This is a genomic window from Pseudomonas sp. MWU13-2862 (genome assembly GCF_023242495.1).
Classification (GTDB): Bacteria; Pseudomonadota; Gammaproteobacteria; order Pseudomonadales; family Pseudomonadaceae; genus Aquipseudomonas; species Aquipseudomonas gingeri_D.
The window spans coordinates 1-113,907 of record NZ_JALMEZ010000008.1; the positions used below are offsets into that span (position 1 = coordinate 1).

104 protein-coding genes, 1 tRNA gene and 2 pseudogenes (1 of these 107 only partly in view) are annotated in these 113,907 nt (G+C 61.0%); 64 read left to right on the plus strand and 43 right to left on the minus strand.

Features of this window, described 5'->3' with window-relative positions; translation table 11 throughout:
- Together M5C56_RS15535 and M5C56_RS15540 are read left to right on the plus strand one after the other, a co-directional pair.
- The coding region (locus tag M5C56_RS15535) for an SDR family oxidoreductase (protein ID WP_247263216.1) at window positions 1-621 on the plus strand (621 nt) is incomplete at its 5' end.
- A gap of 147 nt (window positions 622-768) precedes the next feature.
- Entirely contained in the window at window positions 769-1,464 is a 696-nt protein-coding gene (locus M5C56_RS15540; RefSeq protein WP_103499766.1) for a glutathione S-transferase family protein, read from the plus strand.
- 86 nt (window positions 1,465-1,550) lie between these two features.
- On the opposite strand, the pseudogene M5C56_RS15545 reads toward M5C56_RS15540, so the two are convergent.
- Window positions 1,551-1,682, minus strand: a pseudogene (locus M5C56_RS15545) (TetR family transcriptional regulator); the annotation flags it as partial.
- A gap of 517 nt (window positions 1,683-2,199) precedes the next feature.
- Between M5C56_RS15545 and M5C56_RS15550 the strand changes: the two are divergent.
- The 3 genes from M5C56_RS15550 (at window position 2,200) to M5C56_RS15560 (ending at window position 4,329) form a co-directional block, all read left to right on the plus strand.
- On the plus strand, window positions 2,200-2,478 hold the full coding sequence (locus tag M5C56_RS15550) for a DUF3077 domain-containing protein (protein WP_247263214.1): 279 nt from the start codon (window positions 2,200-2,202) through the stop codon (window positions 2,476-2,478).
- 301 nt (window positions 2,479-2,779) lie between these two features.
- Window positions 2,780-3,103: a helix-turn-helix domain-containing protein gene (locus M5C56_RS15555; protein ID WP_103498563.1), complete on the plus strand. Its 324-nt coding sequence runs from the start codon at window positions 2,780-2,782 to the stop codon at window positions 3,101-3,103.
- The gene (locus tag M5C56_RS15560; RefSeq protein ID WP_103498562.1) at window positions 3,103-4,329 is read left to right on the plus strand and encodes a type II toxin-antitoxin system HipA family toxin; all 1,227 of its coding nucleotides are present in this window, start codon (window positions 3,103-3,105) and stop codon (window positions 4,327-4,329) included. Before M5C56_RS15555 ends, M5C56_RS15560 begins: the two co-directional genes overlap by 1 nt.
- Before the next feature lie 254 nt (window positions 4,330-4,583).
- Here the strand turns inward: M5C56_RS15560 and M5C56_RS15565 are convergent, their stop codons facing one another.
- Window positions 4,584-5,228 carry a glutathione S-transferase family protein gene (locus tag M5C56_RS15565; RefSeq protein WP_103498561.1) on the minus strand — a complete coding sequence of 215 codons (645 nt, stop codon included), beginning with the start codon at window positions 5,226-5,228 and terminating at the stop codon, window positions 4,584-4,586.
- 272 nt (window positions 5,229-5,500) lie between these two features.
- Between M5C56_RS15565 and M5C56_RS15570 the strand changes: the two genes are divergently transcribed.
- A complete protein-coding gene (locus M5C56_RS15570; protein ID WP_103498560.1) occupies window positions 5,501-6,157 on the plus strand; it encodes a peroxiredoxin-like family protein in 657 nt (218 codons plus the stop codon).
- 37 nt (window positions 6,158-6,194) lie between these two features.
- Here M5C56_RS15570 and M5C56_RS15575 read toward each other — a convergent pair whose 3' ends face one another.
- The 3 genes from M5C56_RS15575 to M5C56_RS15585 form a co-directional block, all read right to left on the minus strand.
- Window positions 6,195-7,082, minus strand: a complete 888-nt coding sequence (locus tag M5C56_RS15575) for a LysR family transcriptional regulator (RefSeq protein WP_103498559.1) — start codon at window positions 7,080-7,082, stop codon at window positions 6,195-6,197.
- Window positions 7,083-7,194: 112 nt separating this feature from the next.
- Complete coding sequence (locus tag M5C56_RS15580; RefSeq protein WP_103498558.1) at window positions 7,195-7,917, minus strand: SDR family oxidoreductase; 723 nt, start codon at window positions 7,915-7,917, stop codon at window positions 7,195-7,197.
- A 58-nt stretch (window positions 7,918-7,975) separates the two neighbouring features.
- Complete coding sequence (locus tag M5C56_RS15585) at window positions 7,976-8,530, minus strand: carboxymuconolactone decarboxylase family protein (RefSeq protein WP_103498557.1); 555 nt, start codon at window positions 8,528-8,530, stop codon at window positions 7,976-7,978.
- A gap of 528 nt (window positions 8,531-9,058) precedes the next feature.
- Between M5C56_RS15585 and M5C56_RS15590 the strand changes: the two genes are divergently transcribed.
- The gene (locus tag M5C56_RS15590; RefSeq protein ID WP_103498556.1) at window positions 9,059-9,337 is read left to right on the plus strand and encodes a DUF3077 domain-containing protein; all 279 of its coding nucleotides are present in this window, start codon (window positions 9,059-9,061) and stop codon (window positions 9,335-9,337) included.
- A gap of 164 nt (window positions 9,338-9,501) precedes the next feature.
- On the opposite strand, the gene M5C56_RS15595 is transcribed toward M5C56_RS15590, so the two are convergent.
- Window positions 9,502-9,586, minus strand: a tRNA-Leu gene (locus M5C56_RS15595).
- A gap of 108 nt (window positions 9,587-9,694) precedes the next feature.
- Between M5C56_RS15595 and queA the strand changes: the two genes are divergently transcribed.
- The 6 genes from queA (at window position 9,695) to M5C56_RS15625 (ending at window position 15,811) form a co-directional block, all read left to right on the plus strand.
- Complete coding sequence (gene queA / locus M5C56_RS15600) at window positions 9,695-10,759, plus strand: tRNA preQ1(34) S-adenosylmethionine ribosyltransferase-isomerase QueA (protein ID WP_100941397.1); 1,065 nt, start codon at window positions 9,695-9,697, stop codon at window positions 10,757-10,759.
- Window positions 10,760-10,773: 14 nt separating this feature from the next.
- Window positions 10,774-11,889: a tRNA guanosine(34) transglycosylase Tgt gene (tgt, locus tag M5C56_RS15605; RefSeq protein ID WP_164886323.1), complete on the plus strand. Its 1,116-nt coding sequence runs from the start codon at window positions 10,774-10,776 to the stop codon at window positions 11,887-11,889.
- 37 nt (window positions 11,890-11,926) lie between these two features.
- A complete protein-coding gene (gene yajC / locus M5C56_RS15610) occupies window positions 11,927-12,265 on the plus strand; it encodes a preprotein translocase subunit YajC (RefSeq protein WP_100941399.1) in 339 nt (112 codons plus the stop codon).
- A gap of 62 nt (window positions 12,266-12,327) precedes the next feature.
- Window positions 12,328-14,196 carry a protein translocase subunit SecD gene (gene secD / locus M5C56_RS15615; protein WP_103498554.1) on the plus strand — a complete coding sequence of 623 codons (1,869 nt, stop codon included), beginning with the start codon at window positions 12,328-12,330 and terminating at the stop codon, window positions 14,194-14,196.
- A gap of 9 nt (window positions 14,197-14,205) precedes the next feature.
- Complete coding sequence (secF, locus tag M5C56_RS15620; protein WP_103498553.1) at window positions 14,206-15,120, plus strand: protein translocase subunit SecF; 915 nt, start codon at window positions 14,206-14,208, stop codon at window positions 15,118-15,120.
- A gap of 124 nt (window positions 15,121-15,244) precedes the next feature.
- Window positions 15,245-15,811, plus strand: coding sequence for a glycine zipper 2TM domain-containing protein (locus M5C56_RS15625; RefSeq protein WP_103498552.1), 567 nt, complete (start codon window positions 15,245-15,247; stop codon window positions 15,809-15,811).
- A 73-nt stretch (window positions 15,812-15,884) separates the two neighbouring features.
- Here M5C56_RS15625 and suhB read toward each other — a convergent pair whose 3' ends face one another.
- A complete protein-coding gene (gene suhB / locus M5C56_RS15630) occupies window positions 15,885-16,700 on the minus strand; it encodes an inositol-phosphate phosphatase (RefSeq protein WP_103498551.1) in 816 nt (271 codons plus the stop codon).
- Window positions 16,701-16,844: 144 nt separating this feature from the next.
- Between suhB and trmJ the strand changes: the two genes are divergently transcribed.
- From trmJ to M5C56_RS15735, 21 genes are all read left to right on the plus strand, one after another.
- Window positions 16,845-17,618, plus strand: coding sequence for a tRNA (cytosine(32)/uridine(32)-2'-O)-methyltransferase TrmJ (trmJ, locus tag M5C56_RS15635; RefSeq protein WP_100941404.1), 774 nt, complete (start codon window positions 16,845-16,847; stop codon window positions 17,616-17,618).
- Window positions 17,618-18,394: a serine O-acetyltransferase gene (gene cysE / locus M5C56_RS15640; RefSeq protein WP_103498550.1), complete on the plus strand. Its 777-nt coding sequence runs from the start codon at window positions 17,618-17,620 to the stop codon at window positions 18,392-18,394. Before trmJ ends, cysE begins: the two co-directional genes overlap by 1 nt.
- Before the next feature lie 299 nt (window positions 18,395-18,693).
- Window positions 18,694-19,185, plus strand: coding sequence for a Fe-S cluster assembly transcriptional regulator IscR (iscR, locus tag M5C56_RS15645; protein WP_103498549.1), 492 nt, complete (start codon window positions 18,694-18,696; stop codon window positions 19,183-19,185).
- A 50-nt stretch (window positions 19,186-19,235) separates the two neighbouring features.
- Window positions 19,236-20,450: an IscS subfamily cysteine desulfurase gene (locus M5C56_RS15650; RefSeq protein ID WP_103498548.1), complete on the plus strand. Its 1,215-nt coding sequence runs from the start codon at window positions 19,236-19,238 to the stop codon at window positions 20,448-20,450.
- Between the two features lie 101 nt (window positions 20,451-20,551).
- A complete protein-coding gene (gene iscU / locus M5C56_RS15655; protein ID WP_003443374.1) occupies window positions 20,552-20,938 on the plus strand; it encodes a Fe-S cluster assembly scaffold IscU in 387 nt (128 codons plus the stop codon).
- A 37-nt stretch (window positions 20,939-20,975) separates the two neighbouring features.
- Window positions 20,976-21,299: an iron-sulfur cluster assembly protein IscA gene (iscA, locus tag M5C56_RS15660; protein ID WP_010565230.1), complete on the plus strand. Its 324-nt coding sequence runs from the start codon at window positions 20,976-20,978 to the stop codon at window positions 21,297-21,299.
- 11 nt (window positions 21,300-21,310) lie between these two features.
- Complete coding sequence (gene hscB / locus M5C56_RS15665) at window positions 21,311-21,832, plus strand: co-chaperone HscB (protein WP_103498547.1); 522 nt, start codon at window positions 21,311-21,313, stop codon at window positions 21,830-21,832.
- A 51-nt stretch (window positions 21,833-21,883) separates the two neighbouring features.
- Window positions 21,884-23,746 (plus strand): Fe-S protein assembly chaperone HscA, encoded by a 1,863-nt coding sequence (gene hscA / locus M5C56_RS15670; RefSeq protein ID WP_103498546.1) that lies wholly within the window; start codon window positions 21,884-21,886, stop codon window positions 23,744-23,746.
- 2 nt (window positions 23,747-23,748) lie between these two features.
- Window positions 23,749-24,090 carry an ISC system 2Fe-2S type ferredoxin gene (fdx, locus tag M5C56_RS15675; RefSeq protein WP_103498545.1) on the plus strand — a complete coding sequence of 114 codons (342 nt, stop codon included), beginning with the start codon at window positions 23,749-23,751 and terminating at the stop codon, window positions 24,088-24,090.
- Between the two features lie 14 nt (window positions 24,091-24,104).
- Window positions 24,105-24,305 carry a Fe-S cluster assembly protein IscX gene (gene iscX, locus M5C56_RS15680; RefSeq protein ID WP_103498544.1) on the plus strand — a complete coding sequence of 67 codons (201 nt, stop codon included), beginning with the start codon at window positions 24,105-24,107 and terminating at the stop codon, window positions 24,303-24,305.
- 88 nt (window positions 24,306-24,393) lie between these two features.
- Window positions 24,394-24,819: a nucleoside-diphosphate kinase gene (ndk, locus tag M5C56_RS15685; protein ID WP_103498543.1), complete on the plus strand. Its 426-nt coding sequence runs from the start codon at window positions 24,394-24,396 to the stop codon at window positions 24,817-24,819.
- 28 nt (window positions 24,820-24,847) lie between these two features.
- Complete coding sequence (rlmN, locus tag M5C56_RS15690) at window positions 24,848-25,996, plus strand: 23S rRNA (adenine(2503)-C(2))-methyltransferase RlmN (RefSeq protein WP_103498542.1); 1,149 nt, start codon at window positions 24,848-24,850, stop codon at window positions 25,994-25,996.
- Window positions 25,997-26,008: 12 nt separating this feature from the next.
- Window positions 26,009-26,770 carry a type IV pilus biogenesis/stability protein PilW gene (gene pilW / locus M5C56_RS15695; RefSeq protein WP_103498541.1) on the plus strand — a complete coding sequence of 254 codons (762 nt, stop codon included), beginning with the start codon at window positions 26,009-26,011 and terminating at the stop codon, window positions 26,768-26,770.
- Window positions 26,767-27,765, plus strand: a complete 999-nt coding sequence (locus M5C56_RS15700; protein WP_103498540.1) for a RodZ family helix-turn-helix domain-containing protein — start codon at window positions 26,767-26,769, stop codon at window positions 27,763-27,765. Before pilW ends, M5C56_RS15700 begins: the two co-directional genes overlap by 4 nt.
- Window positions 27,766-27,768: 3 nt before the next feature.
- Window positions 27,769-28,878: a flavodoxin-dependent (E)-4-hydroxy-3-methylbut-2-enyl-diphosphate synthase gene (ispG, locus tag M5C56_RS15705; RefSeq protein ID WP_100943102.1), complete on the plus strand. Its 1,110-nt coding sequence runs from the start codon at window positions 27,769-27,771 to the stop codon at window positions 28,876-28,878.
- Between the two features lie 22 nt (window positions 28,879-28,900).
- Window positions 28,901-30,190, plus strand: a complete 1,290-nt coding sequence (hisS, locus tag M5C56_RS15710) for a histidine--tRNA ligase (RefSeq protein WP_103498539.1) — start codon at window positions 28,901-28,903, stop codon at window positions 30,188-30,190.
- Window positions 30,191-30,230: 40 nt separating this feature from the next.
- Window positions 30,231-30,872 (plus strand): tetratricopeptide repeat protein, encoded by a 642-nt coding sequence (locus tag M5C56_RS15715; RefSeq protein ID WP_103498538.1) that lies wholly within the window; start codon window positions 30,231-30,233, stop codon window positions 30,870-30,872.
- The gene (gene bamB / locus M5C56_RS15720) at window positions 30,865-32,016 is read left to right on the plus strand and encodes an outer membrane protein assembly factor BamB (protein WP_103498537.1); all 1,152 of its coding nucleotides are present in this window, start codon (window positions 30,865-30,867) and stop codon (window positions 32,014-32,016) included. The genes M5C56_RS15715 and bamB overlap by 8 nt, the downstream gene beginning before the upstream one ends.
- A 267-nt stretch (window positions 32,017-32,283) precedes the next feature.
- Window positions 32,284-33,759, plus strand: coding sequence for a ribosome biogenesis GTPase Der (der, locus tag M5C56_RS15725; RefSeq protein ID WP_103498536.1), 1,476 nt, complete (start codon window positions 32,284-32,286; stop codon window positions 33,757-33,759).
- 113 nt (window positions 33,760-33,872) lie between these two features.
- A complete protein-coding gene (locus M5C56_RS15730) occupies window positions 33,873-35,021 on the plus strand; it encodes a pyridoxal phosphate-dependent aminotransferase (RefSeq protein WP_103498535.1) in 1,149 nt (382 codons plus the stop codon).
- On the plus strand, window positions 35,009-35,803 hold the full coding sequence (locus tag M5C56_RS15735; RefSeq protein ID WP_103498534.1) for an amidohydrolase: 795 nt from the start codon (window positions 35,009-35,011) through the stop codon (window positions 35,801-35,803). Before M5C56_RS15730 ends, M5C56_RS15735 begins: the two co-directional genes overlap by 13 nt.
- A gap of 176 nt (window positions 35,804-35,979) precedes the next feature.
- Here the strand turns inward: M5C56_RS15735 and leuA are convergent, their stop codons facing one another.
- The 4 genes from leuA to M5C56_RS15755 form a co-directional block, all read right to left on the minus strand.
- On the minus strand, window positions 35,980-37,662 hold the full coding sequence (leuA, locus tag M5C56_RS15740; protein WP_103498533.1) for a 2-isopropylmalate synthase: 1,683 nt from the start codon (window positions 37,660-37,662) through the stop codon (window positions 35,980-35,982).
- Window positions 37,663-38,158: 496 nt separating this feature from the next.
- Window positions 38,159-38,980, minus strand: coding sequence for a peptidoglycan DD-metalloendopeptidase family protein (locus tag M5C56_RS15745; RefSeq protein WP_103498531.1), 822 nt, complete (start codon window positions 38,978-38,980; stop codon window positions 38,159-38,161).
- An 18-nt stretch (window positions 38,981-38,998) separates the two neighbouring features.
- The gene (gene xseA, locus M5C56_RS15750) at window positions 38,999-40,378 is read right to left on the minus strand and encodes an exodeoxyribonuclease VII large subunit (RefSeq protein WP_152740962.1); all 1,380 of its coding nucleotides are present in this window, start codon (window positions 40,376-40,378) and stop codon (window positions 38,999-39,001) included.
- A 187-nt stretch (window positions 40,379-40,565) separates the two neighbouring features.
- On the minus strand, window positions 40,566-41,465 hold the full coding sequence (locus M5C56_RS15755) for a LysR substrate-binding domain-containing protein (RefSeq protein WP_103498529.1): 900 nt from the start codon (window positions 41,463-41,465) through the stop codon (window positions 40,566-40,568).
- A 100-nt stretch (window positions 41,466-41,565) separates the two neighbouring features.
- Here M5C56_RS15755 and M5C56_RS15760 point away from each other — a divergent pair, with 100 nt between their 5' ends.
- From M5C56_RS15760 to M5C56_RS15785, 6 genes are all read left to right on the plus strand, one after another.
- A complete protein-coding gene (locus M5C56_RS15760; protein WP_103498565.1) occupies window positions 41,566-42,333 on the plus strand; it encodes a sulfite exporter TauE/SafE family protein in 768 nt (255 codons plus the stop codon).
- Window positions 42,334-42,387: 54 nt separating this feature from the next.
- Entirely contained in the window at window positions 42,388-42,936 is a 549-nt protein-coding gene (locus M5C56_RS15765; protein ID WP_103498528.1) for a sugar ABC transporter ATPase, read from the plus strand.
- 82 nt (window positions 42,937-43,018) lie between these two features.
- Window positions 43,019-44,488 (plus strand): IMP dehydrogenase, encoded by a 1,470-nt coding sequence (guaB, locus tag M5C56_RS15770; protein ID WP_103498527.1) that lies wholly within the window; start codon window positions 43,019-43,021, stop codon window positions 44,486-44,488.
- A 105-nt stretch (window positions 44,489-44,593) separates the two neighbouring features.
- Complete coding sequence (gene guaA / locus M5C56_RS15775; protein WP_103498526.1) at window positions 44,594-46,171, plus strand: glutamine-hydrolyzing GMP synthase; 1,578 nt, start codon at window positions 44,594-44,596, stop codon at window positions 46,169-46,171.
- A 268-nt stretch (window positions 46,172-46,439) separates the two neighbouring features.
- The gene (locus tag M5C56_RS15780) at window positions 46,440-46,718 is read left to right on the plus strand and encodes a hypothetical protein (protein WP_103498525.1); all 279 of its coding nucleotides are present in this window, start codon (window positions 46,440-46,442) and stop codon (window positions 46,716-46,718) included.
- A gap of 4 nt (window positions 46,719-46,722) precedes the next feature.
- Window positions 46,723-47,241, plus strand: coding sequence for a DNA-binding protein (locus M5C56_RS15785; RefSeq protein ID WP_103498524.1), 519 nt, complete (start codon window positions 46,723-46,725; stop codon window positions 47,239-47,241).
- Between the two features lie 19 nt (window positions 47,242-47,260).
- On the opposite strand, the gene treR is transcribed toward M5C56_RS15785, so the two are convergent.
- On the minus strand, window positions 47,261-47,965 hold the full coding sequence (gene treR, locus M5C56_RS15790) for a trehalose operon repressor (RefSeq protein WP_103498523.1): 705 nt from the start codon (window positions 47,963-47,965) through the stop codon (window positions 47,261-47,263).
- Between the two features lie 226 nt (window positions 47,966-48,191).
- Between treR and treP the strand changes: the two genes are divergently transcribed.
- The 7 genes from treP (at window position 48,192) to tadA (ending at window position 57,540) form a co-directional block, all read left to right on the plus strand.
- Window positions 48,192-49,634 carry a PTS system trehalose-specific EIIBC component gene (treP, locus tag M5C56_RS15795; RefSeq protein ID WP_103498522.1) on the plus strand — a complete coding sequence of 481 codons (1,443 nt, stop codon included), beginning with the start codon at window positions 48,192-48,194 and terminating at the stop codon, window positions 49,632-49,634.
- Between the two features lie 82 nt (window positions 49,635-49,716).
- A complete protein-coding gene (gene treC / locus M5C56_RS15800; protein ID WP_103498521.1) occupies window positions 49,717-51,366 on the plus strand; it encodes an alpha,alpha-phosphotrehalase in 1,650 nt (549 codons plus the stop codon).
- 100 nt (window positions 51,367-51,466) lie between these two features.
- Window positions 51,467-52,690, plus strand: coding sequence for a carbohydrate porin (locus M5C56_RS15805; RefSeq protein ID WP_103498520.1), 1,224 nt, complete (start codon window positions 51,467-51,469; stop codon window positions 52,688-52,690).
- A 63-nt stretch (window positions 52,691-52,753) separates the two neighbouring features.
- Complete coding sequence (ptsP, locus tag M5C56_RS15810) at window positions 52,754-55,291, plus strand: phosphoenolpyruvate--protein phosphotransferase (protein ID WP_103498519.1); 2,538 nt, start codon at window positions 52,754-52,756, stop codon at window positions 55,289-55,291.
- A 2-nt stretch (window positions 55,292-55,293) separates the two neighbouring features.
- Window positions 55,294-55,584 carry a PTS transporter subunit EIIB gene (locus M5C56_RS15815; RefSeq protein WP_103498518.1) on the plus strand — a complete coding sequence of 97 codons (291 nt, stop codon included), beginning with the start codon at window positions 55,294-55,296 and terminating at the stop codon, window positions 55,582-55,584.
- 88 nt (window positions 55,585-55,672) lie between these two features.
- A complete protein-coding gene (locus tag M5C56_RS15820) occupies window positions 55,673-57,049 on the plus strand; it encodes a multicopper oxidase family protein (RefSeq protein ID WP_103498517.1) in 1,377 nt (458 codons plus the stop codon).
- A complete protein-coding gene (tadA, locus tag M5C56_RS15825; RefSeq protein WP_103498516.1) occupies window positions 57,049-57,540 on the plus strand; it encodes a tRNA adenosine(34) deaminase TadA in 492 nt (163 codons plus the stop codon). Before M5C56_RS15820 ends, tadA begins: the two co-directional genes overlap by 1 nt.
- Before the next feature lie 161 nt (window positions 57,541-57,701).
- On the opposite strand, the gene cmoB is transcribed toward tadA, so the two are convergent.
- The 5 genes from cmoB to lon form a co-directional block, all read right to left on the minus strand.
- On the minus strand, window positions 57,702-58,658 hold the full coding sequence (gene cmoB, locus M5C56_RS15830) for a tRNA 5-methoxyuridine(34)/uridine 5-oxyacetic acid(34) synthase CmoB (protein WP_103498515.1): 957 nt from the start codon (window positions 58,656-58,658) through the stop codon (window positions 57,702-57,704).
- Complete coding sequence (gene cmoA, locus M5C56_RS15835) at window positions 58,655-59,431, minus strand: carboxy-S-adenosyl-L-methionine synthase CmoA (RefSeq protein ID WP_177099630.1); 777 nt, start codon at window positions 59,429-59,431, stop codon at window positions 58,655-58,657. Before cmoA ends, cmoB begins: the two co-directional genes overlap by 4 nt.
- A gap of 246 nt (window positions 59,432-59,677) precedes the next feature.
- The gene (locus tag M5C56_RS15840; RefSeq protein WP_103494382.1) at window positions 59,678-60,313 is read right to left on the minus strand and encodes a lysoplasmalogenase; all 636 of its coding nucleotides are present in this window, start codon (window positions 60,311-60,313) and stop codon (window positions 59,678-59,680) included.
- A gap of 1 nt (window position 60,314) precedes the next feature.
- On the minus strand, window positions 60,315-60,707 hold the full coding sequence (locus M5C56_RS15845) for a protease inhibitor I42 family protein (RefSeq protein ID WP_103494381.1): 393 nt from the start codon (window positions 60,705-60,707) through the stop codon (window positions 60,315-60,317).
- Between the two features lie 263 nt (window positions 60,708-60,970).
- Window positions 60,971-63,403 carry an endopeptidase La gene (lon, locus tag M5C56_RS15850; protein ID WP_103494380.1) on the minus strand — a complete coding sequence of 811 codons (2,433 nt, stop codon included), beginning with the start codon at window positions 63,401-63,403 and terminating at the stop codon, window positions 60,971-60,973.
- A gap of 297 nt (window positions 63,404-63,700) precedes the next feature.
- On the opposite strand from lon, the gene M5C56_RS15855 reads away from it, so the two are divergent.
- Genes M5C56_RS15855 through M5C56_RS15870 form a run of 4 tightly spaced genes read left to right on the plus strand, consistent with a single transcriptional unit; the run spans window position 63,701 to window position 68,019 of the window.
- On the plus strand, window positions 63,701-64,390 hold the full coding sequence (locus tag M5C56_RS15855; protein WP_247263213.1) for a methylamine utilization protein: 690 nt from the start codon (window positions 63,701-63,703) through the stop codon (window positions 64,388-64,390).
- Complete coding sequence (locus tag M5C56_RS15860; RefSeq protein WP_103494379.1) at window positions 64,374-66,731, plus strand: EAL domain-containing protein; 2,358 nt, start codon at window positions 64,374-64,376, stop codon at window positions 66,729-66,731. Before M5C56_RS15855 ends, M5C56_RS15860 begins: the two co-directional genes overlap by 17 nt.
- 5 nt (window positions 66,732-66,736) lie before the next feature.
- A complete protein-coding gene (locus tag M5C56_RS15865) occupies window positions 66,737-67,597 on the plus strand; it encodes a DUF3034 family protein (protein ID WP_103494378.1) in 861 nt (286 codons plus the stop codon).
- Window positions 67,597-68,019 (plus strand): group 1 truncated hemoglobin, encoded by a 423-nt coding sequence (locus M5C56_RS15870; RefSeq protein WP_103494377.1) that lies wholly within the window; start codon window positions 67,597-67,599, stop codon window positions 68,017-68,019. Before M5C56_RS15865 ends, M5C56_RS15870 begins: the two co-directional genes overlap by 1 nt.
- Window positions 68,020-68,189: 170 nt before the next feature.
- On the opposite strand, the gene M5C56_RS15875 is transcribed toward M5C56_RS15870, so the two are convergent.
- A complete protein-coding gene (locus M5C56_RS15875; protein WP_103494376.1) occupies window positions 68,190-68,528 on the minus strand; it encodes a DUF3077 domain-containing protein in 339 nt (112 codons plus the stop codon).
- Between the two features lie 564 nt (window positions 68,529-69,092).
- Between M5C56_RS15875 and M5C56_RS15880 the strand changes: the two genes are divergently transcribed.
- Window positions 69,093-69,734 carry a Pr6Pr family membrane protein gene (locus M5C56_RS15880; RefSeq protein ID WP_103494375.1) on the plus strand — a complete coding sequence of 214 codons (642 nt, stop codon included), beginning with the start codon at window positions 69,093-69,095 and terminating at the stop codon, window positions 69,732-69,734.
- Between the two features lie 152 nt (window positions 69,735-69,886).
- Complete coding sequence (locus M5C56_RS15885; protein ID WP_103494374.1) at window positions 69,887-70,540, plus strand: Pr6Pr family membrane protein; 654 nt, start codon at window positions 69,887-69,889, stop codon at window positions 70,538-70,540.
- Between the two features lie 80 nt (window positions 70,541-70,620).
- On the opposite strand, the pseudogene M5C56_RS15890 reads toward M5C56_RS15885, so the two are convergent.
- Window positions 70,621-71,016 (minus strand): annotated as a pseudogene (locus tag M5C56_RS15890) (TonB-dependent receptor); the annotation flags it as partial.
- A gap of 321 nt (window positions 71,017-71,337) precedes the next feature.
- Between M5C56_RS15890 and M5C56_RS15895 the strand changes: the two are divergent.
- Window positions 71,338-71,568, plus strand: coding sequence for a VF530 family protein (locus M5C56_RS15895; RefSeq protein WP_103494373.1), 231 nt, complete (start codon window positions 71,338-71,340; stop codon window positions 71,566-71,568).
- A gap of 17 nt (window positions 71,569-71,585) precedes the next feature.
- On the plus strand, window positions 71,586-72,239 hold the full coding sequence (locus tag M5C56_RS15900) for a Pr6Pr family membrane protein (RefSeq protein ID WP_103494372.1): 654 nt from the start codon (window positions 71,586-71,588) through the stop codon (window positions 72,237-72,239).
- Window positions 72,240-72,373: 134 nt separating this feature from the next.
- Here the strand turns inward: M5C56_RS15900 and M5C56_RS15905 are convergent, their stop codons facing one another.
- Complete coding sequence (locus tag M5C56_RS15905; RefSeq protein WP_103498374.1) at window positions 72,374-73,156, minus strand: siderophore-interacting protein; 783 nt, start codon at window positions 73,154-73,156, stop codon at window positions 72,374-72,376.
- Entirely contained in the window at window positions 73,153-73,743 is a 591-nt protein-coding gene (locus M5C56_RS15910; RefSeq protein WP_103498373.1) for a PadR family transcriptional regulator, read from the minus strand. Before M5C56_RS15910 ends, M5C56_RS15905 begins: the two co-directional genes overlap by 4 nt.
- A 233-nt stretch (window positions 73,744-73,976) precedes the next feature.
- Here M5C56_RS15910 and M5C56_RS15915 point away from each other — a divergent pair, with 233 nt between their 5' ends.
- A complete protein-coding gene (locus M5C56_RS15915; protein ID WP_103498372.1) occupies window positions 73,977-74,498 on the plus strand; it encodes a C40 family peptidase in 522 nt (173 codons plus the stop codon).
- Between the two features lie 16 nt (window positions 74,499-74,514).
- On the opposite strand, the gene M5C56_RS15920 is transcribed toward M5C56_RS15915, so the two are convergent.
- A complete protein-coding gene (locus tag M5C56_RS15920) occupies window positions 74,515-77,616 on the minus strand; it encodes a transglycosylase domain-containing protein (protein ID WP_103498371.1) in 3,102 nt (1,033 codons plus the stop codon).
- 146 nt (window positions 77,617-77,762) lie between these two features.
- Complete coding sequence (locus tag M5C56_RS15925; RefSeq protein WP_103498370.1) at window positions 77,763-78,887, minus strand: OpgC domain-containing protein; 1,125 nt, start codon at window positions 78,885-78,887, stop codon at window positions 77,763-77,765.
- A gap of 513 nt (window positions 78,888-79,400) precedes the next feature.
- On the opposite strand from M5C56_RS15925, the gene M5C56_RS15930 reads away from it, so the two are divergent.
- Genes M5C56_RS15930 through M5C56_RS15940 form a run of 3 tightly spaced genes read left to right on the plus strand, consistent with a single transcriptional unit; the run spans window position 79,401 to window position 82,301 of the window.
- A complete protein-coding gene (locus M5C56_RS15930) occupies window positions 79,401-79,775 on the plus strand; it encodes a GtrA family protein (RefSeq protein ID WP_247263212.1) in 375 nt (124 codons plus the stop codon).
- The gene (locus M5C56_RS15935) at window positions 79,772-80,707 is read left to right on the plus strand and encodes a glycosyltransferase family 2 protein (RefSeq protein WP_103498368.1); all 936 of its coding nucleotides are present in this window, start codon (window positions 79,772-79,774) and stop codon (window positions 80,705-80,707) included. The genes M5C56_RS15930 and M5C56_RS15935 overlap by 4 nt, the downstream gene beginning before the upstream one ends.
- Window positions 80,708-80,735: 28 nt before the next feature.
- Complete coding sequence (locus M5C56_RS15940) at window positions 80,736-82,301, plus strand: glycosyltransferase family 39 protein (RefSeq protein ID WP_103498367.1); 1,566 nt, start codon at window positions 80,736-80,738, stop codon at window positions 82,299-82,301.
- A 39-nt stretch (window positions 82,302-82,340) separates the two neighbouring features.
- Here M5C56_RS15940 and M5C56_RS15945 read toward each other — a convergent pair whose 3' ends face one another.
- The 4 genes from M5C56_RS15945 to M5C56_RS15960 form a co-directional block, all read right to left on the minus strand.
- Window positions 82,341-83,960: an FMN-binding glutamate synthase family protein gene (locus tag M5C56_RS15945; protein WP_103498366.1), complete on the minus strand. Its 1,620-nt coding sequence runs from the start codon at window positions 83,958-83,960 to the stop codon at window positions 82,341-82,343.
- An 88-nt stretch (window positions 83,961-84,048) separates the two neighbouring features.
- On the minus strand, window positions 84,049-86,346 hold the full coding sequence (locus M5C56_RS15950; RefSeq protein WP_103498365.1) for a glycoside hydrolase family 3 N-terminal domain-containing protein: 2,298 nt from the start codon (window positions 86,344-86,346) through the stop codon (window positions 84,049-84,051).
- A gap of 5 nt (window positions 86,347-86,351) precedes the next feature.
- Window positions 86,352-87,911 (minus strand): glucan biosynthesis protein D, encoded by a 1,560-nt coding sequence (locus M5C56_RS15955; protein ID WP_247263220.1) that lies wholly within the window; start codon window positions 87,909-87,911, stop codon window positions 86,352-86,354.
- A gap of 356 nt (window positions 87,912-88,267) precedes the next feature.
- Entirely contained in the window at window positions 88,268-89,068 is an 801-nt protein-coding gene (locus M5C56_RS15960) for a LuxR C-terminal-related transcriptional regulator (RefSeq protein ID WP_103498363.1), read from the minus strand.
- Window positions 89,069-89,220: 152 nt separating this feature from the next.
- Here M5C56_RS15960 and M5C56_RS15965 point away from each other — a divergent pair, with 152 nt between their 5' ends.
- Both M5C56_RS15965 and M5C56_RS15970 read left to right on the plus strand, forming a co-directional pair.
- A complete protein-coding gene (locus M5C56_RS15965) occupies window positions 89,221-90,042 on the plus strand; it encodes a carbon-nitrogen hydrolase family protein (protein WP_103498362.1) in 822 nt (273 codons plus the stop codon).
- A 226-nt stretch (window positions 90,043-90,268) separates the two neighbouring features.
- Complete coding sequence (locus tag M5C56_RS15970) at window positions 90,269-91,594, plus strand: APC family permease (RefSeq protein WP_103498361.1); 1,326 nt, start codon at window positions 90,269-90,271, stop codon at window positions 91,592-91,594.
- A gap of 59 nt (window positions 91,595-91,653) precedes the next feature.
- Here M5C56_RS15970 and M5C56_RS15975 read toward each other — a convergent pair whose 3' ends face one another.
- From M5C56_RS15975 to M5C56_RS15995, 5 genes are all read right to left on the minus strand, one after another.
- Window positions 91,654-93,060, minus strand: a complete 1,407-nt coding sequence (locus M5C56_RS15975) for an ATP-binding protein (RefSeq protein WP_247263211.1) — start codon at window positions 93,058-93,060, stop codon at window positions 91,654-91,656.
- Window positions 93,057-94,871 carry a DAHL domain-containing protein gene (locus tag M5C56_RS15980; RefSeq protein ID WP_103499380.1) on the minus strand — a complete coding sequence of 605 codons (1,815 nt, stop codon included), beginning with the start codon at window positions 94,869-94,871 and terminating at the stop codon, window positions 93,057-93,059. The genes M5C56_RS15975 and M5C56_RS15980 overlap by 4 nt, the downstream gene beginning before the upstream one ends.
- A complete protein-coding gene (locus M5C56_RS15985) occupies window positions 94,868-95,788 on the minus strand; it encodes a cytochrome c peroxidase (protein WP_247263219.1) in 921 nt (306 codons plus the stop codon). Before M5C56_RS15985 ends, M5C56_RS15980 begins: the two co-directional genes overlap by 4 nt.
- Before the next feature lie 89 nt (window positions 95,789-95,877).
- Complete coding sequence (locus M5C56_RS15990) at window positions 95,878-97,752, minus strand: GGDEF and EAL domain-containing protein (RefSeq protein ID WP_103499381.1); 1,875 nt, start codon at window positions 97,750-97,752, stop codon at window positions 95,878-95,880.
- Window positions 97,749-100,010 carry an EAL domain-containing protein gene (locus tag M5C56_RS15995; RefSeq protein WP_103499382.1) on the minus strand — a complete coding sequence of 754 codons (2,262 nt, stop codon included), beginning with the start codon at window positions 100,008-100,010 and terminating at the stop codon, window positions 97,749-97,751. The genes M5C56_RS15990 and M5C56_RS15995 overlap by 4 nt, the downstream gene beginning before the upstream one ends.
- 239 nt (window positions 100,011-100,249) lie before the next feature.
- Here M5C56_RS15995 and M5C56_RS16000 point away from each other — a divergent pair, with 239 nt between their 5' ends.
- A complete protein-coding gene (locus M5C56_RS16000; protein WP_103499383.1) occupies window positions 100,250-101,605 on the plus strand; it encodes an HD domain-containing phosphohydrolase in 1,356 nt (451 codons plus the stop codon).
- Between the two features lie 85 nt (window positions 101,606-101,690).
- Here M5C56_RS16000 and metR read toward each other — a convergent pair whose 3' ends face one another.
- Window positions 101,691-102,608: a transcriptional regulator MetR gene (gene metR, locus M5C56_RS16005; RefSeq protein WP_103499384.1), complete on the minus strand. Its 918-nt coding sequence runs from the start codon at window positions 102,606-102,608 to the stop codon at window positions 101,691-101,693.
- Between the two features lie 212 nt (window positions 102,609-102,820).
- On the opposite strand from metR, the gene M5C56_RS16010 reads away from it, so the two are divergent.
- The gene (locus tag M5C56_RS16010) at window positions 102,821-103,813 is read left to right on the plus strand and encodes an alpha/beta hydrolase (protein WP_103499385.1); all 993 of its coding nucleotides are present in this window, start codon (window positions 102,821-102,823) and stop codon (window positions 103,811-103,813) included.
- A 134-nt stretch (window positions 103,814-103,947) separates the two neighbouring features.
- On the opposite strand, the gene M5C56_RS16015 is transcribed toward M5C56_RS16010, so the two are convergent.
- Genes M5C56_RS16015 through M5C56_RS16040 form a run of 6 tightly spaced genes read right to left on the minus strand, consistent with a single transcriptional unit; the run spans window position 103,948 to window position 111,214 of the window.
- A complete protein-coding gene (locus tag M5C56_RS16015; protein WP_103499705.1) occupies window positions 103,948-105,345 on the minus strand; it encodes a sigma-54 dependent transcriptional regulator in 1,398 nt (465 codons plus the stop codon).
- The gene (locus M5C56_RS16020) at window positions 105,335-107,125 is read right to left on the minus strand and encodes an ATP-binding protein (RefSeq protein ID WP_247263210.1); all 1,791 of its coding nucleotides are present in this window, start codon (window positions 107,123-107,125) and stop codon (window positions 105,335-105,337) included. The genes M5C56_RS16015 and M5C56_RS16020 overlap by 11 nt, the downstream gene beginning before the upstream one ends.
- On the minus strand, window positions 107,125-108,249 hold the full coding sequence (locus M5C56_RS16025) for a GNAT family N-acetyltransferase (protein ID WP_103494190.1): 1,125 nt from the start codon (window positions 108,247-108,249) through the stop codon (window positions 107,125-107,127). The genes M5C56_RS16020 and M5C56_RS16025 overlap by 1 nt, the downstream gene beginning before the upstream one ends.
- Window positions 108,250-108,259: 10 nt before the next feature.
- Window positions 108,260-109,126, minus strand: coding sequence for an alpha/beta fold hydrolase (locus tag M5C56_RS16030; protein WP_177102781.1), 867 nt, complete (start codon window positions 109,124-109,126; stop codon window positions 108,260-108,262).
- A complete protein-coding gene (locus tag M5C56_RS16035) occupies window positions 109,123-110,517 on the minus strand; it encodes an aminotransferase class III-fold pyridoxal phosphate-dependent enzyme (RefSeq protein WP_103494188.1) in 1,395 nt (464 codons plus the stop codon). Before M5C56_RS16035 ends, M5C56_RS16030 begins: the two co-directional genes overlap by 4 nt.
- On the minus strand, window positions 110,510-111,214 hold the full coding sequence (locus tag M5C56_RS16040) for an HAD-IB family phosphatase (protein WP_100944506.1): 705 nt from the start codon (window positions 111,212-111,214) through the stop codon (window positions 110,510-110,512). Before M5C56_RS16040 ends, M5C56_RS16035 begins: the two co-directional genes overlap by 8 nt.
- 225 nt (window positions 111,215-111,439) lie before the next feature.
- Between M5C56_RS16040 and M5C56_RS16045 the strand changes: the two genes are divergently transcribed.
- A complete protein-coding gene (locus M5C56_RS16045) occupies window positions 111,440-112,213 on the plus strand; it encodes a MipA/OmpV family protein (protein ID WP_103494187.1) in 774 nt (257 codons plus the stop codon).
- A 178-nt stretch (window positions 112,214-112,391) separates the two neighbouring features.
- Here M5C56_RS16045 and M5C56_RS16050 read toward each other — a convergent pair whose 3' ends face one another.
- The 4 genes from M5C56_RS16050 to M5C56_RS16065 form a co-directional block, all read right to left on the minus strand.
- Window positions 112,392-112,793, minus strand: coding sequence for an EamA family transporter (locus M5C56_RS16050; protein ID WP_103494186.1), 402 nt, complete (start codon window positions 112,791-112,793; stop codon window positions 112,392-112,394).
- A gap of 31 nt (window positions 112,794-112,824) precedes the next feature.
- Entirely contained in the window at window positions 112,825-113,199 is a 375-nt protein-coding gene (locus tag M5C56_RS16055; RefSeq protein WP_103494185.1) for an EamA family transporter, read from the minus strand.
- A gap of 168 nt (window positions 113,200-113,367) precedes the next feature.
- Complete coding sequence (locus tag M5C56_RS16060; RefSeq protein WP_247263218.1) at window positions 113,368-113,697, minus strand: GlpM family protein; 330 nt, start codon at window positions 113,695-113,697, stop codon at window positions 113,368-113,370.
- A gap of 20 nt (window positions 113,698-113,717) precedes the next feature.
- Window positions 113,718-113,907, minus strand: partial view of a sigma-54 dependent transcriptional regulator gene (locus tag M5C56_RS16065; RefSeq protein ID WP_103494183.1) — the end only. 1,136 nt of this gene lie beyond the right edge of the window; 190 of the gene's 1,326 nt are visible here — the last part of the coding sequence; its start codon lies beyond the right edge, outside the window; its stop codon occupies window positions 113,718-113,720.

A 113,907-nucleotide genomic window follows, 5' to 3' on the forward strand; every position in this document is an offset into this window, starting at 1 on the left:
ATCGCAAAGGCCCAGGCGGAACTGGGAAGCGAAGTATTGGTACTGCGTGCTGACTCAGCCAGCATCGATGCGCAGAAGGAACTGGCGCAGGCCGTTCAGGCTCACTATGGCCAACTCGATGTTGCCTTTCTCAATGCAGGCGTATCCGTTTGGCTGCCGATTGAAGAGTGGACGGAGGAAATGTTCGATCGCTCCTTCGACATCAACGTTAAGGGGCCGTACTTTCTGATCCAGGCATTGCTACCAGTCTTCGCGAACCCTGCGTCGGTGGTTCTCAATACCTCGGTTAGTGCACACCTCGGCGCCGCGCGTTCATCAGTTTATGGCGCGACCAAGGCCGCGTTCCTGAACATGTCGAAGACGCTTTCTAGCGAACTGCTCCCGCGTGGTATTCGCCTCAATGCAGTCAGCCCTGGTCCGATTGATACGCCGCTTTACGACAAGCTCGGCATTCCCGATGCCTATCGCGAACAGCTCAACCAGGATATCGCCGCGACCATTCCGTTTGGCCGGTTTGGTACGCCCGAGGAAGTGGCCAAGGCCGTGCTGTACCTGGCGTCAGACGAGTCACGATGGACGGTTGGCTCGGAACTCATCGTCGACGGTGGCCGCTCGCTTTAGCTGCCAACGATACGCGAAGGAACGTCTCCTGCGCTTTTACGGAAAATTGATTGCCATTCAGGCTTTCTTGAAGTCACGGACGTAGCTTCTATACGGCCCGCCCCCACTCGTGGCGGCGGGCTTTGATTCTTCAGTGGGTCTATTCCAATGCCACAGTCACAGTTCACACTTGTCAGCCATCCGTTATGCCCATTCGTTCAGCGAGTGGCCATCGTGTTACTCGAAAAAGGTATTACCTTTCAGCGTATCGATGTCGATCTTCGCGACAGGCCGGACTGGTTTCTGGCGATGTCGCCAAGCGGTAAGGTTCCGCTGCTCAAGGTTCCAGACGGCAGTGAAGGCGAGTCCGTTCTATTCGAGAGCGTCGCCATTTGCGAATACCTGGAGGAGGTGTACCCGGAACCTGCGTTACATCCAATGAATGCGTTGATCCGAGCACAACACCGTGCATGGATCGAATTCGCCTCTGCCACGCTGGCGGATGCATGGGGATTTTTGAACGCCACCGACCAGCAGACAGCCCTTGGCAAATCTGCAGCGTTGAGAGGAAAGCTGGAACGATTCGACAGTGAAATATCGGACGGCCCTTATTTCTCCGGCGAGAGGCTCAGCATGGTCGACATCGCCGTGGCTCCAGTTTTTCGCTATTTCGACATACTTGGATTCGAGCCCAATCATCAGTTGTTCGATGGACTGAGTCGAGTGGCTGATTGGCGTCGTGCGCTGGCCAGCCGTTTCAGCATTCAGGCGGCAGTTGCAGAGGACTATGTCATCCGGTTCCGCAAGCACTTGCAGGAAGCAAGAGCACTCTTGGCTACTGCATCGGAAACGCATCCCCTTTGAATGCCGATGCGATCGCGCCGCCGCCAGCTTGGCCAGCAGGGGCGCTGGCCAGGCTGGCCGGGGCAATTAAGCTCCTAATCGCCGAAGCCTTCAAAGAGGGCCTGTGGTGCAAACTGCTGGCAGTGGGCCGCGATGGCCGCGCTGAACAGCACCTCCTTGTTCTCGAAGTGCCGATAGATGCTTAGCTTGGATATCTTCGCCCGCTGGGCGACCTCATTGCGGAAATGGTGACTGTGGAAATGGTGACGGATTTATTTTTGCCGCAGCCCAAGACGTCATCCCTGAATGATCGTAATGCACTTCGGGTAGATTAGGGTCTAGCTTGGGGCTGTGAACGATCTTCTACGCCGACTGAAATTTTTCGACTTACATACCTCCACCACTCACATTGCAGCTCCCCACTGTGCGCGCTACCTTTTTCCTGTCGCTGCCAATTCAGCGGCCGGGCCTGGAAACCTGTGGAACAATGGGCGCATAGGCGCCACCATTCATCACGACTGCTGGTGCTTTTTTGTGCCAGTCTCTGCGTGTTATGGCGGCTGTGCGCGGGAGGCCCTTGGGTCTGCCGGGTTTTCCTATTGTCCCGGTTTCCAGCCTGCGTACAGCTGCCACCCATTCGCCTGGAAACGAACGTGGTAGCTCCCTCACATTAGGAGTCCTGCGTATGAACGTTTTTGATGGGGCGACTTTGCATGTTCTAACCCTCGGCACCCGGGTCCACGCCGGAGGTGTCCAATGACCAATCCACCCACAAGCAAAACCCTTGGTGTCATCACTTTTTCCCAGTGCGGCTCCCAAGGTCGTGAACTATTCCGTGTGAACCCAGGCGTTCCCATTCTGGAAGCCATGGAGCACGCGTCCCTCCTGCTCTATTGCGCCAAAGCACTTTCCCTCGATGCTGCTCTGGAAAGCGACGGCGAACGTTACGCCTGGGCATCGCATTACCTAGGCGAGATGGGCAAGGCGGTGATTGATGATTTGACGCAAGGGATGTTACACGGGGCGCCGGTGTAGGCAGGTGACGTCCGTTTGAGGTCCAGACCGGCGGTGGGTGTTGGCGGGCCCACCGCACTATCGTTCTTCGTCGGAACGCCGCCCGGAACTCGCTCCACAGGGCATTTGTACGAGCGAAAGTGCTGGCTTGGCGAGCCTGAGTAAGGGACTCTCCCTGTGCTATCTAAAAATAGAATCTCATTTTATGACACCTTATGCTGATTAAGGTGTGTTTTCGTGATTCTTAATTTTTTAGATTTTGATCATAGTATTTCATTAAATGCTACATTAATTGCCATAAGGATTCATTTGGTATCATCTTATGAAAGGCTATTTCCCGGTTCAGAGCGCATCATTGCTCTATCGTATAGGTATGCTGGTGAAGGAGGCGCGTCTGCGTATGGGGATCAGGCAGGCTGATCTTGCTGAGCAGGCCGATATCTCCCTACGCGCGGTACGCCATATCGAAGCGGGCAAAGCCGAGGGGGTTTCTCTACACGACTTCATGCTGGTCCTGTTCACGGTCGGCATCTCTGACAGGGTGTTCCAGGCCCTGCTGGAGGACCCTGGGTTCGAGTCCGAGCAGCTTTCTTTAAACAGTACCAAGCGAGTGCGGGTTCCGCGCAGTCGTGACGAGGCATTCTGATGTCGAGCGTCTACATCTACATGGAGTGTCCGGTCATCGGCGAGACGGTGACCTTGGGCAAGCTCACCCTCGCCGGGAAAGAGGGCACTTTTGTCTATGCGCCAGAGGCGGTGGAGGGAAGCGTCTGGGTCCCTGATCCGATCCGTTTTCCGCTGTCCAACAGGAAGTTCATCGTGCGCAAGAACGGCGGAGTGCCTGGGTTTATTGATGATGCGACGCCGGACGGCTGGGGCGAGCGCCTGTTACTGCGCACGACTCAGGGCCCGCTTGACCCGATTCAACTGCTTCTGAGATCTCCCAACGAGGACCGTGCGGGTAACATCATGGCGGGTGAGCAGCGTACACCTCGGCCAGGGATCGGCGAAAAGCCGATGAAGATGCTTGAGGCCAAAGGCTTGGATCACTTCATAGAAGTCTGCGCCGCGATCTATGACAGCCAACTGACCTCCGAGCAGTTGGCTGTGCTGAAAATCCGCGATCAGCGCTCCTCTGTTGGCGGCGCCCGGCCGAAGCGTACCTTTCGCACCGACCACAAGTTGATCCTGGCAAAGCCGCGTGACAAGTTTGACCACTACGATCTGCCAGTCTTCGAGTTCGCCTGCATGACATTCGCTGCGGATAGAGGTTTGAACGTGGCTCGCACGGCATTGCACCGGGGTGAGAACGCCAACACGCTGTTGGTCGAGCGCTTTGATCGGGAGTGGCTTGAAGGGCTGCAGCGGTTCCGTCGTATTCCCATGATGAGTGGGTTGACCTTGTTGGACGCTGAATGGCATTCGCGGGCCAGTGAGGGGTGGATCTACGCTGCGCTGGCTGACGAGCTCTATCGTCGTGGAGCACCTGATTCCGATCGGCGTGAACTGTTTATGCGCATGGCATACAACGCCCTGGTTGGGAACAGTGATGATCACCCTCGCAACCACGCTGTGATCTATCAGGACGGCGCCTGGCGGCTTGCGCCTATGTATGACGTCGTGCCGGTGCTGGATGAGGGGCCGGCTCAGGCGCTGGCGATGTCCGTGGGTATGCAGGGGCATCTTCTCAGTCGATCCAATCTGCTCAGTCATCATCGTCATTTCGGCCTCACTGAAGATGAGGCGGCAGTCATTCTCGATGACGTTGCTGACTGGGAGCAGGATCTGAAGGATCACTATGCCCAACACCTTGCGGGGGCTGAGTTGGATGCGGCGGTCGCGGCAACGAGTGGAGCTCGGTTGTTGGCGTGACAGTCGGAAACAGATCACTGCAAGAAATATTTGCCGAGGGGGACTCGAGGGTTCCATATATTACGTGGCTTGCAGCCAGATTATATCCTCAGGGATACAAGCTTTCTTCTGTTGGGTACCGGCTATAAGAAGAGATCTGGTTTTTCCTCAAGCCTCAGCCAATCGAAGTCCTACTCAGTCGAACTGTATCCGATCTTCTAGGTGTTCCAGTGTGAAAGGGCCCATCGCGGTGGGGATGAACAGCGGCTGATTGCTCATGATTTGTGGTCCGGAAGAAGGGCATTGATGCGTTCGATGCCGCGTGCGACGGAGGATCGCCGGGTGACGGCGTTGAACCAACGCTCCACGTTCGGGCTTTCAGCGAAATCGACAGCCGCAAATTCTTTGCGCCAGAGCCAGCCGTAGTGCGCGATATCGGCGATTGAGAACTCATCTCCCGCTACATAGGCGTTGCACGCTAGCACGCCGTCCAGCACGGCCAGTGTGCGTTTGGCCTCACCGTGAAAGCGGGCAACGGCCGCCGGGTTCGGCTCGCCGGCCAGTTTCTGGAAATAGCCGGATTGGCCGAAAGCAGGGCTAAGCGCGCTGGCGTGAAAGAACAGCTGTTCAAAGACTTTGGCGCGCTTCACACCATCGGTAGGTAGCAGCCGGCCATATCGCTCGGCCAGGTAGACGAGAATGGCCGCCGACTCGGTGAGGACCATGGGCTGGCCGTTATTGCCATCGGGATCGACCAGCACCGGTACCTTTGCATTGGCATTCAGAGCAACGAATGTCGGCTGCTTTTGCTCGCCTTGGCGAATGTTGACCGGCTGCAACTGGTAGTCGAGCCCCAACTCTTCCAGAGCGATGGAGACTTTGACGCTGTTGGGGGTGGCAAACGCATGGACGATGAACATGGGGTGTTCCTGGATTGAGAATGAGTCCAACGGAATAGGGCTTCATGCCAATTGGCTACGATGGAGATCATTCTGCCGAGGAAGGTTGGAATAGGGCAGGCAGCTGGTGGGGATATGAATCATTCTCCGCTGGAATAGGCATCGCTTGCGCAAGGTGAGTCGTGAAGGGCATTCCTGATGGGCATATTTCCTATGCAGGCCAGCTCTCTACTGGGCGAGCGGCGATGTCGCGATCATGAGTCTCGATACATCAACCTACCGAGGAAATACTCATGACCCTTCAAGCCAAACTGGATGCTTTCAAGGCCGACTTCGTTGCCGGCAAACCTCCCTACAATGCTCCGGCACCCGTGCATGCAGTGATGCACCGGGCCACTGCCGAGCTGATCGCCAGCGGCCAGGCCGAGCGTGCGCTCAAGGCCGGTGATGTGGCGCCGGTATTCAGCCTGCCTGATGCTCAGGGCAATCTGTTGTCGTCGGCGGAACTGCTGGCGCGCGGGCCGCTGGTGATCAGCTTTTATCGTGGTGTCTGGTGCCCGTACTGCAACATGGAGTTGCAAGCGCTGGAGCAGGCACTTCCGGCCTTTCAGGAGCGCGGTGCCAGCCTGGTGGCGATTTCGCCGCAGAGCCAAGCCAACAGCCGCAAATCGCAACGTCAAAACGGCCTGGGGTTCCCGATCCTCAGCGACAGCGGTAATGAAGTAGCGGCTGTTTTCGGCCTGCGGTTCAAACTGCCGGACTACCTGGTTGAACTCTATCTGAGCCTGGGCAACAACCTGCCGGTCATCAACGGTGATCAGAGCTGGACCTTGCCGATGCCGGGTCGTTTCGTCATCGGCCAGGACGGCATCATTCTGTACGCGGAGGTGAATCCCGATTACACGCTGCGTCCAGAGCCCACTGAGTTGCTGCCTGCATTACGCGGTTGATATCGAGTCCCTCAAGGCCGCCTTCGGGCGGCCTAGCTTATTGTTGGCTCATCAAGCCCGCGACGAAATCAACGAATGCCCGCGCCTTGGCACTGGCCAGGCGCCCGGTAGGAAACACCGCCCACAGATCCAGCGGCGGCAACTGCCAATCCTCCAGCAGGGGTACCACTTCGCCTTTGGCCAGTTCTTCTGCGAACATCCATTGGGACGTCAATGCTACGCCCAGACTCCCCAGCACCGCTGCCCGCACACCCTCCGCCGCACTGACCCGTACCCGCCCGCTGACCGTCACCGACTGCACCGTGCTGCCCTGTTTGAAGGCCCAGTGCTCACCGCCGCCTGCCTGGGCGAAAACGACCGCTTGGTGTTGCGCCAGATCAGTAGGGTTGCAAGGTTTGCCATGGGCTAGCACGTAAGCAGGGGTGGCCAGCACCAGCCGCTGACATTCACCGATCTTGCGGGCGATCAGGTTGGAGTCGGCTAACGCTCCCATACGCAAGGCAACATCGATGCCTTCCTCGACGAGATTGACGGTGCGGTCATCCAGAACGATATCGATGTTCAGCTCGGGGTGTGCATCGAGGAATACTCCCAGGTACGGCAGCACATGCAGACGCGCGAAGGTCACCGCCGCACAGATCCGCAAGGTGCCGTGCAGGCCGCTGCCCGCACCGCGTGCGGCGAGGTCGGCTTCGTGGGCTTCCTCGATGGCACGCTTGGCACGTTCGTAGAAGGCGGTGCCGGCTTCAGTCGGTGTAAGCCCGCGAGTAGAGCGCAGCAATAGCCGCACGCCAAGGCGATCTTCGAGTTGTGCGATGGTTTTCGATACCGCGGGCTGGCCGAGGTTGAGGCGCCGCGCCGCCGCGGAAAACGACCCCGCTTCGAGCACGCAGACAAAGGTTTCCATTGCTGCCAATCGATCCATGTCGTTCCACCTGAAACAGTTAAAAACTCATAGCAAAAAAAGCGAGCGAAGCAGGGGGCTTCGCTCGCAGCGGGTGGTTTATCTCAACAAGGCGTGCGCAACGCAACCCTGGCTAAAATGCGGCTTTGCCGATTGATGCGCCACCGTCGACGAACAGCGTCTGGCCGGTGATGAAACCGCTGCTTTCGTAAAGCAGGAAGGCGATGGCTGCTGCTATCTCTTCGGGTTGGCCGAAGCGCCGCAGAGGGATGCCTGAGAGGTAGCGGGCTTCACCTTCACTGCCGAGCGGATTGTTAGCGCGGAACAGTTCGGTCTCGGTCGGCCCAGGGGCAACGGCGTTGACGGTGATACCCGTCGTGGCCAGTTCCAGTGCCCACGACCGGGTAAAGCTGATGAGTGCGGCCTTGGCGGCGGCATAGGCGGTGCGATGGGTAATGCCCAGTACGGTCAGGCTGGAGATGTTGACGATCCGGCCCCATTGACGCTCGCGCATACCGGGCAGCAGCGCCTGAGTGGCCAGAAGCGCCGAGTGCAGATTCACCCGCATCACGGCATCGAAATCGTCCAGATCCACTTCACCCAGCCGCTGCGGGCGAACCAGACCGACGTTATTCACCAGCCCGTCGAAAGCATACTGCTGGGTTAACGTCGCCAAGGCCTGTTCGGTCGCCTTGGGATCTCCCAGGTCAACCGGTACCAAAATACCGGGGAAATCGACACCCCCAGCGTGCCGGGCGATGCCCACGACGCGGTGACCCGTGTTTGCCAGTGTCTGTGCCAACGCCAGGCCGATGCCCTTGCTGGCGCCGGTGATCAAAAAGGTTCGTTTGTTCATGAGTGCTCCTGGGACCAGCCCGTGCAGGGGCTGGCCGAGTGAAGGCCGAAGGCAGGTTTCAGGCTGGCTTGGTCCATTCGTTGCCTTTCATGAACGGATCGAGCTGGGTGTGTACCAGATGGTTGGTGTAGTTGCTCATGACCTTGGTGGCGACGCCCAGTACCACTTCCAGCACGTTGCGCCGCGTGAAACCGGCAGCCAGGAAGGCTTCGATACCGGCGTCGTTGACGAAACCGCGATCACGCACGACCGCCGTGGTGAACACATGCAAGGCTTCCAGGCGAGCATCCGGAATGACGCTGCCGGCGCGCAGAGCGGCAATGACCTCGGGTGCCATCTCGATCATCTTGGCCAGGGTGGTATGCCCGGCCATGCAGTAGTGGCAGTTGTTTTCGAAGTTGGAGGTCAGGTACACGACCTGCTGTTCGTGCGGGGTGAGGGTGCTCTTGCCGAACAGGTCCCAGAGTTGGCTGTAACCGGCCAGCAGCTCTGGCGATTCAGCCATGTTGCCTTGCAGGTTCGGTACGAAGCTGAAGGCTTTCTGCACGGCTTCCAGAATGGGCTTGGAGGCAGCAGGGGCGGTGTCGAGTGTGTAACGAGTGAAAGTGGTCATCGCAGTTTTCCTTGAGTGGGTCAGCAAGAGTGCTGGGGCTATCTTGCTGCTCTTGGCGGGGCTGCGGAACGTCGCGGCGGGGCATATGATTCATGCGATTTGGGAATAAAGCAGGACATGGACATATTGTCCGGCTGGCGATTTTAGAATCTCGCGGTCAATGGAAATGATGACGGATTTATTTTGCCGCAGCCCAAGACGTTATCTCTGAATGGTCGTAATGCACTTCGGGTAGATTGCCATCTAGCTTGGGGCTGTGAACGATCTTCTATGCCGACTGAAATTTTTCGACTTACATACCTCCGCCACTCACATTGCGGCTCCCTACTGTGCGCGCTACCTTTTCCCTGTCGCTGCCAATTCAGCGACCGGGCCTGGAAACCCGTGGAACAGAAGATAGGCGCATAGGCGCCATCATCGATTAGATTGCTGGCGCTTTCTTCTACGGTAGGAGTAGCGCATGAACGTTTTGACTCAAGAGCTTCAGCTTCAAGTCTCCAGCATCCACGCATTCGCTGGAGGTGCCCAATGAGCAATCCACCTACAAGCAAAACCCTAGGCGTCATCACCTTTTCCCGGTGTGGCTCCCAAGGACGTGAACTATTTCGCGTAAACCCCGGCGTCCCCATTCTGGAAGCCATGGAGCACGCCTCCCTCCTGCTCTATTGCGCCAAAGCACTCTCCCTCGATGCCGCCCTGGAAAGCGACGGCGAACGCTACGCTTGGGCATCGCATTATCTGGGCGAGATGGGCAAGGCGGTCATCGACGATTTGACGCAGGGGATGTTGCGCGGGGAGAGGGGGTAGGGCAGGGCGATCTTCGATTGATGTCGAGATTGGCGGCGGCGCACGGCAGGCTCTCCGCGTTATCGTTCTTCGCGAGCAAGCTCGGCTCCTACAGGGATCGTGGTGCCTTTCGCTTTTCTGTAGGCGAAAAAAAAGACCTTGAATTTCAAGGTCTTTTTTTAAGATGGTGCCCCGAGGGAGACTCGAACTCCCACTCCTTTCGAAAACGGATTTTGAATCCGCCGCGTCTACCAATTCCGCCATCAGGGCTCAATGGCGGCGAAGTATAGAGACGTGATTACCGTTGGTCAATCGGCTTTCGTGGTCAATTTTTACGATTTCCGCTAAACTTCCCGGCCCTGCTGAACGAACCCCATCATGCGCGTCGCTGACTTTACTTTCGAGCTCCCCGATTCCCTGATCGCTCGCCATCCTTTGGCCGAGCGACGCCTCAGTCGCCTGCTGACCCTCGACGGCCCCAGCGGCGCTCTCGCACACCGTCAATTTACTGATTTGCTTGAGTATTTACGCCCAGGCGATCTGATGGTGTTCAACAATACCCGGGTCATTCCGGCCCGCCTGTTCGGCCAGAAAGCCTCCGGCGGCAAGTTGGAAATCCTCGTGGAACGGGTCCTCGATACCCACCGCGTGCTGGCCCATGTGCGCTCCAGCAAGTCGCCGAAACCCGGCTCGAAGATCCTGATCGATGGCGGCGGCGAAGCCGAGATGCTCGCCCGCCACGACACGCTCTTCGAACTGGGCTTCGCCGAAGAAGTGCTGCCGCTGCTGGAACGCGTCGGCCATATGCCGTTGCCTCCTTATATAGACCGTCCCGACGAAGGCGCCGACCGCGAGCGCTATCAGACCGTCTATGCCGAACGCCTCGGCGCCGTGGCCGCCCCCACCGCCGGGCTGCATTTCGATCAGCCGCTGCTGGATGCCATCGCCGCCAAGGGTGTTGAACGCGCTTTCGTCACCCTGCACGTCGGCGCCGGGACCTTCCAGCCGGTCCGTGTGGAGCGTCTCGAAGACCACCATATGCACCACGAATGGCTGGAAGTCAGCCAGGAAGTGGTCGATGCCGTTGCCGCCTGCCGTGCACGCGGCGGTCGGGTGATCGCCGTGGGCACCACCAGCGTCCGTTCGCTGGAAAGCGCCGCCCGCGATGGCGTGCTCAAGCCGTTCAGCGGCGACACCGACATCTTTATCTTCCCTGGGCGTCCCTTCCATGTGGTCGACGCCCTGGTGACCAATTTCCACCTGCCCGAATCCACGCTGCTGATGCTGGTTTCGGCCTTCGCCGGTTACCCCGAGACCATGGCCGCCTACAAGGCCGCCGTGGACAACGGCTACCGCTTCTTCAGCTACGGTGATGCGATGTTCATCACCCGCAACCCGGCGCCTGCCGCACCCAAGGATCGGGCCCCAGAGGACCAAGCATGAGTCGCACCTGTCGTATGTCGTTCGAGCTACTCGCCACTGATGGCAAGGCGCGTCGCGGTCGCCTGACCTTCCCCCGCGGTACCGTCGAAACCCCGGCCTTCATGCCCGTGGGCACCTACGGCACGGTCAAGGGCATGCTGCCTCGGGATATCGTCGCCACCGGCGCCGAAATCATCCTCGGCAACACCTTCCATCTGTGGCTGCGTCCCGGCACCGAGGTGATCAAGGCCCACGGCGACCTGCACGATTTCATGCAGTGGAAAGGCCCGATCCTCACCGACTCCGGTGGTTTCCAGGTGTTCAGCCTGGGCGCCATGCGCAAGATCAAGGAGGAGGGCGTGACCTTCGCCTCGCCGGTCGACGGCGCCAAGGTCTTCATGGGCCCGGAAGAGTCGATGCAGGTCCAGCGCGACCTGGGCTCGGACATCGTGATGATTTTCGACGAGTGCACCCCGTACCCGGCTGACGAAGACGTCGCCCGTGTGTCCATGGAGCTGTCGCTGCGTTGGGCCCAGCGCTCGAAAAACGCCCACGGCGAAAACACCGCCGCGTTGTTCGGCATCGTCCAGGGCGGCATGCACGAAAGCCTGCGCAAGCGCTCCCTCGAAGGCCTCGACCAGATCGGCTTCGACGGCCTGGCCATCGGCGGCCTGTCGGTGGGCGAGCCCAAGCACGAAATGATCAAGGTGCTGGATTACCTGCCCGGCCTGATGCCTGCTGACAAACCTCGTTACCTTATGGGCGTTGGCAAGCCGGAAGATCTGGTGGAGGGTGTGCGCCGCGGGGTGGACATGTTCGATTGCGTGATGCCAACCCGTAATGCCCGCAATGGGCACCTGTTCATCGATACCGGCGTGCTGAAGATCCGCAACGCGTTCCATCGCCATGATGAATCGCCGCTGGATCCGACCTGCGATTGCTACACCTGCCAGAACTTCTCCCGTGCTTATCTGCATCATTTGGACAAGTGCGGCGAAATGCTGGGGAGCATGTTGAATACGATCCACAATTTGCGCCATTACCAGCGCCTGATGGCTGGTTTGCGCGAGGCTATTCAACAGGGTACATTGGCCGCCTTTGTCGATGCCTTCTACGCCAAACGCGGGCTTCCCGTACCGCCTTTGGACTGAATTTTTCAGAATTGAATGATTGCAACTGGAGTGCTAAATGAGCTTTTTCATCTCTAACGCGTTCGCCGACGGCGCCGCGCCTGCTGCTGCAGGCCCGATGGGCGGTGGTTTCGAATGGATCTTCCTGGTCGGCTTCCTGGTCATCTTCTACCTGATGATCTGGCGTCCGCAGGCCAAGCGCGCCAAGGAGCAGAAGAACCTGCTGGGCAACCTGGCCAAGGGTGACGAAGTGGTCACTACCGGCGGTATCGCCGGCAAGATCACCAAAGTGAGCGACGATTTCGTGGTTCTGGAAGTCTCCGACACCGTCGAAATGAAGTTTCAGAAGGGTGCCATCGCGGCCACCCTGCCTAAAGGCACGCTGAAAGCGATCTAAGTTTCAACTCTTAACAATCGACGGGGCGCGCAAGGCGCCCCGCGTCATAAGCGGGCGGCGTGATGCTGAACAAATACCCTCTGTGGAAATACCTACTGATCCTGGCGGTGCTGGCGGTCGGTTTTATTTATTCCGCTCCCAATCTCTATCCAGACGATCCGGCGATCCAGGTCAGCGGCGCAAGCACTGCACTGCAGGTCACCCAGGCCGATCTGGACCGCGTGAGCCAGGCGCTTACCGACGCCAAGATCACCGTCAAGGGCGCCACGCTGGCTGCCGGCGGCAAGGGCGGCCTGATTCGTCTGACCAGGCAGGAAGACCAACTGCCGGCCAAGGACGTGGTGCGTAAAGCCCTCGGCGACGACTATGTCGTGGCCCTGAACCTGGCACAGACCACTCCACAATGGTTGCGCAGCCTTGGCGCGCACCCGATGAAGCTGGGTCTGGACTTGTCCGGTGGTGTGCACTTCCTGCTGGAAGTGGACATGGAAAAAGCCGTCGACGCCCGCCTGAAAGTCTATGACGGCGACGTCAAGAGCCTGTTGCGCAAGGAGCGTGTGCGTTATCGCACCCTGCCACCGTTCAATGGCGCCATCCAGTTGGGCTTTGCTGACGCGGATACCCGTGAACAGGCCCGTGCGCTGATTCGCAAGAACTTCAACGATTTCGACATTGTAACGGCCGACCTCGGCGAGCAGCCGGTACTGCGTCTGGCGATGACCCCGGCCAAGCTGGCGGAAATCCGCGAATACTCCATCAAGCAGAACTTGACCACGGTCCGTAACCGCGTCAACGAGCTGGGTGTGGCCGAGCCGCTGGTGCAGCGTCAGGGTGCCAACCGCATCGTGGTCGAGCTGCCAGGCGTGCAGGACACCGCTGAAGCCAAGCGGATCCTCGGCAAGACCGCCAACCTGGAGTTCCGTCTGGCCGCTGATGCGGGTGCTTCGAAGGCCACTTCCGAAGAGTTCGAGTTCCGTGAAGGCAATCGTCCTCCGGCGCAGATCGAGCGTGGCCTGATCATCACCGGTGACCAGGTGACCGATGCCAAGGCCGGCTTCGACGAGCACGGTCGTCCGCAGGTGAACATCAAGCTTGATGGTCACGGTGGCGAACTGATGAGCCGCGCGACCCGCAGCAACGTCGGTCGCAGCATGGCGGTGATCTTCATCGAGCAGAAGCCGATCACCACCTACACCAAGCAGGTTGTGAACGGCGTCGAGAAAGACGTGCCGGTGCAGAGCTTCAAGGAAGAGAAGAAGATCATCAGCCTGGCGACCATCCAGTCGCCGCTGGGCAGTCAGTTCCGCATCACCGGCCTGAACGGCCAGGGCGAGTCCTCGGAGTTGGCGCTGCTGCTGCGTGCCGGTGGTCTGGCCGCACCGATGTACTTCGCTGAAGAACGTACCATCGGTCCAAGCCTGGGTGCCGACAACATCACCAAGGGTATCGATGCGTCGCTGTGGGGCATGCTGTTCGTCTCGCTGTTCATCATCGCCATCTACCGCTTCTTCGGCATCATCGCCACCGTGGCCCTGGCCTTCAACATGGTCGCCTTGCTGGCGCTGATGTCCCTGCTGGGGGCAACCCTGACCCTGCCGGGTATCGCCGGTATCGTCCTGACCATGGGGATGGCGGTGGACGCCAACGTGCTGATCTTCTCGCGGATACGTGAAGAGATCGCCGCGGGAATGACGGTGCAGCGAGCGATCAACGAAGGCTTTGGTCGTGCGTTCACGGCGATTATCGACGCCAACCTGACCACGCTGTTGGTGGGCGGCATCCTCTTTGCCATGGGCACCGGCCCGGTCAAAGGTTTTGCGGTGACCATGTCCCTCGGGATCTTTACCTCGATGTTCACGGCCATTCTGGTGACCCGCGCGATGGTCAACCTGATCTTCGGCGGTCGTGACTTCAAGAAGTTGTGGATTTAAGGGGCTGCCATGTTACGTACTATCAACTTCATGGGTGTTCGCAACGTTGCGTTCGGCTTCACCCTGTTTCTCACCGCATTGGCCTTGTTCAGCTGCTTCCACAAGGGGTTGAACTACGGCCTGGACTTCACCGGCGGTACGCTCATCGAGCTGACCTACGAGCATGCGGCGGATGTCTCCAAAGTGCGCGAGCAACTGAACGAGTCCGGTTATCACGAGGCGATCGTGCAGAGTTTTGGCGCGACCACCGACCTGCTGGTGCGGATGCCGGGTGCGGACCCGCAGCTGGGCCATCAGGTGGCCGAGGCGCTGCAGAAGGTCGGCGGCGATAACCCGGCGCAGATCAAGCGCGTCGAGTTCGTCGGCCCGCAGGTGGGTGAAGAGTTGCGCGACCAAGGCGGCCTCGGCATGCTCATGGCGCTGGGCGGCGTATTGATCTACCTGGCGTTCCGCTTCCAGTGGAAGTTTGCGGTGGGCGCCATCGTCTCGCTGGTCCACGACGTGGTGGTGACAGTGGGTATCCTCTCGTTCTTCCAGGTCACCTTTGACCTGACGGTGCTGGCGGCGGTACTGGCGATCATCGGTTACTCGCTCAATGACACCATCGTGGTCTTCGACCGGGTGCGTGAGAACTTCCGTGTGCTGCGCAAGGCTACTCTGATCGAGAACATCAACGTCTCGACCACCCAGACCCTGCTGCGGACCATGGCGACGTCGATCTCCACCTTGCTGGCGATTTCCGCGCTGCTGTTCTTCGGCGGCGATAACCTGTTCGGTTTCTCCATCGCCCTGTTTGTCGGGGTGTTGGCGGGTACCTACTCGTCGATCTACATCGCCAACGTGGTGCTGATCTGGCTGAACCTGAACAGCGAGGACTTGATTCCTCCGGCCAATACCCAGAAGGAAGTTGACGACCGTCCTTGACGGAAATCTTTCTTCGGGCTGTTTGCTGATAAAGGCGCGAGTGTTGAACTCGCGCCTTTTTTTGTACTCCAAAGCCATAGAGAAGAGTGGGCACCGATCCACTTGTGATGGTCAGGAGGTTCACGTGAACAAGTCGTTGCTGGTGGGTGCGGTATTGGGTGCTGTCGGTGTCACTGCCGGAGGTGCTGTTGCCACCTACAGCCTGGTGAAAAGCGGCCCTGAGTATGCGCAAGTATTGGCGGTAGAGCCGGTCAAGACCCAGATCAAGACCCCGCGTCAGGTCTGTGAAGACGTCGCGGTGACCCGGCAGAAGCCAGTCCAGGATGAGCATCGCCTGGCCGGTACCGCACTGGGTGCGGTCGGCGGTGGTCTGCTTGGCAGCCTGGTCGGCGGCGGTCGCGGCAAGACCCTGGCCACCGTGGTCGGTGCGGTCGGCGGCGGTTATGCCGGTAACAAGGTGCAGGAGGGCATGCAGGAGCGTGACACCTACACCACGACCCAGAAACGCTGCAACACGGTCAATGATGTCAGCGACAAGGTGGTCGGCTACGACGTGCGTTATCAGTTGGGCGGCAAGGAAGGCAAGATCCGGATGGACCGTGATCCGGGCAACCAGATCCCGGTGGACAAGGACGGTCATCTGGTCCTGAGTCAGAACCAGGGTCAGCCAGCTCCGCAGCCGGGCCAGTAACGGCTACTGTTGTAGGGACATAAAAAATGCCCCGTATCGCAAGATACGGGGCATTTTTGTGTTCGGCGAAAGCTTAGCGCTTCAGCGAAGCCGGCAGATGCGGCTGGATCGCCGTCAGTACGGCCTTGAAGCACTTGGTGTTGCCGGCAACGATATGGCCTTTTTCCAGGAAATCGTGACCGCCGGTGAAGTCGCTCACCAGGCCGCCGGCTTCCTGGATCAGCAGGGCGCCCGCCGCCATGTCCCATTCGGACAGGCCCGACTCCCAGAACGCATCGAAACGACCGGCGGCGACATAAGCCAGGTCCAGGCTCGCGGCACCGGCGCGGCGGATGCCGGCGGTCTGGCCGACCAGGGCGCGGAACATGCCCAGGTAGTTGTCCAGGTTGTCCATCTGGTCGTCACGGAACGGGAAACCGGTACCCAGCAGGGCGCCGTCCAGGCTGGTGCGAGCGCTGACGCGCAGGCGACGGCCGTTGAGCTGGGCGCCACGGCCACGGGAGGCGGTGAATTCTTCCTGGCGAACCGGGTCGAGGACCACGGCGTGTTCCAGGCGACCACGGTATTTGCAGGCGATGCTGACCGCGAAGTGCGGGATGCCACGCAGGAAGTTGGTGGTGCCATCCAGTGGGTCAATGATCCACAGGTATTCTTCGCCTTCGCCGCTGCCGGCGTGGAAGCCGGTTTCTTCGCCACGAATGGCGTGGGTCGGATAGGCCTTGCGCAGCGCGTCGATAATTTTCTGTTCGGCGGCGCGATCCACTTCGGACACATAGTCCTTGGCGTCTTTTTCGTCGACCTTGATGGTATCCAGGCGCTCGATGGAGCGGAAAATCAATTCACTGGCGCTGCGGGCGGCGCGCAGCGCGATATTCAGCATGGGCTGCATGGACGTTTCACCTAGAGTGTTAAAGAAAGCCGAACATTCTACCAGAAAAGTCCCGGGGGAGAAGGACGACGTTGGCGCTCGTGGCGCAATCCCCAGTGCTTCTGTAAGATTTGCTCCCCTTCGCCGAGTCTGAGAGTGTCTCTCGTGCTGCAAAATATTCGTGTTGTCCTGGTCAATACCAGTCATCCGGGCAATATCGGCGGGGCCGCGCGGGCCATGAAGAACATGGGGCTGTCGCGCCTGGTGCTGGTGGAGCCGCGGATCTTTCCGTCCGCTGAAGCCGATGCGCGGGCTTCCGGTGCTACCGATATCCTTGAAAACGCGCAAGTCGTCGCCACCTTGGAAGACGCATTGGTCGGCTGCAACCTGGTGTTTGGTACCAGTGCTCGCGATCGGCGGATTCCGTGGCCGTTGCTCGATCCCCGTGAATCCGGGTTGAAGGTGGTCGAGGAGGCCGGGCAGGGTGCCGAGATCGCGCTGGTGTTCGGTCGTGAAGATTCCGGCCTGACCAACGACGAGCTGCAGCGATGTCATTATCACGTACATATCCCGTCCGATCCGGACTTCAGTTCGCTCAACCTCGCCACGGCGGTGCAGGTGCTGAGCTATGAAGTGCGGATGTCCTGGCTGGCGGCCGTCGGGCAGCCGAGCAAGGTAGAGAAGCATGAAGTGGCGTCGACGCGCAGCGAAGAGCTGGCGACCATGGACGAGATGGAGCGGTTCTACGGCCATCTGGAACAGACCCTGGTGGCCATCGACTTCCTCGACCCCGAAAAACCGCGCCATTTGATGGCACGGTTGCGTCGCCTGTACGGGCGCAGTTCGGTCAGTCGCGCCGAGATGAATATTTTGCGGGGCATCCTCACGGAAACCGAAAAAGCGGCCCGGGGCGAGCTCCTTAAGCGGAAGGATCAGTGATGTTCGAGCGTTTGCGAGAAGATATCCAGAGCGTATTCCACCGTGATCCGGCGGCGCGTAATGCCTTCGAAGTGCTGACCTGCTACCCGGGCCTGCATGCCATCTGGCTGCATCGCCTGGGTCATGCCTTGTGGGGCATGGGCTGGAAGTGGCTGGCGCGGGTGGTGTCGAACTTCGGTCGCTGGCTGACCGGCATCGAGATCCACCCCGGGGCCAAGGTCGGGCGGCGGTTCTTTATCGACCATGGCATGGGCATCGTGATCGGCGAGACCGCCGAGATCGGCGATGACGTGACCATCTACCAGGGAGTGACCCTGGGCGGTACCAGTTGGAACAAGGGCAAGCGCCATCCGACTTTGGAGGATGGCGTGGTGGTGGGGGCCGGCGCCAAGGTGCTCGGGCCGTTTACCGTCGGTGCCGGGGCCAAGGTCGGGTCCAATGCGGTGGTGACCAAGGCGGTGCCGGCCGGTGCGACCGTAGTGGGGATTCCCGGGCGGATCATCATGAAGGCCGATGATCAGGTTGAAGCCAAGCGCAAGGCCATGGCGGAGAAGATCGGTTTCGATGCCTATGGCGTCAGCGAAGACATGCCGGACCCGGTGGCGCGGGCCATTGGCCAGTTGCTCGATCACTTGCAGGCGGTGGATGGGCGCCTGGAGGGCATGTGTGGCGCGCTGAAGGATCTGGGCAGCACCTATTGCGCCAAAGAGCTGCCGGAGTTGCAGTGTGATGGGTTTGTCGAGGTGAAGGGCGAGGCCGAGGCCAAGGCGGGTTGATCTTCGTTGGGGCTGCTGGCCTCTTCGCGGGCAAGCCCTGCTCCTACAGGTTTGTGTCGGACGCAAGATAAGTGCTCGACACCGGACTGTAGGAGCAGGGCTTGCCCGCGAAGAGGCCCTCACAAGTGGCAAAAATCCATCGGTCCAGCGCAATGCCATTACGCCCCAGACTTTGCTACAATTTGCGCGCGCTTTTCGCGGTAAACCCGACTAAAGCACTAGGTCTTATAGTTGACTTAAATACTCGGGAATAGCATACTCTTCCCCATCCCGATCCCGTAACTCCGTGGTACCTGTCCATGCGACTGACTACAAAAGGCCGATACGCCGTGACCGCCATGCTCGACCTGGCGTTGCACGCGCAACGCGGGCCGGTGTCTCTGGCCGATATCTCCGAGCGCCAAGGCATCTCCCTGTCCTACCTCGAACAGCTTTTCGCCAAGTTGCGCCGCAGCAACCTGGTGTCCAGTGTGCGCGGTCCCGGCGGCGGCTACCAGCTGTCGCGTGACATGCAGGGGATCCAGGTCGCCCAGGTGATCGATGCCGTGAACGAATCGGTCGATGCCACCAAATGCCAGGGGCTGGGCGATTGCCATGGCGGCGATACCTGCCTGACCCACCATCTGTGGTGCGACCTCAGCCTGCAGATCCACGAATTTCTCAGCGGTATCAGCTTGGCGGACCTTGTCACTCGCCGTGAAGTGCAAGAAGTCGCCCAGCGTCAGGATCAGCGCCGCGGTAATAGCAGGGCGCTACACCTGGACAAGATCGAAGCGTCCACCGTCGAATGACAGCCAAAGAGCCAGCGGTGCGCCAGCCAGCCTGATTTAGGAGAGTATCCATGAAATTGCCGATTTACCTTGATTACTCAGCGACTACCCCGGTTGATCCGCGTGTCGCGCAAAAAATGAGTGAATGCCTGCTGGTCGACGGAAACTTCGGTAACCCGGCGTCCCGTTCCCACGTGTTCGGCTGGAAAGCCGAAGAGTCCGTGGAAAACGCCCGTCGCCAGGTGGCCGACCTGGTCAATGCCGACCCGCGTGAAATTGTCTGGACCTCCGGTGCCACCGAGTCCGACAACCTGGCGATCAAGGGGGTTGCGCATTTCTACGGCACCAAGGGCAAGCACCTGATCACCAGCAAGATCGAACACAAGGCGGTCCTCGACACCATGCGCCAACTGGAGCGCGAAGGTTTCGAAGTCACCTACATCGAGCCTCGTGAAGATGGCCTGATCACTCCGGCCATGGTTGAAGCCGCCCTGCGCGACGACACCATCCTGGTCTCGATCATGCACGTGAACAACGAGATCGGCACCGTCAACGACATCGCCGCCATCGGCGAGCTGACCCGCTCCCGTGGCGTGCTGTTCCACGTCGATGCCGCTCAGTCCACCGGCAAGGTCGATATCGACCTGCAGAAGCTGAAAGTCGACCTGATGTCCTTCTCGGCTCACAAGACCTACGGCCCTAAAGGCATCGGCGCGCTGTACGTCAGCCGCAAGCCGCGTGTTCGCCTCGAAGCGACCATGCACGGCGGCGGTCACGAGCGCGGCATGCGTTCCGGTACCCTGGCGACCCACCAGATCGTCGGCATGGGCGAAGCGTTCCGCGTGGCCAAGGAAGACATGGCTGCCGAGAACCTGCGCATCAAGGCCTTGAGCGACCGCTTCTACAAGCAGGTCGAGCATCTGGAAGAGTTGTACATCAACGGCAGCATGACCGCCCGCGTACCGCACAACCTGAACCTGAGCTTCAACTACGTCGAAGGCGAGTCGCTGATCATGGCGCTCAAGGATCTCGCGGTTTCCTCCGGTTCCGCTTGTACCTCGGCTTCGCTGGAGCCTTCGTACGTATTGCGCGCCCTGGGCCGCAACGACGAACTGGCGCACAGCTCGATCCGCTTCACCTTCGGTCGCTTCACCACCGAAGAAGAAATCGATTATGCCGCGCAGAAAGTCTGCGAGGCCGTCACCAAGCTGCGCGCTCTGTCGCCGCTGTGGGACATGTTCAAAGACGGCGTCGATATCTCGAAGATCGAGTGGGCGGCACACTAAATAAAGAAGCCGCCACATACAGGTCCTGTAGCGACGCGGCAATCAACGGCTGACGTAACGACAGGACCGAGAGCGGCCCTGATGAGTGAGGATTAAGTACCATGGCTTACAGCGAAAAGGTCATCGACCACTACGAAAACCCGCGTAACGTCGGCAAGATGGACGCCGAAGACCCGGATGTCGGCACCGGCATGGTCGGCGCTCCGGCGTGCGGCGACGTGATGCGCCTGCAGATCAAGGTCAACGAGCAAGGCATCATCGAAGACGCCAAGTTCAAGACCTACGGTTGCGGTTCGGCTATCGCCTCCAGCTCCCTGGCTACCGAGTGGATGAAAGGCAAGACTCTGGATGAAGCAGAGACCATCAAGAACACTCAGCTGGCTGAAGAACTGGCCCTGCCGCCAGTGAAGATCCACTGCTCGGTCCTCGCCGAAGACGCCATCAAGGCCGCCGTTCGCGATTACAAGCAGAAGAAAGGCCTGATCTAAACGATCTGGCGTTCAAGCGATTAGTAAGGAGTCACCGATGGCTATCAGCATGACAGAAGCGGCTGCTCGACACGTGCGACGCTCCCTTGACGGGCGCGGCAAAGGTGAAGGGATTCGTCTGGGTGTTCGCACCACAGGCTGTTCCGGCCTTGCCTATGTGCTGGAGTTCGTCGACGAAGTGGTGGCGGAAGATCAGGTGTTCGAGAGTCACGGCGAAAAAGTGATCATCGACCCGAAAAGCCTCACCTACCTGGACGGCACCGAGCTGGATTTCGTCAAGGAAGGGTTGAACGAAGGCTTCAAGTTCAACAACCCCAACGTGCGCGGTGAATGTGGCTGCGGCGAAAGCTTCAACATCTGAGGCTTCTTGTTGTGGGTACTCCTTGTCATTTCGCTTTATTCGAGTTGCAGCCGAGCTTTACGCTGGATCTCGAACAGTTGGCCGCGCGCTATCGAGAACTGGCGCGCGGTGTGCACCCGGACCGCTTTGCCGACGCTTCCGAGCGTGAGCAACGCCTGGCCCTGGAGCAGTCCGCCAGCCTCAACGAGGCCTACCAGACCCTCAAGAGTCCTCCCAAGCGCGCGCGCTACCTGCTCGCCATGGGCGGTCGCGAGTTGCCGCTGGAGGTCACGGTGCACGACCCCGATTTCCTTATGCAGCAGATGCAATGGCGCGAGGAGCTCGAGGAGTTGCAGGACGAAGCGAACCTGCCCGGTATCGCCACGTTCAAGCGCCGCTTGAAAGTCGCCCAGGATCAATTGAACGACAGCTTCGCAGCTTGTTGGAACGATGCCGCGCAACGCGAACAGGCCGAACGCCTGATGCGGCGCATGCAGTTTCTCGACAAGCTCACCTACGAAGTGCGCCAGTTAGAAGAGCGCCTCGACGATTAACCCAGTGCCGCCTCGGTCGCACGCCTGATATTCAGATAAGTCCAGATAACGATGGCCCTACTGCAGATCGCCGAACCCGGCCAGAGTCCTCAACCGCACCAGCGTCGCCTGGCTGTGGGGATCGACTTGGGCACTACCAATTCGCTGGTCGCTGCATTGCGCAGTGGTCTTTCCGAGCCGTTGCCCGATGCCGACGGGCAGGTGATCCTGCCGTCCGCGGTGCGCTATCACGCCGACCGCGTTGAAGTCGGCCAGTCGGCCAAGTTGGCTGCCGCCGGTGATCCGCTCAATACCGTGATGTCGGTGAAGCGCCTGATGGGCCGTGGCCTGGCGGACGTCAAGCAACTGGGCGAACAGCTGCCTTACCGCTTTGTCGGCGGTGAGTCGCACATGCCGTTCATCGATACCGTGCAGGGCCCGAAAAGCCCGGTGGAAGTGTCCGCCGAGATCCTCAAGGTGCTGCGTCTGCGCGCCGAGGCAAGCTTGGGCGGCGAACTGGTGGGCGCGGTGATCACCGTGCCGGCTTATTTCGACGAGCCCCAGCGCCAGGCAACCAAGGACGCGGCACGGCTGGCTGGACTCAACGTGCTGCGCCTGCTCAATGAGCCGACGGCGGCGGCGGTGGCTTACGGTCTGGATCAGAACGCCGAAGGCGTGGTTGCCATCTATGACCTGGGCGGCGGTACTTTCGATATTTCGATCCTGCGCCTGACCCGTGGTGTCTTCGAGGTACTGGCCACCGGTGGCGACAGCGCCCTGGGTGGCGATGACTTCGACCATGCGATTGCCGGCTGGATCATCGAGCAGGCAGGGTTGTCCGCCGATCTCGATCCGGGTGCGCAGCGTCATCTGCTGCAAACCGCTTGCGCCGCCAAGGAAGCCCTGACCGATGCGACTTCGGTCGAGGTGGTCTATGGCGACTGGCGTGCGGCCTTGAGCCGTGAAGTCTTCGATGCGCTGATCGAGCCCATGGTTGCGCGCAGCCTCAAGGCTTGCCGACGCGCCGTGCGTGACTCGAACGTGGAGCTCGACGAGGTCCAGGCCGTGGTCATGGTCGGCGGCTCGACCCGTGTGCCGCGTGTTCGCGAGGCGGTCGCCGAAATGTTCGGCCGTCAGCCGTTGACCGAGATCGACCCGGATCAGGTGGTGGCCATTGGTGCCGCGATCCAGGCCGATACCCTGGCCGGCAACAAGCGCGATGGCGGCGAATTGCTGCTGCTGGACGTGATTCCGTTGTCCCTGGGCCTGGAAACCATGGGCGGCCTGATGGAGAAGGTGATTCCGCGTAACACCACCATTCCGGTCGCCCGTGCCCAGGACTTCACTACTTATAAAGACGGCCAGTCGGCCATGATGATTCACGTGCTGCAAGGCGAGCGTGAATTGATCAGTGACTGCCGCTCCCTGGCGCGTTTCGAACTGCGCGGCATTCCGGCCATGGTCGCGGGTGCGGCGAAGATCCGCGTGACCTTCCAGGTCGATGCCGACGGTCTGCTCGATGTCTCGGCCCGCGAACTGGGTTCGGGCGTCGAGGCGAGCATCCAGGTCAAGCCGTCCTACGGCCTGACCGACGGCGAAATCGCCAGGATGCTCAAGGATTCGTTCCAGTATGCCGGTGACGACAAGGTCGCTCGCGTGCTGCGCGAGCAGCAGGTCGATGCCCAACGCCTGGTCGAAGCCGTGCAAGCGGCTTTGGAGGCCGATGGCGAACGCTTGCTGGATGCCGATGAACGCATGGTCATCGACCTGCAGGTGCAGGAACTGACCGAACTGATGAAAGGCACCGATGGTTACGCCATCGAGCAGCAGACCAAGCGTCTGTCGCAAGTGACCGATGCTTTTGCTGCCCGCCGCCTGGATTCGACGGTGAAAGCCGCGCTGGCGGGGCGCAACCTGAATGAGATTGGGGAATAACGATGCCGCAGGTGATTTTTCTGCCTCACGAGAAGTTTTGTCCTGAGGGCTTGGTCGTGGAGGCGGAAACGGGGATCTCGATCCTCGAATTGGCCCATGAGCACCATATTGAAATGGAAAGTGCCTGTGGCGGTGTCTGCGCCTGCACCACTTGCCATTGCCTGATTCGCGAAGGTTTCGACTCGCTGGAAGAGGCCGATGAGCTGGAAGAGGACTACCTTGACAAGGCTTGGGGGCTGGAAGCCCAGTCGCGCCTGGCCTGTCAGGCCAAAGTCGGGACCGAGGACCTGACCGTCGAGATTCCGAAGTACTCGCTCAACCACGCCGCCGAAGCGCCGCATTGATTCAAGGAATTATCATGAGTCTGAAATGGGTTGATGTGCTGGAGATCGCAATTCAACTGGCTGAAAGCAAGCCGGAAGTCGATCCAATGTCGGTCAACTTCGTCGATCTACGCAAGTGGGTGATGGAATTGCCCGAGTTCGACGACAAGCCTGAGCACTGCGGCGAGAAGATTCTGGAGGCCATTCAGGCCCAGTGGATCGAAGAACGCGACTGAGCAGCGCGGCAGGTTAGGCAATACTTGGGAACCCGCGTATAATTCGCGGGTTTAATTTTTGGCAAATCACTGTTTCTGGAGTTACACCATGGCTGTTCAACGCACTTTCTCCATCATCAAGCCTGACGCCGTTGCAAAAAACGTGATCGGCAAGATCGTTTCCCGTTTCGAAGACGCCGGCCTGCGCGTTGTTGCTTCGAAAATGAAGCAACTGTCCAAAGCCGAAGCCGAAGGCTTCTACGCTGAGCACAGCGCTCGTGGTTTCTTCGGCGACCTGGTTGCCTTCATGATCTCCGGCCCGGTTGTTGTCCAGGTTCTGGAAGGCGAAAACGCTATCGCTCTGAACCGTGAGCTGATGGGCGCTACCAACCCTAAAGAAGCCGCTGCCGGCACCATCCGTGCTGACTTCGCTGACTCCATCGACGCCAACGCTGTACACGGTTCGGACTCCGAAGCCGCTGCCGCTCGCGAAATCTCGTACTTCTTCGCAGCTACCGAAGTAACCGCTCGCTAAGCAAAGGCTTTCGAGTGAGGGTGAATCCATGACTGTATCAATCGGCAAAATAAACCTGTTGGGTCTGACTCAGCCGGAAATGGAAAAATTCTTCGACTCAATCGGGGAGAAGCGTTTCCGTGCCGGTCAGGTCATGAAGTGGATTCACCACTTTGGCGTCGATGATTTCGACGCCATGACGAACGTCAGCAAGGCCTTGCGTGAAAAGCTCAAGACTGTTGCTGAAGTACGCGGTCCTGAAGTCGTCAGCGAGGACATTTCCACCGACGGCACCCGTAAATGGGTGGTGCGCGTGGCGTCCGGCAGCTGCGTCGAGACCGTCTACATTCCCCAGGGCAAACGTGGCACCTTGTGCGTTTCGTCCCAGGCGGGCTGTGCCCTGGACTGCAGTTTCTGCTCCACCGGCAAGCAAGGCTTCAACAGCAACCTCACCGCCGCCGAAGTCATCGGCCAGGTGTGGATTGCCAACAAATCCTTTGGCAGCGTCCCGGCGACCGTCGACCGTGCCATCACCAACGTGGTGATGATGGGCATGGGTGAGCCGCTGCTGAACTTCGACAACGTCATCGCGGCCATGCACCTGATGATGGACGACCTGGGCTACGGCATCTCCAAGCGCCGCGTGACCCTGTCGACCTCCGGCGTGGTTCCGATGATCGACGTGCTCGCCGAGCACATCGACGTCTCCCTGGCGCTGTCGCTGCACGCACCGAATGACGCATTGCGTAACCAATTGGTGCCGATCAACAAGAAGTATCCGCTTAAGATGTTGCTCGAGTCGTGCCGTCGCTACATGGCGACCCTCGGCGAGAAGCGCGTCCTGACCATCGAGTACACCCTGCTCAAGGATGTCAACGACCAGGTCGAGCATGCCGTCGAGATGATCGAGCTGCTCAAGGACACGCCGTGCAAGATCAACCTGATTCCGTTCAACCCGTTCCCGCATTCGGGCTACGAGCGCCCGAGCAACAATGCGATCCGGCGTTTCCAGGATCTGTTGCATCAGGCCGGCTATAACGTCACGGTACGCACCACCCGCGGTGAAGACATCGACGCGGCTTGTGGTCAACTGGTGGGGCAGGTGCTGGATCGCACCCGTCGCAGCGAACGCTACATTGCCGTACGTGAGCTGAGCGCCGATGCCGAAAGTGGGCAAAGCGCCGCGAACCGAAACTGAGAGAGGACCTCCATGACCCTGCGCGCTGCGCTCCTTGTCGTATTCGTCGGCCTGCTGGCCGGCTGCGTTTCAACGGGTAATGTCGACCCGCTGAGTACCAGCAAGGGGCGCGATGAAGCGCGCACGGCCTATGTGCAACTGGGCATCGGCTATCTGCAGCAAGGCCAGACCGAGCAGGCCAAGGTGCCGCTCAAGAAAGCCCTGGAGATGGACAGCTCCGATCCGGATGCCAACGGCGCCCTGGCGCTGGTGTTCCAGGCCGAAGGCGAAACGCAACTGGCCGAGGAGCATTTCCACAAGGCCCTGTCCTCGCGTCCGAACGATGCGCGCACGCTCAACAATTACGGCAGCTTCCTGTTCGAACTCAAGCGTTACAAGGACGCCTACGAGCGTTTTGAACAGGCCGCCAACGACAGCCTCTATACCGAACGTTCGCGGGTTTTCGAAAACCTCGGCCTGACGGCGCTGGCCCTTGGCCAGCGCGATCTGGCCCTGCAGCATTTCGACAAATCCCTGCGCCTGAACCGCCAACAGCCACGTGCTTTGCTGGAAATGGCTGAGTTGTCTTACGAAGACAGGCATTATGTGCCCGCACGCGATTATTACGCGCGCTTCAGCCTGCTGAGCGAGCAAAATGCACGTAGTCTATTGCTCGGTATCCGCCTGGCGAAAATCTACGAAGATCGTGACAAGGCCGCCAGTTACGGCTTGCAACTAAAACGACTCTATCCCGGTACGCCGGAATATCAGCAATACCTGTCGGAGCAAAGATGAAAGCGGCGCAACCCGAATTTGTAGCAGCGACTCGCGTCAACCCCGGTGAGACCCTGCGTCAGGCCCGCGAAAGCAATGGTTGGACGCTGGCCGAGGTGGCCGTGAAGCTCAACCTCACGGTGTCGTCCTTGAGCAACCTGGAAGCCGGTGCCTTCGACAAGCTGCCGGGGCATACCTTTGCCCGGGGTTATATCCGCGCCTACGCCAAGTTGCTCGGCATGGACCAGGCCGTCCTGGTCCAGCAGTTCGACCAGAACACCGGCACCGATTCCCAGGGCAGCAGTGTCCAGGCCCTGGGGCGGATCGAAGAGCCTGTGCGGTTTTCCCACACCCTGTTGCGTATTGTCAGCCTGCTCTTGCTGATCGCCGTGATCGGCGGCGGCTTCGTCTGGTGGCAAGACCAGGCCAGCCTGCGCTCCAAGGATCAGGCGGCGGTCAATATGGAGCACGTCGAAGTCGAAAGCGCCGACGGCACCACGCAGATTCACCCGATCGACGAGCCGGAAGACCAGGCCGTGACCGAGAACCAGGCGGCCTCCGAGGCGCCGGCACCTGAAGGCGCGGCCGAGGCCCAGCCTGCGGCCCCGGCGGCTGCGGCCAGTACTCCGGCGACCCCGGCTGTGGTGCCTGTGCCGCATTCGGCGCAGACCCTGGTGGTGGCCCCGACGCAAGCCCCAGCCCCAGCCCCGGTGTCGACAGTCGCGCCAGGCGCTCCGGTCAGCGGTGCACCCGCTGCCGCCGAGCCCGTGGCCGGCGCCGGCCAGGTCCACCTGACCTTCGTCGCCGATTGCTGGACCCAGGTCACCGACGGCAACGGCAAGGTGCTGGTCAGCGGCCTCAAGCGCAAGGGCGAGAACCTTGAGCTCAGCGGCAAGCCGCCGTTTGCCGTGCGCCTGGGCTATGCCCGCGGTGCCCAGATCACATACAACGGTCAGCCGGTCGATATCGCCCCGTTCACCAGTGGCGAGACCGCTCGCCTGAAGCTAGGTCAATAAGTCATGCACGGCCAATCTCCTATCAAGCGTCGCGAGTCCCGTAAAATCTGGGTCGGCTCGGTACCCGTAGGCGGTGATGCACCGATCGCGGTGCAGAGCATGACCAACAGCGACACCAATGACGTCGCGGCCACTGTGGCGCAGATCAATCGCCTGGAAGCCGCGGGCGTCGATATCGTGCGCATTTCCGTGCCGGACATGGACGCCGCCGAGGCCTTCGGTCGGATCAAGCAGTTGGTCAAGGTACCGCTGGTCGCCGATATCCACTTCGACTACAAGATCGCCCTGCGCGTGGCCGAACTGGGTGTCGACTGCCTGCGGATCAATCCGGGCAATATCGGTCGCGAAGACCGCGTGCGCGCGGTGGTCGATGCCGCCCGGGATCGTGGTATCCCGATCCGCATCGGTGTCAACGCCGGTTCCCTGGAAAAAGACCTGCAGAAAAAGTACGGCGAGCCTACGCCAGAGGCCCTGGTGGAGTCCGCCCTGCGCCATGTCGAGCACCTGGAACGTCTGAATTTCCAGGACTTCAAGGTCAGCGTAAAGGCTTCCGACGTGTTCATGGCGGTAGCCGCCTACCGCCTGCTGGCCAAGGAAATCGTCCAGCCGCTGCACCTGGGCATCACCGAAGCCGGTGGTTTGCGTTCAGGCACGGTGAAATCCGCCGTCGGCCTCGGTATGCTGCTGGCCGAAGGGATTGGCGATACTATTCGCATCTCGTTGGCGGCCGACCCGGTCGAGGAAGTGAAAGTCGGCTACGACATCCTCAAGTCCCTGCACCTGCGCTCCCGTGGTATCAACTTCATCGCCTGCCCGAGCTGCTCGCGGCAGAACTTCGATGTGGTCAAGACCATGAACGAGCTGGAAGGGCGCCTGGAAGATTTGCTGGTGCCGCTGGACGTGGCTGTGATCGGTTGTGTGGTCAACGGACCGGGTGAGGCCAAAGAGGCCCATATCGGCCTGACCGGTGGCACGCCGAACCTGATCTACATCGACGGCAAGCCGGCGCAGAAACTGACGAATGACAATCTGGTGGATGAGCTCGAAAGGCTGATCCGGCAGAAGGCGGCCGAAAAGGTCGAAGCCGACGCGGCGCTGATCGCCCGCGGCTGATCGAAGAATTTAAGGATATTTTGTGAGCAAGTCTTTGCAAGCCATTCGTGGCATGAACGACATCCTGCCCGAGCAGACGCCCCTGTGGCGCTATTTCGAGGGCACTGTCGCGCGTCTGCTGGATAACTACGGCTACAAGCAGATCCGCATGCCGATCGTCGAGTTCACCGAGCTGTTCAAACGCTCCATCGGTGAAGTGACCGACATCGTCGAAAAAGAGATGTACACCTTCGAGGACCGCAACGGCGATTCCCTGACCCTGCGTCCGGAAGGTACCGCGGCCTGCGTGCGCGCCGTGCTGGAACACGGCATCACCGGTGGTGGTCAGCCGCAGAAGCTCTGGTACATCGGCCCGATGTTCCGCCACGAGCGTCCGCAGAAAGGCCGTTATCGCCAGTTCCACCAGATCGGCTGCGAAGTCTTCAATATCGACGGCCCGGACATCGACGCCGAGCTGATCGTGCTGACCTGGCGCCTGTGGGGCCTGCTGGGCATCCGCGGCGCGGTCAAGCTCGAACTCAACAGCCTGGGCACCAGCGAGTCCCGTGGTCGTTATCGCGAGGCCCTGGTGGAGTTCCTCAGCGCACGTCTCGAGCTGTTGGACGAAGACAGCCAGCGCCGCCTGAAGACCAACCCGCTGCGGGTGCTCGACACCAAGAACCCGGACACCCAGGCCGCGCTGGTGGATGCGCCGAAACTCGCCGACTACCTCGACGAGGAATCGCGCCTGCACTTCGAAGGCCTCAAGGCCCGTCTCGATGCGGCCGGTATCCCGTACGTGATCAATCCCAAGCTGGTGCGCGGGCTGGATTACTACAGCAAGACCGTTTTCGAATGGGTCACCGACCAGTTGGGCGCCCAGGGCACCGTCTGTGCCGGTGGTCGCTACGATGGCCTGGTGGAGCAGATGGGCGGCAAGCCGACTCCCGGCGTGGGTTTTGCCATGGGTATCGAGCGGTTGATCCTGCTGCTGGAAACCCTGGAGCAGGTCCCGGAAGAAATCGCCCGTCAGGTCGACGTCTACCTGTGCGCCTTCGGCGAGGCCGCGGAACTCGCGGCCCTGGCCCTGAGCGAGAAGGTCCGTGACCAGCTGCCGAACCTGCGTTTGCAGGTCAACGCCGGTGCCGGCAGCTTCAAGAGCCAGTTCAAGAAAGCTGACAAAAGCGGTGCGCTGTACGCCTTGATTCTCGGTGACGACGAATTGGCTCAGCAAGTGGTAGGTTTCAAACCCCTGCGTGGCCAGGGCGAGCAACAAAGCATTGCCTGGGAGGCTCTTTCCGAGCACTTGGCCACCTGCGTCGTGCAGGGTTGAAGCTGTAAAACAGCCGATTTAGAGAATAAGGAGTATTGGGGTGTCGAGTACCGAAGATGATCAGTTGGCGGAGTTGAAGGACTGGTGGCAGCGTAACGGCAAACCCTTGGTCACTGGCGGCTTGCTGGCCCTGGTGGTGGTGTTCGGCTGGCAGGCCTGGCACAAATACCAGAGCAACCAGGCGCAGGGCGCCTCGATGCTTTATCAGCAACTGCTGGAAACCACGCTGACGCCGGACGGCAAGCCCGACCCTGGACGCGTGGCGGACCTGGCCAACAAGCTCAACACCGATTTCGCCGGCAGCGCCTATGCGCAGTACGGCAGTCTGTTCGTAGCGAAAGTTGCGGTCGATACCGGTAAACTGGACGACGCCGCGCGTGAGCTGAAAGCCATTACCGACAAACCAGCCAACATCACCCTCGGCGAAGTCGCGCGTCAGCGCCTGGCCCAGGTGCTGGCGGCACAGAACAAAGTCGACGACGCACTGAAACTGCTCGATGGCGATGCTGACAAGGCGTTCCTGGCCAGTCGCGAAGAACTCAAGGGGGACCTGTTGGTTCAACTGGGTCGGACCGATGAAGCTCATGCCGCGTACCAAAAGGCCAAAGCGGCGCTGTCTGATGAAGCAGCGGTCGGTGGCTTACAAATCAAGCTGGACGACCTGGCCAAAGGGGATGCGTGACGTGATCCGTTGGAAACATGCAGCATTGCTGGCTCTGGCCATTCTGGCCGCGGGTTGCAGCAGCAACAGCAAGAAAGAACTGCCACCGGCCGAACTGACCTCCTTCAAGGAAGAAGTGGTTCTGCACAAAGAGTGGAGCCGTTCCATCGGTGACGGCCAGGGCAAGATCTACAACATGCTGGTGCCGGCGATTGACGGCGATACCATCTACGCGGCCGATGACACTGGCGTCGTGATCGCGATGGATCGCATGAACGGCGACGTGAAGTGGAAGAAAGACCTGGAAGTGCCGGTTTCCGGTGCCATCGGCGTCGGCTACGGCCTGGTGTTGATGGGCACCCTCAAGGGCGAAGTGATTGCCCTGGATGCCAGCAGCGGCGAGCAGAAGTGGCGCGCCCAGGTGACCAGCGAAGTGCTGGCGCCGCCGGCCACCAACGGTGACGTGGTGGTTGTGCAGACCCAGGACGACCGCGTGATCGGCCTCGATGCCGACACCGGCAACCAGCGCTGGTTGTACGACAGCAGCCCGGCGGTCCTGACCTTGCGTGGCACCGGTGCGCCGATCGTGACCAACCACCTGGCGGTGGCGGGTCTGTCCAGCGGTAAAGTGGTCGCCCTGGATACCCATAACGGCGTGCCGGCGTGGGAAACCCGCGTGGCCATTCCGCAAGGGCGTTCGGAGCTGGAGCGCATCGTCGACATCGACGGTGGCCTGCTGTTGTCCGGCGGCAACCTCTATGTCGCCAGCTACCAGGGCCGCATGGCGGCACTGGAGCTGGAAAGCGGCCGAGTGCTCTGGCAGCGTGATGCTTCCAGCTACTCGGGTGTTGCCCAGGGTTTCGGCAGTGTTTATGTCGCCTTGGCGTCCGGCACGGTTGAAGGCGTTGACGAACGTTCCACCACGGCGATCTGGAGCAATGACGCCCTGGCTCGTCGCCAGCTGACGGCACCGGAAGTGTTCTCCAGCTACGTCGCAGTCGGCGACTTCGAAGGCTACCTGCACCTGCTGAGCCAGGTGGACGGTCGCTTCGTCGGTCGCGAGCGCATCGACAGCGACGGCCTGCGCGCACGTCCGCTGGTGATGGGTGACATGATTTACGTGTATGGCAACAGCGGCAAACTGGAAGCCCTGACCATCAAGTAAAGGTTTGACTATGCTTGGGGGTACCCCAACGCATCACTTGTAGGAGCGAGCTTGCTCGCGATGAACGTAAGGGCACCGCGAGAGAACCGGTGCCCCGCGTTATCGTTAACGACCATCGCGAGCAAGCTCGCTCCTACAGGTTCGGCGTTGATCCCACAGGCGGCCTCGTTTCATGAGGTTTGCGGCACCTCCCGGTGCTGCCCCGAGCACCAGCCGCTGCCTTGCAGCGGCTTTTGTATTTTCTGAAATAACGAAGTGGAGAGCCGCATGGTTCCCGTAATCGCCCTGGTGGGCCGACCGAACGTCGGTAAATCCACCCTGTTCAACCGCCTGACCAGGACTCGCGACGCCATTGTCGGCGACTTGTCCGGTCTGACCCGTGATCGCCAATACGGTGAGGCTAAGTGGCAAGGGCGCACCTATATCCTGATCGACACCGGCGGTATTTCCGGCGACGAGCATGGCATGGACGAAAAAATGGCCGAGCAGTCGCTGCTGGCCATTGAAGAAGCCGATGTCGTGCTGTTCCTGGTGGATGCCAAAGCCGGCTTCACCGCCGCTGACCAGATGATCGGCGAGCACCTGCGCAAACGTAACAAGCGTTCCTACGTGGTGGCGAACAAGGTCGATAACATCGACCCGGATATGGCCCGCGCCGAATTCAGCCCGATGGGCCTGGGCGACGCGATCCCGATCGCCGGTGCCCATGGTCGCGGCATCACCCAGATGCTGGAAATCGCCCTGAGCGATTTCCCGAAAGACGACGAAGACGAGCCGGAAGACGGCGAGATCGAAGACGTTGCCGAAGGTGAAGAAGCCAAGCGCATTCCCGGCCCGAGCGAAAAAGATGGCATCAAGATCGCCATCATCGGTCGCCCGAACGTCGGCAAGTCGACCCTGGTCAACCGCATGCTCGGTGAAGACCGGGTGATCGTCTATGACGAGCCTGGCACCACCCGCGACAGTATCTACATCCCGTTCGAGCGTAACGACGAGAAGTACACGCTGATCGACACCGCCGGTGTGCGTAAGCGCGGCAAGATCCACGAGGAAGTCGAAAAATTCTCCGTGGTGAAAACCTTGCAGGCGATCAAGGACGCCAACGTCGTGATCTTCGTCATGGACGCCCGCGAAGGGGTGGTCGACCACGATCTCAACCTGCTCGGGTTTGCCCTGGAGTCGGGTCGCGCGCTGGTGATCGCCCTGAACAAATGGGACGGCATGACCCCGGGCGAACGTGATTTCGTGAAGATCGAGCTGGAGCGCCGGTTGTTCTTCGTCGACTTCGCCGACATCCACTTTATCTCGGCCTTGCACGGCACCGGCGTAGGTAACCTGTACCAGTCGGTACAGAACTCCTTCAAGTCGGCGGTAACCCGCTGGCCGACCAGCCGCCTGACCCAGATCCTCGAAGATGCGGTGACCGAGCACGCGCCTCCGATGGTCAACAGCCGTCGGATCAAGTTGCGCTACGCGCACTTGGGCGGGGCCAACCCGCCGCTGATCGTGATCCACGGTAACCAGGTGGAGAAGGTGCCGAAGTCCTATGTTCGCTACCTGGAAAACACCTACCGCCGTGTACTGAAATTGGTGGGGACGCCGATCCGCATCGAATTCAAGGGCGGCGAGAACCCGTACGAAGGCAAGAAGACCGCGCTGACTGACCGTCAGGTCAACAAGAAGCGCCGGATGATGTCGCACCACAAGCAGGCCGATAAAAAGCGTCGCGACAAGAAACGCTGATTCGGATCATGAAAACGGGCGCCTCGGCGCCCTTTTTCATGCCTGGCGTTTACGTTATCCTCGAACGCTCCCGTGCCCCGTAGAGCCGGATGTTCAGCAGGGAAAACGCCCCCATGATCAGCAGTAAGTTGCCGAATGTCGGCACCACCATCTTTACCCGTATGTCTGCGCTTGCGGTGGAAACCGGTGCGCTCAACCTGTCCCAGGGCTTCCCGGATTTCGAGGGTCCGCAGGCCCTGCGTGATGCGGTTTGCCGGCATGTGAACAACGGTCATAACCAGTACGCCCCCATGACCGGGCTGCCGGCCCTGCGCCAGCAGGTGGCGACGAAAATCGCCCGCAGCTACGGCGTGCACGTGAACGCCGATGCAGAGATCACCATCACCCCCGGCGCGACCCAGGCGATCTTCTGTGCTATCCAGGCGGTGATCCACCCCGGCGACGAGGTGATCGTTTTCGACCCTTGCTACGACAGTTATGAACCTTCGGTGGAGTTGGCCGGTGGGCGTTGCGTGCATGTGCAGCTCGGGTTGGAAGACTTCTCCATCGATTGGCAGAAGCTCACCGACGCGCTGAGCCCGCGCACCCGCATGATCATCCTCAACAGCCCGCACAATCCCAGCGGTGCGCTGATCAGTCATGGCGAACTGGACCAACTGGCAAAACTGATCGCCGACCGCGACATCTATCTGGTCAGCGACGAAGTCTACGAACACCTGGTGTTCGACGGCGTGCCCCATGCCAGTGTCTTGGCCCATGAGGCGCTGTATCAGCGTGCGTTCGTGGTCAGCTCGTTCGGCAAGACCTACCACGTCACCGGCTGGAAAACCGGCTATGTGGTGGCGCCGCCGGCCCTCACCGCCGAACTGCGCAAAGTGCACCAGTACGTCAGCTTCTGCGGCGTGACGCCATTGCAGTATGCACTGGCCGACTTTATGGCGATGCGTCCGGAGCATGTCGAGGAACTGCCGGCGTTCTATCAGGAGAAGCGCGATCTGTTCTGCGACCTGCTGGGCGAGTCGCGATTCAGCTTCAAGCGGGCGGCGGGGACTTACTTCCAGTTGGTCGACTACTCGCAGATCCGACCGGACCTGAACGACGTCGACATGGCCGTGTGGATGACCCGCGAACATGGCGTGGCAAGCATTCCGGTGTCGGTGTTCTACCAGAACCCGCCGGAAGGACAGCGCCTGGTGCGCCTGTGTTTTGCCAAGCGCGAGGAGACGCTGCGTGAAGCAGCGGCAAAACTATGCGTGATCTGAGTGCGTTGCCGGACCTGAAACTCGCATTGGTGCAGACCACCTTGGCCTGGCATGACCGTCAGGCCAACCTCGAGCACTTCGACGTGCTGCTGGAGCAGGCCGCGGGGGCCGATCTGGTGATTCTGCCGGAGATGTTCACCACAGGCTTCTCCATGGAGTCGCAGACCCTGGCTGAAGCCGAAAACGGCCCGACCAGCGATTGGCTGCGTGAGCAGGCGAAAAAGCTTGATGCGGTGATCACCGGCAGCGTGATCGTCCGCGCCGCCGATGGCAGTCATCGCAACCGTCTGTTGTGGGCGCGGCCGGATGGCGAGGTGTTGCACTACGACAAGCGCCACCTGTTCCGCATGGCCGGCGAGCATAACCACTACACCCCGGGCGAGCGCCAGATGCAGTTCGAGCTCAAGGGCTGGCGGGTGCGTCCGCTGATCTGCTACGACCTGCGTTTTCCGGTGTGGAGCCGCGATGCCCAGGACACCGACCTGCTGCTGTACACCGCCAACTGGCCGGGCGCGCGGCGCTTGCACTGGAACCGATTGTTGCCGGCGCGGGCAATTGAAAACCTGTGTTATGTGGTGGCGGTGAATCGGGTCGGCACCGATGGCAAGGGTTTCGCCTATACCGGCGACAGCCAGGTGCTGGATTTCCAGGGCGAGTCGTTGCTGGGGGCAGGGGAGGCCGACGGTGTGTTCCAGGTCACCTTGAGTGCGGCGGAACTGGCGGCCTATCGGACGCGGTTTCCGGCTTACCTGGATGCCGACAGCTTTGAGTTGAATCAGTAACACCGCGTTATCGTTCATCGCCAGCAAGCCGGCTCCCACAGGATTCGCGTCGTACTTGAGATGTGTGATCTACGCGGACATTTGTGGGAGCCGGCTTGCCGGCGATGACGGACTCAAATGCACAAAAAAGGCCCCGGGGGTTCACACCGCCGGGGCCTTTTTATTTCTGCCGACGCTTACGCCGCCTTGCTGGTATCCAGCTGGCTCAACGAGCGGTTCAGCGCGCTGAACAGCGCCTTGAAGCTGGCGGTGGTGATGTTTTCATCAATCCCCACGCCGTGCACCGCACGTTCACCGTTCACTCGCAGCTCGATATAGGCCGCAGCCTTGGCGTTGGTCCCGGCGCCGATGGCGTGCTCGTTGTAGTCCATGATTTCCACCGGTATTGGCAGGCCGGCCACCAGGGCTTCCAGGGCTCCATTGCCCTTGCCGCGCCAGTGCAGATTGGTCTCGCCCTGGCCCTTGCCGGACACTTCCACTTCCACGGCGCTGTTGCCGTTTTCTTCCTGCAGGCGATGGCTGACCAGCGCATAGGGGGTGTTGGCTTGCAGGTACTCGCTGTGCAGCAGGGCATGAATCTGTTGCGCGGTCATTTCCAGGCCGAGGCGGTCGGTTTCACGCTGCACCACCTGGCTGAACTCGATCTGCATGCGACGCGGCAGGCTGATGCCGTATTCCTGCTCCAGCAGGTAGGCGATACCGCCTTTGCCCGACTGGCTGTTGACGCGGATCACTGCCTCGTAGCTGCGGCCGATATCGGCCGGGTCGATCGGCAGGTACGGCACTTCCCACAGGGCGTCGGCTTGCTGCTGGGCGAAGCCCTTGCGGATCGCATCCTGGTGGGAGCCGGAGAAGGCGGTATGGACCAGGTCGCCGACATACGGGTGACGTGGGTGCACCGGAATCTGGTTGCACTCCTCGACCACCTTGCGCACGCCGTCGATATCGGAGAAGTCCAGCTGTGGGTCGAGACCCTGGGTGTACATGTTCAGGGCCACGGTGACCAGGTCGACGTTACCGGTACGCTCGCCGTTGCCGAACAGGCAGCCTTCGACACGGTCGGCGCCGGCCATCAGGCCCAGTTCGGTGGCGGCCACGCCGGTGCCACGGTCGTTGTGGGTGTGCAGGCTGATGATCACGCTGTCACGACGGTTGATATGGCGACCGAACCACTCGATCTGGTCGGCATAGATGTTCGGGGTGGCACACTCGACCGTGGCGGGCAGGTTGAGGATCACCTTGTGCTCGGGCGTCGGGTTCCAGACTTCGATGACCGCGTCGCAGACTTCCTTGGCGAACTCAAGCTCGGTGGCGCTGAAGGTTTCCGGGGAGTATTCGAACTGCCACTGGGTGTCCGGCTGCTGGGCGGCGTATTTGACGAACAGCTTGGCGGCGTTGACCGCGATGGCCTTGATCCCGTCCTTGTCCTGGTTGAAGACAATGCGGCGGAAGGACGGCGAGGTGGCGTTGTACAGGTGAACGATGGCTTTCTTCGCCCCGCGCAGGGATTCGAAAGTGCGCTCGATCAAGTCTTCACGGCCCTGGGTCAGCACCTGGATGGTGGTGTCCTCGGGGATGTGGTTGTCTTCGATCAGGGTACGGACGAAGTCGAAGTCGGTTTGCGAAGCGGCCGGGAACGAGGCTTCGATTTCCTTGACGCCGACGCTGACCAGGGTTTTCCAGAAGCGCAGTTTTTTCACCGCGTCCATCGGCTCGATCAGCGACTGGTTGCCGTCGCGCAGGTCGGAGCTGCACCAGATCGGCGCGCTGGTGATGGTTTTCGACGGCCAGGTGCGATCAGGGAGATCGATGGTCGGAAACGCGCGGTACTTCGAAGACGGGTCTTTGAGCATGCTCATGGGGAAATTCCTTGGGGTCAGGGCCGAAAAAAGGCGGCCAGCCGGTAATGCGTTATCAGGGAGAAAACCGGGGACGAGGTCGTTCGATTCAGCCTGGCAGTCGTGCGCTGACGAGGCAGAGGCTGCGATGTTGACGTCGCTGAATGAGGGTGTGAGAAGTTTTCATGTCTTCAACCCTAACCACTGGGGTGAAAGATGGCAAGCCTGTGGGAAAAATTGAGAGAAATACTCAGAAAATCGACTTTTACGAGATTTTATTCTGCTTGATCGACTGAAAGTCTAGAACAATTGCGCACTATTTTGGACCTGCGCAATCTTTGCCGCTGGGATGGTTGGCTGCAACATCGGTCGCCCAGACTGAACGAGGTCCTTGTAGGAGCGAGCTTGCTCGCGATGGACGTCAACGATAACGCGGGGGCACCTGATACCCAGTGGTGCCTGGACTACCATCGCGAGCCAGCTCGCTCCTACAGGGGGGGCGGTGGTGTTCCGGGGATCAGGGTTGGAACGCGCCGATAAAGATCGCCGGATCGACCCGCGCGTCATTCAGGCTGACGTTCCAGTGCATATGCGGCCCGGTCGCACGGCCCGTGGAGCCGACCTTGCCCACCACGGCACCACGGGCCAGTGACTGGCCCACCTGCACGTCGATCTTCGACATATGGCAGAACATGCTGATAAAGCCCTGGCCATGGTCGACGAACACGGTGTTGCCGTTGAAGAAATAATTGCCGATCAGAATTACCTTGCCCGCCGCCGGGGTCTTGATCGGCGTACCGGCCGGAACCGCGAAGTCCAGCCCGGCGTGGGGATTACGCTCCTCGCCGTTGAAGAAGCGGCGCACGCCGAAGCGGCTCGACAGCGGGCCGTTGACCGGCTTGTCCAGCAACAGGTTGCTCGGCGTGCCGGGACTGAAGCTGCGATAGGCGCGAATCTGTACCGCCAGTTCTTCATCGATGCGCTTGAGGTCGGCCGGGTTCGGGTTGACCTGGCGGGTGTTCTTCAAGGTGATGTGCTGTTCCGGGTACTTTTTGCCGCCGACATTGAAACTCAGGCTGCGACCGGCCGAACTGATCTGTTGGCTGCCGGGCTTCACCGTCAGGGGGATACCGACAATCGCCAGCCAGTTGTTCTGTTCCTTGACCACCAAAACCGGCTTGCCCTGGTAACTGGCCTTGGGCGCCTGGGCGTTTGCTCCGAGATCGACCACGGCCACGCCGCCGGGCACCGGCTTGTTCAGCAGGCGGGTGAGATAGCTGTCGGCGTGGGCGTTGAAGGCGAGGCCCAGCAACAGCAGGGCAGCAAGAAAACGGGGCATGCTCGGATCCCTTGAAAATCAGTCCAGTAAAGAAAGGGTGACGGGCGTCAGATGATTGTCCTCGACCCGTACCTGCAATTCCCCTTCACCGAGTTTCGCCTTGAGGCGTTGGCCGGTGTGGGTCTGCTCGGCACTGCGGATCGCCTGGCCGCGTTCGTCCAGCAGGATACTGTAGCCACGGCCCAAGGTGGCCAGGGGACTTACTACATGAAGTGTCTGCATCTGGCTTTGCAGTTGCAGGCGCCGGGCTTTCAGGCCCTCGCGCATGGCCCGGGGCAGGCGTTCGGAGAGACTGTCCAGACGTTGACGCAGAAGCGCCAGTTGCCGCCCCGGATGTTGCCCGGCGAGGCGGGTTTCCAGGCGGATCAGTTTTTCCCGGCGGGTATTGAGCTGGCGCTCGAACGCCCGGCGCATGCGCATGTCCAGGTCATCCAGGCGTTGGGCCTGTTGGCGCAGACGTTCACCGGGGTGGCGCAGGCGTCGGGCCAGGCCGTCGAGGCGCAGGCGGTCGCGCATCAGGCGGTCGCGGATACGCATCACCAGGCGCCGGTGCAGGCTCTCGACCCGGCGTTGCAGGTCGCTGGAGTCCGGGGCCAGCAGTTCTGCGGCGGCGGAGGGAGTGGGGGCGCGGACGTCGGCGACAAAATCGCTGATGGACACATCGGTTTCATGGCCGATGGCGCTGACGATGGGCGTGATACAGGCGTCCACCGCCCGGGCCACGGCTTCTTCGTTGAAGCACCAGAGGTCTTCCAGCGAGCCGCCGCCACGGGCCAGGATCAGCGCGTCGAAGCCCTTGGCATCGGCCAGCTTCAGCGCCCGGACGATTTGCGTGATGGCTTCGCGGCCCTGCACGGCGGTGGGGATCAGCGTCAGTTCGACCTGGGGGGCGCGGCGGCGGAAGACGCTGATAATGTCGCGGATCACCGCACCGGTGGGCGAACTGATAATGCCGATGCGTTGCGGATGGGCGGGCAACGGGACCTTGCGCTCGGCGCTGAACAGGCCTTCGGCGCTGAGCTTTTCCTTCAGGGCATCGAAGGCCAGGCGCAGGGCGCCGTCGCCGGCCGGCTCCACGGTATCGAGGATCAGTTGGTAGTCGCCACGGCCTTCGAACAGCGAGACCTTGCCCCGGACCTTGACCGCCAAACCGTCCTTCAGCGCCTGGCGCACCCGGGCGGCGTTCTGCCGGAACAGTGCGCAACGCACCTGGGCGCCGCTGTCCTTGAGGGTGAAATAGATATGGCCGGATGCCGGGCGGGCGAGGTTGGAGATTTCGCCTTCGACCCAGATATTGCTGAACACATCTTCGAGCAACACCCGCGCGCGGCCGTTGAGCTGGCTGACAGTGAGGACTTCGCGGTCGAGGCCCAGGCGTGAAAAGGGATCTTTAATCATGGTGGGCATGATAAAGGCATTCGACCGGCAATCTCTACGTTATGTCGTCGAGCGCAGATTTTGTCTGCTGCCCGAATCTAATGTGGGAGCAGAGCTTGCTCGCGAAGGCGGCCGCGAGGGCGCTAAAAGCTTCGCGGGCAAGCTCCGCTCCCACACAAGCCCTGCTCCTATGAGTTTGGCGGTGTTTTCAGGGGCGTTGGAGGTCTTCGCTGAAGCGCTCGACAAACTGCGCCACCAGCGGCGTCGGCTCCTGGCGGCAGGCCAGGGCCAGGGTGCTCTGACAATCCGGGTCCTTGAGGGGCAGGAAATGGATATTCGTCGGTGCGATGTTCCGCATCGACTCGGGCAGCAACGCGATACCGAACCCAGCCTGGATCAACTGCAATTGAGTGGTCTTGCGCGACACCACCCGCGCCGCCCGGGGAAAGAAACCCTGGCGCATGCACAGCTCGGCCGAGAGATAACTCAAGCCACCCCGCTGGGGATGCGGAATGGAAATAAAGGCTTCGTCCTTCAGCACCGCCAGGTCGATGCCCTCGGTCGAGCCCGCCAACGGATGATTCGGCGGCACCGCCAGCAGCAGGCGCTCGCTGAACAGCGGCAGGATCTGCACACCCTCGCGCTGGCGCAGTACCGGCAGGCGCAGCAGGCCGATATCCAGTCGCCCCTCGGCCAGTTCTTCGAGTTGGGCTTCGGAGGACAGCTTGGCGATATCCATCGACGCCCCCGGACTCTGCTCCAGAAAATGACTGATCGCCCGTAGCAATCGACCGCTCATCGGCACCGTGCTGGAATGACTCAGACGCAAGGTTCCCAGTTGTCCTTTGCCCACCTGGGTCGCCAACTCGCTGGCCTTGTTCAGTTCGCTCAACAGATTTCTTGCCCGCGGATAAAACGCCTCGCCTGCCGCGGTCAGTCTTGGCTGGCGCGCCGTACGTTCGAACAAGGGCGTCTGCAAATAGTTTTCCAGTTCCTTGATCTGCCGGCTCAAGGCCGACTGCGCGATAAACAGGCGTTCGGCGGCGGCGCTGAAACTGCCGGATTCGGCGATTTCAACGAAGTAGCGCAGTTGGCGGGTGGAAATCACGAGTCATGCCTTTTCGAGATGGGTGGCGGGCTTTGAATATATTAGTCGCAAGGCTCGCCACTGGCTAAAGTCAATCGAACCCATTGTGGAAGTGTTCTTCATGAGTCTTGTTGCCCTATTGAACCAGTGGCCGTTCAGTGCCACCGATTGGCTGGTGGTGGAGCTGGGCGTGGCCTTGGCCTATATCGTTTTCGGCGTGGCCGGTTTTGGCACGGCGCTGGTGGCGGGGCCGATCCTGATCCTGTTTATGCCGCTGTCGAAAATCGTGCCCTTGCTGGTGCTGCTGGATTTCGTCGCGGCCTTTGGCAATCTGCTGCCTTCGCGCAAGGATGTCGCCAAACCCGAGTTGCTGCGGTTGTTGCCGTGCATGGCGGTGGGCTGCACCCTGGGGGTGATCTTCTTGTTGAATCTCAAGTCCGACATCCTGTTGCTGCTGATGGGCTTGTTTATCAGCGCCTATGCGGTCTACAGCCTGTTGGTCAGGGCGCGACCGACCCAACTGGCGGCGGGTTGGGCGGTGCCCATGGGCATGGTGGGCGGAATGTTCGGCGCGCTGTTTGGCAGCGGCGGCTTTCTTTACGCGATCTACCTCAACAGCCGCTTGCCCAAGGACGCGGCCCGCGCCACCCAAAGTGCGCTGATCAGTTGCAGCACGGTGGTGCGTCTGTCGCTATTCGTGATCGCCGGGGTCTATGCCGAGCTACCCTTATTGATGTTGGCGGTCTGTTTGCTGCCGGCAATGGCGCTGGGTCTCTGGATCGGCAGGCGTTTGACCCGCCGGCTATCGCGTGAGGCCTTCGTGCGCCTGGTGACCTGGTTGGTGCTGGCCAGTGGAATTGCCCTGATCACCCGTTACTTCAGCACTTGACCTCGGGGTTTCAGGGATTAAGCTGCCGGGTCGCAAACGCTCCAGGCCGTCCCCATGAATTCGCAAAGCATCATCGTCCCGAAGATTTCCACCTTGCCGGTCCATGAACCCCGGGCCCGGGCCGTCGTGCGCTGGCTGGTGCGCAAGAACATCATCGAGGAGCAACTGAGCACCTGCGGTCGCACCGGCAACCGCATGGCCCATGCCATAGCCCCGGGCGCCGCCAGCGTGGTCCTGCACCCCGACGCGCTGCCGTTCAATGAGCCGATCAACGGTCTGGAGATCGTCACCAAGCGCTGCATCTATACCCCGGCCAAGGGCTTTCTCGAAGAGGCGGGCTGCGCCGAGTGCCGCAAGGAAGTCGGCGAGGCGTTGTTCGACAGCCTCGAAGAGTGGATGCCGGGGCGCACCGAGAACTTCATCTGCCCGCTGTGCGGCCATGAAGACGATATCAACGGTTTCCTGTTCCTGCAGGAATGCGCCTTTTCCAACCTCGGATTTATCTTCAATAACTGGGCTGAAGCCGGCTTCAAGCAGAGCTTTCTCGACGAGTTCGCCGACTGGCTGGATCAGCCCGTCGCCTGGGTAAAAGTGGAGCTTTAAATAAGCCAAGGTTTACATTGAGCCCAAGGGTCCATCTGAGTATAATGGCGCGCTTCCATTTTCCCGCTCGGGAGCCCCCGCGATGCTGCGTATCAGCCAAGAAGCTCTGACCTTCGACGACATTCTCCTAGTGCCCGGTTATTCCGAGGTACTCCCTAACGAAGTCAGTCTCAAGACCCGCCTTACCCGTGGCATCGAGCTGAATATTCCGCTGGTTTCCGCCGCCATGGATACCGTGACCGAAGCCCGTCTGGCCATTGCCATGGCCCAGGAAGGCGGTATCGGTATCATCCACAAGAACATGACCATCGAGCAGCAAGCTGCCGAAGTGCGCAAGGTCAAGAAGTTCGAAGCCGGTGTGGTCAAGGACCCGATCACCATCGAGGCCGATGCCACGGTGCGTGAACTGCTCGAACTGACCCGCATGCACAACATCTCCGGCGTGCCGGTGCTGCATGACGGCGACCTGGTCGGTATCGTCACTTCCCGTGACGTGCGTTTCGAAACCCGCATGGATGTCCCGGTTCGCGAAGTGATGACGCCGAAAGAGCGCCTGGTCACCGTCCGCGAAGGCGCCAACAAGAACGAAGTCCGCGAGTTGCTGCACAAGCACCGTCTGGAAAAAGTCCTGATCGTCGACGACAAGTTCGCCCTCAAGGGCATGATGACCGTCAAGGACATCGAAAAATCCAAGGCCTACCCGCTGGCCAGCAAGGACGACCAGGGTCGTCTGCGTGTCGGCGCTGCGGTCGGCACCGGTAAAGACACCGCCGATCGTGTGGCCGCACTGGTCCATGCCGGTGTCGACGTGGTGGTGGTCGACACCGCCCACGGTCACTCCAAAGGCGTGATCGACCGCGTTCGCTGGGTCAAGCAGAACTTCCCTGAAGTCCAGGTGATCGGCGGCAACATTGCCACCGGTGCCGCCGCCAAGGCCCTGGCCGAAGCGGGCGCGGATGCGGTCAAGGTCGGTATCGGCCCGGGCTCGATCTGCACCACCCGTATCGTCGCCGGTGTCGGCGTACCGCAAATCAGTGCCATCGCCAACGTCGCTGCCGCCCTTGAAGGCACTGGCGTACCCTTGATCGCCGACGGCGGCATCCGTTTCTCCGGTGACCTGTCCAAGGCTATCGTGGCCGGTGCTTCCTGCGTGATGATGGGCTCGATGTTCGCCGGTACCGAAGAGGCGCCGGGCGAAATCGAACTGTTCCAGGGCCGTTCCTACAAGGCTTATCGCGGCATGGGTTCGCTGGGTGCGATGTCGCAGTCCCAGGGTTCTTCCGACCGCTACTTCCAGGACTCCTCCGCGGGTGCCGAGAAGCTGGTACCGGAAGGCATCGAAGGGCGTGTCCCCTACAAGGGCAGCCTGAGCGCCATCGTCCATCAACTGATGGGTGGCCTGCGTTCCTCGATGGGCTACACCGGTAGCGCCGATATCGAAGAAATGCGCACCAAGCCTGAATTCGTGCGTATCACCGGCGCCGGCATGGCCGAATCTCACGTTCACGACGTGCAGATCACCAAGGAAGCTCCAAACTATCGCGTAGGTTGATAGTGATCGCCTCCTGGCCGAGGTCGGGAGGCGATTGACGAATTTGAACCGGGGCTGTTGATGACAGCCCCGTGTTGTTTCTGATTTCACTGACGAGAATGACTCATGGCCCTCGACATTCACGCCCACCGCATCCTGATCCTCGACTTCGGTTCCCAGTACACCCAGCTGATTGCTCGCCGCGTGCGTGAAATCGGCGTGTACTGCGAACTGCATCCGTTCGACATGGACGACGAAGCGATTCGCGAATTCGCTCCCAAAGGCGTCATCCTCGCCGGCGGTCCCGAGTCCGTGCACGAAGCCAACAGCCCTCGCTGCCCGCAAGCCGTGTTTGACCTGGGTGTTCCGGTCTTCGGTATCTGCTACGGCATGCAGACCATGGCCGAGCAAATGGGCGGCAAGGTCGAAGGTTCCGAGCTGCGTGAATTCGGTTATGCCCGCGTTGATGTGGTCGGCAAGAGCCTCCTGCTCGAGGGTATCGAAGACCACGTCGACGCCGACGGCCTGTTCGGCCTCGACGTCTGGATGAGCCACGGCGACAAGGTCACCCGGATGCCGGAAGACTTCCACATCCTGGCCAGCACCCCGAGCTGCCCGATTGCCGGCATGTTCAACGACGACCTGCGTTACTACGGCGTGCAGTTCCACCCGGAAGTGACCCACACCAAGCAGGGTGGTCGCATCCTGTCGCGCTTCATCCTCGATATCTGCGGCTGCGAAGCACTGTGGACGCCATCGAAAATCGCTGAAGACGCCATCGCCAGCGTTCGTGCCCAGGTCGGCACCGACAACGTCCTGCTGGGCCTGTCCGGCGGTGTTGACTCCTCGGTGGTTGCGGCGCTGCTGCACAAGGCCATCGGCGACCAGCTGACCTGCGTCTTCGTCGACAACGGCCTGCTGCGCCTGCACGAAGGCGAGCAAGTGATGGCCATGTTCGCCGAGAACATGGGCGTCAAGGTGATCCGCGCCAACGCCGAAGAGCAGTTCCTGAACAACCTGGCCGGCGAGTCGGACCCGGAGAAGAAGCGCAAGATCATCGGTCGCACCTTTATCGACGTGTTTGATGCCCAGTCCAACAAACTGGACAACATCAAGTACCTGGCCCAGGGCACCATCTACCCGGACGTGATCGAGTCGGCTGGCGCGAAAAGCGGCAAGGCCCATGTGATCAAGTCCCACCACAACGTCGGTGGCCTGCCGGAAGAGATGAACCTCAAGCTGGTCGAGCCGCTGCGCGAGCTGTTCAAGGATGAGGTCCGTCGCCTTGGCCTGGAACTCGGCCTGCCGTACGACATGGTCTACCGTCACCCGTTCCCGGGCCCGGGCCTGGGCGTGCGGATCCTCGGTGAAGTGAAGAAGGAATACGCCGACCTGCTGCGTCGCGCCGACCATATCTTTATCGAAGAACTGCGCAAGGCCGACTGGTATCACAAGGTCAGCCAGGCGTTCGTGGTGTTCCAGCCGGTGAAATCGGTGGGTGTGGTCGGTGATGGCCGTCGTTACGCCTGGGTCGTGGCCCTGCGTGCGGTGGAAACCATCGACTTCATGACCGCCCGTTGGGCGCACCTGCCGTACGAGCTGCTGGAAACCGTCAGCGGCCGGATCATCAACGAAATCGAAGGCATCTCCCGCGTCACCTACGACGTGTCGAGCAAGCCGCCGGCGACGATCGAGTGGGAATGATTCCCGCGTGATGTAAACCTCAAGCGTTGAAGCAAAGGCGGTCGATACCTCGGTATCGACCGCCTTTGTCGTTTCAGATCATAAGAAAAATTACCTCGCCTGCCCTCGCAATACCTCGCAAACACATTGATCTACCGAAGTTTTTTGTCTCCCTACACTCAAGAAACCAGCACCGAATCGATGTGCTGATCGAGTCATTTTTTGTCGATAAATGGATTTGGTTGTCAGTTGACAACCATTGCGCGTGGCGCAAGACTGGAGGCTATGGATGGCTAGAACAAGACACCCGATCAAGGAGATCGAGAGCGTACTGCGTTATGCAGAGGAATTTGGCTGGCGAATCAAAGTAGGTGGTTCGCATGCCTGGGGCAGGATGTACTGCCCGTTTAACAGTGGGCTGTGCCGTTGCCAGGATCACTGTATCACCAGCATATGGAGTACGCCGCGTGACCTGATCAGTCATGCCCGCAATTTGCAGCGGGTGGTTGATGGTTGTGTCATCAACCACGCTAATGGCGATCCCTTGATCGCTTCTCCCAAGGAGTAGACCCATGGAGTATGAATTCACCCTGAGGTACCAGCTATCGGAGCAGAACAACGATCCGGATGTATTGATTGAGCTCTTGTTTGAGTGCGGTTGCGATGACTCACTGATCGGCTGCGGAATCCCTGGAAGGCTGGCGCTGAAGTTCTCCCGGGATGCCGACAGCGCCGCTCAGGCATTGCTTAGCGCTTTGCAGGACGTCAAGCGTGCTATCCCCGATGCGCGTCTCATAGAGGTTGTGCCCGACCTGGTCGGCCTTTCAGATATCGCCGATATCGTCGGTGTTTCGCGGCAGAACATGCGCAAGCTCATGCTCAGTCATGGCGCGTCATTTCCGTTGGCGGTCCACGAAGGCAGCGCTTCCGTCTGGCACCTGGCGGAAGTCCTGGGCTGGCTCGAAGGTCGGGGTTATGACCTTCAGCCCCTGATGATTGAAACCGCGCAGGCGGCCCAGGATATCAACCTCACCAAAGCCACCAGCAAGCTCGGCTCGGTGAACCCCGAGTGGCTGGCGCTGGTGCTATGAATCGCCCGACATCAACGGCTCAGCGCCTTGCCACATCCGAAAAGTAGAACTTGTCCAGGGTGTGCCGCGACTCGGTGTATTCGAACTGCCGGCCGTCCTGCAAAAACGTCTGGTTCTTCACCACGATTACATGGCTGGCCCCATCCAGGTCCAGGTGCAGCACATCGTCCCGGCTGCAACGGGCCGCCTCGATGGTGCGCTGGGCGAAGCTGATGCTCAGTTGCAGGGTTTTCTCGATATAGGCATAGATCGACTGTTCGGCGATCTCCCGGGTCAGGCCGGGGATCAGGTCGGCGACGAAATAGTTGATGTCGAGGATGATCCGCTTGCCGTCGATCCGCCGCACCCGCTTGATGCGAATCACCGAACTGCCCGGCTCGGCGTCCAGGCGCTCCTGAAGCGGGCCTTCAAGGGGGATCTCGCTGAACTCCACCACTTCGGTGCCAATATTGCTGCCAAGACTGGAGTGGGCCTCCTGGAAACTGACGATGCCGCCCAATTGAAACTCGATCGGGCTGCGTGACAGCACGAAGGTGCCCTTGCCATGGATCTTTTGGGCGAAACCGCGTTCCTGCAGTTGCTCGATGGCCTTGCGCACGGTGCCGCGGCTGGCCTGGTAGCTGTCCATCAGTTCGGTTTCCGACGGCAGTCGGGCGCCTTTTTCCAATTGCTCTGTGGTAATGCTGGCAAGCAGATCACTGTAGATCTGGTTGTATTTACTCATGCTGGTCGCTCTGGATCGAAAGTACTCGCCAACAGGGTAGCCGACGCTATGTGCTGTGATCCTGAACCTTAAGGGCAGGCCGAAACTTTGTCCATTTGTCGGATCTTTTACCGATAAACCCATAACTCGTCTGTACGAGTTATTGCTTTAACTCGTACAGACGAGTATTTTTCATTCCTGTGTGCTGCCAACACCCTCCAATAACAAGAAACAGTGGAAGAAAAGCATGAGCCACGACTATCCGAATATCGCCCGCGAGCTGCTGCAAGGCCTCGGTGGCGCTGAAAACCTCGAGCAGGCCGCTCACTGTGTCACCCGTCTGCGTCTGGCCCTCAAGGACCCGAGCCTGGTCGACAAGGCCGCGTTGTCCAATATCGACCTGGTGAAAGGCACCTTCTTCACCGGCGGCTTGTTCCAGATCGTCATCGGTCCGGGGGAAGTGGAGCGGGTCTACGCCGCCTTGCGGGAAATCACCGGGCTGGCCGCCTCGACCATCGCCGACGTCAAGCAGAAGAGCGCCGACAAGATCAACGCGGTACAGCGTCTGGTGCGGGTGTTCTCCGATGTGTTCATGCCGATCCTGCCGGCGCTGATCATTGCCGGCCTGCTGATGGGGGTGAACAACCTCATGGGCGCCAAGGGCATGTTCATCGACGGCAAGACCCTGCTGGAGGCCTACCCGTCCCTGGATGGCGTGTGGAGCCTGATCAACCTGATGGCCAACACCTCCTTCGTGTTCCTCCCGGCCCTGGTCGGCTGGTCGGCGGCCAAGCGGTTTGGCGGCAGTGAAATCCTCGGCATCGTGCTCGGCCTGATGCTGGTGCACCCCGACCTGCTCAATGCCTGGAACTACGGCAAGGCGGTCGCCGGCCTGGACGGCCAGAGCCTGCCGTACTTCAACATCTTCGGCTGGTTCCGGATCGAGAAGGTTGGCTACCAAGGGCAGATCCTGCCGATCCTGATGGCCGCCTATGTCATGAGCGTCATCGAGAAATGGCTGCGGGCGCGGGTGCCGAATGCCATTCAACTGCTGGTGGTGCCGATTACCACCATCGTCGTGACCGGCGTGTTGGCCCTGGCGGTCATCGGTCCGGTGACCCGTCACCTGGGCATCCTGATCACCGAAGGCGTGGTCATGCTGTTCGATGTGGCCCCGGTGCTCGGCGGCGCGATCTTCGGCCTGCTCTACGCGCCACTGGTGATCACCGGCATGCACCACATGTTCCTCGCGGTGGACCTGCAACTGATCTCCACCCAGGGCGGCACCTTCATCTGGCCGATGATCGTCATGTCCAACCTGGCCCAGGGCAGCGCGGCACTGGCGGTGTTCTATATGAGCCGCAATGCACGGGACCGCAGCATGGCGTCGACCTCGGCGATCTCCGCCTACTTCGGGATCACGGAGCCTGCGATGTTCGGCGTCAACCTGCGCTACAAGTTTCCGTTCTATGCCGCGCTGATCGGTTCGGCGCTGGGCAGCATCTTCCTCTCGCTGAACAAGGTCCAGGCCTCGGCCATCGGCGTGGGTGGCCTGCCGGGCTTTATCTCGATCATTCCGCAATACATCCCGATGTTTATCGTCGGCATGGTCATCGCCATGGTCGTGCCGTTCGTGCTGACCTGCGGGTTGAGCCTGAAAATCGTCCGGCCCGGCTACCGCGTCGCCTGAGCCGGCGGCGTCAGCGCAAGGGTGCTCGCGCTGACGCCGCAAAACACCACACAGCTACCACTGGCACTACCAAGGAATCCCCATGCAAGACTGGCAGCGTTCGGTGATCTACCAGATCTATCCGAAAAGTTTCTACAGCCACTCAGGTCAGGCCACCGGCGATCTGCTGGGGGTGGTCGACAAGCTCGACTACCTCAAGTGGCTGGGCGTCGATTGCCTGTGGATCACGCCGTTCCTGCGTTCGCCGCAGCGTGACAACGGCTACGACATCAGCGACTACTACGCCATCGACCCGAGCTACGGGACCATGGCCGACTGCGACCTGCTGATCGCCGAAGCCGGCAAGCGTGGCATCACGCTGATGCTCGATATCGTGGTCAACCACACCTCCATCGAGCACGAATGGTTCCGCCAGGCCCGCAGCAGCCTCGACAACCCGTACCGGGACTTCTACATCTGGCGCGACCAGCCGAACAACTGGGAGTCGAAGTTCGGCGGCAATGCCTGGGAGTACGAAGCCCAGACCGGACAGTATTACCTGCACCTGTTCGACCACACCCAGGCCGACCTGAACTGGGACAATCCCCTGGTGCGCCAGGAAGTATTCAAGATGATGCGCTTCTGGCGCGACAAGGGTGTCGGTGGTTTCCGCCTGGATGTGATCAACCTGATCTCCAAGCCCGCCGACTTTCCCGAGGACGCCAGCGACGGCCGCCGTTTCTACACCGACGGTCCGAACGTGCACGACTACCTGCAGGAAATGCATCGCGAAGTCTTCGAAGGCCATGACCTGATCAATGTCGGCGAAATGTCCTCCACCAGCCTTGCGCACTGCATCCGCTATTCGCATCCGCAGTCCCGCGAGCTGTCGATGACCTTCAATTTCCATCACCTGAAGGTCGATTATCCGAACATGGAGAAATGGGTTCGCGCCGATTTCGATTTCCTCGAACTCAAGCGCATCCTCTCCGACTGGCAGACCGGCATGCAGGCCGGTGGTGGCTGGAATGCGTTGTTCTGGTGTAACCACGATCAGCCGCGGGTGGTCTCGCGCTTCGGTCATGACGGTGAATACCGGGACGTGTCGGCGAAGATGCTCGCCACCGCGTTGCATTTCCTCCAGGGCACGCCGTACATCTATCAAGGCGAAGAGCTGGGCATGACCAATCCGGGCTTCGAGTCCATCGAGCAGTACCGCGATGTCGAGACCCTGAACATCTACCGGCTCAAGCGCGAGGCCGGCGAGTCCGAAGCCCGGAGCATGGCGGCGATCATGCAGAAATCCCGCGACAACAGTCGCACGCCGATGCAATGGAATGCGCAGCCGAATGCCGGTTTCAGCACGGCCCAACCCTGGATCGATGTGCCGCCGAATGCGGCCTGGATCAACGTCGACAAGCAGTTCGACGATGCCGGCTCGGTGCTGCATCACTACCGCGCCCTGGTTGGTTTGCGGCGCAGCGAAGCGCTGATGGTGGACGGCGTCTACCGCCAGTTGTTGCCCGATCATCCACGGGTCTGGGCCTATGTGCGGGAAGGGCAGGGCGAGCGACTGTTGGTGGTGAACAACTTCTATGCCGAGCCTTGCGAAGTGGCGTTGCCCGAAGGCGTTTTCATCGACGGCCAGAGCCAGCGTCTGGTGATCGGCAACTACATCGACGACGTGCCGCGTAGCCGATATCTGTCGCTGAAACCTTACGAATCTTTTGTATTGCACCTGTCAGAAAAGTAAGACGTTTCATTCATTAAATGCCGTTCGCATCAAATCGTGCGCGGGAGAGCCGCGCCCGATAATCAACAAGCACTACACAATAAAAATAATGGGGGAGCCAATGAAAACAACAATAAATCGCGGTCTTGTGGTGTCTTGTGTATGCCTGGGGTTGCCATTCTCGGCCCAGGCCCTGGAGTTCGCCGGTTACTTGCGTAGCGGCCTGGGCGGTTCGACCGGCGGCGGCTCGCAAAGCTGTTTCCATTTGCCTGGTGCGCAATCCAAGTATCGCCTGGGTAACGAGTGTGAACAGTACGGGGAACTTGAGTTGCGCCAGGACGTGCTGAAACTCGATGACGGGTCGGTGGTCAGCGTCGACGGGATGGCGTCGCTGTACAACAAGTACGATCACAATCCCAGTTTCGACGGTGACAACGGCACGGTGCGGATGCCGCAGATGTTCGCCAAGTGGTCGAACCTGCCCTCGCTCAATGGCGGCTCGGTGTGGGCCGGGCGGCGTTACTACAAGCGTAACGACATCCATATCTCCGACTTCTACTACTGGAACCAGAGCGCCACGGGCGGTGGTATCGAGAATGTGAAGATCGGCGACCTGAAATACAGCTATGCCTTCTCGCGCAAGGACAACCTGTACCAGAAGGACTATATCAATCGTCACGACTTCAACGTCGCCGGCTTCAAGACCAATACCGATGGCGAAGTGGAGCTCGGTGCCAGTTACCTCGATGCACCGAATCGCCGCGATACCCACCAGGGTTGGGCCATCACCGCGCAGCATGTGCAGAAGAACTTCCTCGGCGGCAAGAACAAGTTCGCCCTGCAATACGGCGAGGGGCCGGGTACCGGGCTGGGCTACACCGGTGATCCGACCCTGGACACCAGCAACAAGAGCTACCGCGCGGTCGAGTTTTTCGACTGGCAGATCACCCGACAATTCGGCGGGCAGATCGAGGCCGTGTACCAGAAGGACATTCGTCCCGACGGCCAGGGCCAGAACTGGATCTCCCTGGGGGTACGTCCGACCTACGCCATTACCGAGCAGTTCAAGTTGGTGACCGAACTGGGCCATGACCAGATCGAGGCGCCGGGCGGTACCCGCAAGCTCAGCAAGTTTACCTTCGCCCCTACCTGGTCACCCAGAGGTCCGGATTTCTGGACTCGGCCCGAGATACGCCTCTACTACACCTATGCCAGTTGGAACGCGGCGGCCCAGCGTGCGGCCAATCAGTTCGATGCGGGGTCGGCGTTGTCCGATACCGGTAGTTTCGGCAGCGCCCTGCATGGCTCCAATTTCGGTGTGCAGGTCGAGTATTGGTGGGAATAAGTCCTATGCTGGCGTGGCCTTCGCCGCGCCGGCGCTTCAAAGAACAATGATAAAGGTGATGTCATGACCGCAACCTCTTCCCTGGAACTGCTCGCGCCCCTGTCCGGGGTGCTGATCGAACTGGATCAGGTGCCTGATCCGGTGTTCTCCAGTCGCATGATCGGCGACGGCCTGTGCATCGACCCGACCTCCGCGGTGCTCTGCGCACCGTTGGCCGGGGTGGTGAGCAATGTCCAGGCCAGCGGCCATGCCATCAGCATTACCGATGACCAGGGTGTGCAGGTGCTGATGCATATCGGCCTGGACACCGTGCAGCTTGAGGGCAAGGGCTTCACCGCCCTGGTCCGCGAAGGTGAGCGGGTGACGGCCGGGCAGGCGTTGATCGAGTTCGATGTCGACTACATCGCCTTGCACGCCCGCAGTCTGTTGACCCTGGTGTTGGTGGTCAGTGGCGAGACATTTACCCGGCTGGCTCCGGCCAGTGGTTTGATTGAAAGCGGCGCGCCACTGTTGCGGATCGAGCACAACGGCGCATCGGCGGGCCCGGTGGTGGAAGAGGAAGGCGAGGCGTTGTTCTCAAGCCCCGTGACCTTGCCCAACGCCAACGGTCTGCACGCCCGTCCGGCGGCGGTGCTGGCCCAGGCGGCCAAGGGTTTTGCCGCGAGCATCGTGGTGCATCGGCGCCAGGACAGCGCGAATGCCAAGTCCCTGGTGGCGATCATGGCCTTGCAGACGGTGCGTGGCGATGTGTTGCAGGTCAGTGCGGTGGGCGAGGATGCCCAGGCCGCCATCGACGTGTTGGCGGCCTTGCTGGCCGAGGGGTGTGGTGAGTCGGTCGAGTCTGCGGCGGTGATCGATATCCCCGTGGTGGTCGAGGCGTCTTCACCGAGCCTGTTGCGCGGCGTTTGTGCTTCGCCGGGTTCGGCGTTCGGTCGGGTGGTGCAGGTGGCCGAACAGCGGCTGGAAGTTCCGGAATTCGGTTCCGACGAGCCCCATGAGCGCGCATCGCTCGAACGGGCTCTGGACGAGGCGACCCAGGCCTTGCAGCGGCTGCGGGACAACACCGAGGGCAGCGCCCAGGCGCAGATTTTCCGCGCGCATCAGGAATTGCTGGAAGACCCGAGCCTGCTGGAGCAGGCCCGGGTCCTGCTCGCCCAGGGTAAAAGCGCGGCGTTCGCCTGGCGCCAGGTCACCGAGGACACCTGCGCCTTGTTCGAACGCCTGGGCAGCAGCTTGCTGGCGGAGCGCGCGCTGGATTTGAAGGACGTCGGCCAGCGTGTGCTGCGGCTGATTCTCGGGGTCGAGGAGCGGGTCACCGAGATGCCGGACGACGCCATCCTGATTGCCGAGCAACTGACCCCGTCGCAAACGGCCGCACTCGATACCCGTCGGGTCCTCGGCTTCGTCACCGTCGGTGGTGGGGCGACCAGCCATGTGGCGATCCTGGCCCGGGCATTCGGTTTGCCGGCGCTCTGCGGTTTGCCCGCCGAGGTCCTGAAGGTGCCCGCCGGTACCCAGGTGCTGCTCGATGCCGACCTCGGGCGCCTGCACCTGATGCCGGATGAGGCGGATGTGCAACGCCTGCTGGTCAAGCGCCAGGAGCAACGCCAGCGTCACCAGCGCGAGAAGGAGCAGGCGTCCGAGGCGGCGCGTACCCGTGACGGTCACCATTTCGAGGTGACCGCCAACGTCGCCTCGCTGCAAGAGGTGGAGCAGTCGTTGACCCTGGGCGGTGAGGGGGTCGGCTTGCTGCGTTCCGAGTTTCTCTATCTGGAGCGTCAGAGCGCGCCGAGTGTCGAGGAGCAGGCAGCGACCTATTCGGCCATTGCCCGGGCCCTGGGGCCCCAGCGCAATCTGGTGGTACGGACCCTTGACGTCGGTGGCGACAAACCCCTGGCCTATGTGCTGATGGACACTGAAGCCAACCCCTTCCTCGGCATGCGCGGGATTCGGTTGTGCCTGCAACGCCCGGAACTGCTGCGTCAGCAATTGCGGGGGATTCTCGCCTGTGCCGGCCTGACCCAGTTGCACATCATGCTGCCGATGATTACCCAACTGTCCGAGTTGCGGCAGGCACGCCAGTTCCTCGAGGATGAAGCCCTGGCCCTGGGCCTCAAGGCGTTGCCGAAACTGGGGATCATGATCGAAGTGCCGGCGGCGGCCCTGATGGCCGATCTGTTCGCCCCCGAGGTGGACTTCTTTTCCATCGGCACCAATGACCTGACCCAATACACCCTGGCCATGGACCGTGATCACCCGCAACTGGCGAGCCAGGCCGACAGCCTGCACCCGGCGGTATTGCGCCTGATCGCCACCACCGTGAAAGCCGCCCATGCCCATGGCAAGCCGGTCAGCGTGTGTGGCGCGCTGGCCTCCGAGGCCCTGGCGGTGCCGGTGTTGCTGGGCTTGGGCGTGGATGAACTGTCGGTCAGCGTACCGCTGATTCCGGCGATCAAGGCGGCGGTCCGCGAGGTCGAGTTGACGGAGTGCCAAGTGTTGGCCCAACGAATTCTTGGCCTGGAAAACGCCGGGCAGGTGCGTGAAGCCCTGCTCGATCATCAACACACCACGGCGCTGCAGCCGCGGGTCCTGGAGAACTGAACATGTTCGAGAAATTTCAACGGGCATTCTGGAAAGCCCTGACACCGGACCTGGTGGCGGATCAACCGAGTACGCCGGTTGCCGCGGCAGAAGAGGCGTTGCGCCCGGAGATCGTCGCGGCCCTGGGTGGCGAAGGCAATCTCAAGTCCCACCAGCGCGTGGCCCTGACCCGCCTGCGTGTGGCCTTGAATGACAGTGCCCGGATCGATCAGTCGGCATTGCGGGCGGCGGGTGTCGCCGGGGTGATGATATTGGCCGGTGGCGTGACCCATTTGTTGCTGGGCCTGGACTGATTTTCTTACGATTTCGCAACTGCGGGTGTATCGTATTCGCCTTTTGCGCGCCCTGGTGCGCGGCTGAATAGGTGAGGTGGTTGCGTTCATGTCCTTTACCCGTCGACAGATACTCGGTGGACTGGCCGGTCTTGCAGTGGTGGGCGTTGGCGCCGGCGGTGCATCGCGTTACTGGTTGGGGAAAATGGCCGACGCCGATGCCGGCCATGACTATGAGCTGATCGCCGCGCCCCTGGACGTCGAGCTGGTGGCCGGGCATCAAACCCCGGCCTGGGCTTTCGGCCCGTCGGCGCCGGGCACCGAGTTGCGGGTGCGTCAGGGCGAGTGGCTGCGGGTGCGCTTTATCAACCACCTGCCGGTGGCCACCACCATTCACTGGCACGGTATCCGCCTGCCGCTGGAAATGGACGGCGTGCCCTACGTGTCGCAACTGCCGGTATTGCCCGGTGAATACTTCGACTACAAGTTCCGCGTCCCGGACGCCGGCAGCTACTGGTATCACCCCCACGTCAACAGCAGTGAGGAACTGGGGCGCGGGCTGGTCGGCCCGCTGATCGTCGAAGAGCGCGAGCCCAGCGGTTTCCAGCACGAACGCACCTTGAGCCTGAAAAGCTGGCACGTCGATGAAGCTGGCGCCTTCGTGCCTTTCAGCATTCCCCGTGAAGCCGCGCGTGGGGGCACGGCGGGGCGCCTGTCGACCGTCAATGGCGTGTCGCAAGCCGTGGTCGACTTACCGGCCGGACAGATCACCCGGGTTCGCCTGCTCAACCTCGACAACACCCTGACTTACCGCCTCAATATCCCCGGTGTCGAAGCGCAGATCTATGCGCTGGACGGCAATCCGGTGGAGCCGCGTCCGTTGGGCAAGGAATACTGGCTGGGACCGGGGATGCGCATCTGCCTGGCGATCAAGGCGCCGGCGGCTGGTGAAGAGCTATCGCTGCGTAACGGTCCGGTGCGTCTGGCGACCTTTCGCTCTGTGGCCGACAGTGGCATGGCGACCGACTGGCCGAAGGCCTTGCCGGCCAATCCGATAGCCGAGCCGGACCTGGCGAACGCAGAAAAGCTCAACTTCAATTTCGAATGGGTTGGCTCGGTTTCGGTGAACGTCGATAATGGCCAGCCGCCGAGTCTCTGGCAGATCAATGGCAAGGCCTGGGACATCACCGACAAGACCTGCGCCGACCGACCCATCGCCAAGCTGGTGAAGGGCAAGAGCTATATTTTCGAATTGAAGAACATGACCCAGTATCAGCACCCGATCCACTTGCACGGCATGAGCTTCAAGGTCATCGCCTCGAACCGCAAGGCGATCACGCCATACTTCACCGACACCTACCTGCTGGGCAAGAACGAGCGGGCGCGGGTAGCGTTGGTGGCGGATAACCCGGGGGTGTGGATGTTCCATTGCCATGTGATCGACCATATGGAAACCGGCCTGATGGCCGCCATCGAGGTGGCCTGATGCGTCAGATACGGCCGGCGCCGATCATCGACCGCAGCCGCGACCAGGACTTCATGCGTGAAGCCCTGGCGCTGGCCGCCCAGGGCGCGCTGTTGGGCGAGGTGCCGGTGGGCGCGGTGCTGGTGCAGGACGGCGAGATCATCGGACGTGGCTTCAATTGCCCGATCAGCGGCAGCGATCCGAGCGCCCATGCCGAGATGGTCGCCATCCGCGCCGCCGCCCAGGCGCTCGACAACTACCGGCTGCCGGGCAGCACGCTGTACGTGACCCTGGAACCGTGCAGCATGTGCGCCGGGTTGATCGTGCATTCGCGGATTGCACGGGTGGTCTATGGCGCACTGGAACCCAAGGCCGGGATCGTGCAGAGCCAGGGGCAGTTCTTTACCCAGGACTTTCTCAATCACCGGGTGTTGTTCGAAGGCGGCGTCCTGGCTGAGGAGTGCGGGGCGATCCTCAGCGAGTTCTTCAAGGCCCGCAGAAGCAAGTCCTGAGTAGGGTTGTTGTGGGGGCCTGTCTTGAGGGCCCTTTCGCGGCGGTGCGGCGTCCCGACAAGCTCCGCTCCCACAGTATTTGAGTCGAATCGGAATATTGTGTACGACACAAAACCTGTGGGAGCGGAGCTTGCCCGCGAAGGCGTCAGATCTGACACCGCCTACTTGCGGGCGACCATCACCGCCCGCATCGGCGCCGGCAGCCCTTCGATGGTCTTGCTGTGATCCTCCGGATCCAGGAAGTCGCTCAACGACTGATACTTCATCCACTCGGTCCCGCGCTGCTCCTGCACCGTGGTCACGCTCACATCGACACAGCGCACATCGCTGAACCCGGCGCGGCGCAGCCAGCGTTCCAGCGCCGGCACCGACGGCAGGAACCAGACATTGCGCATCTGCGCGTAACGATCTTCCGGCATCAGCACCTGATGCTCGTCACCTTCCACCACCAGGGTTTCCAGCACCAGTTCGCCGCCTTTGACCAGGCAATCCTTGAGTGCCAGCAAATGCTCGATGGGCGAGCGCCGATGGTAGAACACGCCCATGGAAAACACCGTGTCGAAGCCTTCCAGCTCGGCCGGCAGGTCCTCGAATGGGAACGGCAGGTGCCAGGCCGACGGCTCCGACAAGTAACGTTGCACCGCCTGGAACTGGCAGAAGAACAGCCAGTTCGGATCGACCCCGATCACCGTGTCCGCGCCGGCCCCGAGCATGCGCCACATGTAGTAGCCGTTGCCGCAACCGACATCGAGAATGCGCTTGCCCTTGAGGTCCAGGTGCGGGGCGACCCGCGACCACTTCCAGTCCGAGCGCCATTCGGTGTCGACATGCACGCCGAACAGATCGAACGGGCCTTTGCGCCACGGGCACAAGCCCATCAGCGCCGTGCGCATCTGCGCGCGGGTGGCCTCGTCGCAATCCGTGTCCAGGGTCAGGCCGTTGAGCAGATCGACCTGGGTCGGCTGGATCTTCGGCAGCGCATCGAGCGCACTCTGCCAGCGTTCCAGGTCGCCATGACCTTTTTCCATGCGGGCATCGAGTTGCGCTTGCAGGCCGTTGGCCCATTCGGCCAAAGGGGTGCCAGCCAGACGGCGGGCGAGGGGAGACAGATCGATCATGGCAGGGCAATCAACGAGGCAAAGTTAAGGCATTGGAACCAGGGCACGACTTTCGAGAAACCCGCGGCCAGAAGGCGTTCGCGGTGCTCTTCGAGGCTGTCGGGTTTCATGACGTTTTCGATGGCGCTGCGTTTCTGGGCAATTTCCAGTTCGCTGTAGCCATTGGCGCGCTTGAAGGCGACGTGCAGGTCGGTGAGCAGCGCGTGTTCTTCGGGATCATTGAAGCGCAGTTTCTCCGAGAGAATCAGCGCGCCGCCGGGCAGCAAGGCCTGGCGGATACGCCCGAGCAGGGCCTGGCGCTGTTCGGGAGCGATAAATTGCAGGGTGAAGTTCAGCGCCACCACCGAGGTCGGCTGGAATTCCAGGGCGAGGATATCGCCCTCGATCACGTCCACCGGCAGCAGCTCCTGGAACATCGAGTCCTGGCCGTTGAGGTATTGGCGGCAGCGTTCGACCATGGCCGCGGAGTTATCCACAGCAATAACCCGGCAACCGTCGCTGCGTACGTGACGGCGCAGGGCCTGGGTCACTGCGCCGAGGGAGCTGCCCAGATCGTAGAGCACGCTGTGGGGCTGGGCGAACTGCGCGGCGAGCACGCCGAGGTTCTCGACAATGGTCGGGTAGCCGGGCACCGAGCGCTTGATCATGTCCGGGAAGACCCGCACCACGTCTTCGTTGAAGGCGAAGTCCGGCACCTGGGCCAGGGGCTGGGCGAAAAGGCGATCGGGTTCTTTGCTCACGACGGTTCCGGCGGATGCTGAAAAGGCCGGCATTTTAGCCAAGTTGGCGCCGCGATGCGCGCTTTGTCGGATAAAACGCCAAGCCTGCACGCCCCGAAAACTAAAACTGTAGGAGCGAGCTTGCTCGCGATGGGCGTCAACGATAACGCGGGGTATCTGGATGCCAGTGGTGTCCTTGCGTTCATCGCGAGCAAGCTCGCTCCTACAGAAGGGCAGAAGGGCAGAAGGGCAGAAGGGCAGAAGGGCAGAAGAGTAGAGGAGCAGAGGAGCAGGCTGCGTTCAGCGCGGCTTCTGGCTGAAGGCCGAGGCCGCAATGCCCCATTGTCCCAGCCAGTAGGCAATGATGATCAGGTAGGGCGCGGCGGCGAACTTGACCACGAAGCGATCAATACCGATCAGGCTGTCGGAGAAGGCGAAGGTCAGGGCGCCGGCCGCCGCCAGCAGGGCGGAGCGCTTGGGCACATCGGTACCCAGTCGGGCCAGGGCGCGCCAGAGCATGGCGCTGATGGCCAGTGCGTAAACCGTGACCGGGATCAGCAGGTCGCCCAGGCCCTTGGACATCAGGATGCCGAGCAACCCGGCGCCGATCAGCAGGGCCAGCAACAAGGGCAATGGCGCCAACCGACGGCAGTCGCCCAGGTAAGCCTTGAGATAAGCCAGGTGCGCGACGAGAAACGCGCCCAGGCCAAACACGAACAGATCGCCCGGCCAGGCCAGCAGCACATCTCCCAGCAGGGAAAAGATCAAACCCAGGCCGATCCAGCGGCGATAATCGGTCACCGGCGCATCGTGCAACCAGCCGAGCAGGACCAGTACCGGTACCGGCTTGGTCAGCAGGCACAGCATCGGCAGCTCGATGCTCACGCCATAGAGGAACGCGGCAGCCCCCATCAGGGCGAGGATCAGCCAAGGCATGTCAGTTCACCGTGATCGGGCAGTCGAAGCTTTGTGCCGGCGTGGCTTCCGGTTCCCAGGGTTGCTGGTAGGTCAGGCGCAGGCGCCCGGTGCCGGCGGCGAAGGCCTGGAAGCGCCAGGTCGATTGTCCGCCGCTGCCCACCAGGCCGTTGTCGTCGGGATTGTGGTAGACCTCCGGGCCGAGGCTTTTCAGCACGCCGCCCGCCGAGTCCTGGATGGCCCAGCGAAAACCGGTGGTGGGGTTGCTGGGCAGGCTGAGGATCATGTTCTGCCCGGTCTTGAGTTGCATCGGGCAGTCACTTTGTTTTTCCAGCGTCACGTTCTGGCGCGGTTGCTGGGCACAGGCGGCGAGCAAGGCGAGGCTTAACGGCAGCAGCAGGCGAGTCGGGGTCATAGTGTCTCCAGTTGTTACAGCGATGACCGAGCATAACCTGTGGAGCTGGCGTTGCACTAATGCCTGTGAAGCAAGACTGAGTACTGTCCTGTAGACGCGGTGCTTGCCGCCAAAAGCTTCGCGGGCAAGCCCTGCTCCTACAGTTCATCGTCGAACGCAAAACTTGTGCACGACATAATCCTGTAGGAGCAGGGCTTGCCCGCGAAGAGGCCCGTGAGAACGCTGGAAATCTCACGGGCGAGCCAGATGCCTGCTGCTTAGAATTAGAACAAAATCTTCGCCGCATCCGAGAAACGTTTGGCGAAATGCACGGTAATGCCTTCCTTCAAGTAATCCGGCAACTCCTCGAAATGCCCACGGTTGGCTTCCGGCAGGATCAGCTCGAACAGCTTCTGCCGCCGCGCCGCAATCACCTTTTCCCGCACCCCGCCAATCGGCAGCACATGCCCGGTCAGCGTCAGCTCACCGGTCATGGCCACGCCCTTTTTCGGCGGCTGGTTGCGCGCCAGGGACAGCAACGCACTGGCCATGGTCACCCCGGCACTCGGACCGTCTTTCGGCGTTGCGCCCTCTGGCACATGCAAATGCACAAAGGCTTTATCGAAAAACTCCGGATCGCCACCAAACTGCTTCAGATGCGAACTGACGTAGCTGTAGGCGATCTCCGCCGACTCCTTCATCACCTCACCCAGTTGCCCGGTGAGCTTGAACCCCCGGTTGAGCGTATGAATGCGAGTCGCTTCAATCGGCAAGGTGGCGCCACCCATGCTGGTCCAGGCCAGCCCCGTGATCACACCGACCCCGGAGAGCACCTGCTCGTTACGGAACACCGGCATGCCCAGCGAGGCTTCAAGGTCCTTGTTGCCGATCTTGATCGCCGTGTCCGGCGCGTCCAGCAACTTGACCACCGCCTTGCGCACCAGTTTGCCCAGTTGTTTCTCCAACTGACGGACCCCGGCTTCCCGGGCGTAGCCGTCGATCACCGCCCGCAAGGCACCGTCGCTGATGCTCAGGCTGCTTTTGCTGACACCGGCTTTTTCCAGCTGCTTGGGCCACAGGTGGCGCTTGGCGATGGCGATTTTTTCCTCGGTGATATAGCCCGACAGGCGAATCACTTCCATCCGGTCCAGCAACGGACCCGGGATCGAATCCAGGGTGTTGGCGGTGCAGATGAACAGCACTTTCGACAGGTCCAGGCGCAGGTCCAGATAGTGGTCGAGGAAGTCGACGTTCTGTTCCGGGTCGAGGGTTTCCAGCAGCGCCGAGGCCGGGTCGCCCTGGAAGCTCTGGCCCATCTTGTCGATCTCGTCGAGCATGATCACCGGGTTCATCACCTCGACCTCTTTCAAGGCCTGCACCAGCTTGCCCGGCTGGGCGCCGATATAGGTGCGGCGGTGGCCCTTGATCTCGGCTTCATCGCGCATGCCGCCGACGCTGAAGCGATAGAACGGCCGCCCGAGGGATTCGGCGATGGATTTGCCGACGCTGGTCTTGCCCACCCCCGGCGGCCCCACCAACAGCACGATGGAACCGCTGATCTCGCCCTTGTAGGCGCCGACCGCGAGGAATTCGAGGATCCGCGCCTTGATGTCATCCAGGCCGGCATGGTGCTGGTCGAGGACCTTGCGCGCGTGCTTGAGGTCGAGCTTGTCTTCGCCATACACGCCCCAGGGCAGGGCGGTGGCCCACTCCAGGTAATTGCGGGTGACGGCGTACTCCGGCGAGCCGGTCTCGAGGATCGACAGCTTGTTCATTTCCTCGGTGATGCGCTTTTGCGCCTGGGCCGGCAGGACCTTGCCCTGCAAGCGCTGTTCGAACTGCTCGACGTCGGCGCTGCGGTCGTCCTTGGTCAGGCCCAGCTCCTGCTGGATGACCTTGAGCTGCTCCTTGAGGAAGAACTCGCGCTGGTGCTCGCCGATCTTGCGGTTCACCTCGGCGGAGATTTCCTTTTGCAGCCGCGCGACTTCGACTTCCTTGCGCAGCATCGGCAGGACTTTTTCCATGCGCTTGAGCATCGGTACGCAGTCGAGCACTTCCTGCAACTCGTTACCGGTGGCCGAAGTCAGGGCGGCGGCGAAGTCGGTCAGCGGCGACGGGTCGTTGGGGCTGAAACGGTTGAGATAATTCTTCAGCTCTTCGCTGTACAGCGGGTTGAGCGGCAAGAGCTCCTTGATCGCATTGATCAGGGCCATGCCGTAGGCCTTGACCTCATCGGTCGGCTCGCTCGGCTGGTGCGGGTATTCGACTTCCACCAGGTACGGTGGGCGATGGTGCTTGAGCCAGGTGCGGATGCGCACCCGGGTCAGGCCCTGGGCGACAAACTGCAATTTGCCGCCTTCGCGACTGGCGTGGTGGACTTTCACCAGAGTGCCATACTCGGGCAGGGCCTTGGTGTCGAAATGGCGGGTGTCTTCGCTGGGCGTGTCCATGAAGAACAGCGCCAGGGAGTGGTGATCGGATTTGCTCACCAGTTCCAGGGTTTCGGCCCAGGGTTCTTCGTTGACGATCACCGGCAGCACCTGGGCCGGGAAGAACGGGCGGTTGTGGATCGGGATGATATAGACCTTGTCCGGCAGGTTCTGCCCGGGCAGGGCCAGGCCGGTGCCGGAGGCGCTCGCGGCGTTGGCGTCGTCAAGGGTGTGTTCGGTGTCGGCCTCTAGGGTCGGATGTTCAGGGAATTCCTGCTGCTCGCTCATGGGGCACCTGCACAGTGATATATGCCAGTTAGATGGGGCGAGCCGCCGGTGGTTTCAATGGCCGGGAGTATAGCTTTGCGAAAGTCGGCCGATAGTTGATCAATAAGCGTTGTACAGAAGTGTTTTGCATGTAAAGGTTTTGCCGATCAAGCGGTTGGTCGTCGGCTGTGCCAGGATAGTGGCTAATGGCCGTATTTGCCGCGTGCTCTTCTCTGCAACCCCCGGTAATCTGCATTCGCGGAACATTTTCATGCCAAGGTCGGCCCCCACGATCACACACTGATGAGTAGTTGCTGCATGGCCCGCCCAACTTCGTTGACCGGATTGTTTCTGTTTGTTGCATGTCTGCTGTCGAGCGGCCTGGGTGTGGCCGCCGGTTTCCAGGCCGAGATCGTCGATCAGGACGGCAAGCCCTTGCCGAACGCGGTCTTGACCTTGCAGGGCGATGTGCCGCCGCCGATCTTCAGCCTCAAGGCCGATATGGACCAGCGCGACAAACAGTACGCCCCCCATGTGCTGGCGGTACATACCGGCACCCAGATCCGCTTTCCCAACAGTGACAATATCCGCCATCAGGTCTATTCCTTCTCGGCGCCCAAGCGCTTCGAGCTGCGTCTTTACGAAGGCACGCCGTCGGACCCGGTGCTGTTCGACAAGCCGGGTATCGTGGTGTTGGGTTGCAACATCCATGACTGGATGCTTGGCTATGTCTATGTGACCGACGATCCCTGGTTTGCGGTCAGTGATAAAAAGGGCTTGATCCGCTTCGACAAACTGCCGGCCGGCCGCTACCACATAACGCTCTGGCATCCCCAGGTGGCCGATATGCTGCCGCAGCCAGGAGGCGAAATCGGTGTGTCCGCCACGGACCTGAAGCAACGCTTCAGCCTGTCGATCCAACCCCTGTCGCCGGATGCACCCGCGGCGCCGGCTCCGAGTGCTTTCGGCGATGCCTTCAATAAAGCTGTCAGTGAAACTGCGAAGTAGCTTTCAGGCGCGGGTCGCCTGCGTCCTGATCCTGCTGTTGCTGGTGGTGGTCGGCGCGCTGTATTTCAGCGTCAAGGCCGCCACCAACAGCGCGATCCGCAGCCAGGCTGGCGAACAATTGCAGCTCGGTACCCGGGTGTTCGAACGCCTGCTGGATGTCCAGAGCCGACGCCTGAGCGATGGCGTGCAACTGTTGGCGTCGGACTTCGGCTTTCGCGATGCCGTGGCCAGCGGCGATTCGGCGACCATCCGCTCGGTGCTGATCAACCACGGCAAGCGCATCAACGCCACTGACATGATCCTCCTGAGCATGGACGGCAAGGTCCTCGCCAGTACCCTGGACGATATGCCAGAAGGTTCGCAGTTCCGTTATGACCACGCGTTGCGCGAAGCGCGGCGGGCCAAGCAGTCGACCCTGATCGTGCCGTTGCAGGGCCATCCGCACCTGCTGGTGGAAGCAACGGTGCTGGCGCCCTTGCCGATCGCCCGGGTAGTGATGGGCTTTTCCATGGACACCGAGTTTGCCCGCGAGCTGCGTTCGTTGAGCAACCTGGAAGTGTCGTTCCTGACCGTGGATATGCAGCAGCCCGGGCAATTGGTGAGCACCCAGCCGCCGGCCATGGCGCAGAGCATTGAACACTTGATGCTCGCCAGCGCCGATAAACACATCCAGCAACTGACCGAATATGAGCAGCACAGTTTCCTGAGCAAGACGCTGATGCTGGCCAGCACCGCCGATGAAAATGACAACCAGGTCATCGCCTTGTTGCAAAGTCCACTGGATGCGGCGATGCAGGCATTCGCGCCCCTCGACCAGAACATTCTGCTGATCGCCCTGATCTCGCTCGTGGCGTCCCTGGCCGGTGCCTTGTTGCTGGCGCGCAGCGTTTCGCAACCGGTGCGGGCGCTGGCCCAGGCGGCGGAACGGATCGGCCAGGGCGATTACCAGACCCCGGTGCCGCTCAAGCGCAGTGACGAGCTGGGACTCCTGGCCACCGCCTTCAACTCCATGCAAAGCGGCATTGCCGAGCGCGAGCAGCAACTGGCGCACAATGCCTTGCACGACGGGCTCACCGGGCTGCCCAACCGGGCGCTGGCCATGGAACGCCTGGGCAGTGCGATCAGCGCCGGGCGGTCGGTGGCCCTGGTCTACCTGGAGATCGACAACCTGCGGGCGATCGGCGAAGCCGGTGGTCCCGACGCGGTGGACCTGATGCTGCAACAGGTCGGCCAGCGCCTGCTGGGCGCCCTGCGTGCCGGCGATACCGTCGCGCACCTGATCGGCGGCGAGTTCCTGCTGCTGTTGCAGGGTACCGCCAGCGACGGCGCGGTCGCCACCGCGGACAAGCTCCAGCAGCTGTTGCTCAAGCCCCAGCGGATTGCCGGGCATGAAGTGGCCCTGGATTGCCGGATAGGGATTGCCGCCTTCCCGGGGGATGGCCTGTCCGCCGAAGAGCTGCTCAGCCGCGCCGCCATCGCCATGAAAGATGCCGAGCAGATTCCCGGCCGCATCCAGATCTACGAACAGGGGCGCGACCTCGCGCATCGCCGCCAGGTCACCCTGATTCGCGACCTGCGCCATGCCGCCGCCAACGGCGAGCTGCTGTTGCATTATCAACCCAAGCTGGATATCCGTGAGGGTCGCGTGCGTCAGGCCGAAGCCCTGTTGCGCTGGCAACACCCGCAGTTCGGCATGGTTTCGCCGGCGGAGTTCATCGTCCTGGCCGAACGCACCGGCAGCATCCAGATCCTCACCCACTGGGTGATCGAGGAGGGCATACGCCAGTTGTCGGAGTGGAACCAGCGTGGCCTGCGCCTGCAATTGTCGTTGAATATTTCGGCGGAGGACCTGCTCGGCCCCGACCTGACCGACCGGGTTTCGGCGTTGCTCAAGCAATACCGGCTGCCGGCCGAACAATTGATTTTCGAGATCACCGAAAGCGCCGTGATGCGCGAGCCCGAGCAGGCCTTGAAGGTCCTGCACCGGCTGCGCGAGTGCGGCATCAGCCTGTCGGTGGATGACTTCGGCACCGGTTACTCGTCGCTGGCCCACCTCAAGCGTCTGCCGGTGCAGGAACTGAAGATCGACCAATCCTTTGTCCGCGACCTGGATGAAACCAGCGAGGATGCGGTGATCGTCCGTTCGACCATCGAAATGAGCCACAACCTGGGGCTGAAGGTGGTCGCCGAGGGCGTCGAATATGCACATAGCTTGCGTCTGCTGGAGCGCTGGCATTGCGACACCGCCCAGGGTTACCTGATCAGCCGCCCGTTGACCGCGGCAGCGTTCGAGGCCTGGGTTGCCTTACCTTTGGGTTCACCGTCCGTTGTGGTTCATTGACGGCCATGAAGCGTTTATCTCTCTTGCTCTGCGGCCTGGCCTGCCTGGGAGCGCAACCGGTTCTGGCCGACAACGGCCGTTTGATCGCCACGGGCGGGGCCAGCAGCCTCGAAGGCCCGGCGGGCGGCGGGATCACGCCCTGGGCGGTGCTGACCGGCTATGGCGAGCAGAACGAGTGGAGCGCCACCGCGTTCGCCACCACGGTCAATCTCCCGGATTATCGGCTCGATGTGGCCGGGGTCGCGTCGTCCTACGACAACCGCGTGGAGGTTTCCTTTGCCCGCCAGCGCTTCGACCTCGGGTCGCTGGTCAGCAAGCTGAGCCTGCCGGAAGATCATCTGGGGCAGGACATCCTTGGCCTTAAGGTGCGCCTGTTCGGTGATGTGATCTACGACCGCTTGCCCCAGGTGTCCCTGGGGCTTGAGTACAAGCACCAGACCAACTTCGAGATTCCGCAACTGGTGGGCGCCAAGCGTGACCAGGATGTGGAGGGCTACCTGGCCGTCAGCCGCCTGTTCATGGGCGCGGCCTTCGGTTACAACCTGCTGGTCAACGGCGGCGTGCGCTACAGTCGGGCCAACGAGCTGGGGCTGATGGGCTTCGGCGGCGATCGGCGCGATACCCGCAGCCTGCTCAAGGAAGGCTCGGTGGCGGTGCTGTTCAACCCGCGCTGGGCCATGGGCGTGGAGTATCGGCAGAAGCCGGACAACCTGTCGTTTTCCGGTGAGAGCGATTGGGCTGACCTGTTTATCGGCTACTTCCCCAACAAGCATGTGTCCTTTGTCCTGGCTTACGCCAAGCTCGGAGAAATCGCGACCCTGGATAACCAGAACGGCACCTATCTGTCCGTGCAGGGGAGTTTCTGATGCGTGGCCTGAAACTGCTGCTGGTGGTTCTGCTGCTGGCCGGTTGTGCCCAGCAGCCACCCAAGGATGACAGCCTCTATCGTGACCTGGGCGAGCGGGCGGGGATTACCCGGATTGTCGAGGGCATGCTGTTGAACATTGCCCACGATCCGCGGATCGTCGAGCGTTTTCGCAAGATCGATATCCAGCGTTTGCGGGACAAGTTGGTCGAGCAGTTCTGCGTCGAGGCGGGTGGGCCCTGCGTGTACACCGGCGACACCATGGCCGAGAGCCACAAGGGTCAGAACGTCAGCCGCAGCGATTTTAATGCGCTGGTGGAAGACCTGATTGCGGCGATGGATACCCAGGGCATTCCGGTGCCGGTGCAGAATCGTTTGATTGCCCGGCTGGCGCCGATGCGGGGTGAGGTTATTCAGCATTAGGTTGAATAACGCCTGTAAGCGTTTGCCTGGGGGTTTGCATAACGGCTACTGGCCTCTTCGCGGGCAAGCCCTGCTCCTACAAATTTGTGTCGTGCGCAAAACCTGTGATCGACGCAAAACTGTAGGAGCAGGGCTTGCCCGCGAATGCGTCGGCCCAGGCACCACAAAACCTAGAGGTGTTCTCCTCCGCGCTCATTCAACGCCGAATCCACCAACGCCTTCGCCAACTCGATCAGGTGCACCACGCCCAGCACCACCTTGCGATTGGCGCCGCTCAGGTTTTCCACGGATTCATAGGCCGTCGCCGCTGCCGACTCCAGCAGCTCATAGGCGGCGGTCAGCGACTCTTCCGAGCGCACATCGGTGCGGATCCGGTACAGGCTCTCCGGCAGTTTGTAAGGCTCAGGCGGTTCAAGCGGCGGCAGGTTGTAATGGGCGAATATCCGGTCGCTGGTCTTGTCGTGCTTGTACAGCGGGTTGACGGGTGGATCGGGGGTAATCTTCGACATTGATTTAGCTCTCTCAACGTAGGTTGAGCTGCTACCGCGTCGCTACTAAACGATTGGAGGGTGGCAGCTGTACGCAGGTTAGTAGGCCGGCGAGCTAAGGAACCGGTGCACCCGAAGGCGCCCTGCGCACAGCCACCATAATGTTCAGGCAATAAAAGGACCTGACAGCACGATGACACCATGCGCCTAAAGCTCACGCGGGCTACTAAACCCGATCACTGAATTGGCAGTGACGAACGAAGACTAGCCACGTGTTTTGGCAGGCGCAAGCGGTCAGGATTTTCTAGGAAACTTCATACGAATGAAAGAGCAAAGTCGCATTCGGGGTTGATCCATCAAGCCTTCCAGGGACCGCTAACGCGCCGCACCAGCCTCATCAGTCGGTAGCGCTTTTCCAAAACACCTGCGAGCGGGTCTGCCGTTGGTCAGGACTGTCATTTCTGACAGTAGAGCCTTATCTCGCGTTCTTCTAGGGTCATGCTCAAAGGCACTGTGTTGTATCGAGTGCTCGACCGACGGGGATCTTTGGGATCGCAGAGGTTGCGAGAGTCAGGAACCAAGCTCATGAGCGATGACAGGGTTTGGACGCCAGGCTGGAGCGGGATTGTCCTGAAGGGCGTTGCGCTTCTGGGCTGGGTGACATTGGGCATCCAGTTCTACCAGAACTGTCAGGATGCGGGGAGCCTGTTGGGTGGACTGGATGACTTCTTCAGTTATCTCACGGTGCTTATCAATATCCTGGCGGCGCTGGTGTTGACCTGCGTGGCAACCTCGGGAGATTCGACCCTGCGGCGTTTCTTTCTCCAGCCCTCGGTTCAAGGGGGCGCGGCGGTCGGCATGATTCTGGTCGCCCTGGTGTACAACCTGCTGTTGCGAGTTCCGTCGAGTTTTCAAGAGTTCCAGTGGGTCCCCGATGAGTTGATGCACGACGTGATGCCGATACTGTTTTTGCTCTATTGGTGGTTCTGTGCGCCAAGGGGTCGCTTGTTATGGCGGGATGCGCTGCCGTGGCTGATCTATCTGCTGGTCTACTGCGTTTACCTTCTGGTGCGCGGATACCTGATTGGTGCCTACCCTTATGACTTCATCGATGTGGGGGAGCTGGGTTATCCCCGGATGTTTATCAATGCCGGGCTGGTGGTGTTGGTATTCGTGCTGCTGTCGGTGCTGCTGATAGCCGTGGATCGCTGGCGAGGCCAGCGTTGAACGACGATGACCGCTGGTCAGGACTGTCATTTCTGACAGTAGAGCCTTGTCCCGCTTTCTTCTAGGGTCTTGCTCAATAGACAGCCTGTTTATAAGCGTCCAATCGATTGGGGCTTTGCCGTCGCAGGTGCCGCGTAGCCAGGAGATAGGTTATGAGCAACGAAATGGTGTTAACGCAGAGCACGGGGGGCATTGCCGTGAAAATCGCGGCACTGCTGGGATGGTTTGCATTGGCCCTCCAGCTCTATCTAATCCTGATGTCGCGCTGGCAGGGCGACAAAAGCCTGTTGGGCGGTGTGGATATCTTTTTCAGCTATTTCACGGTGCTGACCAATATCCTGGTGGCGATCGTGCTGACCTGCGCGGCCACATCAGGGGATTCGCCGTTTCGGCGGTTCTTTCTCAACCCCAAGGTCCAGGGCGGTGTGACCGCCGCCATCGTGCTGGTCGGGCTGGCGTACAACCTGTTGTTGCGCCATACGTGGAACCCCCAGGGCCTGCAGTGGGTGGCCGATGAGTTGCTGCACGACGTGATGCCGGTGCTGTTTGTGATCTATTGGTGGTTCTGCGTGCCCAAGGGCACCCTGCAATGGCGGGATTTCTGGCCGTGGCTGATCTATCCGGCGGTCTACTTCGTTTACGCCCTGGTGCGTGGCTACTTTGTCGGCTCCTATCCCTATCCTTTTATCGACGTGGATCAGTTGGGTTATCCACAGGTGTTTATCAATGCTGTGATGGTGCTGGTGGCGTTTGTGGTGATATCGCTGGTGGTGATTGCCGTGGATCGCTGGAAAGGCAATCGCTGATCCTGCACACGAGGCGGGTAAAAAAGACGGCCACCGAGAGGCGGCCGTCTTGTTCACAGGCACCGCCTTCGCAAGGAAGGTCAGAACGTGGTCCGCAACCCGAACTCGACACTGCTTCCCGGCGCCGGGGCGATATCCCGCAGGATCGAACTGGCGTAGCGCGCGGTCTGGTTGGTCAGGTTGTCGCCCTTGACGAAGGCCAGCCACTGGCTGCTGCAGATGTCGAAGTGATAACTGGCTCTGGCACCGAACGTGGTGTACCCCGAGGCCCCGGTTTCGTTGGCCAGCACTCGTCCCTGTCCCGTCGCATGCTCGACATCGATCCGCGCCTGCCAGCGATCCAGTTCCCACAGCAGGCCGCTGTTCAGGCGCAACGGGGCGATCCGTGGCAGCGCTTCGCCGGTGTCGAGGTTGGTGGTTCGGGTGTAGTCCCCGGACAGTTCCAAGGCAAATTTGCCGTAGGTGCTTTCGCCAAGGCAGGTTGGCATCGCCCAGTTCACCGGTGCCGATCGCCACGTGGGCACCTTTGGCGTACAGCTCGTAGAGTCAGGAAAACAAAACCCCAGGTGTTTCCGATTGCAGCGCTAGACTTGAAGCAGGAGGCGTTCTTGCGTTTGATCGCCAGCAAGCTGGCTCCTACAGGACTGTCGCTCGAGCGCAATTCGCGTGCTACATCAGAGTGGTCTTACAGTCATTTCAGATACGGGACGCCTTGTCTTCGCCCGTGGCTCTTCCCCCCGCCCCAAGGCTCGGCTAAGGTGCGCGGCTTCTTCCATTTCCTGACCTGAAGGCCTGGCATGACGGCATCGAACAACAACCCTTTGCACGGCGTGACCCTGGAGCAGATCCTCACGGCCCTGGTGACCCATTACGAATGGGAAGGGTTGGCGCAACGCATCGATATCCGTTGCTTCAAGAGTGACCCGAGCATCAAGTCGAGCCTGACGTTCCTGCGCAAGACCCCCTGGGCGCGGGAGAAGGTCGAGGCTCTCTATATCAAGCTGGCGCGTACCAAGCGCGAGCTGTGAATACGGAAAGCGCAGCGATGCATGGCGCAGTGCAAACCTCGGGCGGTTTGCGTCGGCTGCTGTTGCTGGGCGCGGCGTTCCTGGGCTGGGGCGGACTGGCGATCCAGCTCTATCTGCTGCTGATTTTTCGCTGGCAGGTGGAGGCCAGCCTGATCGGCGGGGTGGTGACCTTCTTCAGTTTTTTCACCGTGCTGACCAATACCCTGGCGGCGACGGTGCTGACCTGTGCGGTGACTTCGCGGGATTCAGCGGGCAGGCGCTGGTTTCTCAAACCGGCGGTGCAGACGGGGGTGACGGCGAGCATCGTGGTGGTCGGGCTGGCCTACAACCTGTTGTTGCGCCATCTGTGGCATCCCCAGGGGTTTCAGTGGTTGGCCGATGAGTTGATGCACGACGTGATGCCGGTGCTGTTTGTGGTCTATTGGTGGTGTTGCGTGAGGAAGGGCACTTTGCGGTTGTGGGATGGAGTGCCCTGGGCGATCTATCCCGTGGTCTATTTCGCTTATGTGCTGCTGCGCGGGCATCTGATCGGGGTGTACCCGTATCCCTTTTTTGATGTGGATAAGTTGGGTTATCCACAGGTGTTTATCAATGCCGGGCAGATTCTGCTGGGTTTTTTGTTGGTGTCGGGGGTGTTGATCGGGGTGGATCGGTGGCGGGGTGGCAGGTAGAGCTGTGGTGTCCGGGTTGACGCCTTCGCGGGCAAGCCCTGCTCCTACAGTTTCGCGGCGTCCGCTGACCTTGTGTACGACACAACCCTGTAGGAGCAGGGCTTGCCCGCGAAGAGGCCCTCCCTAGCGACGAATTACTCCTCGGCGCTGTCGTCCAGTTTCCAGTAGCCGACCGCCTTGAGGAATTCCTCGTTCAAACCATGGCTGCCCAGTAGCACCTTGCGGATCTTGCGCGACAGCGCCGCTTCGGTCGCCACCCAGGCATACAGGCTGCCTTCGGGGATATTCAGCTGTTCGACGGTGCGCAGCAGATCCTGCTCCGGCGCATCGCGTCGTACCCAGGTCACCTCGACCTGTGCCGGGCTCTGCAGCACCTGCTGTTCCCCGGCATTCTCCACCTCGATCACCACCCGAGCCCGTCGATTGGCCGCCAGCCCTTCCAGGCGCCGAGCAATGGCTGGCAACGCGGTTTCATCGCCGATCAGCAGGTAGCTGTCGAAGATATCCGGGACCACCATCGAACCCCGAGGGCCGCCGATATTGAGGAACTGACCGGGCGCCGCCTGGGCCGCCCAGGTCGCGGCGGGGCCGTCGCCGTGCAGCACGAAGTCGATATCCAGTTCGCCGCTTTCCAGGTCATAACGCCGTGGGGTGTAGTCACGCATGGCCGGCATCGGGCCGTTGTCCTTGGCCCCCAGCACCATCGTTTCCAGCGCGGCCTGTTCGGCGGCGTTCTGTGGGAAAAACACCTTTACATGGTCGTCCGTGCCCAGGCTGATAAAACCCGCCAGCTCCGGCCCGCCCAGGGTGATGCGGCGCATGCGCGGGGTGAGGTCGACGACCCGCAACACTTCCAGGCGGCGTCGTTTGATCTCGTGCATGACACGGTGAATCCCTTGTTGATTGACTGCATTCATTCCGGTTTCTCCGAGCAGGATGGAGCGGATGCTGGCCCATCGACGATGGCCTTGGCGGTGTTGTTCAGCAGGTCGCGAACCCGAAGGATTTCTTCCGGGCTCCAGCGACCGTTGTGCAGTTGCAGGGCGTGGCGCAGGTTGTGCACCGCCTCGTGGATTTCCAGCGGCCGTTCATGGCCGCGCAGCGAACGCTTGCTGACATCGATGCGCATGCGTACGCCATCGAGGGCCACGGCCTGTTCGATCAGGGACTGACGTCCGGCGTCGGTCACGCTGTAGCTCTTTTTCCCGGCAGCCGCGTCGCCGAGGATCATTTCGCTTTCTTCGAGGAAGGTCAGGGTCGGGTAGATCACGCCGGGGCTCGGGCTGTAGGCACCGTCGAACATGCCTTCGATCTGGCGGATCAGGTCGTAGCCGTGGCACGGCTGTTCGGCAATCAACGCCAGCAGCAACAGCTTCAGGTCGCCGGGGGCGAAGACCCGGGGGCCGCGGCCGCCGCGTTCGCGACCGGGGCGACGTTCGAAACCGTCATGGCCATCGCCGAATTCCCGGGGATGGTGACGATGGTGGGGATGTTCCTCTCTCATTTCTCTTTCTCCTGTCTAGTTAAGATATACCTTAAGATATATCTTAAACGCTCGGCAAGAAAAAGTGACGAACGGACGCGCGGCCCGTTTGTGCTTATACGTCTCTCAGGGGGTGCTTGTGTTTTCTGTGTCGACTTGGAGTTTTTCCCTACGCCAATTGGAGAAAAGCACTCTAAGCAAGGCTGGAACAGCTCTTTACCATGCCGTCTTGTGTCAAAAAGGCGGGATTTATCATGCCCAGTTTCTTGTTCGGCGCGCTGCTGTGGGTGTCACCGGGCCTGTTCCTGTCGGCTCACGCCACCCTCGATGTGGCGAAACCTGTTTCATCGGCCAAGGTCCTGAAGGGGCTGCGGCCCAAGGCCGCGCCAGCGCCCATCGACAATGTCGTGGGCCGTGCCCATGAGTTGATCGGCACGCCCTATCGGTGGGGCGGGATGTCGGTCAACGGCTTTGATTGCAGCGGCTTGCTGGTCTATCTGTTTCAGCAGGAAGCCGATATCAAGCTGCCGCGCACCACCGTTGCCATGCGCCGCTCCAACGCCAAGACCATCGAACGGAAAAACCTCAAGCCCGGCGATGCGGTGTTCTTCCGGCGCAATGGGCAGAACACCGTCAATCATGTCGGGCTCTATATTGGCGGAGACAAATTCATTCACTCGCCGCGCAGCGGCAAGACGGTACGCATCGATTCGCTGAGCAATAGCTACTGGAAAAAGAGCTACACCCTCGCCAAGCGATTTCACACGACCCGCTGAGGTTTTTCTCCTGTCGTCAGGGCGTTTGCGCGACCTTCTGTGCGGTGCACAAGGTGTTGCTGCCCGGTTGCAGGTAAGGCGTCAGGATCGGCGCCATGCCCTTGAGCACCTGTACCGGCAACGCCGAGGTGAACTTGAACGACTCGGCCGAGCGCCCCGGCACGAACGCGGTCAGGGTGCCGAAGTGATGATCGCCGATGTAGAACACAAAGGTCGCCGTGCGGTTGATCGACTTCGAACTCAAGACCCGCCCGCCGGCACCGATGGCTTCGATGCGGTTGTCGCCGGTACCGGTTTTCCCACCCATGGCCAGCGGTGTGCCGTCCGGCTGTTTGAAGCTGCCGGAAACCCGTCGTGCGGTGCCCGCATCCACCACTTGTGACAAGGCTTCGCGCAGGGCCGTGGCGACCTCTGACGGCATCACCCGTTTGCCTTTGTCCGGGTCGTTGACCAGGCGGGTTTCGTAAGGTGTACCGGCGGCGAAGTGCAGGCTGTCGATACGCAGGGTCGGCATGCGCACGCCGTCGTTGAGGATGATCCCCACCAGTTCGGCCAGCGCCGCCGGACGGTCGCCGGAACTGCCGATGGCGGTGGCCAGCGACGGTACCAGGTGATCGAAGGGGTAGCCGACCTGTTGCCAGCGCTGATGGATATCGAGGAAGGCTTCGATCTCCAGCATCACCCGGATCCGGCTGTCGCGGGCACTCTTGTGCTTGCTCTTGAACAGCCAGCCATAGACTTCCTGGCGTTCGAATTCGCTGGCGGCCACCACCTGGCTGAAGTGCGCCTGGGGGTTATTCAACAGGTAGCCGAGCAACCACAGGTCCAGCGGGTGAACCTTGGCGATAAAGCCTTGGTCGGGCAGGTCGAAGGTGCCGGGGCCGTAGGTCTTGTAGAGTTTGGCCAGGCGTTCGTCGGTGACTTTCTCGGTTTTCAGGTGGGCCCGGACAAAGGTATTGAAAACCGCTTGCGGAGCGTTCGGCAGCAGGTAGCGATGCACGGCGGCGAGGCGAATCGGCGTCGGGTGCATGCCGTCGAGGAAGGTGTCCAGGCGCTCCTGGGACGTCTTGTTCTGGTACTTCTTCCAAAAGCGCAGCATAAAGGCCGTGCCCTCGCGGTCGGCAAAGCGCGCCAGGTATTCCTGGCGACGTGGCTCGTTGTCGTCCTTGAGCAATTCGGCGCTGTTGTTCGGGCCCTGGTAGGTGCTGTAGCGCACCAGGTCGCGCATCAGGCGGATAAACGGCAGGTTGATCGACTCGCGCAGGGCTTCGCGCAAGGTCGGGCTGCGGCCGTTGTCTTCCTTGCGGAAGTTATGGAAGTGATGCAAACCGCCGCCGGTGAAGAAGCTTTCGCCGGGGTTGGCCGAGTATTGCCGGCTGAGGGCCGCGTCGAGCATTTTCGGCAAGGAGCGATCGCTGTTTTGCGCCAGGTAGTCCACCGCCCAGAGGGTGATCGGGTCCTGGGCGTCATTCGCCACTTTTTTCAGTTCGGCGGGTGACTGGTTGCCATAACGGTCGTGCAGTTCGGAAATGATCTGCAGGTAGCTGGTCAGCACCCTCAGTTTCGCGGTGGAGCCCAGTTCGAGCTTGCTGCCTTCGTTGATGTCGAAGGGCTGGTCGGTGCTGTCGGTCTGCACTCGCACCCGCGCGCTGTCGGGGGTGAGTTCGAAGAGGGTGAAGCTGTAGCGCACCTGTTGCGTGCTGGTGGGGGTCAGCAGGTGTTCGCCCAACAGTCCCAGGGACTTGGCGAACTCAGGGTCGGCCAGGCGCTTGAGGTAGTCGCTGGCCTGGCTTTGCAGGTCCGATTGCAAGGTGCTGGTGGCCGAGAGATCAAGGCGGTCGAGGTCGTAGAGTGGGCGGTCCAGCATGGCCGACAGGCGGCTGCGGGCCACGCTGATGCCCTTGTTCGACTCCACCGGCTGGATCGTCGGTTCCTGCTGCCAGTCGCGATAGGTCACTTTACTGGCCAGCGCGGCGGCCGCCAGGGGACCGTCGATCACCGCGTTCTGGGCCAGCAGGCGGATATGGCTGTCGGTCAGTTCGGCCAATTCGTCGCGGCCGCGGGCCAGGTAATGGGAGGGCCGGCGTTGGGCAATCATCAGCGACAGCACTTCACGCAGGGCCAGGCCGCGTTGGGACAGGCTCAGGGGATCGCTGGCCACGCTGTTCAGGCGGGCGTTGACCTGGGCGAAATCCGCGCCGTACCAGACCCGCAAGCCTTCCGCCATGCCATGCACTTCGCCATGCCCGGGCACGGCGGACAACGGCACGCTGTTGAGGTAGTCGCGGACCACATCCTTGCGCGCTTCCAGGGTTTGCGACCCGCCCTGGTAGGCGCGCACGCTGGCGGAAATCATCTGGCGGATTTTTTCACCGCCGGAGAGGGTCAGGCCGTCCGGCGAGTGCCGGTATTTTTCCAATTGGGTCGCCAGGGTGCTGCCGCCGGCGGTCTGGCCGCCCATGTGCAGGACCTTGGCAATCTGCGACAGCACCGCCTTGCCGAAGCGTGGCCAGTCCACGGCGGGGTTGGCCTGGGGCTGCTTCGGGTCGAGCAGGTCACGGTTCTCGATAAACAGCAGGCTATTGACCACCAACGGCGGAATGGCTTCGAAGCTGGCATAGAGTTGTTGTGGGTAGTCGTAATGGTAGACATCGCCCCCGCGGCAATCGGTGATCGAGAGTCCGGCCTGGATTTTCTCCTTGTATGGTACGAAAAAGCCTTCCTGGCTGTAGTCCAGCAGTGCCGGGGAGAAGCGGGCCTGGGCCTCGATCCGATAATTGCGTTTCAACAGGCGCGGCAGGAATTCACCGAGGGCGCTGTAGCCCAGACGCTTGTCGAAAGGCCCGTCGCCGGGATAGAGAATCGAGTCACTGGGCCCGGGCTCCAGCGAATAACCGAGGTCGGCGGCGAGACGGCTGAACTCCCGTGCCTGGATCTTGGAGCTGCGCATTTCCCGCGAGGCGGCAAACCCCAGCAATCCCAGGGCAATCAGCAGCACGAGCCAGAACAGCCGCCACCACAGCCTGCGCTTACGCGGTTTTTTCGGTAAAGGCGCTTCATCCTCCCTGTTGGCTGGCGCCACAGTGTTGCTCGAATCGGATTGCCATAAAGCGCCCATAGTCGATTCATCCATTCACGCAGATTGATCGCACTTGCCTGAAGCTTAGACGCTGCTTGGAGGCGGCGAAAAATATGTGAAGTGGGTCAGGTTTTTCTGGCAGGTCATCAGGGGGGCATGGCTGCTGTAATGACGAATGATTCGTATCAGGCGATCGCTACTGGCGCGGGCCGGCCCAGGCGCTTGTTGAGGTCCAGCCATCCCGCCAGCGCCGCCATCAACGCCACGCCCAGCAGTGCACTGAATACCCGCACCGGCCAGCCATCCCCAGCCTGGGCATTGAGCATGTCCGCCAGCGGCGCCAGCAGCACGCCAAAGCAGAACACCTCCAGCGAGTAACGGCCCATCCGGCAACTCTGCCGGGGCAGCCAGTGATTCAGCCAGCGTCCATTGGGCAACAGCTTCGAGACCACATAGGCCAGCGCCAGGAAATGCAGCAGGCGCGCCGGCGACAGATTGGTCTTGCTGATCGGGTAGAGCCACTCGCCCAACAGCTTGGGCATGAAGGCTTCGTGTATCTGCGGCCATTTCCATGACAAGGCGATCACCGCGCAGGCCAGCAGATAGGCCGCCGAGGTGACGAACAACGGCTGCCGCGACAGCGGGCGGAGTTCCGGGCGCTTTTCCCGCTGTCCATGGATCGCCGCCGCGCCACCGAGCACGAACAGCAGCTGCCAGGCCATGGGGTTGAAGAACCACACGCCACCCTCCTGGGCGGCCAGGTTCCACTGGAACCAGGGCGCCAGCAGGTACAGCAGCACCGACACCCCGACCACGTATTCGGCTTTGCGCAGCAGCATCGGCAGGATCAGCGGCAGGCCGAGCAGCAACAGGATATACAGCGGCAGGGGGTCCATCAGGTTGGGTTTGAAGCGCAGTAGCAGTTCGTCCACCAGCGCCTGTTGTGGGTGTGTGAGGAAGTACTGCAAGCCCATTTCCTGCACCAGGTCACGGGTTTCCACCTGGCTGTTGGCAAAGAACACGATGCCCATCAGCAACGCCAGCAGGAAGATATGCACCACATAAAGCACCCAGGCCCGGCGCAGGATGCGCACGCTGGCCACCAGAAAACCGTCGCGGCGGGCGATCTTGCCGTAGGCCAGTATCGCTGCGTAACCGGCGAGAAAGACAAAGATCTCCGCCGCGTCGCTGAAACCGAAATTGCGCACGGTGAGATTGGCGAGAGGGTTCTGCGGCACGTGATCCCAGAAAATGAAGATCAGCGCCAACCCGCGGAAAAAGTCGATGCGATGATCGCGTCCATTGGACATCACGGGAAAACTCTTGGGCGAATGTTGAATAGGGCTGTTATTGCTGTAAGAAATTGCATGCGCACAGCGGCGGCGTGCAGGTTGGCGTGAGTCGGAGGGAATTGCAAAGGCGGGGGTATTACTGAATGTCACAATTTTGTGTCGAGGGTTGCCTGCCAGCAGAGGTGTTTTTCAGACAGGCAGAGCAGGCGGGAAGGAGCTTCCTCATGCCGTTTCTTGGCGTCCATGTTTTTATGGCAACGGATATCCACGGGGCAGGAACTTGACACTAGAGTGTCCCGACAGACCTGCCTACTGTCAGAAATAACAGGTGTGTACGGGTCGGAAGTGGCGGCGCAGTGCTCAGGCCATAAGGGGACTCGCTTGTACCTGTGATTTCTGACAGTAGACAGACCTGTTGATGCGGCCTAGTGTTGAACTATCACCACGCTGGCGTTTCGTTGTACGTGGAAGCGCCCCTCGGCTCTTATCGGGCGGGTATTTCTTTCCGGCTGCGGAATCAAGGACATGGCCGTGTGTGTGTTGCCCAAGCATTTTTCGATCTACGTTTATATTGGCGTTCTTAATACGTTGATCCACTGGGGCGTCTTCCTGACGCTGCACAGCGTCCTGTCGGTTGGTCAGCTTGTCAGTAATGTCTGTGCCTTTGCAGTGGCAGCGACCTTCTCCTTTTATGCCAACTCGCGATATAACTTCAAGCGCGCTGCATCCTGGGCGCGCTATCTGTCGTTTATCGGTTTCATGGCTTTTTTGAGTCTGGCAATCGGCTGGCTTGGGGATGAGTTGGCCATGCCCGGCATCGTGACATTGTTCCTCTTTTCAGGCGTCAGCTTGGTGGTGGGCTACTTTTATGCCTGCTACGTGGTCTTTCGGAGCACGCCGACGTGAAAGTTTCCTTGGTGGTTCCGCTGTTCAATGAAGAGCAGACCATTGAGCTTTTTTACCAGACCGTCAGACAAGAGCCTGGATTGAATCATTACCAGGTCGAAATTGTTTTTATCAATGACGGCAGTTTAGATGCTACGGAAAACATCGCTCGTGCGTTGACACTGATGGATGACAATGTAGTGCTGGTCAATTTTTCACGAAACTTCGGTAAAGAGCCGGCGTTGTTCGCCGGCCTTGAGTTTGCCAGCGGTGAGGCGGTCATTCCCATCGATGTTGACCTGCAGGATCCGATCAAGGTCGTCCCCCGATTGCTCCAGGCCTGGCAAAACGGCGCTGATGTGGTGTTGGCCAAGCGCCGGGATCGTTCCAGTGACGGTTACCTGAAGCGTCACAGTGCCTCTCTCTTCTATCGTCTGCTCAAGCACATTGCCTACACCCACATTGAGGAAAATGTAGGTGACTTCCGCCTGATGGATCGTAAGGTGGTGGATGTCATCAAGGTTTTGCCGGAACAGCAGTTGTTCATGAAGGGCGTACTGTCGTGGGCCGGTTTCACGGTCGCCATTATTGAATACGACCGTGCATCCCGTGTCGGTGGCCGGAGCAAGTTCAATGCGTGGAAATTATGGAACCTGGCGCTCGAAGGGGTCACCTCGTTCAGTACCCTGCCGTTGCGCCTGTGGAGCTACATCGGCGGCGGGATCTCATTATTCGCGCTGCTGTATGCCGGGTACATGGTGATCGACAAACTACTCTTTGGTAACGAAGTACCAGGGTATCCATCACTGATGACGGCCATATTGTTTTTAGGCGGGATACAACTGATCGGAATCGGGATATTGGGCGAGTATGTGGGACGGATTTATATGGAGGCCAAGCATCGGCCCAGGTATGTGGTAAAGGACATTATTTCTACCCGACGGGAAAAATGACAGCCGTCGATCCGGGAGTGGGAGCGCAATGAGTGACGTCGCATCAACTGCCGTGACGGCCACGCGTTCACGCGCCATGGGGTGGTGGGTTGTCGCGATTATCGGCTTGTCGTCAGGGGTGCGCTTTTACTTGTTGACCCACGCCTCCATATGGTCTGACGAAGGTTTTAGCCTGGAGTTGATTGCCTATCCGCTGGCTGATATCTGGACGTTAAGCGGCCGCGATGTACATCCTCCGCTTTTTTATATGCTCCTGCATGGGCTGGTCGCACTGACCGACAGCAATGCGTTGATGTGGACGAGAGGTTTCAGTGCCGTGCTTGGCGTCGTCAACGTCGGGTTCGGCATTTGGCTGGTGCGGATGGTTTCAACACCGCGAGCGGCAATAACGGCGGGCTTGTTGCTGGCGTTGTTACCTATCGCGGTTCGCTACAGCCAGGATGTGCGCATGTATGCGCTGATGGGGGTCGAACTGACGGGCGCCACCCTTGCGCTGGTGTACTGGGTGCTCAAACCGCAAAAAAGCAGCTACCTGGTGATGTATGTTTTATTGATGGTGAGTGGACTTTATACCCATTATTTTTCGATTTTCTGCGCGTTTTCCCATTGGCTGTACCTGCTGTTGATCCGTCTGCCGGCTTATGGGCGGCATCGAGGCATAGAGAGGCCCCAGTGGTGGCTGGCGAACGGGGTGATTGTCCTGCTTTACTTGCCATGGTTGTCGAGTGTTTTTACCCAGTTGAACACCTTTGGCGTGGGTTGGATTCAGCCCGTTTCCGGTTATAGCCTGCCATCGGCGATATGGAAATTCTTGATCGTTAACGATGGGCGTGGTTGCAATTCGTTTATTTACTGGCTGGTACCGATCGTGTATGTGCTGACCGGAGCTATAGTGGTGTGGCAAGACCGCAGTCGGTACGCCGTGCAAACGCTGATTGTCATATGTGGTTTTTTAACGGTGATTGTCGTTTTTTTATTCTCTTTCTATATCCCTGTGTTTGTAGAGCGCTATTTGTTTTTTTCTGCGGTGATGATGCCTCTTCTTGTGGCGATAGCACTGGATAAGTTGCGTAATGGATGGGGGGTTGTCATCGCGGTGGGCGTATTGTCAGCGGTAGAGGTTTTTGGCTTGAGCCATGTTTATAGTCAACAGCATACAATGAACAACCCTTACCGGATGGCTGACGATAGGCTGGCTGAGCTGATGGAGGATTTTAACGTCCAGTCAATGAGTGGTGATGTATTGGTGGTGAGCGATGCCTATCTCTTTTACGCTGGGCATTTTTACAACGATAAACACCGGAAGCTGTTGTTGCACTTTTCGTCGTCATCAGGCCATCGGCCCATCGCGTCAGGCTTTTCTGCCCCGATGATGAAATATGGCGATGACACTTATGTTGAGTCTCTCGATCGTCTTGAAACGGCAACAGGTCGAGTATGGTGGCTGGACTACGCGTATAAAAAGCCGGGTGACGAGGTTGATCTTCCCCGTCGCTGGCATTCGATCACGCAAACAGTGATGGGCGATAATGTTCTGGGGTTGTATGAGATTTGTGGGAGTGTGCCAGGCGATAACCCCGTCAGGTGTGAATGAAGGCGCCTGGCTCTTGGCGGCCAGGCGCTTTTACTCTTTTTACGCGACGGCCATTTCATTGGGTTCGAAGCTATCGGCCCGCGCCATCTGCCACATACGTGAATAGAACTCGCCGTTCACCTCTCCAGTGAGCAATTCACCCGGCTTGAGGAACACATGCAACTGCGAGAACAGCTTGATCTCGGTCGCCGACATCCGCCGTACCAAGTGCTTGGCCTCCAACTGCGCGGGGTGATCGAGCCCCGCCGCCGCGAGCATTTCGGCCAGCGCCTTCAAGGTATTGCGGTGGAAGTTGAACACCCGCTGGGCCTTGTCCGGCACCACCAGGGCGCGTTGACGCAAGGTGTCCTGGGTCGCCACACCGGTCGGGCACTTGTTGGTATGGCAGCTCTGCGACTGGATGCAACCGATGGCGAACATGAAGCCCCGCGCCGAGTTGGCCCAGTCGGCGCCGATGGCCAGCACGCTGGCGATATCGAAGGCGCTGACGATCTTGCCGCTGGCGCCGAGCTTGATCTTGTCCCGCAGGTTCAGGCCCACCAGGGTGTTGTGGACGAACAGCAGGCCGTCGCGCATCGGTACGCCGATATGGTCGGTGAACTCCACCGGTGCCGCGCCGGTGCCGCCTTCCTTGCCGTCGACCACGATAAAGTCCGGGAGGATGCCGGTTTCCAGCATGGCCTTGGCAATGCCCATGAATTCCCACGGGTGGCCCAGGCAGAACTTGAAGCCCACCGGCTTGCCGCCGGACAGCTCACGCAACTGGGCGATGAAATGCATCATCTCGACCGGTGTGGAAAACGCACTGTGCCGTGATGGCGATACGCAGTCTTCGCCCATCATGATGCCGCGGGTTTCAGCGATTTCCTTGGTTACCTTGTGCTTGGGCAGGATGCCGCCATGGCCGGGCTTGGCGCCCTGGCTCATCTTGATTTCGATCATCCGCACCTGCGGGGTCTGGGCCTGGGCGGCGAAGCGTTCCGGGTCGAAGCGACCATCGGCGGTGCGGCAGCCGAAATAACCGCTGCCCAGTTCCCAGGTCAGGTCGCCGCCATTCTCGCGGTGGTAGGGGCTGATGCTGCCTTCGCCGGTATCATGGGCGAAGTTGCCGAGCTTGGCACCCTGGTTCAGGGCGCGGATGGCGTTGGCGCTCAGGGAGCCGAAGCTCATCGCCGAGATATTGAACACCGAGGCCGAGTACGGTTGCTTGCACTGCGGGCCGCCGACGATGACGCGAAAGCTGCTCGGGTCGCTCAGCGGCGCCGGGCGCATGGAGTGGCCGATAAATTCGAAACCGCCCTGGTACACGTCGATCAGGGTGCCGAAGGGCTTGTCGGCGCTTTCGTTCTTGGCCCGCGAATACACCAGCGAGCGTTGGGAACGGGAGAAGGGCAGGGCATCGCTGTCGGATTCCAGCAGGTACTGGCGGATTTCCGGGCGGATGCCTTCCACCAGGTAACGGATATTGCCCAGGATCGGGTAGTTGCGGCGTACCGCGTGGGGACTTTGCAGCAGGTCAAACAGGCCCAGCAGGCTCAGGCAGCCGGTCAGCAGGGTGAACGGCCACAGCCAGTCATACGCCAGGAACGGCAAGCTGGCGAGGGTGAAGATCACACAACCGGCAAAGAAGGCGTAGCGGCTCAGAAGGGACAGGCTCATACGGTTTCCTTTGGTTCGGACTCGTCGGGAGGTCTGGCATTCTGCACCTCTCGGGAAAGCGATACAAAGTGTGTCACCGAAATCCCTGTCACTCGTGGGGTGTGTTCGCGGGTGTGCGCAGCATGCGCGGGATAGCCGAGCCGAGGCCGACCACCCGGGCCAGGCGGGTCACTTCGAAGCTTGCCTGATTGTCGGTGGCGGAACTGCCCCCGATGTAGACGGTAAACGTACCAGGCTCCACCCGTCGCAGATAGTAGTTGTCCAGAAAGGCAAAGTCGTCCTTGTCGAGCAGGAAGTCCAGTGTACGGGCCTCGCCCGGCTTCAGTTTCACCCGGGTAAAGCCGCGCAGGGCGCGTACCGGGCGGGTCACGCTGGCGACATTGTCGCGCAGGTAGAGTTGCACAATTTCTTCACCCTCGCGCTCCCCGGTGTTATGGACCGTGACCTTGACTTGCAAGGTGTCATCGGCGGTCAGTCGGGTGCTGCTGAGCTGGGGTGGGTCGTAGGCGAAGCTCGTGTAGCTCAGTCCATGACCGAAGGGATAGAGCGGTTTCCAGGACTGGTCAATATAGGTCGATGTGTAGGGCTCTTCGTCACTTGGTGGTCGTCCGGTATTCTTGTGGCCGTAGTAGATGGGTACTTGTCCTACCGTGCGTGGAAAGGTGATGGGCAGTTTACCGCTGGGGTTGACGTCGCCGAACAGGACATCGGCCACGGCATTGCCCATTTCGCTGCCCAGGAACCAGGCCTCGAGAATCGCCGGGACCTGTGCATCCATCCTGGGAATGGCCAGCGGGCGACCGTTCACGAGGATGACCACCAAGGGCTTGCCGGTTTCGACCAGTTGGGCCAGCAGGGCATCCTGGGCCCCGGGTAAACCGAGGGAGGAGCGGCTGTGGGCTTCTCCGCTCATGTCCGCGTGCTCGCCGAGCACGGCAATCACCACATCGGCATCGGCGGCCGCTTGCTGCGCCTTGTCGATGCCTGAGAGGTCGGCGTCATCGGGCGACGCCCCCGGCAGGTAGACCACCCGCGTGGCGGGCGAAACCGCCTGTTTGATGCCTTGCAGAATACTGATCGATTCTTCGGCGCGCCCATCTCCTGACCAGGGGCCGAGGGTGGAGAGTCTGTCGTCGGCAAGCGCGCCTACCACCAGGAGTTTTGCCAGGTCCTTGTGCAAGGGCAACAAGGCCCCGTCGTTTTTCAACAGCACCATGGATTTCTGGGCGGCCTCCCTGGCCAGGGCGCGTGTTGAGGGGGTCAGCAGACTGGCTTTTTCACGATCTGCATTGCTGTAACGATAAGGATCCTCGAACAACCCAAGCCGTTGCTTGGCCTCCAGTACACGGCGTACGGCATCGTCCAGGGCACGTTGCGGGATTTGGCCGCTGCGCACCATGGCCGGTAACTCCTGGGCGTAGAGACCGCTGACCATATCGATATCCACCGTGGCCGCGAAGGCGAGCCTGACCGCCGCGGTCGGTGTGGCGGCGATACCGTGCTGCATCAGTTCCCGCACACCGGTGAAGTCGCTGACCACGATGCCGTTAAAGCCCCACTGCTCACGTAGCCTGTCCTTGAGCAAGGGACCATTGGCGTGCATGGGGACGCCGGCCAACTCGTTGAATCCAGGCATGATGGCGTCCACCCCGGCTTGCACGGCGGCGCGAAAGGGTGGGAGGTAGGTTTCGAGCAGGGTGCGTTCTGAGAGATCGCTGGTGTTGTAGTCTCGCCCGCCCTCGGCGGCACCGTAACCGACGAAATGCTTGGCGGTGCTCAGCAAGGTGGACGGGTCGGGTGGCCCGTTCCCGTGAAAGCCGCGCACCCGTGCAACGGCCAGTGCGGCACCGAGGAAGGGGTCTTCTCCGGCCCCTTCCACGACTCGTCCCCAACGGGGATCTCGGGCAATATCGACCATGGGGGCGTAGGTCCAGTGTACGCCGCTGGCACTGGCTTCAATGGCGGCGGCACGGGCGGTGCGTTGTGCCAGATCCGGGTCCCAGGCCGAGGCTTCGGCCAGCGGCACGGGGAAAATCGTGCGAAAACCATGGATCACATCGAATGTGAACAACAGGGGGATATGCAGGCGCGATTGTTCCACGGCCAGGCGTTGTAACTGGCGGGTGTCCCGCACGCCGTAGGCCCCGAGCAGGGAACCGACCCCGGGACTGCGTATCGCCTCTTCGCCGCCGTCTTCCACGACCGGGCCGGTGGGGTGTTTCTGTACGCCCAGTTGGGTGAGTTGCCCGGCTTTTTCTTCGAGTGTCATCTGCGTGAGCAATTGTTCAATAAACTGCTGCTTGTCGGACAACGACTCGGCCCGCGCATAAGCGCCCACGATGCAGGCTACTGACAGCGCTGCCAGGATCAAGCGAAAGAGACTCATGACATTCAGACCCTGTGCCCGGGCAGTGCCGTGATTCCCGACGCCTGTCGGGCAATCGCCCCGGGCCGGGAGTCGAACGGGTGGTACTGATAGAGCCAGGTTTCCGACAGTGTCTTGTCGTCCAGGCGCAGGAACAGGCGCATTTCCACCGGGTCCTGCCCTTCGACGCTCAAATCGAACTCGGCCCGCCAGTGGCCGATCACGCCATCCGGCACCGCTTCGGTGAACACATTGGAAAAGGTCCCTCTCGATGATCCGAGCACGGCTTCGGGCTTGACTCCCGAAGCCAGTTTTTCCAACGGCGCGCCCTTGAACTCGACGACGAATTTGCGCACACCCTTGGGTCGCGGTTGACCGGGCTGACCGCCGTTGCCCAGGCGCGTCGCCACACACCGGGCGAGGGGGGAGGGATAGGGTTCGTCCGCCAGCCAGTGCAGGCGATAGCTCAAACGGTAGCGATTACCCGCCTCGGCAGGCTCCTTGGGGACCCACATGGCAACGATATTGTCGTGAATCTCGTCGTCGGTGGGGATCTCCACCAGTTGTACGCTGCCCTCGCCCCAGTCGCCGAGCGGTTCGACCCAAAGGCTGGGGCGCCGCTCGTAATGCACGCCGTCCAGATAGTGGTCGAAGTTGCGGTCGCGCTGGAGCAGGCCGAAGCCCTTGGGGTGCTGGTCGCTGAAGGCCGAGGCCATGGTGCGCGGCGGATTGTTCAGCGGGCGCCAGATACGCTCGCCGCTGCCGGTCCAGAGCGCGAGGCCGTCGGAGTCATGGACTTCGGGGCGCCAGTCGGCGGCGGTCGGTTTGGCGGCTTCGCTGAACCAGTGCATGGAGGTCAACGGGGCGATACCGAAGCGGCCGACGTTCTGGCGCAGGAACAGCGCCGTCTCGATATCCATGACCACTCCTTTGTCGCGCTGGATCACGAACCGATACGCGCCGCAAATGCTCGGGCCCTCGAGCAGCGCGTAAAGGGTCATGCTCCGGCTGTGGTCATCGCTTGGGGACTCGAACCAGATATTCGAGAAGTTGGGAAATTCTTCGGCAGTACTGGCCTGTGCGACCTCCAGCGCGATGCCGCGCGCCGAAAGGCCGTATTGGTACAACTCGCCAATCGCGCGGAAATACGAGGCGCCCAGAAATGCCAGCCAATCGTTCTGTTGCCAGTCGAGGTTTTTCTCATGACCCAGCCGGCTTTCCTGGATACGAAAGCCGGCAAACCCGCTGTTGGCCGGGAGCTGTCGCGCCGGGCTGTCGGCGGGCATATCGAAATACGCTTCGTCGTAGAGGATTTCCTGTGCGTTGCCTTGCTTGACGAGGTGCATCCGCACGGGAAAACGAAAAAACGTCCCCAGGTGGAAGAAGGTCACTGGAAATTGTCCGGGGCCGCGGGCAAACAGCGCATGGTCCGGATTGAATCTGATTTTGCCGTGGGCTTCGTAGTCGATTCTGGACAGCAGTTGTTCCGGCACCGTGGGTGTCAGTACATAAGGTTTCAGGGCGGTTTCTTCGGCGCGTTTGATCAGGCTGTCGAAGGAGAAGGGGGCCGGGTCGCCCAATTTCAGCGGTTCATCGGCCAATGCCGACTGTCGTGGACCCAGTGCGGCGAACAAGGGGGAAAGTGCTGCAAATGCCAGGAAAGAGCGACGTGTAAACATGGTGGCCCGCCGACAATGATCAGTGAAAACGCAAGCGTCAACGCTCGAATTCACTGGCTCCCCTGTCCCTGGCGGGGACCGCTCCCATGGGGTTCGGTCCTGGCGTCTTTTCCTTTCGTACAGGCAAGCAGTCGGCGTACAGCAACTCCATCAGTTCGTGAGGGAAGTGTTCGATCAGGACCGGCCGGTTGTCTACTGTCAGAAATGACAGGTCGTGATCATTTCTGACCGGCGGTTATCCAGGCATTGAGCTATTGGATGGCTCAGGCCCGCTGGGCCTGCAGGAATATCGAGAACAGCTCCGACTGGGATTTGATCCCCAATTTGCTGTACATGTGCTTCTTGTGGACCTTGACGGTCTCGATGGAAATTTCCAGCTTGCGGGCGATTTCCTTGCTTGAACAACCGCTGAGCATCAACCGCCCGACATCCAGCTCACGGGCAGTCAGTTGCGCGCCCTTGAGCTGTTGCACCGAGGCTTCCAGTTGTGTGCGCCAGTCGACTTGCCCGCCGGTGTTCGGTTGGGTCACGGCTTCGTGGGTTTCGTAGGGCAGGCGTTGGCGCAGCAGCGCCAGGACCCAGGGCTGGATCAAGGAGAGCAGGGCGATCTGCTCGGCGCTGAAAGGCGTGGTGGAACCCAGCGACAGGCACAAGGTACGGTCGCCGTCGAGCTGGCAGTTGAACTGGATTTCATCGGCCACCACATTCAGGCGGAAGTAGCGCTGGTAGTACTCGGTCAGTTCGAAATGCTCCGGCGCGACCTCCGGCAGGCGGTACAGGCCGGTGCGTTGCTGTTCGCGGCTGGCGATGTAGAAGGGATCGAGCAGGTACAGGCCACGCAGGTAATCCTGGAACAACTGATCCGGGCCGCCATCCTCGCCCGGGCATTCGGCGAACACTTCCGGGTGCCGGCCGTTGCTGAACAGCAGCACCACCCAGCTGTCGAAGGTCACGTACTGGTCGAGCAGGCGCACCAGTTGCGTCCAGAAATTCGGCCTGTCGAGGGCCTCGATCATTTGCCCCATCGCACGGTGCCAGGCGATGTCGTCCAGGATCAGTGTCATTCATCTACCCCTATCAGGTTACCCCGGCCGCGTAATTCCCACGGCCCACCCCCGGTGCGCATACTGGACCCACACACAATGGCCGGGCACTCATTCTGCCAGCTCGGCGCCGTCATTGAGCCTGGCCGGCTATAGAAAACAAGGAAAAATCCATGAAGGTCGAATTTGCCCAGCTTGCGGGCCGGGACAACGATACCGCCTACAACCTCGGGCGGGCACTGGCGGCCATCGCGGCCTGCGCCGCCGATACGCAGCTGATCGTGTTCCCGGAAACCCACCTGATGGGCTTTCCGTCCGCCGAGACCGTGGCCGCTGTCGCCGAGTCGCTGGATGGCCCGACCGTCCAGGCCGTGCAGCAGGCCGCTCGGGAACGCAACCTGGCCGTGGTGATTGGCATCGCCGAGAGCGACGCCGGGCAGTTCTACAACAGCACCTTGCTGATCACCCCCGAAGGCATTGCCCTGCGCTATCGCAAGACCCATCTGTGGGCCTCGGATCGTGGCGTGTTCACCGCTGGCGATCGCTACGTCACCACTGAGTGGAACGGCATCCGCGTCGGCCTGTTGATCTGCTACGACATCGAGTTCCCGGAAACCGCCCGGGCCCTGGCGCAGCTGGGCGCCGAGTTGTTGATCGTCACCAACGGCAACATGGACCCCTATGGCCCGACCCACCGCACCGCGATCATGGCCCGTGCCCAGGAAAACCAGGCGTTCGCGCTGATGGTCAACCGGGTCGAGGAGGGCGACGGCGGGTTGCTGTTCGCCGGGGGCAGTGCGTTGGTGGATCCGTTTGGCAGCCTGCTGTTCGAAGCCGGACGTGAGGAAGGGCAATTCACGGTGCAACTGGACCTGAGCCAACTGGCGGCGGCGCGGCGTGACTATCGCTATCTGGATGACCAGCGCCTGCGTTTGCCGGGCGAGGTCATCGAGCATGCCAATGGGGCGAGGGAGTTGCTGATTCCCAAGGATTGACTGACTCCGCCTGGAAATCCGGACTTCCAGGCGCATAGGACTGTAGGAGCAGAGCTTGCTCGCGAAGAGGCCCTTGAGACCGCTAAAAGCTTCGCGGGCAAGCCCTGCTCCTACAGGTTCCTGGTGTTCTCAGGGGTTTTTTCAAAACAAGAATTTCGTAGTACCGCTCCAATCTTGCCGAACTCGGCTCTGCCATAAATCCAATAACATTCGGAGTAGTCGCCTCATGGCTCGTTTGCAACGCACCCTTTCACTGGGGTCGGTGGTGCTGTTCGGCATCGCCTATATGACGCCGATCATTGTCCTCGGCACTTTCGGCATTCTTGCCCAGTCCACGGCCGGCATGGTTCCGGCCGCTTATCTCGCCGCGCTGGTGGCGATGTTCTTCACCGCCATGAGCTACGGGCGCATGGCCGCGGCCTTTCCGGTGGCGGGCTCGGCCTACAGCTATGTGCGCAAGGCCATCAGCCCCAAGCTGGGCTTTATTGCCGGCTGGGCGGTGTTGCTCGACTACCTGTTCCTGCCCATGGCGATCTGGTTGATCGGTGCGGCGTACCTCAATTCGGCATTCCCATCGGTGCCGCAAGCGGTCTGGGTGCTGGCCTTTATCGGCATCACCAGCGTGATCAATATCGTCGGCCTGCGCCTGGCCAACGGTATCAATGCCTTGCTGATGCTGGTGCAGTTCCTGGTGCTGGTGGCCTTTGTCGCCCTGGCGATCCACTACATCGGCGGTGACGCCAGCGAGCCGTTGTGGACGATGGCACCGTTTCTCAGCGGCGATATGCAGATGCCCCTGATCATGAGCGGCGCGGCGATTGCCTGCTATTCATTCCTGGGCTTCGATGCGGTGAGTACCCTGACCGAAGAAACCCGCGATCCGCGCCGGACCATTCCGCGGGCGATCATGCTGATCACCCTGATCGGCGGCCTGATCTTCGTTGGGGTGTCGTACTTCGTGCAGTTGGCTCATCCGTCGTTCGTGTTCGACAACGTCGATTCGGCTGCCTATGAAATCGCCCGCAATATCGGTGGCGATCTGTTTGTCACGATCTTCCTGATCGGCCTGATCGTCGGTCAGTTCGCTTCGGGTCTGTCGGCCCAGGCCAGCGGTTCGCGCCTGCTGTATGCGATGGGCCGTGACGGGGTGTTGCCGAAGTCGTTCTTCGGCACCTTGCATGAGCGTTTCGGTACGCCGGTCAACAGCATCCTGCTGTGTGCGGTGGTGGCCTTGCTGGCGCTGAAACTGGACGTGACCACCTCCACCTCGTTCATCAACTTCGGTGCGTTCCTGGCCTTCAGCCTGGTGAACCTGTCGGTGATTTTCCACTACTGGATCGGTGGCGAAAAACGTGGACCGCGTGAGCTGCTGCTGTTCCTGGTGTGCCCGCTGATCGGCCTGGTGGCGGATCTGTGGCTGATGATCAGCCTCGATCACCTGGCGATCTACCTGGGCCTGAGCTGGCTGGCGGCCGGCCTGGTGTACCTGGGCTTCCTGACCGGTGGTTTCCGCAAACAGCCGCCGGAAATGGATTTCCAGGAAGCGGCCTGATGCCTTGAGGGCTGCGTTGGCCGAGCGGACGCTATCGCCAGCAAGCCGGCTCCTACAGGTCAAGCAGCCTTGTTCTGGCGGATCGGCAATTCGATCCTGAACGTGGTGCCCACGCCCACCTCGCTGCGCACGGTGATCTGCCCTGCATGCTTCTGCACGATGCCATAGGACAGTGACAAGCCCAGGCCCGTGCCCTGGCCGATGGGTTTGGTGGTGAAGAACGGGTCGAAGATCTTCTGCACGGTCTCGGGCGCCATGCCCGAGCCGGTGTCGGCCACTTCCAGCCAGATCCTTTCGCCGAGGCTGCCGCCCCGCAGGGTGATGGTGCCGCGCTCAGGCCCCATGGCCTGGGCGGCGTTGACCACCAGGTTCATGATCACCTGGTTGATCTGCGACGCCAGGCACTCGATCTCCGGCAGTGCGGCGTAGTCCTTGACCACATCGGCCTTGTACTTGAGTTCGTTGGCGACAATGTTCAGGGTCGATTCGATGCCCTGTTGCAGATTGCTCCATTGCCACTCCTGGTTCGAATCGACCCGGGAGAAGTTCTTCAGGTCCTTGACGATCTGCCCGACCCGGCCGATGCCTTCCTTGGATTCCTTGATCAGCAACGGAATATCCTCTTCGAGGAAATCCAGCTCGACCCGTTCGCGCAGGTCCTTCAAGCGTGCCCGCAACTCGGGGGCGGCGACCCCTTCCTCGGCGTTCTGATAGGCCTGGAGCATTTCCAGCAGCTTGCCGAAATAGCCCTCCAGGGTCCCCAGGTTCGAGGAAATGAAGCCGATGGGATTGTTGATTTCGTGGGCGACGCCGGCGGCCAGTTGGCCGAGGGAGGCGAGTTTTTCCGATTGCACCAGCTGTCCTTCCAACTGCTTGCGTTCGTCGATTTCATGCTGCAAGGCCAGGCTGGTCTGCTTGAGCGCCAGGGTGCGTTGCTCGACCAACTCTTCCAGCCGGTGCATCTGCAGGTTGGCGCGCTCGGTCATTTCCCATTTATTGGTCAGGGTATTGGCCAATTGCTGGACTTCGATATTGTCGAAGGGCTTTTTCAGGATCACCAGCCGGTCGTGACCGTGCAGGCGTTCCAGCAGCTCGTCCCACGAATAGTCGGTGTAGGCGGTGCAGACCACCACTTGCAGGTTGGGGTCGACCTGCCACAGGTGTTCGATGGTTTCGGCACCGTCCCAGCCCTGGGGCATGCGCATGTCGACGAAGGCCAGGGCGTAGGGCTTTCCACAAGCCACCGACTGCTCGACCTTCTGCAGGCCTTCCTGGCCCTGATAGGCCGAGTCGAGTTCGAACGGCAGGACGCTGCTGGTCTTGACCTCCTGGCCGAACAGCGCGGCTTCCATCAGGTCCAGGTCCGGCGACTCGTCGACCAGGGGGGTGAGAATCTTGCGAAAGTCCTCGTGGATCGACGGGGTGTCGTCGACCAGCAGGATACGGCGGTTGCGGAGTGTGTTCATACAGCCCCCACGGCGGTTTTCAAGGGCAATTCGAGGGTAAAGACGGCGCCTTTTCCGGGGCCGTCGCTGTGGGCGGTCAGGTGCCCTTTCATTTCGATCGCGGCCAGGGCACAGCTGTGCAGGCCGAAGCCATGGCCGTCCTTGCGGGTGGTGAAGCCATGGGCAAAGATCCGCGTCATGTTTTCCGGCAGGATACCTTCGCCGGCGTCCTTGACGCTGATGCGCAAGGTGTTGTCCTCGATCGCCCGGACTTGCAGGGTGATTTCCCGCGGACGGTCGGCGAGGTTGGCCATGGCCTGCTTGGCGTTGCTGATCAGGTTGATCAGGATCAGCAGCAAGCGGTGCTTGTCGGCCATCACCCGGGGCACGTCCTCGTATTCTCGGATCACCGTGACGTTATGCCGGCTCAGGGCTCCGGAGTTCATGCGCAGCGCGTCCTCGAGCAGATCGCGGATATGCAGCGGCTCCTCCATGGTCGAGACACCGGCATAGGATTGCTGGGTCGAGACGATGTCCTTGATATGGTCGACGCTCTTGCTCAACTGGGTCAGTTCGTCGCTCATGCTCTGTTGTTCCGCGGCAATGACCTCGACCAGTTGGTTGAGATACCCGGGCAACAGCTTGCCACGTTCGTCGCTGGTAATGAACTCGCCTAGATCGTGCTTGTGCTCGTTGATCATCGTCACCGCCTTGGCCAGGCCCTGGGTTTTGCTGCTGCGCAACTTGCGCGCCACCAGGTCGGCGGAGATGTTCACGCTGTTGAGCACGTTGCCGACGTTGTGCAGCACGTTGGTGGCGATCTCGGCCATGCCGGCCAGGCGCGCGCTTTCCATCAGTTCGCTCTGGGCCTCGCGCAGGCTTTGGGTACGTCGCTCGACGCGTTGCTCAAGATCGGTGTTGGCGACTTGCAGGGCGCGGTTGACCCGGTTGATTTCGGCATAACTGCGGATCAGGCGGCTGGCGAGATACAGCAGCAGGACGAGCAGCAGGGCCGAGAAAATCAACAGGTACAAATGATGGCGCTGGTTGATCTGATCGGCCTTTTGCTGCTCCTGGTTCAGTTGGTCGGTGATGGCGTCCAGGCTTTCGGAGACCGGCACGGCGTCGATCTCTTCAATCAGTGTGTTGACCTTGGGTTGTTCGCGCAGGATCAGGTTGACGTGGTTGAGCAGGATTTGCACCGGCTCATTGAACGAGGGCGGCAGGCGTTGTGCGTCGATCATCACTTGATTGAGCCCCAGTTCGATACTGTGGGCGCGTTCATCGGTGGTGGTCTGGGCGAACTCCAGGGCGCTGAGCAGCAGGTCGTAGATGTCGTTGGACATGTCCTGGAGCATCAGTTTGTCCTGATCCTGAAGGGCGCTGAGCTGGTGCTGGATATCGTCTTCGGCGGTCGGCAGGAAGGCCAGGGAGTTGCGCAGTATCGCATTGCGGGATTTGAACTGTTCGACCAGTCGGGCTTTTTCGTCGAGCGCCTGGGTCAGGGTGTCCCGGCGGTCCTTCCAGGCGTCGGCGGCTTTATGTTCCTGGCCGGGATCGATGGGCGTGAATGTTTGCAGGAGTTGGCGCATTTCCTGCGGGGGTTTGACCAGCGGATCGTAATTACGCGCCACCGCGATCCGGGCCTTGAGGATTTCGGCGTCCCATTGTGCATCCAACTGTTTGACCCGGCTGATCAGGTCACGGCAACGGGCATAGTCCAGGGTCGCGTCGGTGTCGGCCATGATGTATAGAAGCCCCAGCATCGCCACGAGCAGAAGGGCCAGGCGCGGCAGGAGGACCCGGTTCAGGAAGCCGCTGGTCTGCGTCATAGCGGTTTACCTCCCAGTTCGCCGGTCAGGGTCTTGAGAAACAGCACGATCAGGCGGATGTCCTCGGTGGACGGGACACGTCCCAGTTGGTAAGTGAACATGATATGGACGGCGTCTTCCAGGGTCTTGGCCGAGGCATCGTGAAAATACGGCGCGGTCAGTGCGACGTTGCGCAGGCTGGGGACCTTGAACACGTTGCGGTCGTCTTCTGCCCCGGTTGCCAGGAAGCGCCCCAGGTCGGCCTCGGTAGGGTTGCCCCGGGCCTTGAAGTAGTCGCCCATCACGCCGAACTTCTGGAACATGTTGCCGCCGATATTGACCCCCTGGTGGCAGGCGATGCAGCCGTAGTCCTTGAAGCGCTGGTAACCGTATTTTTCGTCTAGGGTCAGGATGTCGGTGTTGCCCTTGAGGTACTGGTCGAAGCGCGAGTTGGGGGTCAGCAGGCTGCGCTCGTAGCTGGCCAGGGCATTCTGCACGTTGGCGATGGTCACGCCATCCTTATAGGCCTCGCTGAAGGCCTCCTTGTAACTCTGGGTCTGGTTGAGGGTCTCGACCACATGGGGCCAGGTGTTGCCCATTTCTATCGGGCTTTTCACCACCTCCTCGATCTGCGCCTCCAGGGTCTCGGAGCGACCGTTCCAGAACTGTTTGAAGTTCAGCGCGGCGTTGAGCACGGTCGGGGTGTTGATGCCCAGGCTGCCGCCCTGGAAACCGATGGAAAAGGGTTTGTCGTCCGCCCCGCCTTGCTCCAGGCGATGGCAAGTGGCGCAGGACGTGGTGTTATTGATCGACAGTTGCTTTTCATTGAACAACTGGCGCCCCAGCTCGACTTTGCGCGGATCCTGTACCGGGATATCCGGCAATGGCTTGAGCGGTTCGTCCAGCGGCGCGGCGACCAGGGGTGTGCAGAGCAACATCCCGCAGCAGGCGAGCGATCTCGCCAGCAACGACAGCGGTGCGCGAGGCATCATGAGCAGGTCCTTGGCAAAAGAGGCGGGTTCCGGGATCAGGTCTGTGCCGGTCGTTCGAAGCGCTTGTCCTGCAACAGGCTCAGGAAAGTCTCGGCTTCGACCGCCTTGCTGAAGTAGTAACCCTGGCCTTCCTCGCAGTCATGGGCCTTGAGGAAGGACAACTGGTCCTGGGTTTCCACGCCTTCGGCGATGACGTTCAGGTGCAGGCTCTTGCCCAGGCTGATGATCGCGCTCACCAGCGCGGCGTCGTTGCTGTCGCCATTGAGATCGCGGACGAACGACTGGTCGATCTTCAGTACATCGATGGGGAAACGTTGCAGGTAGCTGAGGCTCGAATAGCCGGTGCCGAAATCGTCGATGGCCAGGCGGATACCCAGGGTCTTGATGGCTTTCAGGGTTTCAATAGTGTGGTCGACATTCTGCATCAACACGCTTTCGGTGATTTCCAACTCCAGCCGGGTCGGCTCCATGCCGGTTTCTTCCAGTATCTGGCGGATGCTGTCGAGGAAATCGCGCTGGCGGAAGTCCATTGCCGAGATATTGAGCGACAGGGTCAGCGGTTCGCTGATCTGCTCCTGCCAGGCCCGACCTTGCAGGCAGACCTGGCGCAATACCCAATGGCTCAGTTGGACGATCAGCCCACTGTCTTCGGCCACCGGGATGAAATCCGCGGGGTAGAGCAGGCCGCGTTCTGGATGCTGCCAGCGGATCAGCGCCTCGGCACCGACCACCTTGCCGGTCTTTAGGTCCAGCTTGGGTTGGTAGTGCAGCACGAACTCGTTACGCTCCAGGGCCAGGCGAATGCCGGACTCGATGGATTGATGCTCGCGGGCCCGTAGGTTCAGGTCCTCGATGAAAAAGCCGAAGTTGTTGGCGCCCTGTTCCTTGACGTTGCGCATGGCGGCTTCGGCTTTCTTGACCAGTACCAGCGGGTCCTCGCCATCGTCGGGGTAGAGGCTGATACCCAGGCTCGCGGTCACGCGCAGGCCATGCCCGGCGACTTCATGGGGCGTATTGACTGCCGCGAGGACTTTCTCGGCGGTACCACGGGTCTGTTGCGGATGGAGGAACTCGGGCAGCACCAGGACAAACTCATCGGAGCGGTAACGAAACACCGAGTCCGATTGGCGCAAGGCGCCCACCAGGCAGCCGGCCACGTGTTTGAGCATTTCATCGCCCGCCGGATAGCCCAGGGCATTGTTGATGCGTTTGAAGCGATCCAGCCCGATAAACATCACCGCCACCTGTTCGCCGTGTCGTTTGGCCAGGGCGATGGCCTGGCCCAGGCGGTCGCCGAGCAGGGTGCTGTTGGGCAGTTCGGTGAGCACATCGAATTGCAGCAGCCGGGAGACCTGCAGCAATTCCTGGACCCGCTCCTCGACGGTTCGCTCCAGATGCGCCATCTTCGAGGCGATGTCCCGCGCCAGTTGCCATTTCCAGGTCAGGGCACTGGCCATCTGGCGAATTTCCAGGGCATCGAAAGGCTTTTTCAGGATCAGCAGTTGATCGCCGAAGGCAACGCGTTCGTCCATGGACTCCCAGGAGTAGTCCGAGTAGGCGGTGCACAGGGCGATTTGCAACTCCGGGTCGACGGCCCACAGCTGTTCGATGGTTTCCAGTCCGTCCCAGCCCGGCGGCATGCGCATGTCGAGAAAGGCCATGGCATAGGGCTTCTCGGCGGCCAGGGCCAGCTTCACCAGCTCCAGCGCCTCCTGCCCCTGGTAGGCCGAGTCGATCTCGAAGCTTTGACGCTGCGGGCGAGTGGTGCCGAACAGCAGGTGTTCGGTAGAGTCCAGGCTCAGTTCGTCCTCCTGCTCGGGCCCGAGGATCTTGCGAAAGTCCTGATGGATCGACGCGGTATCGTCGATGATCAGGATGCGCTTGTTGGCGGCACCGGCTGCACGGTTCATAGGCGGATCTCCGGCATTGGGCGAGGAGCGATATGACCGGCGTGCAGCAGCTCGCTGGCACGTTGGCTATCGACGGCCTTGCTGAAGTAATAGCCCTGGGCCGTCATCGGTGAGCCGGCGGCCATCAATGAATGGCGTTGCTCCTGGGTTTCCACGCCTTCGGCGATGATGCCGATCCCCACTTCGCGGGCAAAGTTGATGATTGCCCGCAAGGTGGTAGCGCTTTCCACGTCCTGGCTCGCGTGGTTGATCAGCGACTGGGCCAGCTTCAGGTGGTTGACGCGGTAGGTCTTGAGGTAGTCGAAGGACGAGTAGTCGGTGCCGAAATCGTCGATGGCGATCTTCACGCCGAGTTCGCGCAGCTTGGGCAGTACGTCGTTCTTTGTCCATTTGGTGTGGGCCAGGGTCGCTTCGGTGACGTCGAACTGCAGGTCCGCGGGCGACAACCCCCATTTGCCGGTGGTCTCGAGCACGTCCCGAATCAGTTCGCCGCCACTTTTGAGCTGGGCCAGCGACAGGTTGATGGCAATCACCGGCGGTGCCATGCCGTCCCTGCGCCATTGGTGCATCTGCCGGCAAGCCTGTTCCAGTACCCAGCGCCCCAAGGCGACAATGGTGCCGGTTTTTTCCGCGGCGGGGATGAACTGGTCGGCGCCGAGTATGCCGCGCTCGGGGTGGTTCCAGCGCACCAGCGCCTCCATGCCGAGGATCTTGCCGCTGCCCAGATCGACTTCCGGCAGGTAGTGCAGTTCCAGTTCGTTCTGTTCGATGGCCTTTTTCAGGTCCTGGGTGATGGCGATCCGGTCGATGACTTCCTGGTTGATCTCCTCGGAATGGAAATGGTACTGGTTGCGCCCGCTGTCCTTGGAGCGATACAGCGCCATGTCGGCCTGGACCAGCATGCTGTCGGCGCTTTCGCTGTCCTGGGCATAGGTGCTGATGCCGACGCTGGCCGAAATCCGCACTTCATTGCCTTCCAGTTGGTAAGGCTCCACCAGGGCCTTGAGGATCTTGCTCGCCAGGGCGCCGGATTGCGCCGGGTCGAGCATTTCCATCTGCAACACCGCGAACTCATCGCCACCCAGGCGCGCCACCACATCGTTTTCCCGGGTGCAGGCCAGGATGCGTCGAGAGACTTCCTGCAGCAGCAGGTCGCCCACCGGATGTCCGAGGGTGTCGTTGATGCGCTTGAAGTGATCCAGGTCCAGGTAGAACACCGCGAACGACGAGGCGCCACGCCGGGCGCCGGCAAAACTCTGGTGCAGGCGCTCGATCAGGGTCGAGCGGTTGGCCAGCCCGGTGAGTCCGTCGGTGCGGGCGAGCAGGGCGATTTTCTCTTCGGCGAGCTTGTGTTCAGTGATGTCGATGATGATGCCTTCGACTTCCAGCAGGCGTCCTTCCGGGTCGCGGACCGGTACGTAGCGGTTTTCCACCCAGCGCAACTGACCGTCACCGGTGCGCAGGCGAAACTCGATGGAGGCGCCCTCGGCGTCCTTGTCGAGGACCTTGGCCATGGCCGCGTCGACCTTCTCCTGGTCGTCGGCGTGGATCAACTCCGCGGCCCAGTCGGCCGAGGCCAGCAGGCCTTCGGCCGAATGCCCGAACTTGGTGATGTTGTGGGAGATGTACATCAGCGGGAACGACGGCTCGCCGCGCAGGCGATAGAGCAGGGTCGGGCTGTTCTGCACGATGATGTTGGCGTCGGACAGCTCGCGGGTGCGTTCTTCGACGGCCTGTTCGAGCTGGTCCATTTTCAGCGCGGCGTCTTCGGTCATCTGCCATTTGACGGTCAGGGTGCTGGCCAGTTGGCGAATCTCGATGGCATCGAAAGGTTTCTTCAGGATCAGCAGGCGATCGCCCATGTCGACCCGCTCGTTCATCTCTTCCAGGGAATAATCGGAATAGGCGGTGCACAGCGCGACTTGCAACTTGGGGTCGACCTGCCAGAGCCGTTCGAGGGTTTGCAGGCCGTCCCAGCCCGGCGGCATGCGCATGTCGATAAAAGCCATGGCGTAAGGCTGCCCTTGCAGCAGGGCCTGCTCGACCTTGGCCAGGCCTTCCTGGCCCTGGAAGGCAGAATCGAGCTCGAAACACTCGACCTTGCGGGCGACGGCGTCGCCGAACAAGGCTTGCTCAGCCATTTGCAAATGGTCTTCGACTTCTTCCGGGCAGAGGGTCTTGCGAAAGTCTTCGTGGATCGACGGCGTGTCGTCGATGATCAGGATGCGGCGATTGGCGCCCCCCCCGGGGCTGCTCATCGCAAGGCTCCGGACACATTGACAGCAGGATGTACCGAGTTCATGCGGAGTTCCTTTCCTGATAACCACGCTGGCTTGTGGCGCGCTGGATTGCTTGCAGCATAGATCGGCCTGAGCTGATTTGCTGATAAACATGATGCCAATTGATGGTCGAACATCTACCCTTAGCGCAAAAGACAGGGACCGTCGGCTGTTCAAGGGGCCCTGGATAGAAGCCACACGCAGACATGAGGTGCTCCATGGATGAATCCGCAGTTGAAGTCGTGATCAAACCCCGTGTCCTGCTGGTCGACGATGAAGAGTCGATTCTCAACAGCCTGCGCCGTTTGCTGCGCAGCCAGGGTTATGAACTGTTCCTTGCCGACAGCGGCGCCCGTGCCCTGGAAATCATGGCCGAGCAGCCCATCGACCTGGTGATCAGCGATGCGCGCATGCCGAACATGGACGGTGCCACCCTGCTGGCGAGGATTCATGAGCTGTATCCGGCCTGCCTGCGGATCCTGCTGACCGGTTATGCCGACCTGGACATGATCGCCAAGGCGATCAACGAAGGGCGGATCTACCGTTACCTGAGTAAACCCTGGAACGATGAAGAGCTGTTGATGACCCTCACCCAGGGCCTGGCCTTCCAGCATTCGGAGCGTGAGCGCCAGCGCCTGCAACTGTTGGTCCACGAGCAGAACCGGCAACTGCAGTCGCTCAACTCGACCCTGGAAAAGCGCGTGATCGCGCGCACCAGCGAAGTCCAGCAGACCGCCGACATGCTTGACCTGGCCTATGAAGAACTCAAGCGCAGCTACGCCGTCACGGCCGAGGTGTTCTCGCGGATGGTCGAGTGGCGCCTGCCCAAGGACAAGCAGACCAACCGGGCGATCATCGATCTGGTCAAGGTCTACTGCAAGGTCCATGTCATGAATGAGGCGACCAGCCGCGACCTGGCCATGGCCGCGGCTCTGCACAATATCGGCAAGATGAGTTGGACCGACAGCATGATGGGCGCGCCGGCCGACCTGTTGCACCACACCGATCGCGAGCGTTATCGCGGTTATCCGAAGCAGAGCGAGTCGCTGCTGATGACCCTGGAGCCGATGCAGGATGCGGCCCGGCTGATTCTGCATCATCAGGAGCGCTGGGATGGCACGGGGTTTCCCGACCACCTCAGGGGCGAGGCTATTCCCCTCGGGTCGCGAGTGTTGAAGCTGGCGGTGGACTTTATCGAGTTGCAGCGTGGCCTGATTCTCGAACGGCAGATGAACAGCGACGAGGCACTGCTCTTTATTCGCAAGTACGCCGGCAAACTCTATGACCCGGGCCTGGTCGAGGACTTCGTCAAGGTCTGTGCCGAGTACCTGAGCGATGTGACCTTGGGCGACCCGTCGGTCAAGGTCCTGAGCACCCGCGAGCTGGTGGCCGGGATGATCCTGGCGCGCAACCTCAATGCCGACAACGGCATGCTGCTGCTCAACGCCGGCAAGCTCCTCAGCGCGGCGCTGGTGGACAAGCTGATTGCCTTCGAATCCATGGAGGGCGCCAAGTACAGCGTGTTCGTCAAGATTCCGGAAGAAATCCTGGCGCTGCTGGAGCAGAGCGAGTAGCCCCTCTGACTTTGTTCTGTGGCCTTGCGGCGGCTGAAACAGCGCCGCAGCGCAGACGCGCGAGCGCCGATGACGCTGCGGGGCTTCAGCGTACCGCGCTGACCCCATCGAGGGTCGAGAACGAGGTGTCCTTGGCTGTCAGCAGGAAGTCGCGCATGTAGGGCGCATCGAGCATGTCGGTGCGGACCGCCGCATACAGCGTGGCAAACAGGCCTTTCTCCCCCAGCCGCTTGGCCTTGACGTAGCCCCGCGAGCTGTATTCGTGCAGCGCCCAGTGCGGCATGCCGCAGACACCACGGCCGCTGGCCACCAATTGCATCATCATCACCGTCAGCTCGGAGGTGCGCACCTGCGCCGGCTCGACGTCGGCCGGTTCCAGGAAGCGGGTGAAGATATCCAGCCGATCGCGTTCCACCGGGTAGGTGATCAGGGTTTCCTTGAGCAGGTCCTCGGGCACGATATAGGGTTTGTTGGCCAGGGCATGCTGGTTGGCCACCGCCAGCATGGCTTCGTAGGTGAACAGTGGCACGTAGGTGATGCCCGCCAGTTCCAGCGGATCGGAGGTCACCACCAGGTCCAGGTCGCCACGGGCCAGGGCCGGCAACGGGGCGAAGGAAAATCCCGAGGCCAGGTCCAGTTCCACTTCCGGCCAGGCATCGCGGAACTGGTCGATGGTCGGCATCAGCCACTGGAAACAACTATGGCATTCGATCGCCATGTGCAGGCGGCCGGCGGTGCCGCCGGCCAGGCGCGCGATATCCCGCTCCGCCCCGCGCAGCAGCGGCAGGGTGGCGTCGGCCAGTTGCAGCAGGCGCAGTCCGGCGCTGGTGAAGCGCACCGGTTTGGTCTTGCGCACGAACAACGGCATGCCCAGGCGCTCTTCCAGTTCCTTGAACTGGTGGGACAGGGCCGACTGGGTCAGGTGCAGGCGTTCGGCGGCCTCTACCAGGCTGTCGGCTTCGCGCAGCGCGTGAAGGGTTTTCAAGTGACGGATTTCCAGCACCTGGGACTCCATGAGTAGATTTTGTGAGTGACGGGAAGGGTATGAGTTTGTCTCATGTTGCCCTGGCTGTCGACAGGAGCGCTGTCGCCGGTAAGCCTACCTTCGGGTGTCACTCGGCAATCTTCATCAAACTGTCACTGAACTGTGGCAGCGCCGTTGAACAAATAACATCAAACTCGCGCCTCAATGGGGTTCTGCGTTTCGGTGTTTTCATGCGTGTAGTAATTTTCCTGGCCGCACTACTGTTCGGCCTGCCGTCTTTTGCGGCTTCAAGATGTGATGTCAATGTTCCGACCCAACAGGTCGAACTGGAAAAGGTCAGCCTGGCCTACCAGAGTATCGGGCGTGCCTCGGATCCGGCCTTGCTGCTGGTGATGGGGCTGGGCGGGCAACTGATCCACTGGCCGGACGAGGTGGTGGTCGCGCTCTGTCAGCAGGGGTTCCGGGTGATTCGCTATGACAATCGCGATGTCGGCCTGTCCACCTGGCGCCAGGCGCCGGCCAGCGCCAACCTGACCTTCGAGGTGCTGCGCTACAAGCTCGGCTTGCCGGTGGCGGCGCCTTATACCCTGACCGACATGGCCGGCGATGCCCTGGGCCTGATGGATGCGTTGCAGATCCAGCAGTTCCATGTGCTCGGTGCGAGCATGGGCGGCATGATCGCCCAGCACGTGGCGGCGATGGCGCCGGAACGGGTCGAGAGCCTGACCCTGGTGATGAGCAGTTCCGGTGCCGAGGGCTTGCCGGCGCCCAGTGCGGCGCTGGTGCAGTTGCTCTCGCGGCGCAGCGCGCCGAACCGTGAGGTGGCGATCGAGCAGCAGGCCGATCTGCTGGCGGCCCTGGGCAGCCCGGAGGTGCGTGACGACCGCAACAAGCTGTTGCAGCAGGCGGCGGCCTCCTATGACCGTGCCTTCAATCCGGAAGGGGTGAAGCGCCAGATCATGGCGATTCTCGCCGAGCCGAGCCGGGTGCCGTTGCTCAATCAACTGCGGGTGCCGACCCTGGTGGTCCATGGCACGGCCGATCCGTTGCTGCCGGTGATGCACGGGGTGCACCTGGCGGCGCATATCCAGGGCAGTCGACTGGTGTTGGTGCCTGGGATGGCCCATCGTTTCCAGGAGGCGTTCAAGGCGCCGTTGCTGGCGGCGGTGCTGCCGTACCTGCGTCTGCATCAGGCGGATGTCAGTCGTTGGGCGCAGCTCTGAGGGAACTCATCGTTATCGCGGCCAACCCCGTCCTGTAGGAGCGTGGCTTGCCCGCGAAGCTTTTAGCGGTCTCAAGGGCCTCTTCGCGGGCAAGCCACGCTCCTACAGGTTATGCAGGGTTTTCCGAACCCGCTTCAGCGGATGATCTTGTCGACGTGGATCGCCAGCTTCTTCAGGCGATACCAGAAGCTGCGTTCGGAAATCCCGATCAACTGCGCCGCGGCCGCCTGCACGCCATTGCTTTCCTGCAGGGCCGCGAGGATATAAGCCTTCTCCACGTCCGCCAGGGCCGCGTCGAGGTCTTTCGGCAGGCCGGGGGCAATGCCGGGTAGCGGGCTGGCGCTGCTCTGGGGCGGCGTCGACTCGAACAGGTAAGCCGGCAGGTCACTCTCTTCGATCACGTGCCCGGCCGCGACGATGGTCGCTCGCTCCACACAGTTCTGCAGTTCGCGGATATTCCCTGGCCACGGGTAGTTGAGCATCGCCTGCAAGGCTTGCGCGCTGAAACCGTCGATGCGCTTGCCGGCCGTGGCGCCCAGGGTATGGGCGAAATGCCGGGCCAGCGGGGCGATGTCCTCGACCCGGTCACGCAGGGCGGGCAGGGGAATCGGGAAGACGTTCAGGCGGTAATACAGGTCTTCGCGAAACTCCTTGTCGGCCACCGCTTGCAGCAGGTTCTTGTTGGTTGCGGCAATCACCCGCACGTCGACCTTGCGCTCGCGCGGATCACCCACCGGCTCGATGATCCGCTCTTGCAGCGCACGGAGGATCTTGGCTTGCAACGCCAGCGGCATATCGCCGATCTCATCGAGAAACAGCGTGCCCTTGTCGGCCTGCATAAAACGTCCGACACGGTCCGCGACGGCCCCGGTAAAGGCGCCCTTGCGATGGCCGAACATCTCGCTTTCCAGCAAGCCTTCGGGAATCGCCGCGCAGTTGACCGCGACAAACGGCATATCGGCGCGGTTGCCATGCTTGTGGATGGCCCGGGCGACCATTTCCTTGCCGGTGCCGCTTTCGCCGGTCAGCAGGATCGTGGCGTTGCTTTCGCGCACCGAGTCCACGGCTTGCAGGACCCGGCGGAAGGTCGGGCTGTCGCCCACCAGGCTGTCGATCTGCTGGTGTTCGTCGAGCTCGGCGCGCAGGCGCGCATTGTCCCGCAGGATGTCGCGAAATTGCAGGGCCTTGTTGACGGTGATGTCCAGCTCGTCGATGTCGAACGGCTTGGCGATATAGTCGAAGGCGCCGTTGCGCATCGATTGCACGGCATTCTTCACGGTGCTGTAGGCGGTCATCACGATGACCGGCAACTGCGGGAAACGCAGCTTGACCTCCGAGAGCAATTGCGGTCCGTCCATGCCGGGCATGCGCCAGTCGCTGATGACCAGGTCGATTTCTTCCTGTTCCAGCACTACCAGGGCTTCCAGGCCGTTGCCGGCGGTGAAGACCCGGATATCGTTCTGGCTCAGTGCCGAGCTCAGCAGATCGCAGAGTTTGGGCTCGTCATCGACCACCAGGACGTTATGCGTCATCGTCTTCTTCCTCATCCTCGTGGTCCAGGTCGCCACCATGGGCCGGAATGTACAGGTTGAAGGTCGCGCCGGCATCTTTTTCGCTGATGCACTCGATGCGCCCGTCATGGTTCTCCATGATCGAATAGACCTTCGCCAGGCCCAGGCCGGTGCCCGAGGCCTTGGTGGTGACGAATGGCGTGAAAATGCGCTCGATCATGTCCGGCTCGATGCCCTGCCCGGTATCGGTGACACTGATGATGGTATAGCGCGTGTCCTTGGCAATGCCAATGGTCAGGCGCCCGCCCTTGGGCATGGCGTCGATGGCATTGAGGATCAGGTTCAGGCAGGCCTGTTTCAACTGCCGGGAGTCGGCATACAAGGTGGCGCCGGGCGCCTGGTCGTCGATCTGCGCGTCGATATTGTGGATCGCCAGTTCCGGAGCGCAGAAACCGAGGATTTCCTCGGCCAGCTCGCGGGCCGGGTAGAGCGCGCGAATCGGTGCGCTGGGCTTGGCGAAATCGAGGAATTCGGTGATCAGGTCGTTGATCCGCGAGACCTCGCTGATCACGTATTCCAGGTGCCGCTTGTCGGTGTCCGGCAGGTTGGCGCGGCGGTGCAGCAACTGCGTGGCGGTCTTGATGATGCCCAGCGGGTTGCGGATTTCGTGGGCCAGGCCCATGGCGACTTCGCCCAGGGCGTGCAAGCGGTCGCGGCGGCGCAGCTGGGCTTCGAGGTGATGCAGCTCGCCCAGGCGTTCGGTCATGTGGTTGAAGGTGTTGCTCAGTTCCGACAGCTCGTCGCTGCCGGTCACCGGGATACGCTTGCTGTAGTCGCCGGAAATCACCGCGCTGACGCCTTCGGCCAGGCCGCGCAAGGGCAGGGTCAGGCGCCGCGAGACCAGCCAGCCGACACTCAGCGACAGCACCGAACCCAGCATGAAGATCAGGATGAACAGGTTGCTCTGGTTGACCAGGCCCACCAGGCTGGTGTGGCGCAGCAGGCCGCTGAAAATCACCCCCTGCAGGTCGCCGGTGTCGTTGAAGATCGGCCAGTACAGGCCGCTGTAGCGGTTGGTGAAGACTTCACTGGGCTGGCGGGTGTCGCGCAGAACGTCGGTGATGCTGTCAGGCACGTTACTGGGGTGATCTTCGAAGCGCTGGGTGGAGAATATCTCGGAAAAACCCTGGGGGTTGGCCAGGTACAGGCGCAGATCCAGGGAGTGCACATCGGCGACGCTGTTGAGGAAACTGCTGTCCAGGTAGGTGGCGATGACCATCTGGTAGTCGACGCCGTCCTGGGTGGTGTCGAAGGTCGAGACCACCACGCCGGTGGTCACGCCGGCGATCTGAATGGTCTGCAACACCGCGTTGGGCGCGGTACTGATCTGCGAGACGATATCATCCGGCTGGGTGGTGAAGACCACCTTGTGGTCCTGGTTGCGCACCAGCGCCACCAGGTCGATGCCCATGGCGTCGGCGATGTCGGCGGTCAGCTTGTCGTGCTTGGCGGCGCGGTGCGAGCTGGGCGGCCGGGTGTAGAGCAGGAACAACTGCGCGACGCGGGCGTTGGAACGCTTGATCTCGCTGATCTCGTCCTTGACCACCTTGGTCGACTCTTGCAGCCAGATGCGCACGTTACTGTCGAAAATCTGCGACAGCGTCGTGGCCGCCAGTTCCGCGGCAATCATGGTCGGCACTACGCTGACCAGCCAGAACGCCAGCAGCAACTTGCGTTGCACGCTCCAGCGCGAGATCGAGAGGGGGCGTCGTTTTCGGCGGCGTTCTGGCGTGTTGGTCATCAGGTTTCGCTTATCGCAGCAGACATGGCAGGGTCGAATCGATCCGGGCGAACCAACAGTTTGACCCCTCTGAGGACATTGTTGACCAGCCAGTTGCGATGATGGAAAAACATATTATTGCCCTGGAAGCAGCAGCCCAGGCGAATCTTGCTGGCATAACCGGCTTGCCCGGACTCGTAGACCGGGATCTGGTGGCGAATGCAGTAATCGACATTGGCCAGCCAATTGCGGAAATAGAGATTGGGTTCGCGGCTTTGGTTCACCTCATGACCGAAAAATTTGTCGATCAGGCGTTCGCCGTCGAACAGCACCAGGTTGAACGCCACGAGGCGCTCGCCGGCCCAGTACAGGACACAGGCCGCGCGTTCGTCCATGTGTTCGAGTACATGGGTGAAGTAACCCGCCGGCAGCCGCTCGAATTGCAACTCGCTGCGCGCCAACGTGGCCTGGTACAGCTCCATGATCCGTGGCAGCACATCGTCGATATTGTGTCGCCATTCGATTCGCGGTCCGGGCGCCCGCAGTTTGCGCCGCAGGTCCTTGCGGGTTGCCTTGTCCAGGGTCCCCAGGTAGGCGTCGATGGAGCCGAACGGGATCGGCAGCAGCGCGTTGGGCAGGCTGGGCATGGCCTGGTAGCCGGCGGCCTTGCAGCTGCGGCGCCAGTCGTTGTCGTCGCTGGGGGCGTCCTTGACGGCGATCAGGCGGATACCCAATTGCCGGGCGTCAGCGTGGGCCAGGGCGAGCAGCTGTTCGAGCAGGGCCTGGCGCCGTGCCGGCGGTACATGGCTGGCCGTTCCGGCCGTGCAGCGCTCCGCCACCGGCGAGCCGATGGCGTAGAGCGGAAATTTCAGCAATCCCGGCAGGAATCGATTGATCCAGCCGGTGATGCGTTTAACCAAACCCTGCACCGTGGTGTCGAGTTTGTAGGAAGTCAGGAAGGCGGGGGCGACGGCCAGCAAACGGTCGTCTTCGAACAGCGCCAGGTAGCGCCATTCAAAGTCTTCGATGCCGGCTTTCTCCACCGCCAGGTAATACTCCCAATTCTCCAGGACGCCGACAAAGCAATCGTTCCAGGCGTTACGGTCGATAGCCTCGATGGTCGAGAAGGCTTGGGCGCTGATCACGGGTCTTTCCTTAGGCCTGTTGCCGCTGTGCTTCAGGCTCGCTCGAGATGCCGCTCAAACGCTCGACGTAGTCGGCGCTCAGCTCGATCACTTCCTTGTATTGCAGATCGACGGTGATCATGTGATAGCAGTTGTCGAGCATGACCTTGGTCACCGGACCGCCCAGGTGACGCTCGACGTAGTCGGCGTTCCATGGGCTGGTGATGTCGTCCTCGATGGAGTGGATCACCAGGGCCGGGGTCTTGATCGACGGCATGCGGCGCATGACCACGGCGTTCATCCGGTGCAGTTCGCGCACGGTGATGCCTTCCATGGTCAACAGCCCGGCATCGCTGCTCTGGCCGGCTTTCATCTGGCGCTCGACGATGGCCCGCAGGCGTTCGTTCTTGATGCCATAGGGCGGCTTTTCCTCGAAACGGCAGATGTGCACGCCGAACGGAATCTTCATCAGCAATGGCGTCAGGAATGCCAGCTTGTGAATGCTCCAGCCGTCGTAGCGCAGGGTCGTCGAGTACATCAGCAGCCCGGCGATCTGGCCCGGGTGTTCGGAGGCCATGTACATGGACATCACCGCGCCCATGGACAGACCGCCGACGAAAACCTGTTCGTGGCGCTCTTTCACCGCCACGAATGTCTTGCGTACGCCTTCATACCAGTCCAGCCAGCCGGTGGCCTGCAGGTCTTCGTTACCGCCGCAGTGCCCGGCCAGGGTCGGCACGTAAACCGTGCAGTTGCCCTTCTTGGCCAGGCCCTGGGCCACCCGACGGAGTTCCGTCGGGGTGCCGGTCAGGCCGTGGATCAACAAGATCCCGACCGGACCCGAGCCGAGTACGAAGCCAGCATCGCCTTCGCCCAGATCGATAGGTGTCATGTTCACCGCTTCATGGCTCGGTTCAGCAGTTGTTCGAGCAGTTTCAGACCCAGGTCGATTTCCGGGTAGCTGATTTCCAGCGACGGTGCCAGGGTGATCACGTTCTTGTAGTAGCCGCCGACGTCGAGGATCAGGCCGAGTTTCTGACCGTCAACCACCATGTCGCCCTTCATGCCTTCCTCGACCATGTAGTCCAGGGTGGCCTTGTCCGGGGTGAAGCCGTCGGTGGTGCAGATTTCGCAGCGCAGGGCCAGGCCCAGGCCATCGACGTCGCCGATGATCGGGAAGCGTTTCTGCAGCTCTTGCAGGCCTTCGAGGAAGTACTTGCCCTTGGCCATGACCATCGCGCCGTAGTCGACTTCGCTGGTCATTTTGAACATTTCCAGGCCAACGGCCGTACCCAGTGGGTTCGAGGCGAAGGTGGAGTGGGTGGAGCCTGGTGGGAAGATCTTCGGGTTGATCAGCTCTTCACGGGCCCAGATGCCGCCCAGCGGGTTCAGGCCGTTGGTCAGCGCCTTGCCGAAGACGATCACGTCCGGCTTGACGTCGAAGTGTTCAATCGACCACAGCTTGCCGGTACGCCAGAAGCCCATCTGGATTTCGTCGACGACCATCAGGATGCCGTGCTGGTCGAGGACCTGCTTCAGCTCGCTGTAGAAGTTCATCGGCGGGATCACGTAGCCGCCGGTGCCCTGGATCGGCTCGACGTAGAATGCGGCGTATTCGCTGGTACCGACTTTAGGGTCCCAGACACCGTTGTATTCGGTTTCGAACAGGCGGGCGAACTGCTGCACGCACTGGCTGCCGTATTCTTCCTTGGTCATGCCTTTCGGGCCGCGGAAGTGGTACGGGAACGGGATGAACTGTGCGCGCTCTCCGAAGTGGCCGTAGCGGCGACGGTAGCGGTAGCTCGAAGTGATCGAGGACGCGCCCAGGGTCCGGCCGTGGTAGCCGCCTTCGAAGGCGAACATCAGGCTCTTGCCGTTGGTGGCGTTACGCACGACTTTCAGCGAGTCTTCGATGGACTGCGAACCACCGACGTTGAAGTGCACGCGACCGTCGAGGCCGAACTTGTTCTTGGCGTCGACCGCGATCATTTCCGACAGTTCGATCTTGCCTTTGTGCAAGTACTGGCTGGCGATCTGCGGCAGGGTGTCGATCTGCTTTTTCAGGGCGTTGTTCAGACGTGGGTTGGCGTAGCCGAAGTTGACCGCCGAGTACCACATTTGCAGGTCGAGGTAAGCTTGGTCTTCGGTGTCCCAGACGTAGGAACCTTCGCAGCGGCTGAAAATGCGCGGTGGTTCGATGTAGTGAACTGTATCGCCGTAGGAGCAATATTTGGCTTCTTTTTCCAGAAGCACCTGGTCTTCGGCTGTAGCGATACGAATATCAGACATGGTGGAAGAGTTCCTGTTGTTCAAGATCGATAGAGTAGTTGCCGGCGTTCGCCGCGATGTCGTTCGGCAGCAGGGCCAGCATGGCCGGCAGCTCGGCGAAGGAGTCGAAGCGCGCGTAAGGAATGTTGTTGCGTTCGCAATGCTCGGCCAGGCGGCCCTTGGCGAAAACGAAGTCGGCGGTGCCGGCCACGCACATGTCCGATTGACCGTCACCGATCACCAGGATGCGTTTGCCCTTGGGCGCGGACTTGCATTTGCAGTTGCCGGAGGCGGCGCGGCAGGCGTCGCTGGAATACGGGAAATCGATGCGCCAGCTATTGTGGTCGACCTGGCGCAGGCGGTTGGCGAGGATCGGCAGCAAGGTCACGTAGTTGCGCGAGAGGATCCGCGCGATGCCTTGTTCGATGCCGTCGCTGACCACTTCGATGGAAGCGCCCAGGCCCATGACATGATCGACGAAGTCCGGGAAGTCCGGGTCGATATCGATGGTGTCGAAGTAAGCCAGCAAGTCAGCCGGCGAAGCCTTGACCAGCGCCAGTTGGCGGCTGAGGCATTCACGCGAACCGATATGACCGTCCAGCCACTCTTGCTCGATGCTTTCCCAGCTCGGGTCGGCGAAACGCTCAAGGATGTTGTCGATCGCGTCGGTGCGGGAGATGGTCCCATCGAAATCACACACGATATGCCAGTGCATCATCTGCTTGTACCTGTTGAATAAGAGCGCACACTGCGCATGCCCTACGCAGAGCACGGAGTGTGCCAAGTGCTCAAATCCGGTATTCTCGTGGAATATATCCGTTATATGTATCGGGTTGCGTACATGAAGCTACAAAATTTGTAGCTTCCTACAAACAACATCAGTGCTCGCCTACAAAAAGTCGTGTTTGTGAACGCGAAGGCATGTATCTACAAGGACACTTTCATGATTCGTCTCTCCTCCCCATTGCTGCTGGCTGGCCTTTTTTCCCTGGCTGGCTGGAGCCACGCGGCCCTGGCTGATGAAGGTCCGACCGGGCAAGTGGGGGTTGGGGTGGGCTATCAGCCCTATGATCCGTCGGGCAGCCGTTATGAAGTGACGCCACTGCCTTATGTGGACCTGGACTGGGGCAATGTCAGCCTCAGTGGCGATGACGGCCTGACCTGGGACGCGTTCAAGGCCAACGGTTTCAGCATCGGGCCTTTCGCCAATTACGTGCCCGGGCGCAACTCCAACGGCTCGTTGCGCGGTTTGCGCGATGTGCCGGACATGGGCGTGGTGGGTGGTTTCGTGGAATACGCGCCGGCCGACTTCTGGCGGTTGTTCGCCGAGCTGGGCAGTGCCGTCGGCGGCGGTAGCGGGCAGGGCGGCCTGCTCGGGCGTTTGGGTGGAGAGCTGGGCTATCCGTTGGGCATGGGGATTATCGGCCGGAGCAATTTCACCGCGCACTATGCCGATGAGCGCCAGGCACAGACGTTCTTCGGTGTGAGTGCCCAGGAGGCACAGGACTCGGGGATCCGCCAGTATCATGCCGGCGGTGGTTTCCAGAACCTGACCCTGACCCAGAGCTTTGCCATCCCCCTGGGCGGTAACTGGTCGCTGATGACCAGTGCCAGCTGGATTCACCTGGTGGGCTCGGCGGCCGACAGCAGCATCGTCAAGCAGAAGGGCGACAGCGACCAGGGGCAGATCCAGACGGCGATCAGCTACAAGTTCTGAGGCCTGACCTTCTTTTGTAGGCACTGGCGCCGGGATGGCGATGTCATATTCAATGACGCCATCGCCAGCAAGCTGGCTCCTACAGGGTTTTGGGCACGACGATAATATGCGGCGTGACTCGGATCTGTAGGAGCCAGCTTGCTGGCGATAGCGCTGCGACATTCACCGCCATCGCCGGCTAGTTCTTCTCGCCTTCTGCCAGCAACGCAATCCCGCCGATAATCACCGCCACACCGATCCAGTGCAGCAGGCTGATCTGCTCGTTCAGCCCCAGCCAGGACGCCAGCAGCACCGCGACAAACACCAGCGAACTCAGCGGAAACGCCAACGACAGCGTGCTGCGTCGCAGAATCAGCATCCAGACGAAAAACGCCCCGATATAACAGGCTACCGCCACCCAGACACCCGGGTTGAGCAGTACCGCGTGCAGCCATTGCAAACTGAAATCGGTCTGCCCGAGTTGATCGCCGCCGACTTTGGTGGCGATCTGTCCGCCGCTTTCGCAAGCGATCAGCAAGGCCCAGAGCACGATGGTGCCGAAGCGCCCGTGCAGCCAATCAATGTGTTTTGAACCGCTCATCAACAATTTCCTTCGAACATGAATGGAGCCCTCAAGCGCCGGAAATGGCCACCAGCATCACGCCGGCGGTGATCACCAGCGTGCCGAGCCAGCGGCGGCGGCTGACGGTTTCGCCCAGCACCATCTTGCCGGCCAGCACCACGCCGCAATAGGCCAGGGCCCCGATGGGAAACACCAGGCTCAAGGGTGCCCGGGACAGGGCTTCGATCCAGACAAAAAACTCGATGACATAAGAACCGATCCCGCACCACAGCAGGGGGGCGTTGAACACCTGGCCCCAGAAGGCTTTCAGCCTGAAGCCACCCTCCAGCTCCGGCAGACGGTCCAGGCCCATCTTGAAACAGAGCTGGCCGATCACGTCCAGGACAACGGAAAAAAGTACCAGCAAAAAAACGCCAAGGGTCACGGAAACAGCTCCTAGAACAGCAGGGTCAACGCTTTATCGCGCGCCGGATTGCACAGTCGCTTGGCTTCGCTGCAGCGTCCATGAAGGCGCACAGCGTAAGGGCTTTGCCGGCAAATGCAAAGGACAGGCCAGCACAAAGCGGACGGGGCGCCGGGCGACGGTGGTGGATCAGCCGTGAAAACGCAGCCAGAGGCTGACCAGCACACTGGCCACCAGCAACCAGGCGAGTACCGCCAGGGCCAGCGATGTCTCCAGGCGCAGCCGGTCCACCAGCACATACAGGGTCGCCAGGTAGATGAAGTAGGGAATGATCGACCACATGCCGAACAGGATGGTGGTTTTCAGATCATCGATCGAACGACCCTTGCCGACGATGTAGTGCGCGATCAGGGCAAAGGTCGGGAACAACGGTACCAGCCCGGCAATGTAGTAATTGCGGGTTTTCGACAGGGCGGCGAGCAGCACCACGACCAGGGCGCCGAGGGCGGCCTTCAACAGTAAATCCATCTTGCCCGCCGTCAGTGACTCAAACCGTACTTCTTGACCTTGTCGAACAAGGTGGTCTTGGCCATGCCGAGTTCGTGGCTGGCCTGGCTCAGGTTGCCGCCGCTGCGCTGCAGGGCCTCGTTGAGCAGGTTACGCTCGAAGGCTTCCACCGCTTCGGCAAAGCCCAGCCCGCCGCCGCTTTGCGCACCGGCTTTCTTGAAG

Excerpts from the sequence above, each read along its gene's own strand:
- M5C56_RS15540 (WP_103499766.1), top strand. The coding sequence starts at position 769 with ATGCCACAGTCACAGTTCACACTTGTCAGCCATCCGTTATGCCCATTC.
- M5C56_RS15550 (WP_247263214.1), top strand. The coding sequence starts at position 2,200 with ATGACCAATCCACCCACAAGCAAAACCCTTGGTGTCATCACTTTTTCC.
- M5C56_RS15555 (WP_103498563.1), top strand. The coding sequence starts at position 2,780 with ATGAAAGGCTATTTCCCGGTTCAGAGCGCATCATTGCTCTATCGTATA.
- M5C56_RS15560 (WP_103498562.1), top strand. The coding sequence starts at position 3,103 with ATGTCGAGCGTCTACATCTACATGGAGTGTCCGGTCATCGGCGAGACG.
- M5C56_RS15565 (WP_103498561.1), bottom strand. The coding sequence starts at position 5,228 with ATGTTCATCGTCCATGCGTTTGCCACCCCCAACAGCGTCAAAGTCTCC.
- M5C56_RS15570 (WP_103498560.1), top strand. The coding sequence starts at position 5,501 with ATGACCCTTCAAGCCAAACTGGATGCTTTCAAGGCCGACTTCGTTGCC.
- M5C56_RS15575 (WP_103498559.1), bottom strand. The coding sequence starts at position 7,082 with ATGGATCGATTGGCAGCAATGGAAACCTTTGTCTGCGTGCTCGAAGCG.
- M5C56_RS15580 (WP_103498558.1), bottom strand. The coding sequence starts at position 7,917 with ATGAACAAACGAACCTTTTTGATCACCGGCGCCAGCAAGGGCATCGGC.
- M5C56_RS15585 (WP_103498557.1), bottom strand. The coding sequence starts at position 8,530 with ATGACCACTTTCACTCGTTACACACTCGACACCGCCCCTGCTGCCTCC.
- M5C56_RS15590 (WP_103498556.1), top strand. The coding sequence starts at position 9,059 with ATGAGCAATCCACCTACAAGCAAAACCCTAGGCGTCATCACCTTTTCC.
- queA (WP_100941397.1), top strand. The coding sequence starts at position 9,695 with ATGCGCGTCGCTGACTTTACTTTCGAGCTCCCCGATTCCCTGATCGCT.
- tgt (WP_164886323.1), top strand. The coding sequence starts at position 10,774 with ATGTCGTTCGAGCTACTCGCCACTGATGGCAAGGCGCGTCGCGGTCGC.
- yajC (WP_100941399.1), top strand. The coding sequence starts at position 11,927 with ATGAGCTTTTTCATCTCTAACGCGTTCGCCGACGGCGCCGCGCCTGCT.
- secD (WP_103498554.1), top strand. The coding sequence starts at position 12,328 with ATGCTGAACAAATACCCTCTGTGGAAATACCTACTGATCCTGGCGGTG.
- secF (WP_103498553.1), top strand. The coding sequence starts at position 14,206 with ATGTTACGTACTATCAACTTCATGGGTGTTCGCAACGTTGCGTTCGGC.
- suhB (WP_103498551.1), bottom strand. The coding sequence starts at position 16,700 with ATGCAGCCCATGCTGAATATCGCGCTGCGCGCCGCCCGCAGCGCCAGT.
- cysE (WP_103498550.1), top strand. The coding sequence starts at position 17,618 with ATGTTCGAGCGTTTGCGAGAAGATATCCAGAGCGTATTCCACCGTGAT.
- iscR (WP_103498549.1), top strand. The coding sequence starts at position 18,694 with ATGCGACTGACTACAAAAGGCCGATACGCCGTGACCGCCATGCTCGAC.
- M5C56_RS15650 (WP_103498548.1), top strand. The coding sequence starts at position 19,236 with ATGAAATTGCCGATTTACCTTGATTACTCAGCGACTACCCCGGTTGAT.
- iscU (WP_003443374.1), top strand. The coding sequence starts at position 20,552 with ATGGCTTACAGCGAAAAGGTCATCGACCACTACGAAAACCCGCGTAAC.
- iscA (WP_010565230.1), top strand. The coding sequence starts at position 20,976 with ATGGCTATCAGCATGACAGAAGCGGCTGCTCGACACGTGCGACGCTCC.
- hscA (WP_103498546.1), top strand. The coding sequence starts at position 21,884 with ATGGCCCTACTGCAGATCGCCGAACCCGGCCAGAGTCCTCAACCGCAC.
- fdx (WP_103498545.1), top strand. The coding sequence starts at position 23,749 with ATGCCGCAGGTGATTTTTCTGCCTCACGAGAAGTTTTGTCCTGAGGGC.
- iscX (WP_103498544.1), top strand. The coding sequence starts at position 24,105 with ATGAGTCTGAAATGGGTTGATGTGCTGGAGATCGCAATTCAACTGGCT.
- ndk (WP_103498543.1), top strand. The coding sequence starts at position 24,394 with ATGGCTGTTCAACGCACTTTCTCCATCATCAAGCCTGACGCCGTTGCA.
- rlmN (WP_103498542.1), top strand. The coding sequence starts at position 24,848 with ATGACTGTATCAATCGGCAAAATAAACCTGTTGGGTCTGACTCAGCCG.
- pilW (WP_103498541.1), top strand. The coding sequence starts at position 26,009 with ATGACCCTGCGCGCTGCGCTCCTTGTCGTATTCGTCGGCCTGCTGGCC.
- M5C56_RS15700 (WP_103498540.1), top strand. The coding sequence starts at position 26,767 with ATGAAAGCGGCGCAACCCGAATTTGTAGCAGCGACTCGCGTCAACCCC.
- ispG (WP_100943102.1), top strand. The coding sequence starts at position 27,769 with ATGCACGGCCAATCTCCTATCAAGCGTCGCGAGTCCCGTAAAATCTGG.
- bamB (WP_103498537.1), top strand. The coding sequence starts at position 30,865 with ATGCGTGACGTGATCCGTTGGAAACATGCAGCATTGCTGGCTCTGGCC.
- der (WP_103498536.1), top strand. The coding sequence starts at position 32,284 with ATGGTTCCCGTAATCGCCCTGGTGGGCCGACCGAACGTCGGTAAATCC.
- M5C56_RS15730 (WP_103498535.1), top strand. The coding sequence starts at position 33,873 with ATGATCAGCAGTAAGTTGCCGAATGTCGGCACCACCATCTTTACCCGT.
- M5C56_RS15735 (WP_103498534.1), top strand. The coding sequence starts at position 35,009 with ATGCGTGATCTGAGTGCGTTGCCGGACCTGAAACTCGCATTGGTGCAG.
- leuA (WP_103498533.1), bottom strand. The coding sequence starts at position 37,662 with ATGAGCATGCTCAAAGACCCGTCTTCGAAGTACCGCGCGTTTCCGACC.
- M5C56_RS15745 (WP_103498531.1), bottom strand. The coding sequence starts at position 38,980 with ATGCCCCGTTTTCTTGCTGCCCTGCTGTTGCTGGGCCTCGCCTTCAAC.
- xseA (WP_152740962.1), bottom strand. The coding sequence starts at position 40,378 with ATGATTAAAGATCCCTTTTCACGCCTGGGCCTCGACCGCGAAGTCCTC.
- M5C56_RS15760 (WP_103498565.1), top strand. The coding sequence starts at position 41,566 with ATGAGTCTTGTTGCCCTATTGAACCAGTGGCCGTTCAGTGCCACCGAT.
- M5C56_RS15765 (WP_103498528.1), top strand. The coding sequence starts at position 42,388 with ATGAATTCGCAAAGCATCATCGTCCCGAAGATTTCCACCTTGCCGGTC.
- guaB (WP_103498527.1), top strand. The coding sequence starts at position 43,019 with ATGCTGCGTATCAGCCAAGAAGCTCTGACCTTCGACGACATTCTCCTA.
- guaA (WP_103498526.1), top strand. The coding sequence starts at position 44,594 with ATGGCCCTCGACATTCACGCCCACCGCATCCTGATCCTCGACTTCGGT.
- M5C56_RS15780 (WP_103498525.1), top strand. The coding sequence starts at position 46,440 with ATGGCTAGAACAAGACACCCGATCAAGGAGATCGAGAGCGTACTGCGT.
- M5C56_RS15785 (WP_103498524.1), top strand. The coding sequence starts at position 46,723 with ATGGAGTATGAATTCACCCTGAGGTACCAGCTATCGGAGCAGAACAAC.
- treR (WP_103498523.1), bottom strand. The coding sequence starts at position 47,965 with ATGAGTAAATACAACCAGATCTACAGTGATCTGCTTGCCAGCATTACC.
- treP (WP_103498522.1), top strand. The coding sequence starts at position 48,192 with ATGAGCCACGACTATCCGAATATCGCCCGCGAGCTGCTGCAAGGCCTC.
- treC (WP_103498521.1), top strand. The coding sequence starts at position 49,717 with ATGCAAGACTGGCAGCGTTCGGTGATCTACCAGATCTATCCGAAAAGT.
- M5C56_RS15805 (WP_103498520.1), top strand. The coding sequence starts at position 51,467 with ATGAAAACAACAATAAATCGCGGTCTTGTGGTGTCTTGTGTATGCCTG.
- ptsP (WP_103498519.1), top strand. The coding sequence starts at position 52,754 with ATGACCGCAACCTCTTCCCTGGAACTGCTCGCGCCCCTGTCCGGGGTG.
- M5C56_RS15815 (WP_103498518.1), top strand. The coding sequence starts at position 55,294 with ATGTTCGAGAAATTTCAACGGGCATTCTGGAAAGCCCTGACACCGGAC.
- M5C56_RS15820 (WP_103498517.1), top strand. The coding sequence starts at position 55,673 with ATGTCCTTTACCCGTCGACAGATACTCGGTGGACTGGCCGGTCTTGCA.
- tadA (WP_103498516.1), top strand. The coding sequence starts at position 57,049 with ATGCGTCAGATACGGCCGGCGCCGATCATCGACCGCAGCCGCGACCAG.
- cmoB (WP_103498515.1), bottom strand. The coding sequence starts at position 58,658 with ATGATCGATCTGTCTCCCCTCGCCCGCCGTCTGGCTGGCACCCCTTTG.
- cmoA (WP_177099630.1), bottom strand. The coding sequence starts at position 59,431 with ATGCCGGCCTTTTCAGCATCCGCCGGAACCGTCGTGAGCAAAGAACCC.
- M5C56_RS15840 (WP_103494382.1), bottom strand. The coding sequence starts at position 60,313 with ATGCCTTGGCTGATCCTCGCCCTGATGGGGGCTGCCGCGTTCCTCTAT.
- M5C56_RS15845 (WP_103494381.1), bottom strand. The coding sequence starts at position 60,707 with ATGACCCCGACTCGCCTGCTGCTGCCGTTAAGCCTCGCCTTGCTCGCC.
- lon (WP_103494380.1), bottom strand. The coding sequence starts at position 63,403 with ATGAGCGAGCAGCAGGAATTCCCTGAACATCCGACCCTAGAGGCCGAC.
- M5C56_RS15855 (WP_247263213.1), top strand. The coding sequence starts at position 63,701 with ATGGCCCGCCCAACTTCGTTGACCGGATTGTTTCTGTTTGTTGCATGT.
- M5C56_RS15865 (WP_103494378.1), top strand. The coding sequence starts at position 66,737 with ATGAAGCGTTTATCTCTCTTGCTCTGCGGCCTGGCCTGCCTGGGAGCG.
- M5C56_RS15870 (WP_103494377.1), top strand. The coding sequence starts at position 67,597 with ATGCGTGGCCTGAAACTGCTGCTGGTGGTTCTGCTGCTGGCCGGTTGT.
- M5C56_RS15875 (WP_103494376.1), bottom strand. The coding sequence starts at position 68,528 with ATGTCGAAGATTACCCCCGATCCACCCGTCAACCCGCTGTACAAGCAC.
- M5C56_RS15880 (WP_103494375.1), top strand. The coding sequence starts at position 69,093 with ATGAGCGATGACAGGGTTTGGACGCCAGGCTGGAGCGGGATTGTCCTG.
- M5C56_RS15885 (WP_103494374.1), top strand. The coding sequence starts at position 69,887 with ATGAGCAACGAAATGGTGTTAACGCAGAGCACGGGGGGCATTGCCGTG.
- M5C56_RS15895 (WP_103494373.1), top strand. The coding sequence starts at position 71,338 with ATGACGGCATCGAACAACAACCCTTTGCACGGCGTGACCCTGGAGCAG.
- M5C56_RS15900 (WP_103494372.1), top strand. The coding sequence starts at position 71,586 with ATGCATGGCGCAGTGCAAACCTCGGGCGGTTTGCGTCGGCTGCTGTTG.
- M5C56_RS15905 (WP_103498374.1), bottom strand. The coding sequence starts at position 73,156 with ATGAATGCAGTCAATCAACAAGGGATTCACCGTGTCATGCACGAGATC.
- M5C56_RS15910 (WP_103498373.1), bottom strand. The coding sequence starts at position 73,743 with ATGAGAGAGGAACATCCCCACCATCGTCACCATCCCCGGGAATTCGGC.
- M5C56_RS15915 (WP_103498372.1), top strand. The coding sequence starts at position 73,977 with ATGCCCAGTTTCTTGTTCGGCGCGCTGCTGTGGGTGTCACCGGGCCTG.
- M5C56_RS15920 (WP_103498371.1), bottom strand. The coding sequence starts at position 77,616 with ATGGGCGCTTTATGGCAATCCGATTCGAGCAACACTGTGGCGCCAGCC.
- M5C56_RS15925 (WP_103498370.1), bottom strand. The coding sequence starts at position 78,887 with ATGTCCAATGGACGCGATCATCGCATCGACTTTTTCCGCGGGTTGGCG.
- M5C56_RS15940 (WP_103498367.1), top strand. The coding sequence starts at position 80,736 with ATGAGTGACGTCGCATCAACTGCCGTGACGGCCACGCGTTCACGCGCC.
- M5C56_RS15945 (WP_103498366.1), bottom strand. The coding sequence starts at position 83,960 with ATGAGCCTGTCCCTTCTGAGCCGCTACGCCTTCTTTGCCGGTTGTGTG.
- M5C56_RS15950 (WP_103498365.1), bottom strand. The coding sequence starts at position 86,346 with ATGAGTCTCTTTCGCTTGATCCTGGCAGCGCTGTCAGTAGCCTGCATC.
- M5C56_RS15960 (WP_103498363.1), bottom strand. The coding sequence starts at position 89,068 with ATGACACTGATCCTGGACGACATCGCCTGGCACCGTGCGATGGGGCAA.
- M5C56_RS15965 (WP_103498362.1), top strand. The coding sequence starts at position 89,221 with ATGAAGGTCGAATTTGCCCAGCTTGCGGGCCGGGACAACGATACCGCC.
- M5C56_RS15970 (WP_103498361.1), top strand. The coding sequence starts at position 90,269 with ATGGCTCGTTTGCAACGCACCCTTTCACTGGGGTCGGTGGTGCTGTTC.
- M5C56_RS15975 (WP_247263211.1), bottom strand. The coding sequence starts at position 93,060 with ATGAACACACTCCGCAACCGCCGTATCCTGCTGGTCGACGACACCCCG.
- M5C56_RS15980 (WP_103499380.1), bottom strand. The coding sequence starts at position 94,871 with ATGACGCAGACCAGCGGCTTCCTGAACCGGGTCCTCCTGCCGCGCCTG.
- M5C56_RS15985 (WP_247263219.1), bottom strand. The coding sequence starts at position 95,788 with ATGTTGCTCTGCACACCCCTGGTCGCCGCGCCGCTGGACGAACCGCTC.
- M5C56_RS15990 (WP_103499381.1), bottom strand. The coding sequence starts at position 97,752 with ATGAACCGTGCAGCCGGTGCCGCCAACAAGCGCATCCTGATCATCGAC.
- M5C56_RS15995 (WP_103499382.1), bottom strand. The coding sequence starts at position 100,010 with ATGAGCAGCCCCGGGGGGGGCGCCAATCGCCGCATCCTGATCATCGAC.
- M5C56_RS16000 (WP_103499383.1), top strand. The coding sequence starts at position 100,250 with ATGGATGAATCCGCAGTTGAAGTCGTGATCAAACCCCGTGTCCTGCTG.
- M5C56_RS16010 (WP_103499385.1), top strand. The coding sequence starts at position 102,821 with ATGCGTGTAGTAATTTTCCTGGCCGCACTACTGTTCGGCCTGCCGTCT.
- M5C56_RS16015 (WP_103499705.1), bottom strand. The coding sequence starts at position 105,345 with ATGACGCATAACGTCCTGGTGGTCGATGACGAGCCCAAACTCTGCGAT.
- M5C56_RS16020 (WP_247263210.1), bottom strand. The coding sequence starts at position 107,125 with ATGACCAACACGCCAGAACGCCGCCGAAAACGACGCCCCCTCTCGATC.
- M5C56_RS16035 (WP_103494188.1), bottom strand. The coding sequence starts at position 110,517 with ATGTCTGATATTCGTATCGCTACAGCCGAAGACCAGGTGCTTCTGGAA.
- M5C56_RS16040 (WP_100944506.1), bottom strand. The coding sequence starts at position 111,214 with ATGATGCACTGGCATATCGTGTGTGATTTCGATGGGACCATCTCCCGC.
- M5C56_RS16045 (WP_103494187.1), top strand. The coding sequence starts at position 111,440 with ATGATTCGTCTCTCCTCCCCATTGCTGCTGGCTGGCCTTTTTTCCCTG.
- M5C56_RS16050 (WP_103494186.1), bottom strand. The coding sequence starts at position 112,793 with ATGAGCGGTTCAAAACACATTGATTGGCTGCACGGGCGCTTCGGCACC.